Genomic DNA, 111,074 nt, shown 5'->3' with positions numbered 1-111,074 from the left:
GTCTCGTCGACGAGGCGCACCACCGCGTCGGTGACGTCGTCGATGATGTATTCGATGATCTGCTCGAAGAGCCCGGCCGGGCTTGCAGCCGGCTCGCCGCGATCGAGCGCTTCGGCCGTCATGCGGATCGAGTGCAGGGCTTCGCGCCGGCCGGTGAGCAGGAACCTGTCGCCGACGATCCAGCGCAATGCGCCGACCTCCTCGGATTTGTCGGCAACATCCCGGATCAGGTCGTGCGAGACGCCCCAGGCGAGATTGGCGGAATGGTCGAGCCGCTGGTGGGGTTCGTGCGAGAGGAAGGCTTCCTGCGTCGCGTCCGGCAGGTCCTGCTCGGTGACCCAGCTCTGCGCCCGCGTGTGGACGAGGTCGAGATGCAGCCAGACGAAGCCATCGGCGGGCGCGAGATCCGGCATCTCGTCGCGGGGAACGCGGACAGGCTGCCCGTACTCGTCGAAGCGATAGGCCCAGATGATGCCTGACTGGGATTGGATGTCGCTGCGCATGCCGGGCTTCCGCTGCCGCTGCAGGGTAGCTTCCGGCAACGCGGCGCCTAAGGGCGCCGCGGATGTGACAGCGGCGTGACGGCTGTTCAGTTCTTCCTGATCGAGCCGGTAACGCCGATATCGCGGTTATCGGCCGTGCGTGACGGGATGCGGCCGGGCGGGGCGAATTTCAGCCTGGCGCCACCGGCCGCTTTCGGAGCGCGCAGGCCCGCCGGGGTCGGTGGTGGCGTGCGGATCGCCACCTTCGGCTCGCCGCCATGCCATTTGCGCGAGCCGATGTCGAAACGGCCCTGGCGCCAGGCGTCGAATTCGCGCTCGCTGCCGAAGAAGGCGTTGCGATCGACATCGCCGGTGACGCCCGGCACCCGGCCGGTGGTGGTGAACTGCCAGAATTCCCAGCGGTCGCGCTCATAGCGCTTCGCCAGCGGAGCGGCGGTCGAGCGCAGCCAGAACGGGTGGTCCTTGAGCTCGCCTTCCAGCACATCCTCGTGGAAATTGATGTCGGTATAGATGATCGGCTTCTTGCCGGTGTGCTCGCGCAGGCCCTTCAGCATCTCCGCGATCTTGGCGAGCGCCAGCTCCTTCGAGATCCTGCGGGTGCATTGCGAGCCGTTCTGCCATTCGACGTCGAGCACCGGCGGCAATGCGTCGGGATCGCGCGGGATGTGCTTCTTGAACCAGCGTACCTGCTCCTTGGCCGAGCGGCACCACCAGACGAAATGATAGGCGCCGCGCGCGACGCCATGCTTCTTCGCCTCGGCCCAGTTGCGCTTGAAATTGGGATCGAGATGGTCGCCGCCTTCGGTCGCCTTGATGAAGGCGAAGCGCGTGCCGGCGTCCTTGACCTTCGCCCAGTCGATCTCGCCCTGCCAGCGGGAGACGTCGATGCCCTGGATCACCTTGCGCCGCGCGTCGCGGACGCCGTGATGCGGGGCGCTGTCGCCCTTCTTCGGATAGAGCGCCTGCGCCGGCTCGACGAGAGATGTCATCAGGGCCGCGAAGGCGAGGGCTTTCAGCCCGATCCGTCCGCTGGTCAGCTTGCGCGCTGGCATGTGTCTCTCCCGCATCACGGGTCCAGATGCGGGGAGCGTGGTTAAGCGCCGGTTAGAATTGCGGCGCAGTCGAACAATGAATTTCAGCTTTGGTTAACCGGCCGGATTCCGGCCGGCCTGCTCAGTCGAGAACGGTGGGCTCGACCTGGTTGTCGACAGCGCGCAGGGCAGAGGTGACCGCGGGCACGCTGCCGGGAACGCGCGCCATCGGCACGTCCTGCTGTGGCGCCAGCGGCTCCGGCACGAAATCCGGGCTGGGAACGGCTGGAATCGGCGCCGGCTGCGGCGTGGGGGCAGGCTGCGGCGCCGGCGCCGGCTCCTCGCGCCGGGCCCAACGCCGCGTGCCGATGTCGTATTCGCCGCGAATCCAGCCGGCGAACTGGCTTTCGCTGCCGAAGAAGGCGTTGCGGTCGACATCGCCCTTGATGCCCGGCACGCGGCCGGTGGTGGTGAACTGCCAGAAGGCCCAGGGGCGGTTGCTGTAGCGGGCTTCCGGCAGCGCCGCGGTCGAACGGATCCAGTAGGGGTAGTTGTTGAACTGCCCCTCCAGCACCTCGCGGTGGAAGGTGATGTCGGTATAGATCACCGGCTTCTTGCCGGTGAGCTGCTCGAGCTCGGTCAGCATGAGCTGAATCTTCTCGCGAGCGAGCTCGCGGTCGATCTTCTGCGGGCAGGTGCGCGAATGGCCGTTCCATTCGACGTCGAGCACCGGCGGCAGGGCGTCGGGATCGTTCGGGATCTGCTGCTTGAACCAGACCGCCTGCTCATGGGCCGGGCGGCACCAGAAGACGAAATGGTAGGCACCGCGCGGAACGCCGGCGCGGCGGGCTCCTTCCCAGTTGCGGCGGAAGTTCGGGTCGACATGGTCGCCGCCCTCGGTCGCCTTCATATAGACGAAGCGGGTGCCGGCCGCCTTGACGGCGCTCCAGTCGATCTCGCCCTGCCAGCGCGAGATGTCGATGCCGTGGACCGGGTAGTTATGCGCCGCCGCGACACCGGGATGCGGCCGGGCGTCGCCCTTCGACGGATAGCTGTCGAGCGCGACGCAGCCGCCAAGGGCCGCAAAAGCGGCAGCAGCCAGAAGGGGCAGGGCACGGAAGCTGGGCATGCGGCGGGCGTTCATATCCCGGAGGATTGCTTGGAATGCTTGATGGCCGGTTTACGTTACCAAAGTTTTGCCATCTGTCAGCCAAATCAGGGGCAAGGGCGCGTCGGGCCACTGTGAACACGGCGAATCGCGATTGTCGCAGAACGTGAAGATTCGGGTGCAAGCGGTTGACATCAACCGGAAACGCAAAAGGCGACCCGAGGGTCGCCTTTTGCTGGATTTTCATCCGAATTTGGTGCGGTCGAGAGGACTCGAACCTCCACGGGTCTCCCCGCTACCACCTCAAGGTAGTGCGTCTACCAATTCCGCCACGACCGCAGCTCGGTTCCGGTTGCGGGCGGTGCAACCAGGGAGCGGCGCCGATCTAGCAAATCGAATCCGCTGCCACAAGGGTGTCATCGCGGAAAAACGCAGAAGCGCGATTTTTCCCGCGATTGCCCGGATCAGGCGGCCTCGGCGACGGCCTGCAGGGTGTAGATCGTCGGCCGTTTCAGCATCTGGGTGATCTCGACGGAAATCCGCGCGCCGCTGACCACGACGATTCCCTTGGCGAAAGGGTGATTGTTCGCGAGAATCTGAACTTCGTCGGTCTCGCTGGTGTTCAATTCGATGATGGCGCCGCGGCCGAGGCGCAGCAGCTTGTAGATCGGCATTTCGGTCTGGCCGAGCACCACCGTGAGTTCCACCGGGACGAGATCGAGATCGGCCTTCAAGTCCTGCCTCCGGAACCCTACTTCAGAATTCGACCAGCGAAACTTGCCTGCCTGCCGGTTTTCGGCGCAAGAGGCGGTTCGAGGGTCGCGCCGGATGATGTCGCCGGCCCGGAAACTTTGGACGGAACATGGTTAAGCCATGGTGAAGATGCGTGAGGAGCTGGCCGTTTCCTTCCTGCCGGAAGGGGTGTCCGAGCCGGTCGAATGGGTCATAGCCGAGGGGCTCGTCGGCTATGACGACGCCGTCGCCGAAATGGAGGCTCGCGCCGGGCTGATCGCGGACGGCCTGGCGCGCGAGCGCGTCTGGCTGGTCGAGCATCCGCCGCTCTATACGGCCGGCACCTCGGCCCGCGACGAGGATCTGATCGCGCCGGAGCGCTTCCCCGTGTTCCGTTCGGGGCGGGGCGGGCAGTTCACCTATCACGGTCCCGGCCAGCGCGTGGCCTATGTCATGCTCGACCTGAAGCGGCGCCAGCCCGACCTGCGCCGTTTCGTCGCCGCGCTGGAGAGCTGGCTGATCGGCGCGCTCGATGACTTCAACATCCGCGGCGAGCGGCGCGAGGACCGCGTCGGCGTCTGGGTGCGGCGGCCCACCAAGGGCGTCGACGCCGAGGACAAGATCGCGGCCATCGGCATCCGCGTGCGGCGCTGGGTCTCGTTCCATGGCATCTCGCTGAATGTCGAGCCGGACCTGTCGCATTTCGACGGTATCGTGCCCTGCGGCGTCAGCCAGTACGGGGTGACCTCGCTGGTCGATCTCGGTCTGCCGGTGACGATGCCGGAGGTCGATTCGGTGCTGCGCGAGGCGTTCGAGCGCGTGTTCGGCCCCACCGTTCAGGCCTGATTTACCAACCGTTAGCCATGGCGCCGCCATCTTCGACCCGGGCGGGGGCGAAGATGGGGATGACAATGCGAAGCGTTTTCCTGGCGGGTAGCCTCACCCTGCTGCTTGCAGGCTGCAACACCACCGACCAGCGCATCGCCGGTGCTGCGGCCGGCGCAGGCGCCGGTGCGCTCGTCGGCGGGCCGATCGGAGCCATTGCCGGCGGAGCGATCGGCGCGGTTGCGGCGCCGTCGGTGACCGGATCGATCAACAAGATGAGCGAGTGAGCCGGGCGCCCGTTTGAGCAGGAGCCCTCATCCTGAGGAGCAAGCGGAGCTTGCGTCTCGAAGGATGCTCCAGATGGTTCCGGAGATTCCTGGAACATCCTTCGAGACGCCGTTCCCCAGGAACGGCTCCTCAGGATGAGGGCTCTCCAAGTCACTTCGACCGGCGCGGATTTGCACGGCCGCGTCCGTGCGTCCGCGCCGGTTGGCGTTTTCGGCGCGGCGCGCCATAACCTCGGCAGAGATTGTTACCGAGGAGCGCGCCCGTGCCTGTCATCGAGAGCAAGGTCGATCTGAATTCGGCCGAGACGCGCGCCAATGCCGAAGCCTGGAGCGGATTGCGCGACGAGCTCCAGCAGCATCGCGCCACCGCCGCGCTCGGCGGCAATGCCAGGTCCCGTGAGCGCCACACGGCGCGCGGCAAGCTTTTGCCCCGCGAGCGCGTGCTGCGCCTGACCGATCCGGGCTCGGCCTTCCTCGAGATCGGCTCGCTCGCCGCCTTCGGTATGTATGAAGGCGATGTCCATGCCGCCGGCATGATCGCCGGCATTGGCCGCGTCGCTGGCCGCGAATGCATGATCGTCTGCAACGATGCGACGATCAAAGGCGGCACCTATTATCCGATGACGGTGAAGAAGCATCTGCGCGCCCAGGAGATCGCGCGCGAGAACCGCTTGCCCTGCATCTATCTCGTTGATTCCGGCGGCGCGAACCTGCCGCATCAGACCGAGGTTTTCCCCGATCGCGAGCATTTCGGCCGCATCTTCTACAATCAGGCGACGCTCTCGGCCGAGGGCATTCCGCAGGTCGCGGTGGTGATGGGCTCCTGCACGGCCGGCGGTGCCTATGTGCCGGCGATGTCGGACGAGACCGTGATCGTCCGGAAGCAGGGCACGATCTTTTTGGGCGGCCCGCCGCTGGTGAAGGCGGCGACCGGCGAGGTCGTCTCGGCCGAGGATCTCGGCGGCGCCGATGTCCATGCGCGCCTTTCGGGCGTGGCGGATCACTATGCCGGCGACGATACCCATGCGCTCGCCATCGCCCGGCGGATCGCCGGCAATCTCAACAGCGTGAAGCGACCGGACATCGACATCGCCGAGCCGGTCGAGCCGCTCTACGATCCGGCCGAACTCGAAGCCGTCGTGCCGACCGATCTCAAGAAGCAGTACGACATCCGCGAGGTGATCGCGCGGCTGGTCGACGGCTCGGAGTTCGACGAGTTCAAGAAGCTCTACGGCACGACATTGGTGACAGGCTTTGCCCGCATTCACGGCATCCCGGTCGGCATCATCGCCAATAACGGCATCCTGTTCTCCGAAAGCGCGGTCAAGGGCGGGCATTTCATCGAGCTCTGCTGCCAGCGGCGGATTCCGCTGCTGTTCCTGCAGAACATCACCGGCTTCATGGTCGGCCGCGATGTCGAGACGCGCGGCATCGCCAAGGACGGCGCCAAGCTCGTCACGGCGGTGGCCTCGGCGCGGGTGCCGAAGATCACGGTGCTGGTCGGCGGTTCCTTCGGCGCCGGCAATTACGGCATGTGCGGCCGGGCCTACTCGCCGCGTTTCCTGTTCACCTGGCCGAATTCGCGGATTTCGGTGATGGGCGGCGAGCAGGCGGCGAGCGTGCTCGCAACCGTGCGGCGCGACAATATCGAGGCCGAGGGCAAGAGCTGGCCGGCGGCCGAGGAGGAGGCCTTCAAGGCGCCGATCCGCAATCGCTATGAAGAGGAAGGCTCGCCCTATTTCGCCACGGCGCGGCTCTGGGACGACGGCATCATCCTGCCCTCCGAGACGCGGCGCGTGCTGGCGCTGGCCTTCTCCGCGACGCTGAACGCCGAGGTGCCCGAGACCAAGTTCGGCGTGTTCCGGATGTAAAACGGCGCTTGGACACGGCAGATGTAGCCCGCGCCTTGTCCTGGCGGCCGCCCTAGTTTTTCACCGTCGAAACGATGCGAACTTCGCCGGGCGCGGTCTGTCGGGCCGGGGGCTCGACCTGCAAGGCCGTCGCCGCTCCGGCCTTGAATGCCCTGACCGCACCGTTGAAATAGTCGGTGAACGCCCGGATACGGCTGCGCTCCTTCAGCGAGACGAGGCGCGTTCTCAGAAGGTCCTCGAAGTCGGACCGGCGTCGCTCGCCCCGGTTGCCATTGAAGACCACGATCTTGCCCGGCAGCACCACGACATCCCCCTTGCGGAGGGTCGGGTCGCTCAAGAACCAGTTGGGGTCCTTCACCGGGTCCATCGGCGTGACCAGGACGGGCGGTCGCTCGACCTGCGCCTGCTTCGGCGCTTTGGAGGGCCGCCGCTTGGCGCGGATGGTCATCTCCAGCGGCGTCGAAACATAGGGCGTTTCGGTGCGAGGGGGCGGGCCAAGCAGAAAGTCAAGAAAGCCGGCATAGGCGGGTCTCAGAGCAAAAAGCTCGAGAACCAATACGCTTGCAACGACAGCGGCGGCGCTTTTCATGGAATGCACCAATCCCTAGGCATACGCATATTCGGCAGCGGGGATAACATCTGTCCTTTTTCATTCCAAGCCGTCTATGCGCCAAGTGCATATTGGCGTTAACCGCCTCCATACGCTGCTAACATCTTGTTCATTATGATCTGAAGCGGGGCTGCATCCCGATAGCAGATCCTCATGACAGAGACATTGCAGACGCCGTCGCTCCGACAGGCGCGTGGTTTGAAACGTAACCCGCCGCGCACCACGCTCAGCGCAATTCGATCTTCACGACCTCGTAGACGGCTCGCGCCCCGCGCTTGTCGCCGGGCGCGACGAGGCGCCAGCCGCCGTCGAGCGCCTTGCCGTCCACCGCCGAGACGAGAATCAGAGGCAGGTTGCCGAAATCGGGATGGATCTCGCCGACCGAGAAGGCGATCTGGTAGCCGTCCCTGGCGCTGACAAGGAAGGTCTTCTTCAACTGCTCTGCCGGCTTGAGGCCGTCGAGCGCCTTGTTGGCCTGCAGCACGTCCCAGAGCAGCACGCCCTTGTAGCGCCGCGTCGCCGACCCCTTCGACGTCTCGAGAGTCACCTCGCGTTCGGCGAGAGGGAGGGCGGCGAGGGATTGCGCCGTGAGCCGGATCGGCGCGGAGCCGATGCCGACGAGCGCGACAGCGGGCTCCTGTGCGCGCACGGCCGGGGCCATCGTCAGCAGAGTGAAGGCGATCAGCAGGAAGCGAAGCAAGGCGGCGATCTCCGGTGACGGGTCGATGACAGGGCGACGATGCCCGCCGCAAGCCAATGGCGGCCTTCAGGCTGGTCTTCGCGTCGTCCTCCCGGCGGCCACGATAAGGCAGGGCCGGCGGGCGGCAAGAGCATGAAATGACGGCCGGCCGATGGTTCCCCTCGGCGGTTTCGCCCGTTATGGTCGGATGCCATCTCAAACGATTTAGGCCTAGGGAAACACGGGGAAACGCATGTCTGGGCATAACAAGGTCGCGATCATCACCGGCGCCGGCTCGGGCGTGGGGCGCTCGGTCGCCATCGCCTTCCTGAAGGACGGCTACCGTACCGTGCTGGCCGGCCGCCGCGCGGATGCGCTCGAGGAGACGATCCAGCTCTCCGGCGTCGACAAGGGCCGTGCTCTCGCGGTGCCGACCGATGTCACCGACAAGGCCTCGGTCGAGAACCTGTTCGCCAGGACGACGAAAGCCTTCGGGCGGGTGGACGTGCTCTTCAACAATGCCGGCGTCAATGCGCCGGGCGGCGTGTTGCTGGAGGACCTCTCGCTGGAGGACTGGCAGAAGGTGGTCGACACCAACCTGACCGGGCCGTTCCTCTGCACCCAGGCCGCCTTCAAGGCGATGAAGGATCAGGAGCCGCGTGGCGGGCGCATCATCAATAACGGCTCGATCTCGGCGCATGCGCCGCGGCCGAACTCGGTTGCCTATACCGCGACGAAGCATGCGATCTCGGGCCTGACCAAGACCGCAGCGCTCGACGGGCGCAAATATGACATCGCCGTCGGCCAGGTCGATATCGGCAACGCGCTGACCGAGATGGCGAAGAAGATGACGACCGGCGTGCCGCAGGCCGATGGCTCGGTGAAGGTCGAGCCGGTGATGGATGTCGACCATGTCGCGACGACCGTTTTGCACATGGCCGGCCTGCCGCCTGAGGCGAACGTGCTGTTCGTCACGGTGATGGCGACCAAGGCGCCGCTCGTCGGGCGGGGGTGAGGAGCCCGCCTTTCGTTAGCCTTCCCCCTTGCCAGTCATCCCGGGCGCAGCCCCCGGGTTCGATCTTTGATCGACCCAAGGATAAACTCCGCGTAGACCCGGGATCCATTCCTGAGCCTTGCGGATTTCTGCTCCGGCATGGATCCCGGATCGGCGCCGCTGACGCGGCTTGTCCGGGATGACAAGGAGTGAGGGTGGCCGCAGCGGCGCAAGACGTAGATGGTCGGGACAAACCCGGCCATGATGGGGACGGAGAAGGCTCGGCATCGAGCCCTGCCGTCGCCCGCGCCTATACGCTGACCATCTGGGGCATCGCGCTCGGCATCCTGATCCAGGCGGTGGCGACGGTCGTCTGGGCGCTTGCCATCGGCAATGCCCAGCTCTTCAAGGACGGCGTCGACTGGGTCTATGACGTCGCGCTCTATGGCATCGCCGCGATCGTCTTCGGCCGCGATGCGCGGATCGAGCGGCTCGCGGCGGTGGCGATCGGCGCGGTCATGGCGGTCGCCGGATTGCACACACTCTACGATCTCTGGGACAAGGTCGTCCGGCCGCGGCCGATCGAGGTCTGGACGCTAGGCTTCGCTGCGGCGAGCGCCATCGTCATCGCCTTCCTCGTCGTCGCCGCGCTCTGGCGCTTCCGGCGCGAGCAGAATCCGGTGATCAAGGCGACCTGGCTGTCGAGCCGCAACGACATGATCTCGACGACCGGATTCGCGCTCGTCGGCCTCGCTGCCCGTGTCGCGCCGGTGCGCTGGCCGGAATATCTGTTCGATGTCGTCGTCGCCGGCATCTGCTTCCAGGCGACCTGGGCGATCTGGCGCTCGCTCAGGCGGAGCGCGACACCGGAAGCGTCCCAATCCGGTTTGCGCAACAAGGCGCAGACAGACGCCGTGGGCGGGCTATAAAGGCGGCACGTCTCCTGAGGATGCCGCCGCCATGACGATCGCCGCCAAGCTGCCCTCCATCCTGATCGCCAATCGCGGCGAGATCGCCTGCCGGGTGATCCGCACCGCCCGGCGGCTCGGCCTGCGCACCATCGCCGTCTATTCGGACGCCGATGCCGAGGCGATGTTCGTCGAGATGGCGGACGAGGCCTATCATATCGGCCCGGCCCCCGCCCGCGAGAGCTATCTCGACGCCGACAAGATCCTTGCTGTCGCGAAGGAGGCCGGCGCGGCCTGCATCCATCCGGGCTACGGCTTCCTCTCCGAGAATGCCGAATTCGCCGATGCCTGCACTGCGGCGGGCATCGTCTTCGTCGGTCCGCCGGCTTCGGCCATCCGGGCCATGGGCCTGAAGGATGCCGCCAAGGCGCTGGTCGAGAAGGCTGATGTCCCGGTGGTGCCGGGCTATCACGGCGCCGAGCAGGGCGCCGATTTCCTCCGCTCGGAAGCGCGCCGCATCGGTTATCCCGTGCTGATCAAGGCGGTCGCGGGCGGCGGTGGCAAGGGCATGAAGAAGGTCGACCGGCCCGAGGATTTCGACGATGCGCTCACCAGCGCCCAGCGCGAGGGGCAAAACGCCTTCGGTGACGCGCGGGTGCTGGTCGAGAAATACGTGCTCTCGCCGCGCCATGTCGAAATCCAGGTGTTCGGCGACAGCCACGGCGATGTCGTCCATCTCTACGAGCGCGACTGCTCGTTGCAGCGGCGCCATCAGAAGGTGATCGAGGAGGCGCCGGCGCCGGGTATGAGCGCCGAGGTCCGCGCCGCGATGGGCAAGGCCGCGACCGAGGCCGCCAAGGCCGTCGGCTATGTCGGGGCCGGCACGGTCGAGTTCATCGCGGACGGGCGCGACGGGCTGAAGGCCGACGGATTCTGGTTCATGGAGATGAATACCCGCCTCCAGGTCGAGCATCCCGTCACGGAGGCGATCACCGGGCTCGATCTCGTCGAACTGCAATTGAAGGTCGCGGCCGGCGAGCCGCTCGGCTTCACGCAGGCCGATGTCTCGGCCACGGGCCATGCAGTCGAGGCGCGGCTTTATGCCGAGGACCCGGAGAAGGGCTTCCTGCCTTCGACCGGCAAGCTCTGGGCGCTGCAATTTCCCGAGGGCGAGGGCATCCGCATCGATACCGGCGTCGAGGCCGGCGATACCGTGACGCCGTTCTACGACCCGATGATCGCGAAGGTGATCGCCCATGGTGCCACGCGCGACGAGGCGCTCGACCGGCTGGGTTCAGCTCTGGGCGAGACGGTGGTCGCCGGCCCGCGCACCAATCTCGCCTTCCTGAAGAAGCTGACCGAGGCGGAGGGCTTCCGGAAGGGGCCGTTCGATACCGGCTTCATCGACCGCAATATCAGCGCGCTCGGCGCCGAGCCGCAGCCGCTCGATGCGGCGGCGGTCGCGGCGGCGGCCCTGCAGCTTGAGGAGGAGCGGCAGGCGGCCGGCATGATCGCGGCAGCCGGCCGGGCCGGGGGCGAATCCCGCTCGCCCTGGCTCGACCCGGACGCCTTCTCGCTGATGCCGCGCCAGCCGCTCGGTCTGCCGCTCACGGTCGATGGCGAGCGCATCGAAGCGCGGATCGAGTGGCATGGCGAGGATGCCCGCGTCAGCCTGCCCGGCCACGAGATCGGCGAGGGCGAGCATGAGATCGCGCTGGCCGAAGGCGAGGGCGGGACATGGTTCGCGCTGCATCGCGGCCGGCAGACGGCGGTCTCGCTGTTCGATCCGTTCAGCGTCGATCTCGATGCGGCAGCGGGCTCGGGCGGCGTCATCAAGGCGCCGATGCATGGCAAGCTCGTCGCGCTCTTCGTGGCGCCGGGGGAGGCCGTGACTAAGGGCCAGCGCCTCGCCATCGTCGAGGCGATGAAGATGGAGCACGTGCTGACCGCCCCGCGCGACGGCACGGTCAGCGAGGTCGCGGGCGAGCCCGGCGCGCAGGTGGCCGAGGGTGCGAAGGTGGTCGTGCTGGGGGAATAGGCGAGTTAGCGGAATCGCTTGCGAGCGACTGCTGAGGGATTGATTCAGTCCACTTTCGTCATGGTCGGGCTTGTCCCGACCATCCACGTCTTCAGTGGTCGAATGCCGTGTTCAAGACGCGGATGCTCGCCACAAGGGCGAGCATGACGGCGCGCTACGCGTCCAGCGCCGCAGTCGCCTTTTCCAGGATCGTCAGATTGATCTCCGTCAGCGGGTCTTCGTCTTGCAGGAACCAGCTTGCCGACAACCCGCACCAGGCGATGATCCAGCGTAGCAGTCGTTCCCGCTCCAGCCCCGATTTCGCCAGCACGATCTCCAGCCGGCGGTCGAAGGCGCCGGGCGCGACGGCGACCGGCGGCTCGGGGTCGGCGAGATCGGGATCGCAGAACAGGATCGTGTATTCGAAGGCGCGATCGCCGATCACCGATTTCGGATCGATGGCGAGCCAGCCGCGACCCTCGAAGTCGAGGACATTGTCGTGATGCAGGTCGGCATGGAGCGGCAGGGCCTCCTGCTGTGAAGGCAGGAGCATGCTCGCCTCCGCCGCAGCGCGGGCGAGCAGGCCGCCGTGCTTAGCCGCCGCCGGAAACAGGTCCCTGAACCAGATGTCGAGCGGGATCAGCCCGGCAGGAGCCGGGCCACGCGGTTTCTGCAGGGCAGCGATGGCGTCGCAGAGGATGATGGTGGCTTCGTCATCGCCTTCAGTGCCGCTGCGTGCCATGGCTGCTACCGAGCGCTTGCCGGTGGCGCGCTCGATCAGCATCGCCTCGCCGTGTTCGCTGCGGGCGAGCAGGCGGGCGGCGCCGTCGCCGTTCCAGTATTCCAGCGGCAGATAGCCGCGCCGCTCGTCTTCGACCTCTGGCAGCTTCAGCATGGCGGGTGCGCTGCCCCGCAGGACGGGCAGCAGGTGGCTGGCATGGGTCCTGATCGGCTTGCCGTCTGCGACGAGGCCCCAGCGGGCGAGCCAGGGCTCGAAGACTTCTCCGGAAATCCGGCTCATCCGCGGCCGATCACCGGGAACTGCTCGGCCTCGTAGATTTGGCCGGAGACCGGGGCGCTGTCTTCGGAGAGCCAGAAGGCGGTGTGGGCGGCGATCTCCTCGGGCTGCATGATGCGGCCGGTCGGGGCGTCGCGCAGCGGCAGATGGTTCTGCCAGCCGGGTTTGCGGCCCTCGCGCTGCTGGGTGGCGTCCTCGTTGGCGGTCCAGGTCCAGCCGACATTGAGCTGGTTGGCGCGGATGCGCTCGGGGCCGAGCGTGTTGGCGAGGTTGCGCGTCATCGTCATCAACGCGCCCTTCGACATCGAATAGACCGTGAGGTTCGAGAGCCCGCAATAGGCGTTGATCGAGCCGACGGTGACGATGGCGCCGGGCGATTTCTGGGCGCGGAAAGCGCGGATCGCGGCCTCCGCGCAGAGCAGTGGCGCGCGGGTGTTGATCGCGAAGATATGGTCGAAGAAGGCGGCTGTGGTCTCGGTGAGAATGCCGCGCGGATAGATTCCGGCATTGTTGACGAGCCCGTCGATGCGGCCGAAGGCGGCGATCGTCGCATCGACGATGGCTTGCGCGGTCGCGGGCTCGGCGAGATCGCCGGTCGCGCCCGCCGTCGCGGGGCCGAGCTTCGCCACGGCTGCATCGACTTCCGCCGCGTCGCGGCCATGGATCAGCACCCTGGCGCTCTCGGCGACGAGGCGTTCGGCCATCGCGAAACCGATGCCGGTCGAGGAGCCGGTGACGAGGATGGCCTTGCCTGCTAGTCCGCGCATGGGAAGCGTCCGTGTCTGGTTCGGGAGGTCGGAATGATCGTGAAGCGAATCGTCGCGAATATCGCAACCGCGGAGCCGAAGCTGGCGCAAGCGTTCTATGGTGATCTCTTCGGCCTCACCCTCGCCATGGATCATGGCTGGATTCAGACCTATGCGGCTGAAGCCGTATCGGGCGTGCCGCAACTGAGCTTCGCCAGCGAGGGAGGCTCGGGCGCTCCGGTGCCCGATCTCTCGATCGAGGTCGACGATCTCGACGCGGTGCTCGACCGGGCGCGTGCCGCTGGTCATGTGATCACGTATGGTCCGGTCGACGAGCCCTGGGGCGTTAGGCGCTTCTTCCTGCGCGATCCGTTCGGCCGGCTCGTCAACGTGCTGGCGCATCGGAACTGACGGCCGGGCTGTGGAGAAGCGCCGCGGAGACTGGCTTGGCGGCCGGCGCAGGCCTATTTTGCGGCCATGCCCCTTCATCTGCTCAAGCTCTGCGTCGGCGCCGAATCGATCAGCGATCTCGAGGACTGGATCGCCGAGCGCCAGGCGCAGCGCCGCGCCCGCGGCGAGCCGGCGGAGCAGTTGCACACGACGCGCATGGTGCCGAAGAAGATCGAGGAGATACTCGATGGCGGCTCGCTCTACTGGGTGATCAAGGGCCAGATCTCGGCGCGCCAGCGCCTCACCGATATCCGCCCCTTCACCGATGGCGAAGGCATCGGCCGCTGCCATCTCGTGATGGAGCCGGTCGTGGTGCCGGTCGAGCCGCGGCCGTTCCGGCCCTTCCAGGGCTGGCGCTATCTGCAGGCGAAAGACGCGCCGCGCGATCTCTCCGAGCATGGCGGCGATGTCGGCGAGATGCCGGAGGAGTTGCGGCGGGAGCTGGCGGGGTTGGGATTGTTGTAGCGCTCATTGCTGAAGGTACCAAGATTTGGTATTTATTGGCATCGACGGAGGGGCGTATGACGAAAAATACCTCGGTCGCGTTGGGCGATCATTTCAGCGATTTCATCGGCGAACAGGTGCAAAGCGGCCGGTATGGTTCGGCCAGCGAAGTCGTCCGCGCGGGCCTGCGTTTGCTGGAAGCGCATGAAGCGCGCGTCAAAGCGCTGCAGGATGCGCTCGCCGCCGGCGAGGAATCCGGTGAGCCGGAGCTGTTCGACAACGATGCCTTTGTGAAGCGGATGCGCTCCGGGCATGGCTGAAGCCAGCTATCGCCTCTCTCCGCTGGCGGTAGCTGATCTCGAACGCATCTGGTCCTGGACGGCGCGGCGCTGGTCGACGGAACAGGCCGAGAGCTATCACGCCGGCCTGGTTGCCGCCTTCGACGGGTTGAGCCGTGGCCGGAAGGAGGGGCGGGCGGTCGATGTCCGCGGCGGCTATTTCAAGTATGCCGTCGGCTCGCATCTGATTTTCTATCGGTTATCGGCAATAGGTGTCGACGTGATCCGTATCCTGCATCAGCGCATGGACGTTGAGCGTCATCTGTAAGGTCGCTCGTGACCTGGGCTCCGTGGCGGTCTTCATACCGGAATATTGTCGAGCAGTCGCGTGCTGCCGATACGCGCCGCCAGGATCAGGCGGATCGGGCCGTCGGCCAGCGAGGCGACGGGTGCCAGCGTTTCGGCATGGCGCGCTTCCAGATAGTCGAGCTCGAAGCCGGCGGTGATGATCGCGTTCTGCGCATCGGCGACCGCCTTGAACAGGTCGTCGCGGTTGCGGATGCGGATGGCCAGATCCTGCATCACGCGATGGAGCAGCGGTGCCAGCGCGCGGTGCTCGGCCGAGAGATAGCGGTTGCGCGAGGACATCGCGAGGCCGTCGGCCTCGCGGATCGTCGCCAGGGGGACGATGCCGATGCCGAGGTCGAGATCAGCGGCCATGCGGGTCACGACCTTGAGTTGCTGGTAGTCCTTCTCGCCGAAGATCGCATAGTCGGCGCGCGATTGCGTGAAGAGCTTGCAGCAGATCGTCGCGACGCCCTCGAAATGCGTCGGGCGGAAACGGTCCTCCAGCCCGACAGCGGCCGGGCCGAGCAGCAGCACGCGGGTGGCGAAGCCGGCCGGATACATCTCCTCAACCGAAGGGAAGAACACCGCGTCGGCGCCGGCCGCGACGAGCTTGGCGCAATCGTCGTCGAAGGTGCGCGGGTACTTCTTGAAATCCTCGTGGGGCGCGAACTGCGTCGGGTTGACGAAGATCGTGACGATCACCCGCTTCGCATGGCGCTGGCCTTCGCTGACCAGCGCGATATGGCCTTCATGCAGCGCGCCCATGGTTGGCACCAGCGCGACCTTCTCGCCGGCTGAGTGCCAGCCGGCAACGGCTTCGCGCATCGCGGCGACCGTCTCGAAAACCGTAATCCCAGCCACTGCCGCGCCCTCCGTTCGAGGCACGGGTAGCAAATGCCGCCGCCATGGCCAATATCAGGACGAAGGATGATTCAGGTGGATCGAAGGGGTCGATGAGCGAGAGGAAGGACCGGGCTGTCGGCAAGGCGGGAGCGAGCGCGCCGGCGACGCATTCGCAGCCGGGAGATATCGACCGCTTTCTCGGCGCGGCGAAGCAGCTCGCGCCCTTGGCGGCGGGGCAGGCGGGGCGACTGGTCTTCGCACTCGACGCCACGATGAGCCGCCAGCCGACATGGGACCTCGCCTGCTCGCTGCAGGCGCGCATGTTCGAGGTCACCTCGCAAAGTGGCGGGCTCGCGGTGCAGCTCGTCTATTTCAGGGGCATCGGCGAATGCCGCGCTTCCGGCTGGGTCGGCGAGCCCGCGCGCCTGACCGGGCTGATGCGCGGTATCGCCTGTGAGGGCGGGCAGACCCAGATCGCCCGCGTGCTGCGCCATGTCCGCGACGAGGCCAAGGCCGTGCCGGTGCGGGCCTTCGTCTATGTCGGCGATGCGATGGAGGAGGATGTCGATGCGCTGGCCGCGCTTGCCGGCGAGCTCGGCCTGCGCGGCATCCGCGGCTTCGTCTTCCAGGAGGGGCATGATCCGGCAGCGAGCGCTGCCTTCGCGACGATCGCGCGCCTGACCGGCGGCGCCCATGCCCGCTTCGACGTGAATGCGCCGGGCTCGCTGCTCGATCTGCTGCGCGGTGCGGCGGCCTATGCTGCCGGCGGACGCGAGGCGATGGCTCGGCTCGCCGGGTCTGCGCCGGCGGTGAAGGGGCTGATCGCCGCAATCGACGGAGGAAGGCGGTGAGCCTGCTCTACGGCGTTGCCGTGCTGATCCTGGTCTGGTGGCTGGCGAAGCTTTTTGCGGGATCGAACCCCAAGGTGCTGGCGCGCCTGGCGAAGACCGGCGGTGGTGTCGTCGCGCTCGGCGTGGCCGGGCTCCTGATGGTGCGCGGCCGGATGGACATGGCGATCTTTCTCGGCGGCGTCGGCGCCTGGCTGCTCGGCTGGAGCGCGACCGGGCCGGGCGGCATCCGCTTTCCTTGGGCCGATCGAGCCGGGCCCACGGCGGGTGCAACCTCGAAGGTCAAGTCGGCGCTACTGGAGATGGAGCTCGACCATGACAGCGGCGGGATGAGCGGCCGCGTCACGGACGGCCCCTATGCCGGGCGGGGGCTCGACAGCCTGGGCGCGGACGATCTCGCCGCGCTGATGCGCGACTGCCTCACCCGCGATCCGGACGGCGCGCGGCTGCTAGAGGCATATCTCGACCGCCGGTCGCCCGGCTGGCGTGAAGACGCTCAGCGTGACGGAGACGCGGGGCAGCGTGGCGCGCCGGGCGCGGGCGCGATGTCGCAGCAGGAGGCCTACGATATCCTGGGGCTTCAGCCGGGGGCGGGCGAGGAGGCGGTCCGCGAAGCCCACCGGGCTCTGATGAAGCGCATCCACCCGGATGCCGGTGGCACCAGCGGCCTTGCCGCTCGCGTCAACCAGGCCAAGGACGTCCTTATGAAGCAGCGATAGGGACGGGCTCTGGGAGTGGGTCTGCGACATCTCGTGAACTCCTTTCCCCGGTCTTCGTTCAGCTGCGCGTGGCGAAGCAGGAGAAGCCGCCGCGCTTCAGCTTGTTGCAGGCGTTCTGCGCATCCTTCGAGTCGTCGAAGCCGGCGAAACGTGCCCGGAACAGGGTGGAGCCGCCCTTCTCGACCTTCTCGGTGAAGGGCGAGGCGCTGGCGAGCGAGGCCGAGGCCTTTGCCTTGGCACGGGCCAGGATTTCCTTGGCCTTGCCCTCGTCATCGGTGGCGCCGAGCTGGATCACCCATTTGCCGGAAGCGACGATCGCGGCCTGGTGCGTCATGACCGGGGCCGGCTCGGGCGCCTGGACCTTGGCGGGCGCCGCTTCGATCTTGCGGGCGACCGGGGCTGCCGGAACGTCGATCTTGGCCTCGGCGACCTTCACCGGCTCGGCGACGGGCTCGGGCGCCTTGGCGATCGAGGACGTGACGTCGACATTCGCCGGCGGGCGCAGGACCTTCGCGTCGGCTGGCTGAGCGCCGATCGACCAGCGCATGGCGGACGGCGTCGTCGTGGCAGCGACGGGGCGCATGCCGGAAATCTGCAGCGGCCTGCCACCGGCGACCGCGATCGGGCGCGGCGGCGCGATCGGCGTGGTGGTCGGCATCGGGGCATAGGCGCGGGCGGCGGCCGGGAGGGCCTGCGGCTCTTCAGCCTGCTGGCGCGGGCGCGGCACCGGGATCGGCGCCGGCTCGGCGGCGGCCTGCTGGACGGGAAGCGAGCGCGGCCGCTCTTCCGGCGCCGGAGCCTCGGCGACCATCACCGAGGCGCGGCCGCTGGTCGAGGCGCGGGGCAGGCTGGCAAGCACGAGATCGGTCATGATCTTGTCGCGCGAGGCGCCGGACCGGCCGCCGAGCACGATCGAGACGACGTGCCGGCCTTCCGACCTGGCCGAAGTCATCAGGTTGAAGCCGGAGGCGCGGGTGTAGCCGGTCTTGATGCCGTCGACGCCCTCGACCTTGCCGAGCAGGCGGTTATGGCCGCGGATGGTGCGGCTGCCATACTGGAACGCCCGCATCGAGAAGAGCGGGTAGTATTTCGGGAAGCGCTCCTGGATGGCGCGGGCGAGGATCGTGAGGTCGCGCGCCGTCGTGATGTTCGGCGGGGAATGCGGCAGGCCGTGCGGGTTGTAGAAGCGGGTCGAGCCCATGCCGAGCGAGCGGGCCTTGCGCGTCATCTGGTCGGCGAAAGCCTCTTCGGAACCGGCGATGTTCTCGGCCACGACGACCGAGGAATCGTTGGCGGAGAGCGTGATCATGCTCTTGATCGCGTCCTCGACCGCGATGGTCGAGCCGGCGCGCAGGCCGAGCTTGGTCGGCGGCTGCGAGGCCGCATAGGACGAGACCTTGAGCTCGGAATCCATGCTGAAGCGGCCGCGCTCCATCTGCTCGAACAGCATGTAGAGCGTCATGACCTTGGTCAGCGAGGCCGGAATGCGGGCGGCATCCTCGTTGACCGCATGCAGCGTGCGGCCGGTCTTCGCATCGACCACCATCGCGGCATAAGGAGGGGTATAGCCGCCGCCCGCGTGACGGCGCTTGCGCGCCTCCGCAGGAGAGGACACGATCGTGGCCGCAATGGCGGCGACACCGACCAGACCCGCAACGGTTCGCAGATGCGACCGCCGCAACCCAACGCAACCAGACAACATGAACCCGCCTCGAACTCGCAACCATGGGCCGATCCCGCGCCTGGCTCATCGTGGCGCAGGGGACACAGTTGGAGAGGTTAGGCGGATGCGGTTACGGAGCCGTTAAAACTTGAACGGTTGCTAACGGAACGATCTGCGTTTGGTGCATTGCAGCGTTCTCTTGACATTCATGCTGCAATGCACAATATGCGGTCAGTCCCCGGTGGTGATCACGGTCACACGACCTTGGGGCGACATATCGGGCCGATCGGCCCATCACCTGAGGTGGCACCGCAGAGTGCCGAGGAGACGACCCATGATCCAGCAGTTCGAGACCATCCAGAAGGCTTCCAAGGACAACGTCGACGCCGCCCTGAAGGCTTTCGGCGCCACGTCGAAGGGCGTGCAGACGATCGCCGTCGAGACCACCGACTATGCCAAGAAGTCCTTCGAGGCCGGCACCGCCACGCTCGAGAAGCTCGCTGGCGTGAAGACCTTCGACAAGGCCCTCGAGATCCAGGCCGATTTCGTCAAGACCTCGTTCGAGGGCGCCGTTGCCCAGCTCACCAAGATGGGCGAGCTCTACACCGCTCTCGCCAAGGACGCCTACAAGCCGTTCGAAGGCATCGTCTCGAAGGCCGTCCCGGCCGCTTCGAAGGCGTGATTTCAGCCGGCGGCCGGAAGGCTGCCAGAGCTTACGTGAGTTCAGTTGCGTTTTTGAGAGCCCCGGCCCGCAAGGCCGGGGTTTTTCGTTGGCGGTATTGCTTCCTATTCGGCGCGCACGGGAAGCCGCCTGGCCTGAAAGCCCGTCTTGGATTGCTCGAAGCCGGCGGCCTCGTAGAAGGCCAGCGTGGCCGGCTTCTTCGAGCCCGTCATCAGCATCGCCTTGTAGCAGCCGGCGGCCCAGGCACGATCGAGAGCAGCCTTCAGGATCGCCTTTCCCAGCCCGCGGTTGCGATGGCCCGCGTCGGTGACGACATTCTCGATCAGCGCATAGGGCGTTCCGCCCCGGGTCAGGTTCGGGATGACGATCACGGTGCAGCTTGCGACCAGATCAGTGCCGAGGAGGCCGATCAGGACGGCGCTGCCTTCGAAATGCCGGAGCTTGTCCAGAATCTCCGCCGCCTTGCCGTCCGGGCAGCGCGTGTCGTCCGGAACGAGGTGGAGGTAGAGATTCAGAAGCGCGGGCAGGTCGGCCTGCGTCGCTGGGCGAATGACGAGTTCGGTCATGCCGACAGGGATAGACGATCCCGCCGCTGATGAAAAACCCCGGCCGAGGGCCGGGGTTTCAATGAGACAGCGCGTGCCCGACGCTTCAGGTTCACGCCCGCAGGACGACGACCTTCGTCTTCACCGGCGTCTGATCGTAGAGATCGATCATGTCCTGGCTCAGCAGGCCGACGCAGCCGCTGGTGATGCCGGAGCCGATCGACTCCTCGTCGCTCGAGGCATAGATCGTGTAGAGCGTGTATTTGCCGTTCTGATAGAGATGCAGCGTGCGGGCGCCGAGCGGATTGTCGAGGCCGCCCGGCATGCCGCGGGCGTATTTGGCGGCCTCGGGCTGGCGCTTGATCATTTCCGGCGGGGGCGTCCAGGTCGCCCATTCGGATTTGCGCCCGACATAGGCGTCGCCGCTCCAGCGGAAGCCGTCGCGGCCGACATTGGCGCCGTAGCGGGTGGCGTTGCCGTCGCCCTCGATGCGATAGACATAGTAATTGGCGGGATCGACGATGATGGTGCCCGGCTCTTCCTTGCTCTCGTAGCGGACGGTGCGGCGCCAGTATTTCCGGTCGACCTTGGTGACGTCCGCCGCGGGAATCGCGAATTTCTTGTCCGGTACGGGCCCGTACATCTGCTGCGCTTCGGCGAGGCTCATGCCGTCGCCGGCGCAGCCGGCCAGTCCGAGCGCGCCGAGGCTGACGGCGGAGCCGACCAGAAACGAGCGGCGGTCGACAAGCCCTGATCGGCGCCCGAGCAAAGCCATTTCGCTGGCGCCGGCATTCCTACCATCGATGATCATGATCCTGGACTTCCCATGTCCTGACTGCCGCACGAGGCGATGCTCCCGCATACACCTGTCCAATGTCTTAACCAACCCGAGATTGCCGTCAGGCGAGACGGCTGGCAAGCGCGAGCCTTCGCTGCGCGGGGCTTGCGACCCCAATGCGGCGCTGCGCCAGGCCGTTGATTTTTCCGTTCGTTCGAGATCGCGCATGGCCGTTTCCTGATTTGAACCGATTGAAAACACCGGCGGTTGGGCGCATCTCTAGGGCGTGCGCCGCCGTCGCGGCGCCAAGAGGTTCCGGTTTCCGCCATGCTCGACAAATCCGCGCCGCCCCGCACGCTCAAGCTCAACGCTGCCGACAACGTCGTCGTCGCGGTTGATCCCGTCGATCTCGGCGTGACCGCGGCCGGGGTCGAGGCGCTCAAGCGCATTCCGCGCGGGCACAAGATGGCGATCGTGCCGATCGCCAAGGATCAGCCGATCCGCAAATTCGGCCAGATCATCGGCTTCGCGACCAGTGACATCGTGCCGGGCGATTGGGTGCATGAGCATAATACCGGATTCCATGCCTTCGATCGCGACTATGCCTGCGCTGCGGAAGCCAAGCCCGAATTCGTGCTGCCGGTCGAGCAGCAGGCGACCTTCGAAGGCTTTCGCCGCGCCAACGGCAAGGCCGGCACGCGCAACTATGTGGGCATCCTGACCTCGGTGAACTGCTCGGCCTCGGCCGCGCGCTTCATGGCCGAGGAGGTCAAGCGCTCCGGCCTGCTCGCCGATTATCCCAATGTCGACGGCGTGATCGCGCTGACCCACGGCACCGGCTGCGGCATCGACTACAACGGCGAGAGCTTCGAGGTGCTGAAGCGCACCACCTGGGGCTATGCCTGCAATCCGAACATGGCGGCGGTGCTCGTCGTTGGCCTCGGCTGTGAGGGCTTCCAGATCAGCCGGATGAAGGAGGCCTATGGCGTTACCGAAAGCGACGTCTTCCGCACGCTCACGATCCAGGAGACCGGCGGGACGAAGAAGGCGGTCGCCGCCGGCATCGATGCGCTCAAGGTGATGCTGCCGATCGCCAACCGCGCGGTCCGCGAGACGGTGCCGGCTTCCGAGCTGATGCTGGCCCTGCAATGCGGTGGTTCGGACGGCTATTCCGGCATCACCGCCAACCCGGCGCTGGGCGCTGCCGTCGACATCCTCGTCGAGCATGGCGGCACCGCGATCCTCTCCGAGACGCCCGAGATCTACGGCGCCGAGCATCTGCTGACGCGCCGCGCCGCGACGCGCGAGGTCGGCGAGAAGCTCGTCGGCATCATCAAGTGGTGGGAGGACTATACCGAGCGCGCCCGGATGAGCATGAACAACAATCCCTCGCCGGGGAACAAGGCAGGCGGGCTTACCACCATCCTGGAGAAGTCGCTGGGCGCGGCCGCCAAGGGCGGCACCAAGACGCTTTCGGCGGTCTATCACTATGCCGAGCCGGTGAAGGCGAAGGGCTTCGTCTACATGGACACGCCCGGCTACGACCCGGTCTCGGCGACGGGCCAGGTGGCGGGCGGCGCCAATATCCTCGCCTTCACCACGGGGCGCGGCTCGGCCTATGGCTGCAAGCCGACGCCCTCGGTCAAGCTCGCCACCAACACGCCGATGTATCTGAAGCAGACCGACGACATGGACATCAATTGCGGCGATGTGCTCGACGGCGTGACGCTGGAGGAGAAGGGGCGCGAGATCTTCGACTACCTGCTGCGCGTCGCTTCGGGCGAGCACTCCAAGTCGGAAGAGATGGGTTATGGCGATGCCGAGTTCGTGCCCTGGCAGATCGGCGCGACGATGTAGTTTTTCAGCGCGCTGGTTGAACCCGGCGCGCGGTCGAGGCGACCAAGGATGGCTCCGGCGCTGCCGGGGCCATTTCTTTTGTCGGCTCGGATCTCCATGAAGACTTTCCTTCTCGTCACCATCCCGCGCGTCCTGCTCGGGGTGATCTTCCTCATCAGCGCCGTCGACGGTTTCTGGTGGCTCGCCACGGGCGTGAACCTGATCCATCCGCCGACCAGCCCGCGCGGCGTCGTGTTCGAGACCGCCTTGCAGGATTCCGGCTTTCTCTGGCCCTTCATCAAGGCGATCAACCTCACGGGCGCGCTGAGCCTGATCGCGAATGTCGTGCCGGCCTTCGGCCTCGCGCTGATCGCCCCGGTCATGGCGGTGATCGTGCTGTTCCACGCCACGATCAACCCGCAGGGCCTGCCGGTTGCGGTCATCCTCGTGGTGCTGGGCTCGATGCTGGTCTGGGCCTATCGCGATCGCTACGCGGCGCTGTTCCGCTGACAGTCAGCGACGCGGCCTTGCGTCATGGTCGGGCTTGTCCCGACCATCCACGTCTTCCTTCAGCGCGGGCGGTGTTCAAGACGTGGATGCTCGCCACAAGGGCGAGCATGACGGTTCGCCCAGCCGCCAGTCAGATCGAAAACCCCGTCAGCCGCTCGCGCAGCCCCTCGATCCGGTCCGCCGCGACATTGGCGATGGCGATGCGCAGGTGGTTCTCCTGACCGGGGCCGAAATAGGGGCCGGGCAGGGCGAGCACGCCGCAATCCTCGACCAGCCGTCGCGCCACCTCGGCCGCCGGCACGCCCTCGAACGGGTGGGCGACATAGGCGAAATAGGCGCCGGCCGAGAGCACGCGCCAGCCATTGAGCGGCGCCATCGCCTTGCGGAAGAGATCGGCGCGGGCGTTGATCTCGGCGCGGTTGCGCTCGCGCCAGTCGCGGATGCCGTCGATGCCCCAGGTCACCGCCGCTTGCCCGGCCCGGACCGGGCTGATCTGGACGCAGTCCAGCACCTTGCCGATCTGGGCAAGCGCCGGCTCGCCGGCCGTGATCGCGCCAAGGCGCCAGCCCGGAATCGCATAGGCCTTCGAGAAGCTGTAGAGGCCGATCACCGAATCCTGCCAGCTCGTTGTGGCGAAGACTTCATGCGGTCTCGCAATGTCGGCGGGCAGGAAATCGCGATAGGTTTCGTCCAGCACCAGCCAGATGCCGCGTCTTGCGCAGAGCGCGGCGAAACCGGCGATGGTCTCCGGCGGATAGACCGCGCCGGTCGGGTTGTTGGGCGTGACCAGCACGATCGCGCGGGTGCGCTCGTCGATCAACGCCTCGGCGGTCGCGGCATCCGGCACGAAGCCGGCTCCCGGCGCGCAGGGTAGCGGGCGGGCCTCGACGCCGAGCATGGTCAGCGTCATCTCGTGATTGAAGTACCAGGGCGTCGGCAGCAGCACGTTGTCGCCGGCGCGTGCCAGCGCCATCATCGTCACGACATAGGCCTGGTTGCAGCCCGAGGTGATTGCGACCTCGGCCGGCTTGAAGGCGGTGCCGTAGATGCGGGAGATTTCGGCGGCATAGGCCTCGCGCAAGCCCGTATCGCCGGTAATGCCGCCATAGCGCGTGCTGCCGGGCTCGGCCGCCGCAGCGGCAAGCTTCTCGATCAGGGCCACTGGGGGCGGGGCGCCGGGCACCGCCTGCGAGAGGTCGATCAGCGGGCCGCGGGCGCCGCCATAGGCGCGCGCCCAGCCTTGAGCCTCCGGGATCGGCGGCGTGCCGGTGTCGATGAGATCGGGATTGAGCTGGGCGCTGGCGGTCGTCGGCATGGTGCATCTGATTTGCGGCGTGCTGACCTTTCCGTCAATCGCCTTGGAAGCGCAGCAAACCCGCGCCATATCTGGGGCACTTCCAATCCAGCGAGTGGACGGGTTCATGCAGGACGAGACCGAGGATGCCATCGCCGCGCTGAAGGACCTGCTCGACGAGGCGGACAGCATCGTCAGCTTCACCGGCGCCGGCATCTCGACTGAATCCGGCGTGCCGGATTTCCGCACTCCCGGCTCGCCCTGGATGATCAACAAGCCGATTCCCTATGACGCCTTCGTCGAGAGCCGCGAGGTTCGCATCGAGGCCTGGCGCCGCAAGTTCACAATGGACGACCATTATCGCGGCGCTCAGCCCAATAGCGGCCACCGGGCTCTCGCCCGGCTGGTAGCGGACGGGCGCTCGCCAGCCATCGTCACGCAGAATATCGACGGGCTGCACCAGGCCTCCGGCGTGCCCGAGGACAAGGTCATTGAACTGCATGGCAACGGCACCTATGCGACCTGCCTGACCTGCGGCTGGCGGCACGAGCTGGCTGCGATCCGGCCAGTCTTCGAGGCGACGGGCGAGCCGCCCGCCTGCATGATCTGCGCAGGACCCGTGAAATCGGCGACGATCTCCTTCGGGCAGGCGATGCCGCAGGAGGAGATGAGGCGGGCGCAGGGGTTTGCGCTGGACTGCGACCTGTTCCTCGTCGTCGGCTCGTCGCTTGTGGTCTATCCGGCAGCGACCCTGCCGGTGATCGCCAAGCGGCAGGGCGCCAAGCTCGTCATCCTCAACCGCGAGCCGACGGAGCTCGACCCGATCGCCGATCTCGTCATCAGGGCCGAAAGCGGGGAGATTCTGGGAGGGCTCGCTTCCCGCCCCGGATGATGTGGACGATTTTTCGGGGGCTGTTTCCTGAATCCGCAGCAATGGTATCTTCACAGCGCGAATCAAGCGTTGTGCGTGGGGGTGAGCGGCACATGTCCGACGAATTCGGTGAGAGCGGGCGGCCACCGATGGGTCCCATCCAGTCACTCAATCGTGTCATGCGGCTCGATGGGCCCGGCGGCCATGCCTCGGAAGTGCCGGTCGAGGTCACCGGCTACGTCAAGTGGTTCGATGTCTCCAAGGGCTATGGCTTCGTCGTGCCGGAGGCGGGCGGCGCCGATGTGCTGCTCCATGTCACGATCCTGAAGCGAGACGGATTCAATACGATAGCGGAAGGTGCTCGCATCGTGCTCGAAGCCGTCGAGAAGGCACGGGGCCGGCAGGCGGTGCGCGTGCTCTCGATCGACACGACCACGGGCCGCCATCCGTCGGAGATGCCGATGGCGCGCACCAATGTCGCGGTCTCGCCGACGAGCGGGCTCGAGCGCATGGTGGTGAAGTGGTTCAACCGCCTGCGCGGTTTCGGCTTCGTCTCGAAGGGCGAGGGCGCGCCCGATATCTTCGTCCATATGGAGACGCTGCGCCGCTACGGGCTCGTCGAGCTGGTGCCGGGCCAGACCGTGCTGGTGCGCTATGGGCCGGGACCGAAGGGGCTGATGGCCGCGGAAATCCACCTGGAGCAGGATGTGGCCGCGACAGCGGCGCACTGAGAGCCCCTACGGCAGCTGGAGTGACAAAAGGCGCCCATCGGGCGCCTTTCTCGTTTGCGGCGAGGCCGTCAGACCGCGAATGACGTGCCGCAGCCGCAGGAGCTCGTCGCGTTCGGGTTGGTGATCCGGAAGGACTGGCCGATCAGGTCGTCGACGAAGTCGATGGTGCAGCCTTCGAGCAGGTCGAGCGAGGTTTCGTCGATCAGCACCCTGGCACCGTCGCGCTCGATGACGAGATCGTCCGCGCTCTGGTCGCGGTCGATGTCGAAGACGTACTGGAAGCCTGAGCAGCCGCCGCCGGCGACGCTGATGCGCAGCATCGCGCCCGGCGCTTCGTTCGCCATGACGGAGAGAATGCGTTTCGCGGCATTTGCGGTCACCGCGATGCCGCGCGGATTGACCGCGAGATCGGTCGACATATTCGGGCTCCTTGGGCAGATGCGCCTTGCACCCTGGTTGCCCGGAAAGGTAATGGCCCGACAGCGGCTCTACAAGCATGGGGCCGCAACGAGGCTGCCATGCCCTATCCACAGAGCCCGACCCCGCCGGCCGGCCACGAGCCCGGAGAACGCTGGCGCGCCCCTTATGCCTGCCGCTCCAGCACGAGCCGCGGGCGTCTCGTGGCGGAGCCGGCCTCGGCGACGCGCGGCGAATTCCAGCGCGACCGCGACCGCATCATCCATTCGACCGCCTTCCGCCGGCTGAAGCACAAGACGCAGGTCTTCGTCTCGCATGAGGGCGACCATTACCGGACCCGCCTGACCCATACGATCGAGGTCGCGCAGATCGCCCGCGCTTTGGCGCGCGCGCTCGGCCTCGACGAGGATCTGGCCGAGGCCCTGGCGCTGGCGCATGACCTCGGTCACACGCCCTTCGGCCATACCGGCGAGGACGCGCTGGAAGAGTGCATGGTCGGATTCGGCGGCTTCGACCACAACGCCCAGACGCTCCGGATCGTGACGCGGCTGGAGCGGCGCTATGCCGATTTCGACGGGCTCAACCTGAGCTGGGAGACGCTCGAGGGGCTGGTCAAGCATAACGGCCCGCTGCTCGACCATCAGGGAAAGCCGACCGCGCGCTATGTGACGTCAGGCATTCCCGTCGCGATCGTCGAGTACCAGCAGCGGCAGGACCTCTGGCTCGACAGCTATGCCTCGGCCGAGGCGCAGGCCGCGGCGCTGGCGGACGACATCGCCTATAATGCCCACGATATCGACGACGGCCTGCGCGCCGGGCTGTTCGGCCATGCCGAGCTCCGCGCGGTGCCTTTCCTCGCCGAACTGCTCGACGAGATCGAGCGCTTGCATCCCGGGCTGGAGCGTGCGCGGGCCACGAACGAGCTGGTACGACGCGTGATCACGCGCTTCGTCGAGGACGTGATCGCGGAATCGCAGCGGCGGCTTGCCGCGCTGGCGCCAGCCGATGCTGACGCGATCCGGCGAGCCGATGCCCCCGTCATCGCCTTCTCGCCGGTGATCGAGAAGGCGGATCGCGACATCAAGGGCTTTCTCTATCCGAACATGTATCGCCACCCGCGCATCGCGCCGATCCGGGCCGATGCGGCGCAGGTCGTGCGCGAGCTGTTCCAGCGCTTCAGCGCCGATCCGGCAGCGATGCCGGCGGAATGGGCGGCGGGTTGCGATCCGCTCGACGAGCACCGCCGCGCCCGGCGAATCGCCGACTACATCGCCGGGATGACCGATTGGTACGCGCTCGACGAACACCGCCGCCTGTTTGACGCCACCCCCTCGCTGCGATAGGGCCGGGCGGCTTTCCATCCGCAATCGTGGCCGCAATGAACCTGTTCGAGATCTATTCCGCCCGTCTTCATGCCGCGCTCTCGGCCCTCGCCGAGCGAGGCGCGCTTCCGGCCGGCCTCAATCTCGCGCGCGTCGTGGTCGAGCCGACCAAGGATCCGGCCCATGGCGACCTCGCCACCAATGCCGCGATGGTGCTGGCCAAGGATGCCGGCACCAATCCGCGTGCGTTGGCGGCGCTGCTGGTCGAGGAACTGTCCAAGGACCCGGAGATCACCAAGGCGGAGATCGCCGGCCCCGGCTTCATCAACCTCACCCTCCAGCCGGCCGTGTTCACGGCCGTGCTGAAAACCGCGATCGAGGCGGGGCTGGATTACGGGCGCGGCACGCCGAAGCCCGAGCCCAGGGTCAATGTCGAGTATGTCTCGGCCAATCCGACCGGGCCGATGCATGTCGGCCATGGCCGCGGCGCGGTATTCGGCGATGCGCTGGCGAGCCTGCTCGCCTTCGCCGGCCATGACGTCACCCGCGAATATTACATCAACGATGCCGGCGCGCAGGTCGATGTGCTCGCCCGCTCGGCCTTTCTGCGCTACCGCGAGGCGCTGGGCGAGGATATCGGCCCGATCCCCGAGGGGCTCTATCCCGGCGATTACCTGGTCTCGGTCGGCAAGGCGCTCGCCGAGCAGCATGGCGACGCCTTGCGCGACAAGGCCGAGTGGGACTGGCTCCCGCTCGTCCGGCAGGCGGCGATCGACGGCATGATGGCGATGATCCGCGACGATCTCGTCGCGCTCGGCGTCGTTCACGAGCTCTTCTTCTCGGAGCGCTCGCTGCAGGGCCGGGATGGCAATTCCAACGCGGTGCACCAGACCATCGAGGACCTGCGTTCGCGCGACCTTGTCTATGAAGGCCGCCTGCCGCCGCCGAAGGGCCAGAAGGACGAGGACTGGGAAGACCGCGAGCAGACCCTGTTCCGGGCCACCAAGTTCGGCGATGATGTCGACCGGCCGCTGCTGAAGTCGGATGGCAGCTACACCTATTTCGCCAACGACATCGCCTATCACCGCTCCAAGTTCATGCGCGGCTTCCCCGAGATGATCGACGTCTGGGGCGCCGACCATGGCGGCTATGTCAAGCGCATGCAGGCGGCGGTGAAGGCGGTGACCGGCGGCAAGGGCTCGCTCGACGTCAAGCTCTGCCAGCTCGTGCGCCTGCTGCGAAACGGCGAGCAGGTTCGCATGTCCAAACGCTCCGGCGATTTCGTCACGCTGCGCGAGGTCATCGACGAGGTCGGCCGCGATGCGGTGCGTTTCATGATGATCTTCCGCAAGAACGACGCGACGCTGGATTTCGATCTCGGCAAGGTCGTCGAGCAGTCCAAGGACAATCCGGTCTTCTACGTCCAGTACGCACATGCGCGCTGCGCCTCGATCTTCCGGCAGGCGCGCGAGGTCTATCCCGATCTCGACCTGTCACCGGCGGCGCTGGCCGCGGCCGATCTCTCGATCCTCGTCGACGAGGCTGAGGTCGGCATCGTCAAGACGATCGCGGCCTATCCGCGAATCATCGAAGGTGCAGCCGCCGCGCATGAGCCGCATCGCGTGGCGTTCTTCGTTCATGAACTGGCGAGCGCCTTCCACTCGCTCTGGAACAAGGGCAAAGACTCGCCGCAATTACGGTTCGTTAATCAAACTGATCGAAAGTCGACCTTGGCGAGATTGGCGTTCGTGCATGCGGTGCGCAGCGTTCTTGCTTCCGGTCTGGCTGTCGCCGGAGTTGCGGCGCCGGAAGAGATGCGCTGACGGAGGTTTTTCCGGCGGCGCGCACAAGGTCAGGTTGACCGCACAGAGTTCCCGGTTCTTCCATAGGAGGAAGCGGCTTGTGCTGGAATGGATCATGCCATGAGTGAGCCAGCTAGGAACCGTTTCGCGCTCGATCTCGAAGATCTCGAGCGTCAGCTGCGCGGAGCAGGGCAGGTGCCCCGCCCGGGGCAGCAGGCCGATCCGCTTGCGGAATTGACCCGCATCGTCGGGCAGGAAGATCCGCTCAAGGATATTTTCGCCGAGCGGCGCCAGCCGCCGCGCCCTGTGGCGCGGCAGGAGCCGAGCTTCGAAGTCGTCCCGCAGCAGCCGGCTCCGGCTGCTCCCGAACTGAGCGCGCCTCCAGCCGAAATGCGCGGCGCGCTCGACGAATTCGAGGCGCTGCTGCGACGCACCGAGCCGAAGCGGGCGGAAGCTCCGCCTCCGCCGCCGGCGCAGCCCGCTCCCCGGGATGATTTCGAGCCCGACTTCGATCTGCCGGAGCCGCTGCCCTATGCGCGCCCGGCCGTGCTTCAGGGTGCGGCCCCGCCGCGCGATCTCGACCACGACCAGGGCACGCAGTACCGCCCGGCGCCGACCGCTTATGCGCCGGAAGAGCCTGCCTATGACTATGGCCACGCCCAGCAGGGCATGCCGGCGCCGGAATACGGCGAAGACGACTTGCCCGACCTGGAGCCGCGCCGTTCGCGCAAGGGGCTCTGGGCTGCTGCAGCGGTCATCGCCGTCGGCCTTGTCGGCGTCGGCGCCGCCTTCACGCTGCGCGGCGGTTCCGCCACGAAGGACGGCCAGCCGCCGGTGATCACGGCCGATGCCGGGCCGGTCAAGGTCGAGCCGGTCAATCCGGGCGGCGCGGAGATCCCGAACCAGAACAAGCAGATCTACGATCGCAATCCTGATGCCCCGCCGGCGCAGAGCAAGGTCGTGAACAACGAGGAGCAGCCGATCGACGTCCAGCAGGCGGCCCGCTCGATGGCGCCACGCGCGGTCGTGCCCGGCCCGACCTCCGGCGTCGGAACGGCGCTCGCCGCGGCTCCGAGCGCGCCCGAGCGCAGCATCATGCCGCTGGAGCCGGCCCTGACACCGACCCCGCCGGTGCCGGGCCTCGGCGAGCCGCGCAAGGTTCGTACCGTCTCGATCCGTCCTGACGGCACGCCGGCGCAGAACCCGATCGCCGTCGACAGCAACCAGCCGATCGCGACCGGCTCGGCGCCCAGCCGCTCGCTTGCCAGCCTGGCGGCGCAGCCGGCGCCGCGCCCCGCACCGGCCGCCGCGGCACCGAAGGTTCAGGAACGGGCGACGACGCCGCCTGCCGCGACCACGCCTGCCGCGCCGACCCGTCTCGCCAGCGCTGCTCCGGCCGCCGTGCCGCCGGCTCCGGCGACCGCCGCCGTCCGCGCCGGCACCGGCGACTTCGTCGTGCAGCTCGGCGCGCCGGGCAGCGATGCCGAGGCCCGCGCCACCTTCGCGGCGCTCCAGCGCAAATATCCGCAACAGCTCACCGGGCAGTCGCCGATCATCCGCAAGACCGAGCTCGCGGGGGGCAAGACCGTCTTCCGCCTGCGCGTCGGGCCTTATTCCCGCGAGGACGCGACTTCGATGTGCACGCAGCTCCAGGCTGCCGGCGGACAGTGCTTCATCGCCAAGAACTGATCCGAACGATCAGCGCTGGATATCAGCGGCGGCACCCGGCGGGTGCCGCCGTTTTCATTTGAATCAGATGCATGACAGGGTGCGCCACCGCGCTTGTTTCATGCGTTGGGCCGTGCGAGTAGCCTCCCCAACAACGAGAGGCCTTCCCCAACGGGCAGGCTGTCTGAACGCTGGAGGTAACCCATGGATCGCCGCAAGTTCGTCAAGGTCGCTGCCGCCGGCGCGGCCGGTAGCGCCGCCATTGCCGCGCCCGCCATCGCGCAGTCGCAGCCCAAGATCAATTGGCGCCTGACTTCCAGCTACCCGAAGAGCCTCGACACGCTGTTCGGCATCTCGACCCATGTCGCAAAGCGCGTGGCCGAGGCGACCGACAACAATTTCCAGATCCAGGTCTTCGCGCCCGGCGAGATCGTGCCGGCGCTGCAGGCGCTCGACGCCGTCCAGAACGGCACCGTCGAATGCAGCCATACGCTCGCGAGCTTCTATATCGGCAAGGACCCGGCCTTCGCCTTCGAGACCTCGCTGCCCTTCGGCTTCAATGCCCGCCAGCAGAATGCCTGGCTCTACCAGGGCGGTGGCCTGGAGCTTTGCCGGGCCTTCATGAAGGGCTTCAACGTCCACACGATTCCCTCGGGCAATACCGGCGCGCAGATGGGCGGCTGGTTCCGCAAGGAGATCAAGTCGCTGGAGGATCTGAAGGGCCTGAAGTTCCGCATCGCCGGCCTCGGCGGGCGGATCATGGCGCGTCTCGGCGTCGTGCCGCAGACGATCGGCGGCGCCGACATCTACCCGGCGCTCGAGCGCGGCACGCTCGATGCCGTCGAGTTCTCAGGTCCCTATGACGACGAGAAGCTCGGCTTCGCGAAGGTCGCGAAGTACTATTATTATCCCGGCTTCTGGGAGGGGAACGCCAATGTCAGCTTCCTCGCCAATCAGGACAAGTGGAACGAATTGCCGGCCTCCTACAAGGCGATCGTCGAGGCCGCCTGCGCCGAGGCCAACATGAACTGCCTGGCCAAGTACGACCACAACAACCCCGACGCGCTGATTCGCCTCGCCGGCACCGGCGCCGAGCTGCGGCCCTTCCCGCAGGAGGTGATGGCGGCGGCGTTCAAGGAGGCCTTCGCCATGTATGGCGAGCTCGCCGCCAGCAATGCCAACTTCAAGACCTTCTACGATTCCTTCCTGCCGTACTGGAAGAAGGAGCAGCTCTGGTTCCGCATCGCCGAGCTGCCCTTCGATGCGTTCAACGCGCAGGCCTACCAGCAGGTGAAGTGAGGGGCTTTCTCCGCAAGAACATGTCATCCCGGGCGACCGAAAGGAGACCCGGGATCCATGCCGGAACCTTGATCGGAAACGCTCCGGCATGGATCCCGGATCGGCGCCGCCGAAGGCGGCTTGTCCGGGATGACATCAAGGGCGGTGCCGAGTCGCCTGCTCCGCTTGGGCCTCCTTTTAAAACCGCATTTGCCTTTTCGGGCCGATGTCGTAACCCGATGTCATGACATCGCGCGCCTTCATCGCCGGCTGCCTCGGCACGAGCCTCACTGCGGACGAGCGGGCCTTCTTCCGCGACGCAAGGCCCTGGGGCTTCATCGTCTTCAAGCGCAATACGCAGTCGCCCGAGCAGGTCGCGGCGCTGACCGCCGAGATGCGCGAGACCGTCGGCTGGCACGCGCCGATCCTGATCGATCAGGAGGGCGGCCGGGTCCAGCGCATGGGACCGCCGAACTGGCCGAAATATCAGTCGGCCCGCGCCTTCCTGGCGATCAACGATCCCATCCGCCAGCGCGAGATCGTTCGCCTCAACGCCCGGTTGATGGCGCATGACCTGAAGAGCGTGGGCATCGATGTCGATTGCCTGCCGGTGCTCGACGTGCCGGTGGCCGGCAGCCATGACGTGATCGGCGACCGCGCCTATGCCCATGATCCCGACCAGGTGGCGCGGCTCGGCCGGGCCGCCGCTGAAGGGCTGATTGCCGGCGGCGTGCTGCCTGTCGTCAAGCATATGCCCGGCCATGGCCGCGCGCGCGCCGACAGCCATCACGACCTGCCGATCGTCGATGCCTCGCTCGACGAGCTTCGGGCGCATGATTTCCGGCCGTTCCGGCATCTTGCCGACATGCCGCTGGCGATGACGGCGCATCTCGTTTTCACCGCGCTCGACGCCAAGAACCCGGCGACGATCTCGCGCAAGCTCGTGCGCGAGATCATGCGCGGCGAACTCGGCTTCGACGGTTTGATCATGACCGACGACATCTCGATGAAGGCGCTGTCCGGCTCGTTCGAGGCGAAGTCGCGGGCCGCGATCCGGGCCGGGGTCGACGTCATCCTGCATTGCCACGGCATCATGGACGAGATGATCGCTGTTGCCGGGGCCGTGCCGGAAATGACGGGCGCGCGCGCCCGCCGCGCTGCTGCCGCGCTCGGCCGCATCCGGCACGAGCCGGAGCCGGTCGATCTGGAGGCCGCGCGCGCCGAGATCGCGAGCGCGCTTGCGTTGAGCGCCTGAACGGCCGAATCTGCATCTCCGGGGATGACAGGTGGGGCAGGGCCTTCGATGACGGCCGAGTTGCCATTCGAGGAAGACCGCACCGAGCGTGCGGGCGAGCCTTCGCTCGTCGTCGATGTCGACGGCTATGAGGGGCCGCTCGACCTGCTGCTCGATCTCGCGCGCCGGCAGAAGGTCGATCTGCACCGCATCTCGATCCTGGCTCTCGCCGAGCAGTATCTCGCCTTCGTCGAGGAGGCGCGGGCGCTGCGGCTCGAACTCGCGGCCGACTATCTCGTGATGGCGGCCTGGCTCGCCTATCTCAAGTCACGCCTGCTGCTGCCGGAGCCACCCAAGGGCGAGGAGCCGAGCGCGGCCGACCTTGCGACCGCGCTCGCCTTGCGCCTGCGCCGGCTGGAGGCGATCCGCGCAGCCGCGAACAAGCTTTCGGCACGCGAGCGGCTGGGGCAGGACGTGTTCGCTCGCGGCGCGCCTGAGGAGATCGTGGCGGGCGCCCGGCCGGTCTGGGAGGCCGAGCTCTACGATCTGCTCGCAGCCTATGCCCAGCAGCGGCAGAAGCGGGTGCAAGGCCATATCTCGGTCGGGCACCGCGTCGTCTGGTCCCTGGTCGAGGCGCGCGAGGCGCTGCAACGATTGATCGGCGAAGCCGGCGATTGGACGGAGCTCGACAGCTATCTGACGCGGTACATGGCTTCGCACGGCCTGCCCGTGCGGGAAATGCGGGCGACAGTGCAGGCCTCGGCGCTGTCGGCGATGCTGGAGATGGTGAGGGAAGGGGTGCTCGACCTCAGGCAGGACAACGCCTTCGCGCCGATCGAGGTGCGTCGCCGCTCGGCCCGGCCGCAGGGGCTGCCCTTCGCCAAGGACGCTTCATGACCGGGGCGTCGGTCGAACACGAGGATGCCGAGGCCGATGGCGGGGCGGAAGCCTTTTCGCAGGCGGTTCGCGTGGTCGAGGCCTTGCTCTTCGCTTCGGCCTCGCCGCTGACGGCCGAGGTGCTCGGCCGTGCGATACCCGCCGGTATCGCGATCGAGCAGGTGCTGGCCCGGCTCGTCGAGAGCTATGCACTGCGCGGGGTCAATCTGCGCCAGGTCGCCGGTGGCTGGGCCTTTCGGACGGCGCCGGACCTCGGCTATCTCCTCGCGGCCGAAGCCGAGCCGCCGCGGCGTCTGTCGCGGGCCGCGCTCGAAGTGCTGTCGATCATCGCCTATCACCAGCCGGTGACGCGGGCGGAGATCGAGGAGATCCGCGGCGTCGCCACCGCCAAGGGCACGCTCGACATTCTGCTGGAGGCGGGGTGGGTGCGCCTGCGCGGCCGGCGGCGGTCGCCCGGCCGGCCGATCACCTACGGCACGACCCCGGGCTTCCTCGACCATTTCGGACTGGATCGCATCGACGACCTGCCGGGGCTGGAGGAGCTGAAGGGCACGGGCTTCATCGAGGGGCGCCTGACGCGCGACCTTGCGGTGCCGGTTCCCGACGACGATCCGGGCTTGCGCGACGACGAGGACCCGCTCGGCGACCTGTTCGGTCCGCTTGACGACGGCGAGGGCGGGCCGCAGGGGTGAGGGGCAGGCATCGCGGCATCGCGACTGTTTTCTCCGGCGTCATCCCGGACAAGCCGCGAAGCGGCGCCGATCCGGGATCCATGCCTGAGCCTTTGCCGGATGCGCTCCGGCATGGATCCCGGGTCTCCCTTCGGTCGCCCGGGATGACAGCGTCGATTTGGATAGGTGGAGCAGGGAATTGGCACTGAGCGAGACCAAAGCAGGATGGCTCGGCTGGGGCCGGCGCGGCACGGCTGGCGCAGCCATCCCGATGGCGCTCGGCTTCGAGAACGTGACGCAGCGCTTCGGCGCGGTGACGGCGCTGTCGCATGTCTCGCTCTCCATAAAGCCCGGCGAGATCGTCGCGCTTCTCGGGCAATCCGGCTGCGGCAAGACGACGCTGCTCAGGCTCGTGGCCGGGGTCGAGCGGCCAAGCGCGGGGCGTGTGCTGCTGGAAGGACGCGACGTCTCGGCGCCCGAGCGCTTCGTCGAACCCGAGCATCGCGGCGTCGGTTTTGTGTTCCAGGACTATGCGCTGTTTCCGCATCTGAGCGTGCGCGACAATGTCCGCTTCGGGCTGCGCGGCCAGGCGCCGGCCGCTGCCGATGCGACCGCCTTGCGGGCGCTGGCGCGCGTCGGGCTTGCCGACCTTGCCGATTCCTACCCGCATATGCTCTCGGGCGGCGAGCAGCAGCGCGTGGCGCTGGCGCGCGCGATCGCGCCGCGACCGGGCGTGCTCCTGATGGACGAGCCCTTCTCCAATCTCGACCGGCGCCTGCGCGACGTGGTGCGCGACGAGACTGCCGCCCTGCTGGAGGAGACCGGCGCGACCTCGATCATCGTCACGCACGATCCCGAGGATGCGATGCGCATCGCCGACCGGATCGTTCTGATGCGGGCAGGGCGGATCGTCCAGATCGGCACGGGCGAGGAGCTCTACCGGCGGCCGGCCAGCCTCTTTGCCGCCCGATTTTTCTGCGATCTAACCGAGGTCGAAGGCCGGGTCTCGAATGGAGCGGTCGATACGCCGTTCGGCCGCTTCGCGGCGCCGGGCATCGCTGAGGGAGCGATGGCGGTCGCCTGCATCCGGCCACATCGCGTCCGCATCGTGCCGAAGGGCTATTACCTGCGCGGACGGTTGACGGGCCGGCGCTTCCTCGGGGAGGCCGACCATCTGCAGGTGATGGTGGACGGGTTCGACCGGGCCTTGTCGGTTCGCGCGCCGCTCTCCGGCGAGATCGCGGTGGGCGACGAAATCGGGGTCGAGATTCCGTCGGACGAAGTCCTTGTGTTTCCGGCCGCGGATCAATAGGTTCCGCCGCCGAACGATCGACCGGGCCAGGATTTGGTTGGGGCCATTCCCCGGTCGACGCAATTTCGGAGGAGTTTCGCCATGGGTGGCGTGAGCATTTGGCACTGGATCGTCGTCGGCGTCATCGTGATGCTGCTGTTTGGACGCGGCAAGGTGTCCGAGTTGATGGGCGACGTCGCCAAGGGCATCAAATCGTTCAAGAAGGGCATGGCCGAGGATGACGAGGCGGCGCCGACGGCGACGAACGTCGATCCCAAGGTGATCGACCAGACGAAGGCCGACAACGCTGCCGCCCAGGCCCAGGCCAAGGCCGAGCACAAGGCCTGATGCCGCTGCACCCCTCTGGGGTGTAGGCTTGAGAGGACGAGCCGTCGATGTTCGACATCGCCTGGAGCGAGATGGTGCTGATCGGAGCGGTAGCGCTCGTGGTGATCGGCCCGAAGGACCTGCCCAAAGCCCTGCGCACCGTCGGCCAGACGGTCGCCCGGGTGCGACGCATGGCGTCGGAATTCCAGGGACAGTTCAACGAGGCGATGCGCGAGGCCGAACTCTCCGATCTGAAGAAGCAGGTCGAGGATGTCGGCGGATCGGTGTCGAGCGCGCTCAACACCGATTTCAAGCCGATCGATTCCCTCAAGGACTTCGAAACCCCCAAGCCCGACGAGGCCGCGCTGAAGGAGGCCGAGGCTCAACTCGCCTCGCTGCCGCCGCCGGAACCGCTGCCGCCCGTCGAGATCGGCACTGATGCGCCGAAGCCGTCCGACAAGCCGAAGCGTGCCCGCAAGGCCGCGGCCGAGCCGGTTGCCCCGGTCGTCGAGGCGCCGGCCGCTCCGGTTGCCGTGGCCGAACCTGTCCCGGTGAAGCCTGCCCGCAAGCGCAGCGCCAAGGCTGCCGAAGCTCCCGCCGTCGTCGAGGCTCCGGCGTCTGTCGCGACCGCGGCGGCCAAGGTGCCGAAAGCTGCCGTCGTGCGCAAGCCGAAGACCGCGGTTGTCGCCGCGCCGGCTGAACCCGCCAAGCCGCCTGCCGCCCGCAAGCGCAAGACCGCCAAGGGCGAGGAGAATTCCGCATGAGCGTCGCCAATCCTCGTGCGGGCGAGGACGAGATCGAGGCCTCGCGTGCGCCGCTCATCGAGCATCTGGTCGAATTGCGCTCTCGCCTGATCAAGTCGCTGATCGCCTTCCTGATCATGTTCTTCATCTGCTTCGGCTTCTCGACGCAGATCTACAACATCCTGGTGCTGCCCTATGTCTGGGCCGCCGGCAGCGCCGCCAATGCGCAACTGATCTATACCGGCCCGCTCGAACTGCTCTTCACCCATATCAAGGTCGCGGCCTTCGGCGCCGGCTTCTTCGCCTTTCCGGTGATTGCGACGCAGATCTACAAATTCGTGGCGCCCGGCCTCTACAAGAACGAGAAGGCCGCCTTCGCGCCGTACCTGATCGCGACGCCGTTGTTCTTCACGCTCGGTGCAGCGCTGGTGTTCTTCTTCGCCATGCCGGTGCTGATGAAGTTCTCGCTCGGCATGCAGCAGGCCGCGACCGAGACCCAGGCCGGCATCGCGCTCCTGCCGAAGGTCAGCGAATATCTCTCGCTGATCATGACGCTGATCTTCGCCTTCGGCGTCGCCTTCCAGTTGCCGGTCGTTCTGACGCTGCTCGGGCAGGCCGGCATCATCGATTCGAAGTTCCTGAAGGAAAAGCGCCGCTACGCCATCGTCTTCGTCTTCGTCGTGGCGGCGGTGCTGACGCCGCCGGACGTGATCTCGCAGCTGATGCTCGCGGTCCCGATGATGCTGCTCTACGAGCTCTCGGTGTTCTCGGTGCGCCGGGTCGAGAAGAAGGGCGAGGCGGCGAAGGCCGAAGAGGACGCCGCGGAGTAGGGCGCTGCCGTCATGCTCGCCCTTGTGGCGAGCATCCACGTCTTGAACGCCCTTTGCGTTCGAAGAAGACGTGGATGGTCGGGACAAGCCCGACCATGAGTGGTTGGCGCGCGGAATGCCGATCTCGGTGGTTCCCTCGCGGGCGATCCCGGTCTAGAGCATCCATCGCTGCATTCCGCAGCGATGGCATGGCCGGACGACGATGTACGACATCAGATGGATTCGCGAGAACGCCGCGGCGTTCGACAAGGGGCTTGAGCGCAGGGGCCTGGCGCCGCTGTCGTCCTCGCTGCTCGAACTCGACGATGTCCGCCGCTCGTCGATCGCCAAGGCGCAAGCCACTCAGGAACGCCGCAACGCCCTCTCCAAGGAGATCGGCAAGGCGATGGGCGCGAAGGATGTCGCGCTCGCCGACAAACTGAAGGCCGAGGTCGCCGCCCTCAAGGAGCAGCAACCGGCGCTCGAGGCCGAGGAGAAGGCCGCCAAGGAGGCGCTCGACGAGAAGCTTGCCGCGATCCCGAACGTGCCCTTCGACGATGTGCCGGAGGGTGCCGACGAGCACGGCAATGTCGTGCTGCATGTCCATGGCGTGAAGCCGGAGGAGCGCGGGCTGCTCAAGGGCGTCAATGATCCCAAGCAGCATTTCGAGCTGGGCGAGGCGCTCGGCCAGATGGATTTCGAGAAGGCGGCCAAGCTCTCCGGCTCGCGCTTCGTCGTGCTGCAGAGTGGGATCGCGCGGCTGTCGCGGGCGATCGGGCAGTTCATGCTCGACACGCACACGGAAGAGCACGGCTATACCGAGGTCAATCCGCCGCTGCTGGTGCGCGACGATGCGATGTTCGGCACGGCGCAATTGCCGAAGTTCCGCGAGGACCAGTTCCGCGCCGGTGAGGACCATTGGCTGATCCCGACCGCCGAGGTGCCGCTGACCAATCTGGCAAGGGAATCAATCCTCTCCGAGGAAGAGCTGCCGCTTCGATTCACCGCGCTCACGCCCTGCTTCCGCTCGGAGGCGGGGTCGGCGGGCCGCGACACGCGCGGCATGCTGCGCCAGCACCAGTTCGAGAAGGTCGAGCTCGTCTCGATCACGGCGCCGGAGAAATCGCGCGAGGAGCATGAGCGCATGCTCGCCTGCGCCGAGGCCGTGCTGAAGAAGCTCGACCTGCATTATCGTGTGATGACGCTTTGCACCGGTGACATGGGCTTCGCCTCGCAGAAGACCTGGGACATCGAGGCCTGGCTGCCCGGCCAGAAAACCTATCGCGAGATCTCGTCCTGCTCGGTCTGCGGCGATTTCCAGGCACGGCGGATGAACGCCCGCTACAAGACGAAGGACGGCAAGGGGCCGTTCTTCGTGCACACCCTCAACGGCTCGGGCACGGCGGTTGGCCGGGCGCTGATCGCGGTGATGGAGAACTACCAGAACGCCGATGGCTCGATCACCGTGCCGGACGTGCTGGTGCCCTATATGCGCGGCGTGACGCGGATCGAGAAGGCGGCCTGAGAATGCGTATCCTCGTCACCAATGATGACGGCATCCATGCCGAGGGCCTGGCCGTGCTGGAGCGCATCGCGCGCCAGCTCTCGGACGATGTCTGGGTCGTGGCGCCCGAGACCGACCAGTCCGGCGTCGCGCATTCGCTGTCGCTGTCGAACCCGCTGCGCCTGCGCCAGATCGAAGAGAAGCGCTTCGCCGTACAGGGCACGCCGACCGATTGCGTGATCATGGCGGTGCGTGCGGTCATGGCCGATGCGCGGCCTGATCTCGTGCTCTCCGGCGTCAACCGCGGCTCGAACGTCGCCGAGGACGTGACCTATTCGGGCACGATCGCGGCGGCGATGGAAGGTACTCTGCTCGGCGTGCCCTCGATCGCGGTGAGCCAGGCCTATATGCCCGGCAATCGCGAGGCGATCCGCTGGGACTGCACTGAGAGCCACGCGCCGGGCATCATCCGCCGCTTGCTGGAGGAGGGCATTCCGGAAGGGGTGCTGTTCAATCTCAACTTCCCCAATGCCGGACCGGACGAGGTCGAGGGCGTCGCCGTCACCGTGCAGGGGCGGCGCGACCAGGGGATCGTGCAGCTCGAACCGCGCAAGGACGGCCGTGGCAATCCCTATTACTGGATTGCTTTCCAGCGTAGCGGCAAGGAGCCGGCCAACGGCACCGACCTCAAGGCGCTGGCGGAGAAACGCATCTCGATCACGCCGCTGGAACTCGACCTGACGCATGAGCCGACGCTGACGCGCTTCGCGCGGCTGTTCGCCTGAGCGGGAGGCGGGAAGGGGCATGAGCGAGGACGCGCCGGCCAGCGAAGGCGAGCGTACCGTCGCCTTCCTGCTTTCGCTCCGCGCGCGGGGCGTGCGCGATCTCGCGCTGCTGCGCGCGATGGAGCGGGTGCCGCGCGACCGCTTCGCGCCGGCGCGCTTTGCCGATCTCGCCCGGCAGGATGTCTCGGTGCCGCTGCCCTGCGGCCAGACGATGACGGCACCACACACCGTTGCCAACCTGCTCGTGGCGCTCGACATGCAGCCGGGCGCGCGGGTGCTCGAGGTCGGGACCGGCTCGGGCTACGTCTCGGCCCTGCTCGCCGCCATGGGCGGCGAGGTCGTCTCGCTGGAGCGCTATCGCTCGCTGGCATTGGCAGCGCATGAGCGCGTCTCCGATAGCGGTTTCGGCGGGGTCGTCGACCTGCGTCATGCCGACGGGTTCCAGCCCGACCGGACGCTCGGGCGCTTCGACCGCATCCTCGTCAACGGTGTTACCCAGGCGGTGCCCGAGGCCCTGCTGGCGCGGCTCTCGCCCGGCGGGCGCCTGGTCGGGGCGCTGCGCGTCGAGGGTGCGGCGCGACGGGTGGTGGTCACCCATCTGGACGATGGACAGTTCGACCATGCGACCGGGCCGGTCTTGCGCCTGCCGCCGCTGATTCCGGGCCGCTCGCGGGCCTTGTGAGACTGCCGCCATGGCAATGGCGTGCATATGGGCCCATTCGAAAAATCCAAAAAAATGAAGACGGCGGGCTGAGCGAAACGCTTTCGTAACCTCAACGGGAGTTTAATCCCGGTCATCGAGTTGCGTCGTTCGCGAGTACTCAGTTCATGCGTAGCCAAGCCGGATCGATCAATCCCCGCACCCTTCGTCGGTTGTCGACGGTGTGCCTGTTCGCTCTCAGCGTCAGTGCGTGCTCGTCGGACGCGATGCGTTTCACCGATACGCCCTTCGACAGTCCGTTCAAGTCGGCCCAGGCTCCGACGCCTTTCCGCGATCCGGCCACCACCGGCTCGATCGGTCGGGTGGCGAGCGCGCCGCTGCAGCCGGTCAATCCCGCGCCCGTCGTCCGGTCGCAGCCGCTGCCGCCGCCGCAATCGGCCGTCGCGCTGAATGCCGCGCCGCCTCAGGCGGTGTCGGGCAGCGCTGCCGGCTGGACCGCGCAGGGCGGTACGCCGGTCGTGCTCGCCCAGGGCGAGTCTCTCGATACGATCTCGTCGCGCTACGGCGTGCCGCGCGCCGCGATCATGTCGGCGAACGGGCTGAACAACGCGAATGTCGCTCCCGGCACGCGGATCACCATTCCCGTCTACAACGCGGCCGCAACGGCTCCCGCTCGTCAGGTTGCCCAGGCTCCGGCCGAGACCCAGCGCTTCGTTGCCGGGCCGTCTGCCGCCACGCGCCCCTCTGCGCCGGTCGCCGCCGATTCCAGGGCGCAGGCCAGGGCCGCCGCCGAGGAGAAGGCGAGTGCTGCCGCGGAAGCCCGGGCGAAAGCCACGGCCGACGCCCAGGCCATGAAGGAATCGCGCGCCCGCTTCGCCGCGGAGGCCAAGGCCAAGGCTGCTGCCCGCAAGACCGCGGCTCTGCCGACGCCGGCCGCCAAGCCTGCGGCCGTGGTCGCCGCCGTGAAGCCCGTGCCCGAGGCGAAGCCGGTGAAGACCGCCGCTCCGCCGGTCGTCGTCGCCAGTGCACCTGCCGCCGAGCCGAAGGCGAGCGCGATCCCCAGGTCCGAGCCCGTCGCCGAGCCGAAGACCACCGCCAGCATTCCGAAGCAGGAGACCGAGGCGACCTCCGCGTCCGACAAGGCGGATTTTCGCTGGCCGGCGCGGGGCCGCGTAATCTCCGGCTATAGCGGCAAGGGCGGCAACGAGGGCATCAACATCGCGGTTCCCGAGGGCACGCCGATCAAGGCGGCCGAGGGCGGCACTGTCGCCTATGCCGGCAGCGAGCTGAAGGGCTACGGCAATCTCGTGCTGATCCGCCACCCGAACGGCTATGTCTCGGCCTATGCCCATAATGGCGAGCTCAAGGTGAAGCGCGGCGACGCCGTCAAGCGCGGCCAGGTCGTCGCCAGCTCGGGCCAGACCGGCAATGTTTCCTCGCCGCAGCTGCATTTCGAGCTGCGCAAGGGTTCGGCCCCGGTCGATCCGACGCCTTACCTGAACAACTGATATCGGAGTCGCGGACGAGGTTTCACCCTTCGATCGGTTCCGCGAGACCCTCCCGATCGAAAAGAACGGGGCTGCCCCAGAAAAGGGCGGCCCCGTTTTCGTTTATTCTCGATCCAGCGTCATGCTCGCCCTTGTGGCGAGCATTCACGTCTTGAACGCGACGTTCGATCAGTGATGACGTGGATGGTCGGGACAAGCCCGACCATGACGCAAGGGTATTCTACCCCTCCAGCTTCTTCCCCAGCCGGCCTGCCAGATCCTGGATGTACTGCCAGGCGGTGCGGCCGGAGCGGGAGCCGCGCGTCGTCGACCATTCCAGTGCATCGCGGCGCAATTCGACGGCGGCGACGTCGAGCCCGAAATGGCCGGCATAGCCGTTGATCATCTCCAGGTACTCGTCCTGGCTGCATTTGTGGAAGCCGAGCCAGAGGCCGAAGCGGTCCGAGAGCGAGACCTTCTCCTCGATCGCCTCGCCGGGATTGATCGAGGTCGAGCGCTCGTTGTCCATCATGTCGCGCGGCAGCAGGTGGCGGCGATTCGAGGTCGCGTAGAACACGACATTGTCCGGCCGGCCTTCGACGCCGCCATCGAGCACCGCCTTCAGCGACTTGTAGGAGGTGTCGTCGCTGTCGAAGGACAGATCGTCGCAGAAGACGATGGCGCGATGCGGATCGTTGCGCAGCTGGCTCATCAGCGCCGGCAGGCTCTCGATGTCCTCGCGGTGGATCTCGATCAGCTTCAGCGGCAGCGTTTCCCCGGCGAGGCGCAGGTTGGTGTCGGCATGCACCGCCTTGACGAGCGAGGACTTGCCCATGCCGCGCGCGCCCCAGAGCAATACATTGTTGGCCGGCAGGCCCCTGGCGAAGCGCTCGGTATTCTCGGCCAGCGTGTCGCGGACGCGGTCGACGCCCCGCAAAAGCGAGAGCCCGACGCGGTTGACCTTCGGCACCGGCACGAGCTCCGAACCCGCCGCCTGCCAGACGAAGGCGTCGGCGGCCTTGAGGTCGGCGGCCTTGCGCCGGGGCGGGGCGATCCGCTCGAGCGCATCGGCGATGCGCAGCAGCGTGGCCAGCGTCTGGTCGGGAGCGGTCGTGGTCATGGCATCCGTGCCTTCGTTTCGTGCCGTTGAACCGTACCGTACCGTCCGGTACGGTTCTTGCCGCTAGCTAAACCACGCCGTGGATCGCGCGCAAGGGGCATTGCGCGAATGGCGGCCAACCCATAGGTGAGGGGCTGCGTGCGGGCGACCGGGCGCGTCCGATTGATTTCACGGCGTTGCTGGCTATAGTCCGCGCGATTTTTAAGGCCGGGCGGTGGTTTTGGCCTGCGTCTTTCCATCAGAGATTCGCGGTCGGCGGCGTGCCGCCGCCGTACCAGAGGAGTGTATTCGTGATCACCCCCGCTTTCGCCCAGGCGACAGGAGCCGGTGGCGGCACCGACATGCTGATCCAGCTCGTGCCGTTCCTGCTGATCTTCGTCATCATGTGGTTCCTGATCATCCGGCCGCAGCAGCGCCGGGCCAAGAGCCATCAGGAGCTGATCAAGAACGTGCGCCGCGGCGACACGGTCGTCACCTCGGGCGGCATGATCGCGAAGGTCTCGAAGGTCGTCGACGACGGCGAGCTGGAAGTCGAGATCGCCGACGGCGTGCGCGTGCGCATCGTGCGCGGCATGATCCAGGACGTCCGCTCCAAGAGCGAGCCGGTCAAGAACTGAGAATGCCACGGTCAGGCTCCGCTTGCGGAGCCTGAGCCACGACAACAAGGCTGTTCACGCAGATGCTTCGTCTCCAGGCCCGCAAGGTCATCCTCGTCCTGCTCGTGCTGTTCGTCGGCTGCGGGCTCGCCGTGCCGAACCTCTTGTCGCCTGAGACGCGCAAGGCCATCGAAACCAACGCACCGTCCTGGATTCCGCGCGCTTTGCTGCCGATCCATGCGGTGGTGCTCGGCCTCGATTTGCAGGGCGGGTCCCACGTCCTGCTCGAAATCGACCGGGCCGAGCTGGTGCGCAGCCAGGTCGTCCAGCTGCGCGACGATGTCCGCCGCATCCTGCGCGAGGAGCGCGCAGCACCCCAGGGCGGCATCCAGACGACGCCCCGCGGCGTACAGGTCCGCGTTCCCGATGCAGCCGAGCGCGGGCGCGTTCTGCCCAAGCTGCGTGAGCTCGCCCAGCCGATCGGCACGCTCGGTGCCTTCGGCCCCTCCGGCAACCAGTCGATCATCATCGCCGAGCAGCCGGACGGGCTGATCCAGCTCACGGTCACGGAAGCCGGCTCCAACGAGCGCATCCGCCGCGCCGTCGAGCAGGCGATGGAAGTGCTGCGCCGGCGCGTCGACGCGCTGGGCACGACCGAACCGAACATCCAGCGCCAGGGGCTCGACCGCATCCTGGTGCAGGTGCCGGGCCTGCAGGACCCGCAGAAGCTGAAGGACATCCTCGGCCAGACCGCCAAGCTCGAATTCCGCCTCGTCGGCGACGCCAACAGCGCCGATATCGACATGCTGCCGTCGCAGGATGCCGGCGGCCAGATGGTGCCGGTCCTGCGCCAGCCCTCCGTCGAAGGCGCCGACCTGATCGACGCGCAGCCGGCCTTCGATTCGCGCAGCGGCACGCCGATCGTGAATTTCCGCTTCAACATCCGCGGCGCCCAGCGCTTCGGCCAGATCACCACCGAGAATCTCGGCCGCCCGCTGGCGATCGTGCTCGACAACAAGGTGATCTCGTCGCCGGTGATCCAGTCGCCGATCACGGGCGGTTCCGGCCAGATTTCCGGCAACTTCACGGTCGAGCAGGTCAACAACCTGGCGATCCTGCTGCGCGCCGGCGCGCTGCCCGCCCGGATGACGATCGTTGAAGAGCGCACCGTCGGCCCCGGCCTCGGCGCCGACTCGATCCAGGCCGGCAAGATGGCGACGCTGATCGCGACCGTCCTGGTCGTTGTCTACATGCTGGCGACCTACGGCATCTTCGGCATCATCGCGAGCGTCGCGCTGCTCGTCCATGTCGGCCTGATCTTCGGCCTGATGTCCTTCCTCGGCGCGACGATGACGCTGCCCGGTATCGCCGGCATCGTGCTGACCATCGGCACGGCGGTCGATTCGAACGTGCTGATCTACGAGCGCATGCGTGAGGAGGAGCACCAGGGCCGCAGCCTCGTCTCGGCGCTCGAAGCCGGCTTCCAGCGCGCCTTCGCCACGATCATCGACTCCAACGTCACCATGCTGATCGCGGCGGTGGCGCTGTTCTCGCTCGGCTCCGGCCCGGTTCGCGGCTTCGCGGTCGTCTTCATCCTCGGCATCCTCACCACCGTCATCACGGCGGTGACGCTGACCCGGATGCTGATCGCGATCTGGTACCGCTGGGCCAAGCCCAAGCACCTTCCGTTCTGACGCTGCCAACCCCTCAGGAGATTGGCCATGCGCATGCGCCTGCTTCGTATCGTTCCCGACAACACCAAGTTCAAATTCGTCTGGTTCCGCCGCTTCAGCTATCCGCTGTCGGCTGCCTATTCGATCCTCGTCCTCGTGCTCTTCCTGACGGTCGGCCTGAATTTCGGCATCGACTTCAAGGGCGGCACCCTGATCGAGATGCAGACGAAGGGACAGGCCGTCGACATCGCCCAGATCCGCCACACCGCCAACGGGCTCGGCTTCGGCGAGGCCGAGGTGCAGGAGTTCGGCTCGGGCGGCGAGGTCTCGATGCGCTTCGGCATGCAGCCGGGCGGCGAGACGGCGCAGCAGGCGGTCGTCGTGAAGGCGCGCGAGGCCTTTGCCTCGAGCTATGATTTCCGCCGCGTCGAGACGGTCGGTCCGCGCGTCTCAGGCGAACTGGTGCAGGCCGGTACGCTCGGCGTCGTGCTCGCGATCGTCGGTGTGCTGATCTATCTCTGGTTCCGCTTCGAGATGCCGCTGGCGATCGGCGCGATCCTCGGCACGCTGCACGACATCGTGCTGACCATCGGCTTCTTCCTGATCACGCAGCTCGAGTTCAACCTGACCTCGATCGCGGCGATCCTGACCATCGTCGGCTATTCGCTGAACGAGACGGTCGTGGTGTTCGATCGGACACGCGAACTCCTGCGCCGCTACAAGACCATGCCGGTGGCCGAGCTGCTCGACCTCTCCGTGAACTCGACGCTGTCGCGCACCGCGATGACGGCGACCACGACCTTCCTGTCGCTGCTGGCGCTCGTGCTGTTTGGCGGCACAGCGATCGAGGGCTTTGCGCTGGTCATGCTGTTCGGCGTGGTGGTCTGCACCTATTCGGCGATGTTCGTCTCGACGCCGGTGCTGCTCTACATGGACGTCCGCTCGGCCGGCGCCCGTGAGGAAGCGCAGGAGGCGGCGCGGACCGCCAAGGCTTCGGCCGCCAAGGCCAAGGCCTGATCGCGGCCGTGCCCCGCTTCGAGGGGTTCGTTCCCGGCCGTTTCCCGCTCGACGCCATCGGCGCGGGCGGGTTCCGCTTCGCCGAGATGAGCCACAAGGGCTCGATCATCGCGACGCCGGCCGGCATCAGGATCTGGCCGGTGACACGGTTTGCCGAGGTGACGATCGAGAGCCTGCAACCGGTCCTCGACGAGGCCGGCACCATCGATTTCCTGCTGATCGGCACAGGCGCGGATATCGCCTTCATTCCGCCCGCTCTGCGTGATCCGCTGAAACAGGCCGGGATCGCCGTCGAAGGCATGGCGACCGGGGCGGCGGCGCGGACCTACAATGTTCTGGTGGGCGAGGACCGGCGCGTGGCTGCGGCTTTGATCGCGGTCGATTGACGAATGGCGATTCGGGAAACCGGGCATGCCGACGACGCGTAGCGGGGGCAGGGCGCTTGCCCTAGATTGAAGGCGGCCACATGACGACGGGCCGAGGCGGGACGATGCCGCAGACCGATACTGACGACCGCAGGGAGATCGCGCCGGCGCGCTTGCCGGAGGCTTATGCCCATTGCGCGGAGCTCGTCCGCGAACAGGATCAGGATCGCTATATCGCGGGTCTCTACGCGCCCGAGGACCGCCGGGCGGCGCTCTATGCGCTCTATGCCTTCAGCCTCGAGATCGCGCGGGTCCGGGCATTGGTGAGCGAGCCGCTGCCTGGCGAGGTCCGGCTGCAATGGTGGCGCGACGTGCTGGAGGGCCAGGCGGGCGGCGAGACGCAAGGACATCCGGTCGCTGCGGCGGTGCTCGATACGATCAAGCGCTACCGCCTGCCGGTTGCGCCGCTGACGGCGCTGATCGATGCGCGCATCTTCGATCTCTACGACGATCCGATGCCGTCGCTGCGCGACCTGGAAGGCTATGCCGGCGAGACGGCGAGCGCGGTCATTCGGCTCGCCTGCATCATCCTGGCGGGCGGGCGCGATCCCGGCGGTGCGGCTGCTTGCGGCCATGCCGGCGTCGCCTATGCGCTGACCGGGCTGATGCGCGCCTTTCCCTGGCATGCGGCGGAGGGGCAGGTCTATCTGCCGGCCGATATCCTCGCCCGCAACGGCGTGACGCGCGACGACATCGTGCGCGGGCGCGGCGGGCCGGGCGTGCTCTATACGCTGAAGGAACTGCGCGAGATCGCGCGCGGCCACCTGAAGAAGCTCACCAGCCTGAGTGAGTCGATTCCCTCCGGGCTGAAGCCGGCCTTCCTGCCGGTGGCGCTGGTCGAACCCTATCTCAAGCGGATGGAGATCGGCGGATACGATCCCTACCGCACCATCATCACGCTCCCGGCCTGGCGCCGGCAGTGGGTGCTGTGGCGGGCGTCGCGGTCACCCTGACCGCGACGCCATTCGCCCGTCAGGCGTGGACGGAGCGGCTGCGGATGATCAGGATCGCGGCGATCGAGAGCACGCAGCAGCCGATGATGTAGAACGCGACATAGGTCGGCCTCCCGCCGGCGGCGCCAACCAGCGCCTGCGCGATGAAGGGCGTCGGACCGGCGACGAGCACGCCGTTGAGCTCCCGCGACATGGCCAGCCCCGAGAAGCGGTAGCGCGTCGGGAACAGGTTCGTCAGGAAGGCGCCCTGTGCGCCCGAAGTCGAACCGAAGCCGAGGCCGTAGCCGAGCGCGATGCCGATGGTGCACCAGAGCAGGCTGCCGGTGTCGAACAGCCAGAACAGCGGGAAGGCGAAGACACCGATCACCAGCGAACCGAAGATATAGACCGCTGCCGCGCCGACCTTGTCGGCCAGCGCCCCCATGAAGCCGACGCCGACGATGCCGAAGAGCGAGCCGATGGTGACGGCGATCAGCGCGTCCGTCCGGCTCATGCCGACCGTGTTGATCATGTAGCTCAGCGAGAAGGCGCTGAGGATATAGGCGTTGGCGTTGTGGGCGGTCACCGACAGGAAGCCGAACAGCACCTCCTTCGGGCTCTCCCGGAAGAGCTGGCCGAGCGGGACCGATTGCTCGTGCTTGCGCTCCTCGGCGCGGGCCATCGCCTCGACATATTCCGGCGTCTCGTCGAGATGCTTGCGGATATAGAGCGCGACGAAGAACAGCACGCCGGAAAGCAGGAACGGCACGCGCCAGGCCCAGCCGAGCAGGGTCTGTTCCGGCAGATAGGAGATCGCCAGGAAGGACAGCGTCGCCAGCATGATGCCGACGAGCGTCGCGGCGTTGGGCAGGCCGGTATAGAAGGCGCGCTTCTCGGGCGGCGCGTATTCCGCCACCAGCACGATGGCGCCGGCGAGCTCGGCGCCCGCGCCGAAGCCCTGGATCAGGCGCATCAGGACCAGCAGGACCGGCGCCATGATGCCGATCGTCTCATAGGTCGGGAGCAGGCCCATCAGCACCGTGGCGAGGCCCATCAGCGTGATGGTCAGGATCAGCGCCGGCTTGCGGCCGAACTTGTCGCCGATATGCGAGATCACGATGCCGCCGACCGGCCGGGCGAAATAGCCGACGGCGAAGGTCGCGAAGGCGGCGAGCACGCCGGTCGTCGGCGAGAGGTTCGGGAAGAACAGCTTGTTGATGATCACGCCGGACGCCGCGCCATAGAGGGCGTAGTCGTACCATTCGATCACGGTGCCGACCGTCGCCGCGGTCACCGCCTTGCGGATATTCGCCTGGCTTGCGCCGCCGGCTGTTGCTGTCGTGGTTGCCATGATTCCTGGGGCCTCCGGATTCTTGTCGGAGACCTGTAATCGACAATCGCAGCTCGGCCCATGCGCAGGGAGCTTGGCTTCTATGCGATGGTCCTTCCGGCAACCGTTTCGTGCATGGCGCGATCAGCCCGCGCTGGCGGGAGTGGTGGCCCAGCGTTCCATCTCGGCCTTGGCACGGGCCGTCAGGGCCTGCTTGCGGGCGACGGTCTTGGCCGGGCCTTTCAGGCGCTTGCCATCGGGGCCGGTGGTCGCGACGCCTTCGATCGGCGGGAACAGGCCGAAATTGATGTTCATCGGCTGGAAGGAGCGCGGTCCCTCGTCGATGGTGACGATGTGGCCACCGGTGATGTGGTTGACCAGCGCGCCGAGTGCCGTCGTCGCGGGCGGCAGCGGCAACTCCTGGCCGAGACGCTCGGCGGCGGCCATGCGGCCGGCGAGCAGCCCGGTGGCGGCGCTCTCGACATAGCCTTCGCAACCGGTGATCTGGCCGGCGAAGCGCAGGCGCTGGTCGGCCTTGAGGCGCAGACGGCCATCGAGCAGATTCGGCGAGTTCAGATAGGTGTTGCGGTGGATGCCGCCCAGCCGAGCGAATTCGGCGTTCTGAAGACCGGGGATCATCCGGAAGATCGCGGCCTGCTCGCCATATTTCAGCTTGGTCTGGAAGCCGGTCATGTTGAACAGGGTGCCGAGCGCATTGTCCTGCCGGAGCTGGACCACGGCATAGGCCTTCACCGTCGGGTTGTGCTTGTTGGTCAGGCCGACCGGCTTCATCGGTCCCCAGCGCAAGGTCTCGCGGCCACGCTCGGCCATGACCTCGATCGGCAGGCAGCCGTCGAAATAGGGCGTGCCCTCCCATTCCTTGAATTCGGTCTTCTCGGCGGCGAGCAGCGCGTCGATGAAGGCCTCGTACTGGTCGCGATCGAGCGGGCAGTTGATGTAGTCGGCGCCGGTGCCGCCGGGGCCGGCCTTGTCGTAGCGCGACTGGAACCAGGCCTGATCCATGTCGACCGAATCGAAATGCACGATCGGAGCGATGGCGTCGAAGAAGGCGAGCGCGCCCTCACCGGTCAGCGATTGCAGGCCCTCGGCCAAGGCCGGCGAGGTCAATGGGCCGGTGGCGATGATGACGTTGTTCCAGGCCGCCGGGGGGAGGCCTGCGATCTCGCCGCGATCGATGGTGACGAGCGGGTGGGATTCAAGCGCAGCGGTGACGGCCTGCGAGAAGCCGTCGCGGTCGACCGCGAGTGCGCCGCCGGCCGGCACCTGATGGGCATCGCCCTTGGCCATGATCAGCGAGTTCAGCCGGCGCATCTCCCAATGGAGCTGGCCGACGGCATTGCTGGAGGAATCGTCGGAGCGGAAGGAGTTCGAACAGACGAGCTCGGCCAGCCTCTCGGTCTTGTGGGCGTCGGTGCCGCGGACGGGCCTCATCTCGTGGATGACGACGGGGACGCCGGCCTCGGCGATCTGCCAGGCGGCTTCGGAGCCGGCGAGACCGCCGCCGATGATGTGAACGGGTTCCATGGCTGGGATGTGTCCGCAGCCGGGGCGCAGGTCAAGGGACAGGCGGCCTGAAATGCAAAATGCCCGCCGTGAGGCGGGCATTCGCTCTTCGACCGAAGCTCGAGGGGAGGGGAAACACGAGCCTCAGGAGAAACTACACGGAACGCGCCGCGCCCTGTGCGCGGCGGTTCTCATTCAGAGCCTTCAGGCCGCGGCGTGCGAACGCGCGATGAAGGAGATCTCCGAGCGCGACAGGCCGAGATCGTCGAGCTCGCGGTCGGTCAGGCGGGAGAGCTCGCGAACGGTCTCGCGATAGCGGAGGTAGGCGCGAATTTTGGCGGCGATCATGGTGACGAACATGGTGGTCTTCCTTGCGAGTATTCCGGACCGGGGCGGTGCCCACAGCGATAATTTCGTTGTGCACTGCATATAAACCGGTCAGCCTGCTTCCAACAGGGGCACTGCATCAGCTCCGATATGCTTCGTGCGCATGACGAGTTAAGGTTCCGGTCATTTTTCCGGGATCGTTCTGCGCTGAACGTAACGCTTGCGGCGAAATTGCGGAGATCGGCAGCCCAATAATTGCTCACCCGATCAGTTCGCTGTGAATGCGCCTGACGATTGTCTATAAAATAGGCATGTTGCAACTGCTAAATGGCGAGCCGATGCGTCAGGGCACTTTTGCGTTGCAGCAGAGATCGATTCGGCGGTGTTTTCGGGCGATCGAAGGAGGGGCGGGTTCGCCATGAAGCAGCCGGAATCCGGCAGCGTTTGCCGGGCAGATCTTGCCGAATTCCCTGGAGAGTACGGCCACGAATCGTGCGCCCTCGACGTAAGCGACTGATTCTCGGGCGGTTTCGTGAAGCGGTCGCGGCGGCCTGAAGCTTGCCTGCCGGTTTGCTCAAAGGAGCAAGCCATGTCGAACCCGATCACGAACCGGCCGATCAGCCTGCCATTCACGAATCCGGTGAAGCCGGCCGGGCAGAACGATAGCAGCGCGGATAACAGCAACAGCGCCCCGGTCACGGCGCCGTCCTCGGCCGAGGACGAATTCCTGAAGATCGCGCGGATGTCGCCGGAGGAGCGGGTTCAGGCCGCGATCCTCGCCAAGCTCGGCATGAGCGAGGACGAGTTCAACAAGCTCGACGCGCAGGCCAAGGCCGACGTCATGACCAAGATCCGCGACGAGATGCTGAAGCAGATGGAAGCCAAGGGCGAGAACGCGAACAAAACCGGCGCGCTCGCCGATATTCGGGTCTGAGACAAGTTTCGAACCACCTTTGTCATTCCGGGGCTTCGCATAGCGAAGAACCCGGAACCCACGACCGGGCGAGCCGCCGGCAAACCAGTTTCGGATGTCTTACCCAGTTGTGGGTTCCGGGTTCGCGCCTGCGGCGCGCCCCAGAATGACAAGCGTATGCTGCCGGCCGTCGTCAGTTCGCCTTCCCCGCGTCGAAGCGCAGCAGCCGCAGCGCATTGGCGGTGACGATCACGGTCGCGCCGGTATCGGCGAGGATCGCGACCCAGAGGCCGGTATAGCCGAGCACGCTGGTCACGAGGAACACCGCCTTCAGCCCGAGCGCGATCGCGATGTTGGTGCGGATATTGCCCATCGCCGCCCGCGCCAGCCGGATCATGGCTGCGATATCGCGCACGCGGCTCTTCAGCACCGCGCCGTCCGCCGTCTCCAATGCGACATCGGTGCCGGAGCCCATGGCAATGCCGATGCTGGCGGCGGCCAGCGCAGGCGCATCGTTGATGCCGTCGCCGACCATCATCACGGCGGTCTCGCCGGAGAAGGCCTTGATCGCCGCGACCTTGTCGTCGGGCATCAGCTCGGCCTTGTGCTCCATGCCGAGGCCGGCGGCGATGGCGGCGCCGGTGCGGGCATTGTCGCCGGTCAGCATGGTCGAGCGGATGCCCATGGCTTTCAGCTCGGCGATGGCCGCGGCCGCATCCTCACGCGGTTCGTCGCGCAGCGCGATGAAGCCTGCTAGCGCGCCGTCGACGATGACGGCGGCCACGGTCTTGCCGGCGGCTTCCAGCTCCTCGGCCATGATCCGCGCATGCTTGTCGAAGGGCGCGCGGCTCTCGGCGTGACGCGGGGCGCCGACGAAGACGGCGCGGCCATCGACCTTGCCGGTGACGCCCTGGCCGGCGAGCGCCGCAGCCTCGGCCGCCGGCTTATAGGCGATGCTTTCGCTGCGGGCGCGCTCCAGCACGGCCTCGGCCAGCGGATGCGACGAGCCGTGCTCGACTGCGGCGGCGAAGGTCAGGACTTCAGCCTCGCTGCCGGAGAGCGTCACGATATCGGTGACGCGCGGCCGCCCCTGAGTCAGCGTGCCCGTCTTGTCGAAGGCGACGAGACCGGTTTTGGCGGCGGTCTCGATGACGACGCCACCCTTCATCAGCAGGCCCTGGCGGGCGCCAGCCGACAACGCGGCGGCGATCGCGGCCGGCACCGAGATGACGAGCGCGCAAGGGCAGCCGATCAGCAGCAGCGCCAGCGCCCGGTAGATCCAGACCGACCATTCGGCGCCGAACAGGAGCGGGGGCACCAGTGCGACCAGCACGGCGAGGCCTACGATCGCGGGCATATACCAGCGCGAGAAGCGGTCGATGAAGCGCTCGGTCGGGGCGCGGGCCTCCTGCGCCTCCTCGACCAGGCGGATGATGCGGGCGATGGTGTTGTCTTCGGCCGCCTTGTCGACGCGCACGCGCAGCGCCGCCTCGCGATTGACCGAGCCGGCATAGACGGGCTCGCCGACGCCCTTGGTCTTCGGCACGGATTCGCCGGTGACCGGGCTCTCGTCGATGCCGGAGGTGCCGTCGGTGATCTCGCCATCGGCCGGGATGCGGTCGCCGGGGCGCACCAGCACGGTCTGGCCGATGCGAAGGCTTGCGGCATCGACCTGCCGGGTCGCGCCGTTCTCCTCGACGATGGCGGTCTTGGGGACGAGGTCGCCGAGCGCGCGGATCGAGGCGCGGGCACGGTCCGCCGCGACGCCTTCCAGCACCTCGCCGACCGCGAAGAGGAAAACGACCAGCGCCGCCTCCTCGGCCGCGCCGATAAAGAGCGCACCGATGGCGGCGATGGTCATCAGCATCTCGATGGTGAAAGGGATGCCGGCGCGGGCCGCTGCGAAGGCGCGCTTCGCCACCGGCGCGACGCCGACGACGCAGGCCAGGATGAAGGCCCAGTGGCCGATGCCCGGCCAGATCAGGCCGGCAGCATAGGCAGCGCCGAGAAACAGGCCGGTGGCAATGACGAGCCGGCCCTTGCCGGTCTGGTACCAGCTTGCGCCATCCGGCGTGGCCTCGTGGACATGGCCGGGCAGGCCGTGGCCGTGATCCTTTGCTATGGGCGTTGATCCGGCGGTCTTCGGGGCGTGGTCATGGCCCGAATGATCGTGGTCGTGCTTGTGATCGTGCCCATGCGCATGGCCCGAGCAGCAGGCGTCGCCGTGCTCATGCTTGCCGTGATCGTGGGCATGATCGTGGCCGCCATGGTCATGGCCGCAGCCGCAGTTATCCTGCTTGGCGGCCGGGGCCTTGGGGGCCGGAGTTGCCAGCACAGCGGTGGTGTAGCCGAGGCCGTTGACGCGCTTCTCGATCGCTTCCGGTGTGGTGGCGCCGGCATCGAGCGCGAGCGTCAGCGTCTCCGACATCACCGAGAGCCTGACGTCGCTGACGCCGGGCAGGCGTTCCACCGCGCCGCGAATCTTGGCCGCGCAGCTCGCGCAATCCATGCCGCCGACCTTCCATGACAAGGTCTGGGCTGTGGTTTCAGGGCGGGCGGCCATGACGTGTCTCCGTCTCTCTTTCGCTACGGGACACTTCTCTACAAGCTGTAGCCACTTCAGGTTCAAGAGGGAAAATGCAGATTATGCGTTTGCCCGTTTCCCACCGATCCACGCCGTCATCCCGGGCATGACCCGGGATCCATTCCGGAGCGCGTCCGAAGAAGGTTCAGGCATGGATCCCGGATCTCCGCTTCGCTTCGTCCGGGATGACCCGCATCGGGGGTGAAAGCCGAGGAGGCCTCAATCCAGCGGATAAACCGGCCGGCGCAGGCGCTTATAGGGCAGGCCGGTGATCCGGCTGGTGCAGGGGCCGGGCGTCGTCACGGTGAAGCTGCCCCTGGCGATCTTGTCGTAGGCGCGCCGATGCGCCACCGCTGCCTTGACGCCGATGGCCTTCAGCGCTTCCGGCTCGATGCCCTGCGAGCGGAGCTGGCCGAGGTCGAAGGGCGGGGTCTTGCGGCTGCTGAGCAGCACGGTAACACCCTCGACCTGCACGACCACGCAGGGCCCCATGCTGAAATGCGAGCCCTGCGCGGCAGCGAGGTGGCTGTTGAGGTCTTCCAGCGCGAATTCGCCGTCGCTGGCGCTGACGAAGCTGGCCTCGATCTCGAGCGGGCCTTCGGCGATGGCGCTGCCCTTGCCGCCGATCGAGAGCTTGCGGGTCTCGCCGGGCCTGGCGCCCGCCATGGCAGCGACGGCGGCGGGATCGGCGATGGCGACGGCGCAATTCCCGACGCCATGGCGCAGGAAGGCGCGCAGCACCGAGGTCGCGTCGCCCGGCGCGCCGCCGCCGATATTGTCGGCCGGCTCGACCACGATGTAGGGCCCGCCTTCCGAGTGCAGGATTTCCGCGACGGCTTCGTCGAGATTCCATTCCTCCGGCAGGCCGGATTCGCGAAGTTCGATTGCTGTCGCGGTGAGGCGCTCCAGCGCTTCGCGGGCGGGAGCCTCCGGGCCGGTGAAGGCGATAGCGAAGGCGACGCCAGCCTCGGGCACATCGGAGAAGGAATAGCCACCGACGACGCTGGCGACCCAGATCGCCGGATTCGCCTGCTCGATTCCACGCGCCAGCGCTTCGAGGTCGCGCATCGGGCGGTCGGCAGTGCCGGTGCCGGTCGGCGGCCAGATCACGGGTGCGTTGCAGGAGAGCATGCGCGGCAGCTCCCCGCTCTTCAGCGCCCGCGCGAGCAGCCTGGCGGAGCGGACGGCGGATTCGCGGGCATCGGTATGCGGGTTCTCGCGATAGGCGACGAGGGCGTTGGCGTTCTCGGCCATGGCCGCGGTGAAGTTGGCGTGCAGATCGAAGACGGCGAAGACCGGCAGGGTTTCGCAGCCGGGCACCGAGCGGATATGGGCCAGCAGCGCGCCTTCCGGGTCGAGGCAGGCGGTCGTGACCATCGCGCCGTGCAGCGCAAGCCAGATGCCGTCGAGGCCGCCATCGGCGAGGGCCGCTCTCAGCCCGGCATCGAATTCCGCGAGGAAGCGCTCGAAGACCGCATGAGCGACCGTGCCGGCCGGCAAGGCGCCGTAGTCGATCGTCGGCAGGACCTCCCAGCCCTCGGTTTCCGCCACCTCAAGGAAGCCGTCGATGGTCGAGCCGTCGCCGCGGCGGGCCAGCAATTCCGCGCCCTTGCGGATGGTGAAATCGGCGAGCGTCGTCTCTTCGTCGACGAAGCTGTGGGTCTCGTGGAAGAGCGATCCCAGCAGGATGCGGCGGCGGGACATGGTCGGTTGAATCTCCCAGACTTGCGAGGCCCGCGCATCTCGGCCGCCGATCTGTTCCAGATCAAGCCTGCATTGTTCCATTGCAAGGAACGCGGATGCTTTGACAGTCCGCATCCCGTCCCGGTTTCATGGGCGCGACGGTAGTTCGAAGGGGCGGCTGCCGCGGCAGACCGAGAGAGCATGCGGATGCGCGTCTTCACTGCGTCGCTGGCGACGGAAACCAATACGTTCGCGCCGCTCTTCGTCGATCGCAGCGCCTTCGAGGGCGCCTTCTATTGTCCGCCCGGCACGCACCCGGATACGCCGACGCTGTGCTCGGCACCGACCGTCGCAGCACGCCGCCGCGCCGCGAGCGAGGGCTACGAGCTGGTCGAGGGCACGGCGACCTGGGCCGAGCCGGCTGGTCTCGTCTCGCAGGAGGGCTATGAGAGCCTGCGCGACGAAATCCTCGATCAGCTCAAGGCGGCGCTGCCGGTCGATATCGTGCTGCTCGGCCTGCACGGCTCGATGGTGGCGCGTGGCTATGACGATTGCGAGGGCGACCTGATCGCGCGGGTGAGGGCGCTGGCCGGACCAGATTGTGTCATCGGAGCCGAACTCGACATGCATTGCCATCTGACCGCCGAGATGGTCGCGCGCGCCGACATCATCGTCGCTTTCAAGGAGTTTCCGCATACCGATTTCCTGGCACGGGCCGAGGATCTGCTGGAGCTCTGCCTGAAGACGGCGCGCAAGCAGGTGAAGCCGGTCAGCGCCGTGTTCGATTGCCGCGGGCTCGCAGCCTTCATGACCAGCCGGGAGCCCGGCCGCAGCTTCGTCGACCGGCTCCTGGCGATGGAGGGCAAGGACGGCATCCTCTCGATCTCGGTCGCGCATGGCTTCCAGGCGGCCGATGTCGCCGATGTCGGGACGAAGGTGCTGGTGATCGCCGATGGCGACGAGGCGAAGGCTGCCACACTGGCGAAGCAGCTCGGCCTCGAAATCCTGCGCTGGGGGCAGGGCGCCTCTCCGAAGCATTACAAGCCTGAGGAAGGCATCGCGGCCGCGCTGGCTCTGTCCGAGCCCGGCAAGCCGGTGGTGCTGGCCGATCGCTGGGACAATCCGGGCGGCGGCGTCGCGGGCGATTCCTCGGTGATGGTCGAGGCGCTGCTGCGGCATCCGGAAATTCCAGCGGCGATCGGGGCGCTGTGGGATCCGGTGGCGGTGAGCCTGTGCCGGGCAGCCGGTGTCGGCGTCGAGATTCCCTTGCGCTTCATCGGCAAGGCTGCGCCGTCCTCGGGCCGGCCGATCGATGCGGTGGTGACGGTCACCGGTACGACCGGGGACCTGCTGATCCCGTTCGAACAAAGCTGGGTCTCGCTCGGCCCGGCCGCCGCGATCCGGATTGGTCAGCTCGATATCGTTCTGGCCTCGACGCGGGCGCAGACCTTCAGCCCGCCGGTCTTCACCAATCTGGGCATTGATCTCAGCGCCAAGAAAGTCGTGGTGGTGAAATCCTCGAACCATTTCCACGCCGCCTTCGCGCCGATCGCGGCACAGGTGCTTTATCTCGACAGCGGAGGACCTTATCCGCCGGATGCGAGCAAGATCCCCTATACCAAGGTGAAGCGCCCCTTCTCTCCGCTGGATCCGAACCCATGGCTGTGACTGCTTCCGCCCCGCTTCCGCGCCTGTCGCTCTGCGAGATCGAGGACGTACGTCTCGACGTGCTTGCGAAGGGCTTGCCGCCGAATGCATCACTTCGGCTTGGTGATGTCGGCAAGCAGGGCTGGAACGTGCTCGCCGGCCACATGCCGATGCCGCTCGCGGTGATCCGCGAGAGCGTATTGAAGGCCAACAGCGCCTGGATGAGCGCCTTCAGCGCTGCGAACGACCTGCTGATCGCGCCGCATGGCAAGACGACGATGGCGCCGCAGCTCTTCGACCTGCAGATCGCCGATGGCGCCTGGGCGATCACCGTCGCGACGATGCAGCAACTCGCGGTCGCCCGGCATTTCGGCGTGAAGCGCGTGATCCTCGCCAACCAGCCCGTGGGGCGGCAGGAGGTCGCAGCCTGCTTCGACGCGCTGCGCGAGCCTGGCTTCGAACTCTATTGCCTCGCCGACAGCGTCGCCGGCGTCGGTTTGCTGGCGGAGGCGGCGAAGGGGCATGCGGGCGCCAATCCGCTGCGAATCTTCGTCGAAATCGGTTTCATGGGAGGGCGCACCGGTGCGCGCACCCGCGAGGAGGCGCTTGTCGTGGCGCGGGCCGTCGCGGGCGCGCCGGGTTTGCGGCTTTCCGGCTTCGAGTGCTTCGAGGGCCTGCACAGCGACAGTGCCGGCGCGGACAAGCTGCTCGACGAGGTGATCGGCGTCGCGGCGGTGGCGAATGCCGAGGGTCTGCTCGGCCCCGAGCCGCTGGTCCTGAGCGCTGGCGGAACCGCGCTGTTCGACCGTGTCGGCGAGAAATTCAATGCCGCGAGCCTCGGGCGCCCGCTCCTCAAGGTGCTGCGCTCCGGCTGCTATCTGACGCATGACGATCTCGGCTATTCGGCCTCTTTCCGCCGGATCATGCTGGAGACCAGCCTGAAGCTGCCGCCCGGCGGGCTCGAACCCGCTCTCGAGGTCTGGGCCTATGTCCAGTCGCGGCCCGAGCGCGGCCGCAGCCTGCTCACGCTCGGCAAGCGCGACGTCACCTATGATTCCGCCTTGCCGGTGCCGCTGCGCTGGTATCGCCCGGGGAGCGCGATGACGCGGCCGGAGCCGATGCCGGCCGGGCACAACGTGCTGGCGCTGAACGACCAGCACTGCCATCTCGGCACGCCGGAGGAAAGCCCGCTTCAGGTCGGCGACATGGTGGCCTTCGGTATCGCCCATCCCTGCCTGACCTTCGACAAATGGGCTGTGCTGATGCTGGTCGACGACGACTGGAACGTCACCGGCGCAATCCGGACCTTCTTCTGACGCGCTTCCGAATCTGTTCCTTCTGATGAAACCTGCAATCCTTGACGTGAATTCAGGCGGTTCCTAGCCTGCATCTCACAGAGGGAAGGCTCGCCATCCGCGACGCGGACGAGACGGGCCGGGCAGCGATGACGGGATCAACGGCGCAGGCTGGCCCCTGTCTCGCGCAGAAGCGGCCGGTTCGGCCGGCAAGCAGGATACTGGGAGGATCGTTCGTGACGACACCGTCATTTCTGATGACCGACGAGTCCGATCTCGCCATGCAGGGCTTGCGGCGGCGCAGCCTGCTGCAACTGCTGACGGCCGGCGGCGCGGCGTTGGCGGCGCCTGGCCTGTGGAGCAGCCTGGCGCTGGCTCAGGGCCTGACACCGGTTGCCGGCGGCACGCTGACGATCGGCGCCGATGCAGACCCGATCGGGCTCGATCCGGTCACGGTCAACGCCTTCTCGTCCTATGATTTCACCAGCCTGCTCTACACCGGCCTGCTGCGCTGGAACGCTGAGATGAAGGTCGAGCCGGATCTGGCGACGGGCTATGAGCAGCCCGATCCGAAGACCTATGTCTTCAAGCTCAGGCAGGGCGTGAAATTCCATAACGGCAAGGATTTCTCGGCTGCCGACGTGAAGCATACCTTCGACCGGATCATGAACCCGGCCACCGGCAGCCGGCTCAGGGCACTCTATTCCAGCGTCGAGTCGGTGACGGTGGTCGATCCGTTCACGGTGAAGTTCCAGCTCAATGCGACCGACGCAGCCTTCCTCAGCAATCTCGCCAGCAACCCGAACGGCGCGATCGTGCCGGCCGGCGTCGAGAACCTCGTCACGCAGCCGGTCGGCACCGGGCCTTTCGCCTTCGAGGCCTATCAGCCGAACCAGCAATTCTCGCTGACGCGCTTCGACGGCTATTACGAGAAGGGTGAGCCCTATCTCGCGAAGGTGGTCTTCAAGTTCTACAAGGACCAGGCGACGCTGACCTCGGCCTTGCGCTCGCGCGCCATCGACATGACCTGGGTGAAGGACCCCAAGGTGGCGACCGCGATCTCGCGTGCCTCGAAGAACTTCGTTTCGGCGCCGGGCCAGACCTCGCGGACCTTCCCGATCTGGCTGAACATGAAGGCCAAGCCCCTCAACGATGTGAAGGTGCGGCGCGCGCTCAGCCTCGCGACCGACCGGAAGGCCTGCCTCGACACCGTGCTCGGCGGCTCCGGCAAGGTCGGCGCGATGATCCCCGAAAGCCAGGTCGGCGGCTATGACGGCACGGGCGAGCTGCCCTATTACAAGCACGATCCGGCCGCGGCGAAGGCGCTGCTGGCCGAGGCCGGCTATCCGAACGGCCTCGATCTCGGCGACTATATCGTCGTCGCGGCCAACCCGCTCGACGTCGCCTGTGCGCAGATCCTGCAACAGCAATGGCAGGCGGCCGGCATCACCGTGAAGCTGGTGCCGATGGAGACCGCGCCGCTGCTGGCCAAATGGGCGAGTGGCGACTGGCCGACGCTGCTCTCGGTCGCGCTGTCCTGGACGCCTGATCCGGACGGCATTTTCCAGTACATCACCTCGACCAGCGGCTACGGCAAGGCGATGGGTTCGAACGATGCCGAACTCGACAAGATGATCGCCGAGGCACGGGCCGAGCTCGATGTTCCCAAGCGTGCGGCCAAGAACCAGGCGATCCAGAAGCGTATTGCCGAGAACGCCTATGTCATTCAGGTCTACCAGTATCCGCTGCGTTGGGAGATCTGGTGGAACTACGTGCAGGGCTATGTGCCGCTCGCCGCGAATATCCGCTCCTTCGTGCGTACGACATGGCTGAAGAAATAAAAGTTCGTCCGGATAAACGAGCCCTCATCCTGAGGAGCCGCGAAGCGGTGTCTCGAAGGATGCTCCAGTTGGTTCCGGAGTTTTCTGGAACATCCTTCGAGACGCCATGCCAGACGGCATGGCACCTCAGGATGAGGGCTCGCGGAGTTCTCGGGCGACTTTTCCGATCGGCCTGCCGCCTCCCGGCGGAGGGCTGCCGATGACGCGCTTCGTCCTCGGGCGCCTCGCCTGGATGGCCGCGATCCTGCTCGGCGTCTCCTTCGTCGCCTTCATGCTGATGCGGGCGATTCCCGGTGATTTCGCCATTGCGGCGGCCGGTTCGCAGAGCGTGGCGCCGGAGGTGCTGGCGACGATCCGGCGCGACCTCGGCCTCGACCAGCCGCTGATGGCTCAATACCTGAGCTGGCTCGGCCATGCGCTGACCGGCGATTTCGGCAAATCCTTCGTCACCCGGCAGCCGGTGCTCGGCGAATTGCTCAGCCGGCTCGCCGTCACCATCCAGCTCACGCTGCTCGCCGCTGTCATCGCCGCCGTGATGGGCGTTGCTTCCGGACTTGCCGCCGCGCGTTTGCGTGGCGCGACCGACTGGCTGGTCCGGCTCTGGAACGGGCTGATGCTGGCGGTGCCGAACTATGTCGTGGCGACGCTGATCGTGCTGCTGTTCGGGCTCTATTTCCCGGAGATCACGGTGCTCGGCTACACGCCCTTCCTCGAAAGCCCGCTCGGCAATCTCGCCAGCCTGCTGCTGCCGGCCATCGCGCTGGCGCTCGCGGTCTCTGTGACCATTGCCGAGAACACGCGCGCCGCCGTGCTCGAGGTCGCCAACCAGGATTTCGTCATGGTCGCCCGCGCCAAGGGCCTGACCCCGGCCGCGATCCTGCGCGACTACCTGATGCGCAATGCGCTGACGCCGGTGATCACCGCTGCGGGCCTCAAAATCGCGGCGCTGCTCGGCGGCAGCATTCTGGTCGAGACCATCTTCGCCATTCCCGGCATGGGCCAGTACCTGTTCGATTCCATCAACAGCCGCGACTATCCGGTGATCCAGGCGATCGTGCTGGTCGCCGCCGGCATCGTCGTGCTGGTCAACACGATGATCGACATCGCCTATGCCCGCGTCGACGCACGGGTGCAGATGTGAGCAGCGCGATGCAGGACAGCGCGCCGGTTGTGGCGGCGCGCAAGGGGGCGGGGATCACGCAGGGCTGGCTCCTGCTCGGCGTCGGCCTCGCCATGCTGGCAGCGATGCTGGTGCTGACGATCTTCGCGCCGCTGGTCGCGCCCTACGACCCCTCGGTGACCTCGCCGGCTTCGCTGGCGCCGGCCAGCGCCGCCCATTGGCTCGGCACGGATTCGATCGGGCGCGACGTGCTGAGCCGGCTGATCGTCGGCGGCCGCACGACGCTGCTCATCACGGTCTCGGCCGTGCTGATCGCGCTGGCGACGGGGCTGATCCTCGGGCTCGCGGCCGGCTACATGGGCGGGCGCACCGACGAGATCATCATGCGCCTGCTCGATGTCGTCTTCGCCTTCCCGGTGCTGCTGCTGGCGATCGCGGTGGTGGCGGCGCTGGGGCCGAGCGTGCCGAACCTGATCCTGACCATCGCCATCGTCTATACGCCGGCGATGGCGCGGGTGGTCAGGGCGCCGGTGCTCAGCGTCAAGCAATGGGACCATGTCGAGGCTGCCCGCAGCGTCGGCATGAGCGAAATGCGCCTCGTGCTGCGCCATATCCTGCCGATCGTGGTCTCGCCGATCCTCGTCGCGACGAGCCTGACGCTGTCGCAGACGATCTTCACGGTGACGGCGCTCTCCTTCCTCGGCCTCGGCCCGCCGCCGCCCGATCCGAACTGGGGCGGCATGCTCTCGGAAGCCCGCCAGTTCATGGAGCTTGCGCCCTTGACGGTGGTCGGCCCGGCGCTGGCGATCGTCTTCGCGACGCTGACCTTCATCATCATCGCCAATGGCTTGCGCGAGGTTCTCGACGTGGGGAGCGTGCGATGACCGGCTCGCTGCTCAGGGTGAGCGACCTGACCGCGACGGTTACGACCCGCCGCGAGGTGATCCAGGCGGTGCGCGGCATCTCCTTCGATATCAACGCCGACGAGGCGGTCGGCTTCGTCGGCGAATCCGGCTGCGGCAAGAGCGTCACCGCCAAGGCGCTGATGCGGCTCGCGCCCGAGGGCGCTTCGATCGGGCTCGGCGGTTCCGTCGCCTTCTGGGGGCAGGAGCTGCTCGGGCTCGGTGAGGACGAGATGCGCGACCTGCGCGGCCGGCGCATTGCCATGGTCTTCCAGGACCCGATGACCTCGCTCAACCCGGTGATGAGCATCGGCGCGCAGATGGGCGACATGCTGCGCCGCCATCTCGGCCTGTCCGCCAAGGCGGCGCGCGAGCGCAGCGTCGAACTGCTCGACCTCGTCGGGATTCCTGATCCGGCGCGGCGCGTCGACGATTTCCCGCATCAGTTTTCGGGCGGCCAGCGGCAGCGCGTGATGATCGCCATCGCGATCTCCTGCGAGCCGGACCTGCTGATCGCCGACGAGCCGACGACGGCGCTCGACGTCACCGTGCAGGCGCAGATCCTGCGCCTGCTGCTGCGGCTCCGGGAGGAACGCGGCATGGCGCTGATGCTGATCACCCATGATTTCGGCGTGGTCGCCGGCATGGTCGACCGGGTGAACGTGATGTATCGCGGCGAGATCGTCGAGGCCGGGCCGGTCGATGCCGTTTTCGCCGAGCCGCAGCACGCCTATACGCGGGCGCTGCTCGATGCGGTGCCGCGTCTGCACGGAGCGGGGGCGCTGCGATGACGGAGCCGCTGCTTCAGGTCCGCGATCTCTCGGTGCTGTTTCCGGCGCGGCGCGGCGCCGCGCCGGTCAAGGCTGTCGAGCGCCTCTCTTTCGACATCGCGCCCGGCCAGACGCTCGGGCTCGTTGGCCAGTCCGGCTCCGGCAAGACCACGGCCGGGCGCGCCATCCTCCAGCTCCAGAAGGCGAGCGAGGGCTCGGTCAGGCTGCTCGGGCAGGAATTGACGACGATGCGCTCTGGCGATTTGCGCCGGATGCGCCGGCACATGCAGTTCGTGTTGCAGAACCCCTATTCCAGCCTGCATCCGCGCATGACGATCGGGCAGATCCTGAGCGAGCCCTTGCAGGTCCATGGCACGGTGCCGGCGAACCGCATCCGCGAGCGCGTCGAAGAACTGCTGGAGCTGGTCAGTCTCGATCCGTTGGTGATGCAGCGCTATCCGCACGAATTCTCCGGCGGGCAGCGCCAGCGCGTCGTCATCGCCCGCGCCTTGGCGGTCAATCCCGATTTCGTCGTCTGCGACGAGCCGGTCTCGGCGCTCGACGTGCGGACCCAGGCGCAGATCGTCGTCTTGCTGCAATCCTTGCAGGAGAAGCTCGGCCTGTCCTATCTCTTCATCGCCCATGACCTTGCGATCGTCCGGGAGATGGCGCATCGCGTCGCCGTGATGTTCCGTGGCCGCATCGTCGAGATGGGCAGCGCGGCGCAGGTCTATGACAGCCCGGCCCATCCCTACACGCAGCTCCTGCTCGATGCGGTGCCGGTGCCCGATCCCGTGCTCCAGCGCGAACGGCTCAGGCGCCCGCCGCCGGACCTGCGCTTCCTCGACGGCGATGGCGGCGCTTGCGTCCATGGCGTCGATCATACGCGGGACGGGACGCGCGAATGGCACGAGGTCGCGCCGGGGCACGGCGTCTCCTGCCGCTACTGGCCGAAGGGAGCTCGACGGGAGGCGGCGTGAGCGTCCGCTTGAAATGCGAGCTCTTAATCTTATCGCGCGGTCATCCCGGACGGAGCGAAGCGAAGATCCGGGATCCATTCCTGAGCATTTCCGATGAAGGTTCCGGAATGGATCCCGGGTCTCCCTTCGGTCGCCCGGGATGACATGGCTTCTTTCGGGGAAGGTCGAGTATGTTCCTTCAGATGGAACACTCAATCCTTGACGCGAAATATCTGGCGCAACTACGCTTTTGACGATGAGGCCGGGCTGAAAACGTGGCCTGGAACGATGCCCTGAAGACCGAGAAACCGCTTCGCCCGGCATCGGCCGGATCAGCGGAGCCGCAATCCGGGAGGATGCCCGTGCGTCTGGCGCTGATCCACATCGTTCAGGAGACGAACGATTTCAATCCGTTGCTGACGACGCTTGCGGATTTCGAGGCATTTGGCCTTGTCGAGGGCGAGGAGATCGCCCGGCAGTTCGGCGAGATCGGCCAGATCGGCGGGCATTACGCGGCGGTGAAGGAGAGCGGGCTCGACATCGAGACGATCCCGATCATCCGCGCCTGGGCCGTGGCGGGCGGGCGCATCTCGCGCGAGGCCTTCGATTTCTTCCAGGCGAAGATCCGGGCGGGGCTGGAGACAGTTGGACCGATCGACGGGCTCGTCCTGCATCTGCACGGCGCCTGCGCGGCCGAGGGCATCGACGATGTCGAGGGCGAGCAGGCCGAGCTTTGCCGCAGGATTCTCGGGCCGGACGTGCCGATCCTGCTCGGGCTCGATCACCACGCCAATGTCACCCACAAGATCATGGCCAATTGCACGGCGATCGTCGGCCATCGCACCCAGCCGCATGACGTGTTCGACACCGGCAAGGTCGGCACCGAGGTGCTGCTGCGCATCCTCACGGAGAAGTCCCGACCGGTCATGGCCTGGCGCAAGATTCCACTGCTCTCGCATCAGGAGCAGTTCCTGACCTCGAAGGGGCCGATGAAAATCTGGTTCGACCGGGCCCGTGCCATCGAGGCCGACCGGCGCGTCCTGCAGGCCTCGAACTATCCGATGCAGCCCTGGCTCGATGTCGCCGAAGGCGGCTGGTCGACGATCGTGGTCACCGATGGCGACCGGGCTCTCGCGGAGAAGCTGGCGGACGAACTGGCCGATCTCGCCTGGTCGATGCGCGACGATTTCCAGGTGCGCGAGGCGGTTTCCATCGACGATGCCGTGCGCAAGGCCGATGCGGCCGAGCGCGGCATGATCGTCGTCAGCGATACCGGCGACACGGTCTTCGGCGGGGCGGCCGGCGACAGCAACCTGCTGCTGGAATCGATGCTGCGGCTCGGCATTCGAAGCAAGGCGCTGATCCCGCTGATCTCGCCCAAGGCCGTCGCGACGCTGACGGCGGCGGGCGAGGGCGCCGAGGTGACCCTGCCGCTCGGTGGCGATGCCGCCACCGCGTTCTTCAAGCCGCTGACGGTGACCGGGCGGGTGCGCAAGCTCGGTGGCGGGTCGATCCCGCTCAAGTTCAACCATCAGCCGGAGGTCGACATGGGCCGGGTCGCGGTCTTCGATGTCGGGCCGGTGACGCTCTTGATCTCGGAACTGCGCGGCGTCGCTGGCAATGTGCCCGATGTCTACGAGGCCTTCGGCATCGACCTCTCCGACTATAAGATGGCCGTGCTCAAGACGGCCTCGAACTTCCAGTATTTCGACCGCATCACCTCCGGGCTCGTCCGCGCCGACACGCGCGGGCCGGGGCAATCGGACGTGTTCACCCTGCCGTGGCAGCGGATTCCGCGCCCGGTCTATCCGTTGGAGACAATAAGCGACTGGCGGGCGCATTCGTCCCAGCCGGGAGCGGGGACGCGCTGAGACGAAACCAGACACAACAAAAGGGGAAAGCGATGACAAAGCTGTCGCGACGTCAATTCGGCATGGCCGGCCTTGCGCTGGCGGGCGTGTCCCTGGCGGGGGCCTTGCCGGCCTTAGCCCAGCAGCTCAAGGGCGGGAAGCTGCGTGTGGCCGTGCTGAGCGAGCTGGCGAATTACGATCCGCAGCAGCTCTCGACGGTGAATTTCCACGTCATCAAGAACCTCTATGACAGCCTGATCGAGTACACCCCGGAGGGGAAGCCGGAGCCGAGCCTGGCGACGGAATGGACGATCGCGCCGGACAAGAAGTCCGTCACGCTGAAGCTGCGCAGCGGCGTGACCTTCCATAGCGGCACGCCGTTCAAGGCGGATTCCGTGCTGGCGACCTTGCAGAAGGGCGCCGACCCCAAGCGCGGCAAGAACGTCTTCGCGACCATGTCGATCGTGAAGGACTGGTCGGCGCCAGACGATGCCACGGTGATGATCAACTTCAAGGCGCCGGTGCCCGAGCGCCAGATCCTCGACCTGCTGCAATTCCTACTGCCGATCGACCCCAAGGGCATCGACACGGTCGAGACCGTGCCCGCCGGCACTGGCCCCTACACGCTGGTCAACCGGGCGGTGGGACAGAGCCTGACGCTCAAGGCCAACCCGAAATACTGGCGCGAGAAGCAGCCGATCGTTCAGGACCTCGTCTTCACGGTGTTCAGCGAGGACGCTTCCGCCAGCGCGGCGCTGGAATCGGGCGCGGTCGACATCGTCTATAACGGCTCCTCGCGCAGCGCGGTCAGGCTCAAGAATGCCGGTTTCCAGGTCTTCGCCGGGCCGGGGCCATTGGTGCAGGTCTTCCGCATCAACTCGACGCGCGGACCCTTCCGCAACAAGGCGTTCCGGCAGGCCTTCAACCACCTGATGGACCGCGCGAGCATCCTGCGCGTCGGCTATGCCGGCCTGGGCAAGGTCGTGGCGCTGCCCTGGGCGCCGGCGAGCCCGGCCTATGACGAGAGCTACAATGCGACCTATGCCTATGACCTGGAGAAGGCGAAGAAGCTGATCGCCGCTTCCGGCCTCTCCGCCGACGAGATCAAGAACTGGAAGCTCCTGGTCAACGGCAGTGACGAGTCCTCGGTCGCGATCAGCCAGATCGTGCAGGGCTCGCTGCAGAAGATCGGCATCCCGGTCGAACTCGACATGCGGCAGGGCGCGGAATACGTCACTGCGCTGCTCGGCGGCGATTTCGCGGCGACCTTCGGCGCGGTCGGGAACGTCCAGAAATTCCCGTCGCGCGTTGCCACCAACTCGATCTACCGGACCTCGGGAAACCCGGTCCTGAAGGACCCGCATCCGCACCCCGACTATGTTGCGGCGATCGCCAGGGTCGATGCCGCCTCGGGTGGCGCGGCGGAGGTCAAGGCGGCCTATGACAATCTCAACAAGGTCATGGTGGACGAGGCTTTCGGCATCCCCACCAACTCCTACGATGTCGGCCTGATCGTCGCCTCCGACAAGATCGGCGGCATCACGCTCGACATCGACAATCTCTTCGTCGCGCGCACCATCGGGTTCAAGTGATGCGGCATGACGCGGCCGGGCGGCGCCGGAGCGGCGCCCGGCCATGATGGAGACGCTTGCCCAGCTGAAAGCTCTGCTGCGCCGGCTGCTCGCCCGGCGCGGCGCCGCGCTGGGACTCTGCTTCCTCCTGCTGGTCGCGCTTGCGGCGGCTTTCGCCACCGTGCTGCCGTTCGATCCGTTGGCGCAGAGCGTCGCGGCCTCGCTGTTGCCCCCCTCGGCCGAAAACTGGTTCGGCACCGACGAGCTCGGCCGCGATATCCTGGCGCGCGTCATTTACGGCGCGCGGACCTCTCTGCTGACGGCGGTCGGCGCGGTCGTCATCGCGGCGCTCATCGGCGTGCCGATCGGGCTCGCCGCCGGCTTCTATGGCGACTGGCGCGATTCCCTGCTGATGCGCTGCATCGACGTGCTGCTGGCTCTGCCGAACATCCTGTTCGCGATGGCGCTGATCGCCGTGCTCGGCCGCAGCCAGGGGGCGGCGCTGATCGCGGTCGGGATCGCTGGGATTCCGGGTTTTGCCCGCATCGCGCGGGCGCAGGTCATGGCCTTGCGCCAGCTCGATTTCGTCACGGCGGTGCGCGCCTTTGGCGGAAGCCCTGGCTACATCATGTTCAAAACGATCCTGCCCAACGCCTTGAGCCCGTTGGTGGTTCAGGCGATCGTGCTGGCCTCGATCGCGATCCTGCTCGAGGCGGCGCTGGCTTTCCTCGGGGTCGGTGTGCCCCCTCCGACGCCGAGCTGGGGCGAGATGCTGCGCACCGGAAAGTCCTATCTCTACGAGGCGCCGACCTATGCGGTCCTGCCCGGGATCGTCCTGACGCTGACGATCCTCTCGCTCGACACGATCGGCCGGGCGCTGACGGCGATCCTCGATCGCGACGAGACCGATGCCAGCGGCGAGACGATCGGGGGGCGGCGATGACAGCCTATGTCCTGCGCCGCCTCTTCCAGATGCTGCCGGTGATCCTGATCGCCTCCTTCGCGATCTTCGCGATGATCTATGCCGTGCCGGGCGGGCCGGTCGCGGTGATCGTCGGCGAGAATGCCGGGCCGGAGGAGATTGCCGCCGCGATCCAGCGCTACGGGCTCGACCGCCCCATGGTGGTGCAATATGCCGACTGGCTCGGCCGCGCGGCGACGGGCGATTTCGGCCTGTCCTTGCATAGCCGGCAGCCGGTGCTGCAACTGATCGGCGAGCGCCTGCCGGCAACGCTTCAACTGGCGCTGGCTGCGATCTTCGTCGCTCTCGTCATCGGCATTCCCGTGGCGATCGCGAGTGCCGTGAAACCGAATTCATGGCTCGATCGCATGCTCAGCGGCTGGAGCGCGCTGGCGCTGGGCGTGCCGACCTTCTGGCTCGGCATCCTGCTGATCCTGCTCTTCGCCGTGGAGTTGCGCTGGCTGCCCTCGGCCTCGCGTCATGTGCCGTTGTGGGAGTCTCCGGTCGATGCCTTGCGCAGCCTCGCACTGCCGGCGATCACGCTCGGCACCTATGTCTCGGGCATCCTGGCGCGCTTCCTGCGGGCCTCGCTGATCGGCGAGGCGCGGGCCGATTATGTCCGCACCGCCCGCGCCAAGGGCGTGCCGGAAAGCCGCATCGTCGGCTTCCACATCATGCGCAACGCGCTCCTGCCCTTCGTCACCATCGTCGGCCTGATGATGGCGAATTTCATCGGTGGGGCGGTGGTGACGGAGGCGGTCTTCACCTATCCGGGGCTCGGGCGCCTGCTGATCCAGGCGATCAGCACCCGCGACTATCCGCTGATCCAGGGCTGCATCCTGGTGATCCTGGTCGCCTATATGCTGATCAACCTCACGGTCGACATGCTCTATGCCTGGATCGACCCGCGGATCGAATACCGATGAGTCCCTCAGCGCAGGTCGGCCGTGGGCCGCGAGCCGAGATGGGTCGAGATGCCGGCGGAGACCTCGCGCAACCGCGTTCCGACCTTGGCCGCCAGCGAATGCGGCATCCGCATCAGCGGGGCCGAGACGCTCAGCGCCGCGACGGGATAGCCGTCCTCGTCGAGGATCGGCACGCCGACGCACATGGCGCCGTCCTCGTTCTCGCCCATCTCGGTGGCGTAGCCGGTGCGAGCGACCTGTCGGAGCTGCCGCTCGATCTCCTCGCGCTCGAGCAGGGTGCGGCCGGTGCGTTCGGTCAGCGGCAGGTCGAGCTGCCGCTGGCGCTCCGCCTCGGGCAGGAAGGCGAGGATCGCCTTGCCGAGCGCGGTCGAATGCATCGGGTGGCTCTCGCCGATGCGGGCCTGCATCCTGAGCGAGCGGTTGGCCTCGATCAGGTCGATATAGACGACCCTGCCATTGCCCTTCACGGCGAGGTTCACCGTCTCGTTGAACTCCTGCATCAATTCGATCATGGCAGGCCGGGCCAGTTCGCGGATCTTGCTGACGCTGGCATCGGCGCGGGCGATGGCGCGCAGTTGCGGGCCGAGATTGTAGCGGTCGGTCGCTCGGTTGTGGTCGAGGAAGCCGGCGGCGGTCAGCGTCTGCAGATAGCGGAAGGTCGTGGTCTTCGGGATCTTGAGCTCTTTGCTGACGGCGGTGAGCGCGATCTCGTGGCCATGGCGGGCGACCAGCTCCAGCACCTTCAGCGCCTTCATCACCGGCTGCACGACATAGGGGTTGTCGGTTTTCCTGGGCATGGCCGCTCCACTGGTCGGGCTCGCTTGAAAGCCAGCATGGCCAACCCCAACGAATTCCGCAAGGCGAAACCGCTGTTCCTTTACGCGGTTCGCTCTGTCTGGTCTGGTCGGGAGCAACAGCAGGAGGCAACGCAGTGACAGGCAATGGCAGCCAGCAGGCGGGCGCTCTGCGCTTCGACGAATCCGCCCGGCAGATCGCGGCGAACGCGCGTTTCATCGCCGGCGGCGTGAACAGCAATTTCCGGCTGGGCATGCAGCCCGGGCCGCTGGTGTTCGAGCGTGGCGAGGGCGCCTATCTGATCGATGCCGACGGCAACCGGATCATCGACTATTACTGCGGCATGGGCGCGACCGTGCTCGGGCATACGCCTGCGCCGGTGATTGAGGCGGTGAAGCGACAGGCCGAGAAGGGCATCCTCTTCGCCGGCCAGATGCCGGTCGAGGCGGAAGCGGCGCAACTGATCTGCGAGCGCATCCCGTCGGCGGAACGCCTGCGCTTCGGCTCATCGGGGTCGGAGGTGGCGCAGGCGGCGATGCGGCTCGCGCGCGCCGCAACTGGCAAGCGCACCATCGTCAAGTTCGAGGGCCATTATCACGGCTGGTTCGACAACATCCTGTGGTCGACGGCGCCGGGGCTGAACGCTGCCGGACCGGGAGAGGCGCCGACGCCGGTGATCGGCAGCAAGGGCCAGGACCCGGAAGCGGGCGAGGGGCTTTCGATCCTCGGCTGGAACGATCTCGCTGCGCTCGAAGCGCGGCTCGCCAAGGGCGATGTCGCCGCGGTGCTGATGGAACCGGCGATGTGCAACCAGGGCGCTATCGCGCCGGCGCCGGGCTATCTGGAAGGCGCGCTCGCTGCCTGCCGCAAGCATGGCGCCATCCTGATCTTCGACGAGGTCATCACCGGTTTCCGGCTGGGCCGAGGCGGAGCACAGGAGCGCTTCGGCGTGACGCCTGATCTCACCCTGATGGCCAAGGCGATCGCCAACGGCTTCCCGGTCGCGGCGATTGCTGGCCGGGCCGACCTGCTCGACCTCTTCGCCGATGGCGTGCTGCATGGTGGCACCTTCAACGCCCAGCCGGTCTCGATGGCAGCGCTGGTTGCGACCCAGAAGGCGCTGACGCCGGAGCATTACGAACGCAGTTCCGTTCATGGCCAACGCCTGCAGGACGGCATCCGCACGATTCTGAAGGAAGCGGGTATCAAGGCGCAGGTCGCCGGCTTTCCGCTGATGTTCCACGTTGCCTTCGGGCTCGATGCGCCGGCGCGGAATTATCGGGACGTCGCGCGCGCCGACAAGGCCGCCTATAGCCGCTTCGCGCACGAACTGCTCAAGCGCGGTGTGCGCGTGCTGGAACGCGGCGCCTGGTTCGTGTCGTCGGAGCATGACGAGGCCGTGGTCGATGCGACGCTGGCGGCGGTGCGGGATGCGGCGCGGGCTGTGGCTTAGCGGTTCAAGCCTCTCTTCCTTGTCATTCCGGGGCTTCGCGCAGCGAAGAACCCGGAATGACAAGGGTGGGTCGCCATGCGCTCCGCTCCTGCATGCAGCATGCACGGCGCCATTGACCGCCCCGCGTGCCGTACCGGATAGTTCGCTCCAACAGGGAGCGAAGACCGATGCCGCAGCCGAGACCGTCCACCGCGCTTGCGGGGCTCAAGGTGCTGGACCTGACGCGGGTGCGGGCGGGGCCGACCTGCGTGCGCGTCTTCGCCGATTTCGGAGCCGACGTGATCAAGGTCGAAAGCCCACCGGGGCTCGACCCCAACGAGAACATGAGCGGGCCGCGCCTCGGCTACGACATGCAGAACCTGCATCGCAACAAGCGCTCGCTGGCGCTGAACCTGAAGACACCCGAGGGCAAGGCGATCCTGATGAAGCTCGTCGACGAGGCCGATCTCGTCGTCGAGAACTTTCGCCCTGACGTGAAGGAGCGGCTCGGCCTCGATTTCGAGACGCTGCATGCACGCAATCCGCGCCTGATCCTGGTCTCGATCTCCGGCTTCGGCCAATCCGGCCCCTACCGGACGCGCGCCGGCTTTGACCAGATCGCGCAAGGCATGGGCGGGATGATGTCGGTGACCGGCTTGCCCGGCCAGGGGCCGGTCCGGGCCGGGATCGCGCTCGCCGATTCCTCGGCCGGGCTCTACGGCGCGGTCGGGGCGCTGGTCGCGCTGCAGGAGCGGGCGGTCTCAGGGCGGGGGCAATGGGTGCAGACCTCGCTGCTCGAAGCCCAGATCGCGATGATGGATTTCCAGGCCGCGCGCTATCTTGTCGAGGGCTCGGTGCCACCGCAATCCGGCAACGATCACCCCTACCAGACGCCGATGGGCGTCTACCGCACGCGCGACGGCGCGATCAATCTCGGCGTCGGCGGCGAGGAGCAATGGCGCGCGTTTTGCCGGGCGATCGAGCGGCCGGAATGGGGCACGGATGCGCGTTATGACAGCTCGGAGAAGCGCTTCGCCCGCCGGCCGGAGTTGCGGGAGCTGATCGAGGAGATCTTTGCCGGGGCGGACAGCGCCCACTGGCTGGCGGCGATGGAGCGCAACAGTGTCCCGGCGGGGCCGATCTATGCGGTCGACGAGATGTTCGAGGACCCGCAGGTGCGCCATCTCGGCATCGCCAGGCCGCTGAAACATCCCGAGCTCGGCGATATCCGCCTGATCGGCCAGCCGGTGACGCTGTCGCGCACGCCCGCCGATGTCGCGACGCCGACGCCTGCGGCCGGCGCCCACAATGACGAAATCCTGGCCGGACTCGGCTATGACGAAGCCGGGCTCGCGCGTTTGCGGGCCGATGGCGTGATCTGACGGAGACCTGCGTGAACGACGAAATCCTGTATGCGGTCGAGGGCGGGGTCGGCACGATCACGCTCAACCGGCCCCAGGCGCGCAACGCGCTGACCTTCGCCATGTATGAGCGCATCGCCGAGATCTGCCGCGACCCGGCCGCGCATGGCGATCCGCGCGTCATCGTCATGACCGGGGCGGGCGATAAGGCCTTCGCGGCCGGCACCGACATCGCCCAGTTCCGCGCCTTCTCCAGCGCCGAGGATGCGCTGGCCTATGAGGAGCGGATCGAGACCGTCATCGGCACGATCGAGAGCTGCCCGGTGCCGACGCTGGCCGCGATTTCCGGTGCCTTCACCGGTGGCGGGGCGGCGATCGGGCTCGCCTGCGACCTGCGCATCGCGACCCAAAGCGCGCGCTTCGGCTTCCCGATCGCGCGTACGCTCGGCAATTGCCTGTCGATGGAGAATTATGGGCGGCTCTACGCCATCCTCGGCCCGGCGCGCGTGAAGGACATCGTCTTCACCGCCCGACTGGTCGAGGCGGAGGAGGGCGCGCGGATCGGCCTCTACAACGAATTGCTGCCGGACCATGAGGCGCTGATGCGGCGGGCTCGTGAGCTGGCAGAGATCATCGCCGGCCATGCTCCGCTGACAATGCGCGCGACCAAGGAGGCGATGCGCCGCCTGACGGCTGCGACCGCCGCAGGCATCGATGGCCACGACCTCGTGACGCTCTGCTACACCAGCGCCGATTTCCGCGAGGGCATGGAAGCCTTCCTCGGCAAGCGGACGCCGAACTGGCAGGGGCGGTAGGGCCTACCAGTTTCCACTGGAACCATGCCGTCATCCCGGGCTTGACCCGGGATCCATTCCGGAGCGCTTCCGATGAAGGTTCCGGCATGGATTCCGGATCGGCGCCGCTTTGCGGCTTGTCCGGGATGACTCGCGTTTTACCTCCCGGCGTCATGCTCGCCCTTGTGGCGAGCATCCACGTCTTGAACACGACCTTCGACGAGAGAAGACGTGGATGGTCGGGACAAGCCCGACCATCACGGAGAAGGTGCGGCTGAGCGATTGCCCTCAGTCCGCCTTCTTCAACTGGCCGAGTTCGTGCAGCAGGGCTGCGCCTGTGCGAACGCCGCTATGGAAACAGTCCAGCATCATGTTCTCGTTGGGGGCGTGGTTGGCCTCGTCGTGATTGGCATAAGGTGTCACGAAGGCGGGGACGCCGAGGATCTTGGTGAAGACGTAGTTCGGCAGGCTGCCGAAGCCGGCCGGGATCAGCAGGGGCTCCTCGCCCTGAGCCGCCACGAAGGCGCGGCGCAGCGGCGCAGTATAGGGCGAGGCGATCGAGGTCTTGGAGGGCTGCATGCCCTTCTCCTCGGCGATGAACTCGACCTCCGGCGCGTGTTTTTCGACATGAGCCCGGACCTTGCGCAGGATGTCCTCGGGGTCCTGCGCCTCGACGAGGCGGATGTCGCATTTCACCAGCGCCTCGTTCGGCAGCACGGTCTTGGTGCCCGGCCCGCCATAGCCGCCATGGAAGCCGTTGATGGTCAGCGTCGGCCGGAAGCAGAGGCGCTCGTAGAAGGGCCGGCCCGCGGGCGCGTCCAGGCGTGTGAGGCCGACCCCCTTCTTGAAGGCCTCGATGTCGAGCGGCAGGCGCGCGACCGCTTCCAGCTCCTCGGCCGTCGGCGGCTCGATGTCGTCGTGCAGGCCGTCGATGGTAATCTCGCCCTCGGCGTTCTTCATCGTCGCGAGCAGATGGACCAGCGTCCAGATCGGATTCGGCACGACGCCACCGAAATTGCCGGAATGGACGTCGCGGCTGGCATGGCGGCAGCGCAGGTCGAAGGAGACGACGCCGCGCGAGCCGAACTTGATCGAGGGCGCGCCGCTGGCATGGCGCGGACCATCGGCGGTGACGGCGAGATCGGCTTTGAGCAGATGCGGGTTGGCGCGCACGAAGCCAGCGATGTTCGGGCTGCCGATCTCCTCCTCGCCCTCAAGCACGAGGATGACGTTGCAGGGCAGTTCGCCATGGACCTTGAGATGGGATTCGATCGCGAGGATCTGGGCGAAATGCTGGCCCTTGTTGTCGCCGACGCCGCGCGCATAGAGCCTGCCGTCGCGAATCGTCGGCTCGAAGGGCGGCGAGATCCATTTATCGAGCGGGTCGGGCGGCTGCACGTCGTAATGGCCGTAGAGCAGGACGGTCGGCTTGCCCGGCGCCTTCTCCCAGCGCGCGACGACGACCGGATGGCCCTCGGTCGGGAGCAGGCTGGTCTCGAGGCCGATCTCGGTCAGCATGTCGACGAGCAGGACGCCGACCTCGGCGATGCCGATGTTCTCGGCGCTGATGCTGGGATGGCGCAGATACGCGATGAGCCGGTCGAGGAAAGCGCTGCGGTTGGTTTCGATATGGCCGAAAACCGCGGCGAGTGCGTCTGAGGAAGCCATAGCCATGCCTGACAGGAGAGGAATCCGTGCCGCCCGCCGAGCGGGGGCGCAAGCGGCGGCCGTGCGGCCACCGAAGGCAGCCTAGACGCGGGGGTCGTGGTGCTCAAGCGCGGGCAGGGCGGTTGGGGTGACTGGCAGCCTTGCGATTTTCGCTGGGCGGTTCGGGGCTTGTTGTGTTCTTGTTTTGTTCTATAATGAGATATGCAGTTCGTTCTCTACCTCGACGGTGGGCGAAAGTTTCGGCCGCGAGAAGGCCGCAGCCCGCCCCGCTATTTCTTCGCGCTCCTTCCGGATGCGGAAGTTGGACCGCAGATTCATGAATTGGCGAAAGCCCTGCATGATCGGCTTCGCCCCACGAAGCCCCCGCGTGGCTTGGGCAAGTATCATGTGACCTTGCGAGGCATCGCTGCTCCCGATGGGCCTTTCGGGCAGAGCATCGCGATGGCGCGCACGGTGGCCAACGCAATCCGGAAGACCTCTTTCGCCGTCATGTTCAATCAGGCGGCGAGCTTTGGAGCGGCGCCGAACTACGCATTTTCCCTGACGACGCGGGCGGATTTGCTCGCTGCCAACAGTTTGTCCACCACACTCCTTGATGACTTGCGGCACGCTGGACTCAAGGTCGATGGGTCGAGCTTCCAGCCGCATGTGACGCTTTTCTATGACCGGAAACGTCGGGAGCCGATCGATCTGCCCGAACTGCGCTGGCAGGTGCGCGAGTTCGTGTTGATCGAGAGCATCGATAACAGGAAGTACGTAATCCTGGGCACTTGGCCGCTCGACTGAACTCCATGCAGCCATGCAAGGCCGGTTTGCGGCAATCGCGGCCGTGCGCCGTTGCTTTGAACGCGGCCGGCTCTATCGTGCGCGGCCGAAGCCTCATCCGATTCAAACGGAGCCCGTCATGGCCGATCTGTCCGCCTTCCCGATCACCAAGCGCTGGCCGGCAGCGCATCCCGACCGCATCCAGCTCTATTCGCTGCCGACACCGAACGGTGTGAAGGTCTCGATCGCGCTGGAGGAGCTGGAGCTGCCCTACGAGCCGCATCTCATCGATATCGGCAAGAACGAGACCTGGGGGCCGGAATTCCTGTCGCTGAACCCCAATGGCAAGATCCCGGCGATCATCGATCCCAACGGCCCGGACGGAAAGCCCTTCGGCCTCTGGGAATCCGGCGCGATCCTGCTCTATCTCGCCGAGAAGACCGGCAAGCTCCTGCCGAAGGACCTCGCCGCCCGCTATGAGACCATCCAGTGGGTATTTTTCCAGATGGCGGCGATCGGCCCGATGTTCGGCCAGCTCGGCTTCTTCCATAAATTCGCCGGCCGCGAATACGAGGACAAGCGCCCGCGCGACCGCTACGCCAGCGAGAGCAAGCGCCTGCTTGGCGTGCTGGAGAGCCGGCTGGCGAACCACACCTGGATCATGGGCGACGACTACAGCATCGCCGATATCGCGATCCTCGGCTGGGTCCGTAATCTCGTCGGCTTCTACGACGCCGGCGGGCTCGTCGACTATGCGAAGCTGACCCATGTGCCGATCTGGCTGGAGCGTTGCCTCTCGCGTCCGGCCGTGCAGCGCGGGCTCGACAGCCCGAAGCGTCCGGCCTGAGAGGTTCGCGGCGTGGCTATCACCATCTACGGCATCAAGAACTGCGACACGATGAAGAAGGCGCGCGCCTGGCTCGACGGCCATGGCGTCGCGGCTGCGTTCCATGACTACAAGGCGAGCGGGATCGGCAGGGCCTCGCTCGAACGCTGGGTCAAGGAACACGGCTGGGAAACGGTGCTGAACCGCGCCGGCACGACGTTCCGCGCGCTGCCGGATGCCGAGAAGCAGGGGCTCGATGCGGACAAAGCGATCGCGCTGATGCTGGCGCAGCCTTCGATGATCAAGCGGCCGGTGCTCGACCTCGGCAAGGGCAAGACGATCGTCGGCTTCAAGCCGGAGACTTACGAGGCGGCGGTGGCCGGGAAATAGCAGGTGCGGGTCATCCCGGACAAGCCGCGAAGCGGCGCCGATCCGGGATCCATGCCTGAACCTTTATCGGAAATGCTCCGGCATGGATCCCGGGTCTCCCTGCGGTCGCCCGGGATGACAGCGGCTTTCGGTTCACGGTGATCGTCGCATAGCCCATCCGGCGCGCGGGTCTCTTCCCTAAACCCGCGCGCTGCTCTACCTCGCTGGCCATGACCGTTCAGCACCAGTCCATGCAGCCGGAAACCGCTGCGACTCCCGAATTCACCTTCAAGGTCGCCGCCCGCGACGGCGCCGCGCGCACCGGCGCGATCAGCATGCCGCGCGGCGTCATCCGCACGCCGGCCTTCATGCCGGTCGGCACCGCCGCGACCGTCAAGGGCATGTATCCCGAGCAGGTGAGAGCGCTCGGCGCCGATGTCGTGCTCGGCAATACCTATCACCTGATGCTGCGCCCCGGCGCCGAGCGTGTCGCAAAGCTCGGCGGCCTGCACAAATTCATGAACTGGCCGCACCCGATCCTGACCGATTCCGGGGGGTTTCAGGTGATGTCGCTCGCCAATCTGCGCAAGCTGACTGAGGAGGGCGTGACCTTCCGCTCGCATATCGACGGCTCGAAGCATGTGCTGACGCCGGAGCGCTCGGTCGAGATCCAGAACCTGCTCGGCTCCGATATCGTCATGCAGCTTGACGAATGCGTGGCGCTGCCCTGCGAGGAGAAGGTCGCGGAGAAGGCGATGCGGCTGTCGCTGCGCTGGGCCGAGCGCTGCAAGACCGCGTTCGGCGACCATCCGGGCCGGGCGCTGTTCGGCATCGTGCAGGGCGGGGACGTGCCGCATCTGCGCGTCGAGAGCGCGCGCGAGCTCGCCGCCATGGATCTCAAGGGCTATGCCGTTGGTGGATTGGCCGTCGGCGAGCCGCAGGACGTGATGCTGGCGATGATCGAGACGGTCGAGCCGCATCTGCCGCAGGAGAAGCCGCGCTACCTGATGGGCGTCGGCACGCCAGACGACATCGTGAAATCGGTGGCGCGCGGCATCGACATGTTCGACTGCGTGATGCCGACGCGGGCCGGCCGCCACGGCCAGATCTTCACCCGCTTCGGCCGGATGAACCTGAAGAACGCCAAGCATGCCGAGGACCCGCGCCCGGTCGACGAGCAATCCTCCTGCCCGGCCGCGAATAGCTGGTCGCGCGCCTATCTGCACCATCTCGTCAAGGCCGAGGAGATGCTCGGCAAGATGCTGCTGACCTGGGTGAACCTCGCCTATTATCAGGACCTGATGGCGGGCCTGCGCGCCGCGATCGCCGCGGGGCGGCTCGAGGATTTCATCGCCGAGACCCGCGAAGGCTGGGAAAGGGGCGAGCCGGCTTGAGCACGGGCCTCGCCCTGCTGCCTCTGAAGATGGCGCTCGCGGCCTCGGTGGTCGTGAGCTGCTCGATGCTGGCCGAGCGCGCCGGGCCATTGATGGCGGCGATGATCGCGACCCTGCCGATCTCGCTCGGGCCGGTCCTCGTCTTCCTGGCGCTCGACCATGGCCCGGACTTCATCGCGGGCGCCGCGCTCGGCACGATGAACGCCAACGCCACCCATGCCAGCTTCGTGCTGAGCTATGTGCTGCTGGCCCAGCGCCATGGGGTGGCCGTCTCCCTCGGAGTGTCGCTGGCGATCTGGACGGTGCTGCTGCTGGTCCTGCGCAGTATGGCGCTGTCGGTGCTTCCGCTTACGGTGCTGACGGTGCTTGCCCTGTTCGTCGTGCACCAGCTGGTGCGGCCTTATCTGAAGGTGCGGGCAAAGCCTCCGGCCGAGATCTCGCGCTATGCCATCCCGATCCGCGCGGCCTGCGTCGCGGCGCTCGTCGGTATCGTGACCGGCCTCAGCGAGCGCGTCGGCCCGCAATGGTCCGGCATCCTTGCCGGCCTGCCGATCATCCTGTCGAGCCTGATCATCATCCTGCATACGCGGGCCGGGGGGCCGGCGGCTGCCGCGGTCATCGGCAGCAGTGCGCTCGGGCTGCTTGGTGCGGGGCTGGGGCTGGCGGCCGTGCATCTCGCCGCCGTGCCCTGGGGTTCATGGACGGCGCTCGGGCTCGGCCTCGCCATCGCTGTGGGTTGGAACCTGATCCTGCTCGGCCTTGCGCGCCGGTCGGCGCCATGACGCCACGAACAGGCCGCCGATGATCAGAACGATGCCGGCGAGCTGGAGCGAGGACGGGATTTCGCTCAGGATCGGGATTGCCAGCAGCGTACCGGTGACCGGGATCAAAGGCGGAAAACGCCCGACCACGGACGGCCCGAGCACATGCGCGGCCCAGCCCCATACCCAGAGGCCGACGATCACGTTGAGCACACCCTGATTGAAGCCGTGGAGCGCCAGCACCCAGCAGGGCGCAACGTCGAAGCCGCGGAAATAGAACAGGAAATAGATCGGCAGGTAGACGAGCGACAAAACCGAGACGATCGCCGTCGCCTTCAGCCCGTCGACCTGCCAGAGCTGGATCAGCAGCGGATAGAAGCCCCAGAGCAGGCCCACCCCGAGGAAGCACAGATCGCCGCGCAGCGTCATGGCGCTCGCGCCCGCGCTGCCGGCGATACCGAGGCAGATCAGCCCGGCAAGCACGCCGGCGACGCCGATCATGAGCCGCCCGGTCAGGGCGGCGCCGAACATCACGACGGAGCCTATGATGCCGATCAGCGTCACCGTTCCCGGTCCGATCGTGGCGCCATGGGCGGCGGGCGCCATGGTGAGCCCTGTCAGCATCAGATAGGTCATCGGGAAGCCGCTGCTCAACGTCAGCCAGAGGCCGCGCTTCCAGCCGAGGCCGCCGCAGGAGGCGAGGCCGGGGCGCAGGAAGATCGGCAGCAGCAGCACCCCGGCAATGGCGAAGCGCAGGGCCATCAGGTCATGCTGGGTCAGCCCGTTCAGCACGGCATGGCGGCTGATGACGAAATTCGAGCCGTAGATCAGCACCGCCAGCAGCATGCCGAGCGCCGCGAGGCGCTTGCGGCGGCGCACCCTCGCATCGGTCTCAAGCATCGCGGCGGGTGTGACCTGGTCCATCGCCCCTCTCTAGCGCCGGGCGACCGGGCTGGTTACGGGCCGAAGCGCATGGCGCCCGCGCGTGCGGCGGCAGATCCAATTTGCGCCCCGTTTCGGCCCTGCTGGTGCCCAGAGGCAGCGGCTTCCTTGCGCCGCAAGTTGGAAGGGGCTCAGCGATGCGGAGCGCAATCGATGTCGAAAGAGACTGATTTTCCCGTGCCGGCCTCCATGGCAGCGCGGCTGGGGAGTGACCTGTTGCTGACCCTGGGTATCGCGACGGCGACAGCCCTGCTCGTGATGGTGCCGGCTCTCATGTCTGATGCAGCGCCTGATCGCGCCAGGGCGCCGACCCTGACCTTGCTGCGCGACGGCAAGCTCACGGACCGGCTCGCGGAGTTTGAAGCCGCCGGGCAGGGGGATTTTTCGGCGGGCCGTCCGCTGACGCCGGCCGCTCTTGCCATGCCGATGACCCTCGCCTGGCCGGAGCACGGTGATTGGACCCCACCGCGGATCGTTGCGCAGGCCAAGGCGCCAGCCGCGACCAGCGCCGTGGCGCTACCGCCGCGTCGTCTCGCGGTCCTGTCAGAGAAGAAGGGGCAGGCGGTGGCCGCGCCGCTGGTCATCCTGCCTCCGGCTGCCATCGCTAGTGTGGAGCCGGCCCAGGCGGCGGGTGGCGAAGCCGCCGATTCATCCCTGCGCCAGTACGTCGTCGCGCCGGCGATGAAGGTGGTCGACGCGGTGTCTGGTGCGGCCGGGAGCGTGCAGGCGGCAGGATCATGGACCCTGACCCATGCGAATGGCTTGCTGCCGCGCTGGTGAGCGCGGCAGCTTGAGGCTTATCGATCAGGCCAGCGCCTTCAGCGCGTTGCGGCCGGCATAGATCGCCTGCGCGCCCAGCTCTTCCTCGATGCGCAGGAGCTGGTTGTACTTCGCGGTCCGGTCCGAGCGGGCGAGCGAGCCGGTCTTGATCTGCCCGCAATTCGTCGCGACGGCGAGGTCGGCGATGGTCGCGTCCTCGGTCTCGCCCGAGCGATGCGACATCACGGCGGTGTAGCCGGCGCGCTGCGCCATCTCGACGGCGGCCAGCGTCTCGGTCAGCGAGCCGATCTGGTTGACCTTGACCAGGATCGAGTTCGCCGTCTTCGTCCTGATGCCCTGCGACAGGCGCGTGACATTGGTGACGAAGAGGTCGTCGCCGACGAGCTGGCACTTCGAGCCGACGAGATCGGTCAGCGCCTTCCAGCCCTCCCAGTCGTCCTCGGCCATGCCGTCCTCGATCGAGACGATCGGATAATTGCCGACGAGCTTGGCGAGGTACTTGGCCTGGGCCTTGGGATCGCGCGTCTTGCGCTCGCCTTCGTAGACGTAGGAACCGTCCTTGAAGAACTCGGTCGCGGCGCAGTCGAGCGCCAGCGCGACATCCTCGCCCGCCTTGTAGCCGGCGGTCTCGATCGCCTGCATGACGAAGTCGAGCGCCGCCTCGGCCGACTTGATGTTCGGGGCGAAGCCGCCCTCGTCGCCGACATTGGTGTTGTGGCCGGCGTCGTGCAGCTTCTTCTTCAGGGTGTGGAAAATCTCCGAGCCCATGCGCAGGCCTTCGGCGAAGGAGGTCGCGCCGATCGGCATGACCATGAATTCCTGGAAGTCGATCGGGTTGTCGGCATGGGCGCCGCCATTGACGATGTTCATCATCGGCACGGGCAGGACGCGGGCCGAGGTGCCGCCGACATAGCGGTAGAGCGGCAAGCCGGAGGCTTCTGCAGCGGCCTTGGCGACGGCGAGCGAGACACCGAGGATGGCGTTGGCGCCGAGCTTCGACTTGTTGGGGGTGCCGTCGAGATCGATCATGACCTGGTCGATCGCGGTCTGGTCTTCGGCGTCCATGGCGACGATCGCCTCGGCGATGGCGACGTTCACCGCCTCGACCGCCTTGAGCACGCCCTTGCCGAGATAGCGCGACTTGTCGCCGTCGCGCAGTTCCACCGCCTCATGCGCGCCGGTCGAGGCGCCCGAGGGAACCGCGGCGCGGCCCATCGAGCCGTCTTCCAGCACGACATCGACCTCGACCGTCGGATTGCCGCGGGAATCGAGGATCTGGCGTCCGATGATGTCGATGATCGCGGTCATGGCAGGCTCCGTGAGAGGCGGGGCGAATGGATAAGGCGCTTCTAGCCAACAGCCTGCCGCGGGGAAAGCCTCAATCCGCAGGCCAAGCCCCAGTCAATGGCGGCTCGATGGCGCGGGGCTTGCGGATTGACCGGTCGTTTCGACGCTTCGTCCCATCGGGAAACGATCATGTTTCAGACCATGCCCAACCGCCGCCGACCCTCACTCGCCTCTGTCCTGTTCTGGTCCGGCCTGACCGTTCTGTGGTGGGCGGGTCTTTGCCTCGCTGCGGGACGGCCGGTCTGGTTCTGGTAAGTCCTGTTCCTCTTCCGGCAGGCCGAGATAGCCGCCGAGCAGGAAGCCGGCCTGGAGGGCAAAAAGGTATCCGATCCAGACGAGCACGACGAACAGGCCGAGCTCGCCGCGGATGATCCATGTCGGGAAAGCGATGAGCGTGACCGCGGCGCTGGCGAGAATGATGGCCGGATAGCCGTGGGACAAGCCGATCAGAAGACCGATCAGGAACAAGATGCCGGCAATGATCATGGAATTCGGTCTAAGCTTCTGATTTCGTGAGTTAGACCTGGAACATGCTGCCTATCCGCACAAATATGCGTGTGGAAATTCCGGAAATATTTAAGAAAACAACCCGGCTTAATTGCGGAGAACTTGAGGCTTTCATCGATCGCTTCATTTGCGAACGGGCGGTCGTTCTCACAGTTGCGGGTGCCGGGCTGACCTGCTTTCCGATGCTGCAAACGGCGGCGGGGCCGGCGGCAGTTCCCATACCGGCCGGAGATGCTCTAGAACCCCGCCCAAATCCAGGAGCATCCCATGACCATCGACGCCTCGACCTTGCAGCTCGGCCAGAGCAGCGCCTTGCCCGCCTCGCCGGAGGAGGCGCGGCTCGACCGCGTGCCCAATCCCCATGCCGGCACGCATTATCTCGCCCGCTTCACCTGCCCGGAATTCACCTCGATCTGCCCCGTCACCGGCCAGCCTGATTTCGGCATCCTCGTCATCGACTACCTGCCGGGCCAGTGGCTGGTGGAGTCGAAGTCGCTGAAGCTCTATCTCGCCTCGTTCCGCAACCACGGCGCCTTCCACGAGGATTGCACCGTCGGCATCGGCAAGAAGCTGGTCGATCTGCTGGAGCCGGAATGGTTCCGCATCGGCGGTTACTGGTACCCGCGCGGCGGCATCCCGATCGACGTGTTCTGGCAGACGGGCGAGCCGCCGAAGGGCCTCTGGCTGCCCGACCAGGGCGTCGCGCCCTATCGCGGGCGCTGAGCCTCGGCCGCGCCGAGCATCGGCAGGACGCGCGGCGCGGCAAAGCCGAGCAGTCCGATTCCGACGGCAAAAAGGCTGACGGCGCCGGTCGTGCCGAGCAAAGCGAGCGCTGTGCCCATCAGCACGGGGCCGAGCGCATGGCCTGCGAACAGCGAGCAGGCGAACAGCGAGACCGCGGAGCCGCGGGCCTCGGGCGCGAGCTCGGTGGCCTGCGCCTGGAACGTGCCGTGCATCAGGAAGAAGCCGAAGCCGTTGACCACGAAGAACGGCACGGCGCTCCACCACGGCAGGAAGGGCAGCGCAAACAGCCCATAGCCGATCGCCATGAGGATGCCGCCGACGATCGGCATGCGGGCGGGGCCGATCCGGTCGACCAGGATCCGGGTCGAGAGGCCGTAGATCAGCCCGCCGATGCCCGTTCCGGCGATGACCAAACCGGCGAGCGACGGGCCGATGCCGGCTCGCTCCTGCAGAATCGCGGCGACGAAGGGAGGCATGCCGAAGATCAGGCTGCCTTCGGTGATGACCAGCGCATAGAGCAGCTTCGAGCGCGGGTTCGAGAAGACGGCCGCGTAACTGGCGATCGCTCCCCGCAGTGTCGGACGGCGACGTACCGCGCCGGCACGGGGCCGCATCGTCAGGGTGAGCATCAGGAGCGCGAGCCCGGCAATGCCGCCCGCCATCAGGAAGACGCCGCGCCAGCCGACATATTCGGCGATCACGCCGGAACAAGCGGCGCCTGCCATCTGGCCGAAGATCATGATGACGGTGAAGCGGCCGAGCGTGACCTGGCGTTGTGCCATGGTCGCGCGATCGCCGATCGCGGCCATCGCGATCGGGATGATCCCACCGGCGACGATGCCGCTGGCGGCGCGCAGCGCGAGCAAGGCCTCGAAGTTCGGCGCGAAGGAGCAGGCGATCGACAGCAGGACCAGAAGGGCGAGGCAGGTGCCGATCGTGCGGATTTTTCCGACCGCATCGGCGATCGGGCCGAGGATCGGCTGCCCGAAAGCGTATGAGAAGGAAAATGCCGTCGCCATCACCGCGACCTGCGCGATCGACCGACTGAAATGACCGGCGAGCGTCGGCACCAGCGGATCGATGAGCCGCATGGTGAAGGTCGAGGCAAAGCCGCAGGCCCCCAGGACGAGAACGAGCGTTCGCAGCGATGTCAGCGATGGGTCTGCCGGCGAAGCAGGTTCAGACATCAGCGACGGCCGTCGGGGCCGTGCGCGACTTGGCCAGGCGGTCGAAACCCTGAAGCTCCTCGATCAGCGCTTTGAACTCCGATAGCGGCACCATGTTGGGGCCGTCCGACGGGGCCTTGTCGGGGTCAGGATGCGTCTCGATGAACAGGCCGGCGACGCCGACGGCGACCGCCGCGCGGGACAGCACCGGCACGAATTCGCGCTGGCCGCCGGTCGAGGCGCCCTTGCCGCCGGGCTGCTGCACCGAATGGGTGGCGTCGAAGATCACGGGCGCGCCGATCTCGGCCATGGTCGGCAGGGCGCGCATGTCGGAAACCAGCGTGTTGTAGCCGAAGGAGGCGCCGCGCTCGGTCAGCATCACGTTCGGATTGCCGCTCTCGGTCACCTTGGCCGCGACATTGACCATGTCCCAGGGCGCGAGGAACTGGCCCTTCTTGACGTTGACGACGCGGCCGGTCTTCGCCGCGGCGACGAGCAGGTCGGTCTGGCGGCAGAGGAAGGCCGGGATCTGGAGGATGTCGACCACTTCGGCCACGGGCGCGCATTGATCGGCTTCGTGGACATCGGTCACGACCGGCAGGCCGGTGCGCTCGCGGATCTCGGCATAGACGGGCAGGCCGGCCTTCATCCCCATGCCGCGAGCGCCTTTGACGCTGGTGCGGTTGGCCTTGTCGAAGGAGGCCTTGAAGACGAGGCCGATCTTCAGCTCCTCTGCGATCTCCTTCAGCGCCAGCGCGCATTCGAGCGCGTGGTCGCGGCTTTCCATCTGGCAGGGTCCGGCGATCAGGGCGAGCGGCAAAGCATTGCCGAAGCGCACAGGGCGGGCGAGATCCTCGCCGATGGTCACGATGGCGTTGGGAGTCATGGCGGCGTCCTTGTCCGGCGGGCTGCCGGGCTTATGTCTGTGAGCCCTGCCGGGTCAAGTCAGGGCAGCCCTGCGGACAGCTTATGGATCAAGCTTGCCTTCGAACGGGCTGGCGAAGCAGGGGCGAGGTCTGTAAATTCACAGGCGAAGCACTATCTCGGGTGGCGATGCAGGATCGATGGATACGGCGCGGACGGGAATGATGCAGTCAGGCCAGGACAGGGCAAGGCAGGCAGGGCGTCCGGTGCGCGCGGGCGGCGGGTTGGTCATGGCCGACCGCCCCAAGCGCGGCCAGCCGCCGAACGATGGCGGCGGGCGCGAAGGCAACGGGCGCGAGGGCAGCGGCACCGCCGTCCTCACCCGGACGCGGACGCGCAAGCCCAATCTCTACCGCGTCCTGCTGCTCAACGACGATTACACCCCGATGGAGTTCGTCGTTCACGTTCTGGAGCGGTTCTTCAACAAGGACCGCTCCGAAGCCACGCAGATCATGATGCATGTGCATCAAAACGGCGTCGGCGAATGCGGCGTCTTTACCTACGAAGTCGCCGAGACCAAGGTTACGCTCGTCATGGATCTGGCGCGCAAGCACATGCATCCGCTGCAATGCGTGATGGAGAAAAAGTAGTCTTGGGTCATCGAGTTCTTTTGGAAATCAGATAGGAGCGCGCCCCTTGCCGAGTTTCTCGCGCAGTCTCGAACAGGCGCTTCACCGGGCTCTGGCTCTGGCCAACGAGCGCCGTCACGAATACGCCACCCTCGAACACCTCCTGCTCGCACTGGTCGACGACCAGGATGCGGCCGCGGTGATGCGCGCCTGCAGCGTCGATCTCGACCTGCTCAGGCGCAATCTCGTCGACTATATCGACGCGGAGCTGACCAATCTCGTCACCGACGGACGTGACGATTCCAAGCCGACCGCCGGCTTCCAGCGCGTCATCCAGCGCGCGGTGATCCATGTCCAGTCCTCGGGCCGCGAGGAGGTGACCGGCGCCAACGTGCTCGTCGCGATGTTCGCCGAGCGCGAGAGCCACGCCGCCTATTTCCTGCAGGAGCAGGACATGACCCGCTACGACGCGGTCAACTATATCAGCCACGGCATCGCCAAGCGCCCCGGCGCCAGCGAGAGCCGGCCTGTCCGCGGCTCCGAGGAGGAGGGCGAACCGCAGCGCGAGCAGCGCGCCGAGCAGGGCCAGGCCGAGGATAAGGACAAGAAGAAAAAGGAAAGTGCGCTCGACGCTTACTGCGTCAACCTCAACCGCAAGGCGAGGGACGGGCGCATCGATCCGCTGATCGGCCGCGAGGCCGAGGTGCAGCGTACGATCCAGATCCTGTGCCGCCGCCAGAAGAACAATCCGCTGCTGGTCGGCGACCCCGGCGTCGGCAAGACCGCGATCGCCGAGGGCCTCGCCCTCAAGATCACCCGGGGCGAAGTGCCCGAGGTGCTGGAGGACGCGACCGTCTTCTCGCTCGACATGGGCACGCTGCTCGCCGGCACGCGCTATCGCGGCGATTTCGAAGAGCGCCTCAAGCAGGTGATGAAGGAGATCGAGCAGCACCCGAAGGCGATCATGTTCATCGACGAGATCCATACGGTGATCGGCGCCGGTGCGACTTCGGGCGGCGCGATGGACGCCTCGAACCTGCTGAAGCCGGCGCTGGCCTCCGGCTCGCTGCGCTGCATCGGTTCGACCACCTACAAGGAATACCGCCAATATTTCGAGAAGGACCGGGCGCTGGTCCGTCGCTTCCAGAAGATCGACGTCAACGAACCGTCGGTTCCGGACACGATCGAGATCCTGAAGGGGCTGAAGCCCTATTTCGAGGAGTTCCACAAGCTGCGCTACACCAATGACGCCATCAAGGCGGCGGTGGAGCTCTCGGCTCGCTACATCCATGACCGCAAGCTGCCGGACAAGGCGATCGACGTGATCGACGAGACCGGCGCCTCGCAGATGCTGGTGACCGAGAACAAGCGCAAGAAGACGATCGGGGTCAAGGAGATCGAGGCTGCGGTCGCGACCATGGCCCGCATCCCGGCCAAGACCGTCTCCAAGGACGATGCCGAGGTGCTGCGCAACCTCGAGACCACGCTGAAGCGCACCGTCTACGGGCAGGAGAAGGCGATCGAGGCTTTGTCCTCGGCGATCAAGCTTGCCCGCGCCGGCCTGCGCGACGGCGAGAAGCCGATCGGCAGCTATCTCTTCGCCGGCCCGACCGGCGTCGGCAAGACCGAGGTCGCGCGCCAGCTCGCCGCCTCGCTCGGCGTCGAGCTGATCCGCTTCGACATGTCGGAATACATGGAGCGCCACACCGTCTCGCGGCTCATCGGCGCGCCTCCCGGCTATGTCGGCTTCGACCAGGGCGGGCTGCTCACCGACCAGATCGACCAGCATCCGCACTGCGTGCTGCTGCTCGACGAGATCGAGAAAGCCCATCCCGACCTGTTCAACATCCTTCTGCAGGTGATGGACCACGGCAAGCTGACCGACAACAACGGCAAGCAGGTCGATTTCAGGAACGTCATCCTGATCATGACGACCAATGCCGGTGCCGCCGACATGGCCCGCAACGCCTATGGCTTCACCCGGACCAAGCGCGAGGGCGACGATACCGAGGCGATCAACAAGCTGTTCGCGCCGGAATTCCGCAACCGGCTCGATTCGGTCATCTCCTTCGGCCATCTGCCGAAGACGGTGGTCGCCCGCGTCGTCGACAAGTTCGTGCTCCAGCTCGAAGCGCAGCTCGCCGACCGCAACGTCACGATCGAGCTCTCGGACGAGGCGCGCGAGTGGCTGGTCGAGAACGGCTATGACGAGGCGATGGGCGCCCGCCCGATGGCGCGGCTGATCCAGCAGACGATCAAGACGCCACTCGCCGACGAGGTGCTGTTCGGGCGCCTGAAGAACGGCGGCGCGGTCAAGGTCGTCGTCGTCCAGTCCGAGACCGGCATCAAGGTGCTCGGCCTCGAATTCCCGGACGGGCCGGCAAAGCCCAAGCCGGAGAAGGATGTCGAGGCGGCAACCGCCAAGCGCGTGCCGAAGCCGCGCGCAAAAGCGGCCGCCACCGGCAAAACGACCAAGACTCCGCCGCGGCGAGCGCCTAAAGGTGGCGGCACCCCCGGTGGGACGGGTGGCGCACCGAAGGCCTCGGCCAAGACCGTCCGCACCGTTCCCAAGGTCCCGCTGACGAAGGCGTAAGGCACCGTGCTGTTCAAACGAAAGACCGCAAGCCTCGCCGCCGAGAGCGGCGAGGTGCTTCAGGAAGCCCCGGCACCGACTCCCGCTCGCCCGGCCAAGGAAAAGCTCGGCTGGTTCGAAAAGCGCGACCGCCGTCGGCGCCGCCGCAAGATTTTCGAGGAGGTGCTGGGCTGGATTCTGGTGCCGGCCCTCATCTACCTGATCTATCTGGGCGTCCAGGCTGTCGGCGGCATCCCCAAGGAATTGATCGACTTCGCCAACGAGATCATCGCCATCGCGATGAAGGGCGGCAAGGGCTGACGGGCTTCTTCGCGGTCCACAGTACGCCGACATCGACCCCAAATCCGCGGGGAACCCTCTCCCGTAGGGAGAGGGCAGGGTGAGGGGTAGGCCGTTTGACGCTTGGGCCGAACCCGACCGCTGCTGCGGTGAGGGCATGCTCCACTGGTCCAGGAGCCTACACCTCACCCCTGCCCCTCTCCTTACAGGAGAGGGGTTCCCCGCGCTCATTTTGGGCCGGCATTGGTTCATTGGCTCCGTTGGTGTTGAGCAAGGCCCCTGCATCAACCGCAGAGCGGGCCGGCCTGCCGGTGCCTAGGCAAGCGTCGCGTGCATGAGCGATAGAGGAATGGGCTCGAACTGTTCCGGGCCGGAATCCTGTCGAACCCATTTCGCCCCGATGGCCTCATGAGCGTATCCGCCGACTGGAGCTGGCAGCGCGTCGCGCTGGCCGGCATGCGCGATGCGCTGATGCTGCCGGCCTGGATCGTCGGCTTCGGTTTGATCGGCATCGGCTCGCTCGCCCGCGATGTCGGCTACCCCGTCGATGTCGCCGTACTCTCGACCATTCTCGTCTGGGCCGGTCCCTCCCAAGTCCTGTTCTTCGCCTCGATCGCCGCCGGAGCCGCCTGGAGCGCGATCGTGATCGCGGTCGCCTTCGCCTCGCTGCGCTTCCTGCCGATGACGATGGCGATCCTGCCGCTGCTGCGCCGGCCCGGCCAGAGCATCTGGCAGCAGCTTCTCCTTGCTCATTACGTCGCAGTCACTGCCTGGAGCGAGGGTCTGCGGCGCCTGCCGGCCATCGCCCCGCACCAGCGCGTCGCCTATTTCCTCGGCTTCGCCAATACCTGCATGGTGGTGAGCTCGATCGGCACCTTCGCCGGCTATTACCTGCTGGGTGCGCTCCCGATCCCCTTCGCGGCAGGGCTGCTCTGCCTCACGCCGATGTTCTTCCTGGTCTCGCTGATCGCGGGCCTGCGCCATCGCGGCGATGTAGCGGCGCTTGTCCTCGGGCTGGCCTTCGCGCCGGTCTGCGAGCGCTTCATCGGCGGCGGCTTCGACCTGATCGTCGCCGGGCTCATCGCCGGAAGTCTGGCCTTTCTCATCGGGCGGAAGTGGAAGCCGGCATGACCCAGCCGATCGCCATGCTCGACGGGCCGCTCTGGCCCTATCTCGCGCTGATGCTGTTCGCCGTGCTGCCGACGGAGATCTGGCGCTGGCTTGCCGTCGGGTTCTCGCGCGGGCTCTCGAACGATTCGCCGTTGCTCGAATGGGTGAGGGCGGTCGCGACCGCGCTGCTTGCCGGGATCGTCGCCAAGCTGATGGTCTCGCCGCCGGGCGTGCTCGCGGCGGCTCCGGGATGGGTGCGCGTCGCGGCACTGGCGGCCGCAGCCGCCGTCATGCTGTTCGACAAGCGCCGGATGATGCTCGCGGTGCTGGCCGGCGAGGCGATCCTGATCGGTGGCGTCTGGCTGTTCGCGGGCTAGGCGCACCCTTGTCATTCCGGGGCGCGCCACAGGCGCGAACCCGGAACCCACGACTGGATGAGCCCCCTAGGAGCGCGGCATTGAATGTCTGACCCAGTCGTGGGTTCCGGGTTCTTCGCTGCGCGAAGCCCCGGAATGACAGTCGTGATCCGCCCTGTCTAAGCTTCCAGCAATCGGCGGACATGGCCGAGCTTGTCGGGGTTGCGGATGATGTAGACCGCGGTGACGCGCCCGTCGCGGATGTCGAGCGCCATCGCCTGCACGGTCTCGCCGCGCTCCAGGCTGACATAGCCGGGCAGGCCGTTGATCATCACGAATTCATAGCGCGTGGTCGAACGGCCCTCCCGCTCGACATGGCGGCCGATGCCTTCGAAGAATCGGCCGATCTTGTCGCTGCCGAGGATCGGGTTCAGCACGGAGTTGACCTTGCCGCCGCCATCGGCGCGCAGCACCGCGTCATGGGCGAGCATGCTCTTCAGGATCGTGGCATCGGTGCTGTGAGCGGCCTGGAAGAAGGCCTGGGCATAGCGACGCGCTTCGTCAGGCGAGAGCGGGTGGCGCGGACCGTCCTCCTGCCGCGCATGGCGGCGTGCTCGCGAGACGAGCTGCCGGCAGGCCGCCTCGCTGCGCCCGAGCGTGTCGGCGATTTCGGAGAAGGGCAGGTCGAAGACGTCGTGCAGGAGGAAGGCTGCGCGCTCGAGCGGGGAGAGCCGCTCCAGCGCGAGCTGGAGTGCGTAGGGCACGTCGATCGCCTCGTCGGCGCTGGGCGGGCCGCCGATCGCCTCGATCAGGGGCTCGGGCAGCCAGGCGCCGACATAGGTTTCGCGCTTGCGCCGTGCCGATTTCATCAGGTCGAGGCAGAGCCGCGTCACCACGCGCCCGAGCCAGGCGCGCGGGTTCGCCAGCGCCTCGGGCGCTGAGTCGTGCCAGCGCAGCCAGGCGTCCTGCACCACATCCTCGGCGTCGCTGAGCGAGCCGAGCATGCGGTAGGCGAGGCGGGTCAGGTAGGACCGATTGTCCTCGAAAAGGCTGGCGGGCGCGCCCGTCATGCGCGCCGGGTTGGTGTCATCAGGCGGCAGCCTCGGTCTTGCGCGGCCGGTCGGCCGGGTGGCGCGTCCTGAAGCCGACATTGACGCGGTTCCAGGTGTTGATCGCGCCGATGGCGAAGGACAGGTCGACGCTGTCCTTCTCGTTGAAGTGCTCGCGGAGCTCCTCATAGGCCGCGTCGCTCGGACTGCGCTCGGAGGCGCGGGTCAGCTCCTCGGTCCAGCGCAGGGCGGCGCGCTCGCGCGGCGTATAGAGCTCGGATTCCTCCCAGGCATTGAGCAGGTTGATGCGTGCCTCGCTCTCGCCGGCCTTGCGCGCGTCGAGCACATGCATGTGCAGGCAATAGGCGCAGCGGTTGATCTGCGATGCGCGGATCTTAACCAGCTCCATCAGGCCGTGCTCAAGGGCCGACTTGTTGACGTAGTCCTGCAGGACCAGCATGGCCTTGTAGGCTTCGGGGGCGACCTGGAAGGCGTTGAGGCGTTGGCTCATGATTGTCTCCATCGGTTGATGACGACAAGACGATCGAGCCCGCCTTGTTGTGACATGGCCCGTCAGTTTTTTTTCAGGGCTTCGCGGATTTTCTCGGCATTGCTGGCGAGCACCTCGTTTTTCTCCATCGCGCCGGTATGCGGGCGCAGCGCCACGCCCTCGAAGCGCGGCATGACATGGACATGGAGATGGAACACGACCTGGCCGCCGGCGGCCTCGTTGAACTGCTGGATGGTGACGCCTTCGGCCGAGAACGCGGCCTTCACGGCGCGCGCCAGCTTCTGCGTGGTCAGCGCCACGGCCTTGAGCGCATCGGCAGGTGCGTCGAAGACATTGCGGCAGGCAGCCTTGGGGACCACCAGCACATGACCGTCGGCGCGCGGCATGATGTCCATGATCGCCAGCGTCTCGGCGTCCTCGTAGACGGTGTGGGAGGGCAATTCGCCGCGCAGGATCTTGGCGAAGACATTCGAGGGATCATAGGCGGTCATGGCGGGTCCGGCAGGGTCGGAAACGGAAGGCGCAAGCTGCGGCGCGCCGGCCGGGGCGTCAAGGCCGTGGACCGGATGATGCCCCCGCCTCAGGCGCCGAGCGGCAGCACCGTCTCGACATGGGCGTCGAGCACGAGATCGTCATTCGCGCCCATCACCTGAAGCTCGGTCACAGTGAGGCTGAGCAGCGGCCTGCTCCACCAGCGCGCGACGATCTCGGCCAGCGCGGCGGTCTCGGTGGCGTCGAGATCGTCGGTGAGATTGTAGAAGCCGACAAGCCAGAGATCGCCCGGTTCTCGGCCGAAGGCGGTCTGTACCTCCTGCAGCGTGTTCCGGCCGGCGCGCTTCTCCGGATAGACGGGGAGATAGAGCCGGCCGCGATTGACGTTGCCGGAGAAAAGCCCGCGCAGCTCGACCGTGAAGGGCTCGACCCCGCGCAGCGCTTCGCGGGTTTCCGTTGTGATGGCCGGAGGCTCGGCAAGGCTCAGCGAGCCGGAGATTGTCGCGTGCAGGCGGTCCTGGCGCCTCTGTAGGATGTCCCAGGCGATCTTGCCGGCGAAGGGGGCCGCCTTCAGTTCGCTCTCCAGCGCGAGGAAGGCGGCTGAGGCGCGCAAGGCGCGATCTTCAACCGGCAGAACCAGCGAGTAGACCGCCGAGTGGCGGCCCATCTCGTAGAATTTGCCCTCGCGCCGGGCGATGACACCGGGATGCTCCGGGGCAACCAATGGCAGATGGGCCAGCCGGTAGCTCTCGTCGAGCGTCAACGGGCTCGTGAAATCGGTGAGGCTACGGCGATAGCCGAGGTCGTCGTCTTCGCAGAAAGTCGGTGCCGTCGAGGCCGGGATTGCTCGCGCGGCGTCACTCATTGGCGGCATCCATCTTCCGGAAGGGGCTTTCGGCTGCGAGCGCTTCGCGCGCCGCCGCGATCTGCTCGCGCTCCTGCGCAAGATAGGCGGCGACCGGCCGGCGCAGTCCGGGATCGGCGATCTGGTGCAGCGAGCGGGTGATGACCGGTCGGTAGCCGCGCGCGAGCTTGTGCTCGCCCTGCGCACCGGCTTCGACACGGGCGAGGCCGTGCGCAATCGCATAGTCGATGGCTTGGTGGTAGCAGACCTCGAAATGCAGGAAGGGATGGTCCTCGATGCAGCCCCAGTTGCGGCCATAGAGCGTGTTGGCGCCGCGGAAATTGATGGCGCCGGCGATATGGCGCCCGGCGCGTTTCGCCATCACCAGGACGATACGCTCGCCCATCGCCGCGCCGACCGCTGAGAAGAAGGCGCGGTTGAGATAGGGCCGGCCCCATTTGCGCGCGCCGGTATCCTCGTAGAACGAGAAGAAATCGTCCCAGACCGCCTCGGTGAGGCCGTTGCCGGAGAGGACTTCGATGGTGATGTCGTTGGCGAGCGCCTCGCGCCGCTCACGCTTCAGCGCCTTGCGCTTGCGCGAGGCCAGCGTCGCCAGGAAATCGTCGTAGGTCTTGAAGCCCTCGTTCTGCCAATGGAACTGCAGGTCGTTGCGCTCGATATAGCCGGCCTGGTTCAGCGCGGCGATATCCGGCTCCTGCGCGAAGGTGACATGGACCGAGGAGGACTGCGTCTGCCTCCGCAGCGCCTCCAGCCCGCCGATCAGGGCGGCGCGGGCGTCATCGGCGCGCGGAGTGTCGGCGACCAGCAGGCGCGGGCCGGTTGCCGGGGTGAAGGGCGCAGCGACCAGCAACTTGGGGTAATAGCGCCCGCCGGCGCGCTCATAGGCATCGGCCCAGCCATGGTCGAAGACATATTCGCCCTGGCTGTGGCTCTTCAGGAAGCTGGGCGCTGCCGCCAGCAACTCGCCGGTATCGTCCTCGACCAGGAGATAGGCCGGCGACCAGCCGGTGCGGCCGCCGATGCAGCGGCTATCCTCCAGCGCCATCAGGAATTCATGGCTGACGAAAGGGTTGTCCCGGTCGAGCGCGGGATCGTCCGAGGGCGTGGCGGAGGCCGAAAAGGCGTCCGCCAACGCGTGGGGATTGGCGCAGGCGTTCCATGCACCTGCGGGGACGGCCTTGAGCGAGGTCGCGACACGAACGGTGAGATCGCCGTTCCCCGCTTCGCTCAAGGGCGAAAGCCCTCGAAGACCATCTGGTCGGCCATCGCCGTGGCCCGCTGCCGCTCTTCCGGCGTGCGCACCGTCCAGCTCATCAGCGGCAGCCCAAGCGCGTTGCGGCACAGATAGGGCGCGGCACTTTCCAGATCGGTGACCTTCCAGGAGATGAAGTCCGGCCGGCTCTCGGTGAAGTGCAGGAGATTGGCCAGCGCATGCTTCCGCTCCGGTGAGAGCTTGTCGTAATCGCCGTAATCATAGGCGTTCATTGCGACGATGCCGCGCGGAATCTCGGGCGCGAGTTCGCGAAGCGCCGTCACGATCGCGGGATCGAAGGATTTGATCACGATCGGATGGCTCTTGTAGCCGGCCAGGACCTCCACAGTCCGCCTGGTCAGGGCGAGGTCGCCATCGAAGCGGCTCTTGATCTCGATGACGAGCGGGACGCGCCCGCCGATCAGGTCGAGGAAGGCCGACAGCGTCAGGATGCGGTCATCAGAGCCCTTGAGCGTGATTGCCGTGAGTTCCGCTGCCTTGCGGGCGACGACGGCGCCGGTCTCGCCCGTCAGCCGGTCGAGCACGAAATCATGGAACACGACCGCTTCGCCATCGGCGGTGAGCTGCACGTCGCATTCGATGCCGAAGCCGCCGGCGATCGCGGCCGTGGCGGCCGACGGGCTGTTCTCGATCACGCCGGCTGCGAGATCATGCAGGCCGCGATGGGCGATCGGCCTCGCCACCAGCCAGCCCAGATCGGGCCGGCCGGCGTTCTTGAGCGTTCCTGCCGTCATCAGGCGATCTCGAACATCGCTTCGACTTCGACGGCGGCATCGGCCGGCAGCTCCGCGACGCCCACGGTCGAACGGGCATGGCGGCCCTTGTCGCCGAGCACCTCGACCATCAGGTCGGAGGCGCCGTTCATGATCGCGGGCAGCGCGGCGAAATGCGGGGCGGCGTTGATGAAGCCGCCGAGGCGGACGCAGCGCACGATGCGGCCGAGATCGCCGCCGAGCGCGGCCTTGGCCTGGGCCAGGACGTTGATGGCGCAGAGGCGCGCGGCTTCGAGCCCGGCTTCGTTGAAGATCTCGGCGCCGAGCTTGCCCTTGTGCTTGTCGGAAAGCTTGCCGTCGAGCCCGAAGCAGATCTGGCCGGAGATGACCAGCAGGTTGCCGGTGATCACATAGGGCACGTAGTTGGCGATGGGCGCGGCCGGGGATGGCAGGGTGATGCCGAGTTCGGCGAGTCGGGTGTCGGCGGCGTTCATGGGCTTGGCTCCGCGAGCGAGGCAGGGTGCCTTCGGGCAGGCCTTTCATGGCCGATGCAGGCGGCCCTCGCAAGCATCGCGGTATGCCGCGCGGGCAGGGCCGATGCGATGCTCAAGAGCGGGGCCGTTGCCATGTTTGCGCCATTGCCGCGATGCACCTAGATTTCGCACAGGTCACAATGGACAAGCGGCGCATGAACGGAACAGTCTCGAAGCTCGCGACGAAGGCGAGCGGGGTTTTCGCAGGGGCGCTGGTTCTGGCCGCGGTGCCCGTCTGGGCTCAAGGAGCGACCGAACGGGTGGTGCTCGCGCCGCATCGTGCGGTCTACGATCTCGTGCTCGACAACGGCAAACCGTCCGGGAATATCGAGACGGCGAAGGGCCGCATCGCCTTCGAGTTCACCGGCGATGCCTGCGAGGGTTATGCGCTGTCCTTCCGCCAGGTCACGCAGCTCGGCACCGAGGCCGGGCCACGCTTGATCGACGCCCGCACCACCAGCTTCGAGGCCGGCGACGGCGCGAATTATCGCTTCAAGACCGAAAGCACCGCGGGCGGCGCCAAGCCCGATACCGTCGACGGCACCGCCCAGAAGAACGGCAGCGGCTATGAGGTGAAGCTGCGCCAGCCCAAGGCCGAGATCTATCGCGAGGCGAATGACGCGCTGTTCCCGAACGCACAGATGAAGGCCGTGATCCAGGCCGCGCGTGCCGGCCAGAAGACGCTGAGCGTGCGCCTCTATGACGGTGCGAATTCCGGCAAGGAAGTCTATGACACGCTCTCGATCATCGGAAAGCGGATCGAGGCGGAACCCTCCGAGAAGCCGCTGCAGCGCCCCGAATTCGAGAAGATGGCGCGCTGGCCGGTGACGATCTCCTATTTCAAGGCGGGATCGGGCGAATCGACGCCGGCCTACAGCATCGCCTTCGAGCTCTACGAGAACGGCGTCACCGGCGCGATCCGGCTCGATTACGGTTCGTTCGCGCTGCGCGGCACGCTTACGCGTCTGGATCTTCTTCCTCAGGAGCCTTGCGCGAAATAGCGGGTTCCGACGAGCGGCGCTGCGGCAATCTCAGGCTCAGGCCCTTGCCGATCGCCTCGTCGCCGAAGCGGGCGCGCAACTTGTCGAGCGCGCCCTCCATTGCCTTGAGACGCGGCGTCGCGGTGTCGGCGAGATCGCCATGGTCGGCGGCTTCCGGCGGGCTGAAGTCGCTCGCGCCGATGCCGATCAACCGGTAATGCGCGCCGTTGCATTCGCGCTTCAGCAGGTCGCGCCCCGCAGTGAAGAGGCGGGCTGCGAGCTGCGTCGGCTCGGGCAGGCGGGCGGCGCGAGTGATGATCTGGAAATCGGCCGTCTTCAGTTTCAGGGTGATGGTCCGGCCGGCAAGCTCCTGTGCTTTCAGCCGTTTCGACGTCTTCTCGCAGAGCCGCCACAGGATCGGCTCCAGCTCCTCGAAGCTGGCGAGGTCGACGTCGAGCGTGGTTTCGCTTGAGACGCTCTTGGTCTCGCGCTCGGGCGTGACCTGCCGGGCATCGATGCCGCTGGCGAGATTTTTGAGGCGCGGGCCGTCCTTGCCGGCGAGCTTGAAAAGCTTGTCGACGGGGGCCTCGCGCAGGTCGCCGATGAGCTTGAAGCCGCCTTCCGCCAGTCTCGCGACACCGGCCGGGCCCATCCCGGGAATGAGGCTGATCGGCTTGCCTGCGAGGAAGGCCACGGCCTCGGCCCGCCCGATGATCGAGAAGCCGCGCGGCTTGTCGAGATCGGAGGCGACCTTGGCCAGGAACTTGGCATAGGACAGCCCGACCGAGATGGTGATGCCGAGCTCGGCTTCGACATGCCCTGCGAAGCGCGCCAGCGTCACCGCCGGGCTGGCATGGTGCAGCCGTTCCGTGCCGGAGAGGTCGAGGAAGGCCTCGTCGATCGAGAGCGGCTCGACCAGCGGGGTCAGCTCGCGCATGAGCTGCCGGACCTGGCGGCCGACCGTGACGTATTTCGCCATGTTCGGCTTGACCACCACGGCTTCCGGGCAGGCCTTCAGCGCCTTGAACATCGGCATGGCCGAGCGCACGCCATAGGTGCGCGCGATATAGCAACAGGTCGAGACCACGCCGCGCTTGCCGCCGCCGACGATGACCGGCTTGTCCTGCAGGCTCGGATCGTCGCGCTTCTCGATCGTGGCGTAGAAGGCGTCGCAATCGATATGGGCGAGGCTCAAGCTGTCGCGCTCGGGATGGCCGAGCAATCGCGGCGAGCCGCAGGCCGGGCAGCGCTTTGGCGGGCCCAGCGCATCGTGATCCGCGAGGCAGTCGCGGCAGAGCCAGCGCGACGAGGGCGCGCCCGCGCTCAAGAGACGTCGTCCGGCTCCGGCCCGGCGAGGACGCGCCTGGCATCGGCGACGATTTCGGGATTCAGCCTTAAATTTCCGGCAAACTCCAGGAGGAGCGAATCGCTCGAGCCGATATGGTCGAGCACGGCGGCGAGGAAGCCGGGTTCGCCCGCAGCCTGGCGCAGATTGGCCGGGTTCAGGCCGGTCGTGCTCAGAAACGGCTCGATCCGCTCCGGTTCGGAGGCCAGGAAGGCGAGGGCCTGCAGCGCGAGCGCCTCGGCGTCGTCCGTTGTGGGGCGTCGTATCATGGGATGGAGTCGCGTATCCGGTTTGCGTTTCGTCAACTGCTCGCGTGCTACGCAATCATCTGATGATGCCGCCAATTTGGAAAGCCCGCCATCGGTGTGGCACTCCCGGCGCAAATGAAGGGCGGCCCGATGAAGACGGTTCTGATCGTCGAGGACAACGAGCTCAACATGAAGCTCTTCAACGATCTGCTCGAAGCCCATGGCTATGCGACGCTGAAGACGTCGGATGGCATCGAGGCGATCGAGCTGGCGCGGACGCATCATCCGGCGCTGATCCTGATGGATATCCAGCTTCCGGAGGTCTCCGGGCTCGAAGTCACCAAATGGATCAAGGAGGACGACGACCTGAAGTCGATTCCGGTCGTCGCGGTCACGGCCTTCGCGATGAAGGGCGACGAGGAGCGGATTCGGGAAGGCGGCTGCGAGGCCTATCTCTCCAAGCCGATCTCGGTCGCGAAATTCCTGGAAACCGTCCGCACCTATGCCGGCGCTGCCTGAGCCGGTGAAAGCATAGCCATGACCGCCCGCGTCCTCGTCGTCGACGACATTCCCGCGAATGTGAAGCTGCTCGAAGCCAAGCTCTCGGCCGAGTATTTCGGCGTGGTCACGGCGACGAACGGCCGCGATGCGATCGCGCTCTGCGAGCGCGGCGAGGTCGATATCGTCCTGCTCGATGTGATGATGCCGGGCATGAACGGCTTCGAGGTCTGCCGGCGCCTGAAGGGTGCACCCACGACCGCGCATATCCCCGTCATCATCGTCACCACGCTCGACCAGCCGCGCGATCGCCTGCAGGGGCTCGATGCCGGCGCCGACGACTTCCTGACCAAGCCGCTAGACGATACCGCGCTCTTCGCCCGCGTCCGCAGCCTCGCCCGGCTGAAGGCGATGACCGACGAATTGCGCAGCCGCGCCGTCGCTTCCGTCCGGCTGGGCATTGCCGATCCGCTGGCGACGGCGGCGGCCGAGACCGGCCTGAACGGCCGCATCCTGCTGGTCGAGGACCGCCGCAACGTCGCCGAAAGGCTGCAGAGCGCGCTCTCGGCCTTCCATGCCGTCGAGATCGAGGGCGATGCCCAGCAGGCCGTGATGCGTGCTGCCGAAGGCGAGTTCGATGCGGTCGTCGTCAGCCTGGACCTGCAAGGGCAGGACGGCCTGCGCCTGTGCAGCCAATTGCGCTCGCTGGAGCGCACGCGCAACATCTCCGTGCTGCTGATGGGCGAGACCGAGGACCGCGACCGCATCCTGCGTGGCCTCGAGATCGGGGCGCATGATTTCCTGCTGCGTCCGATCGACCGCAACGAGTTGCTGGCGCGCGTACGCACCCAGGTGCGCCGCAAGCGCTTCACCGAGCGGCTGCGCGACAGCGTCCAGTCCTCGATGGAAATGGCGGTGATGGACCAGCTCACGGGGCTGCATAATCGCCGCTTCATGGACAACCGGCTCGCGGCGATGTTCGATGAATCGGCGCTGCGCGCCCGCTCCTTGTCGCTGCTGGTCCTCGACATCGACCATTTCAAGTCGGTCAACGACAGCTGGGGCCATGATGTCGGCGACGAGGTCCTGCGCGAATTCGCCGATCGCGTGCGCGCCTGCACGCGCGGCATCGACCTCGTCGCGCGCATGGGCGGCGAGGAGGTTGTCGTGGTGCTGCCCGATACCGGGCGCGATGCCGCCTATCGTGTCGCCGAACGTATCCGCGAGCGCGTCGAGAACGCGCCTTTCGCGGTCCAGAACAATACGCGCGACATCAAGGTCACGGTGTCGGTCGGCGTCTCGAGTCGGCGCGCCGGCGATGCCTCCTCCGCCGACATGATGAAGCGCGCCGATGATGCGCTCTACCGGGCCAAGGCGAGCGGCCGCAACCGCGTGATCGTCGCCAGCGCGGCATAGAGCATCGGCCCGAAAAGTGGAACGCGGTTTTCGGAACATGCCGATGCAAAATCAAAAGCCCAGAGCGTCGGACTGAATACGGTATTCAGTCCGACGCTCTGGCCGATCAGCCGGCGGGCCCAGCCTGCTCCAGCCATCGCTCCGGGAGGGCGCTTGCCTGTGCAGCGAGCGCCTGGCGCAGCGTTCTCACGGCGCTCTCACGCTTGTTCTCAAGTCCCTGAGGCAAGCTTCTGAGGTCGATGAGAGAATAGCGCTGCAGCTCCGACGGCGATCGCGAGCTTTAAGCTTAGTGGGTAGGGTTAACGATCGATGAAGAAGGGCGGTCGGTCGGATTTGATTGATTCGGATACGGCGCATTGTAGAGATTGTGCGACGCAGCGATCCCAAGGATCGCTCCGAAACGCCCCTCGGGTGCTCAGGTCCGCCGCATCTCCTGGGAAACCGGAGGGCTCGGCCGGTCGGTGACGGAATTCTGGCCTCCTCAGAACCGCCGCCGGCCGGCCACCTCGCGTTGCGAGGCGGCACTTGCAGCCATCACGCGAATACTTGCGCGCGAATACTTGGCGGATGCTCAGGGAACATCCTGAACCAGTGCCACGGGCCCGATGGCGAGGATTTCGCAATCGGCCGCAGTGCCGTCCTGCCAGGACTGGACGAGGAAACGCGCATCCGCGCCGACCGCCATGATCGGATGGTGCCAGAGCCCCTTGCGATAGACCATTCCCTGCGACGCGGTGAAGGCGAAGGCGGCGAGCGTCGAAAGATCGGGCATGCCGTCCGCGCCGGCCTGGCTGACGATGACGATATGGCCGACGCCACCCAGCGGCGCGATCAGTTGAACCGAATTCACATGCCGTTCGAGCATCGTGATGGCGGGGGCAGGCTGCTGCCGCGTCGCTTCGAAGATCGAGGTGACGAGCCTGGACCCTGGCGTGACATCGGCGGCGGCCTGCGCATGGACGTCGTGCCGGCGCGCCGTCCCGTTATTCGCAGCCCTGCCGGAATCGCCCGTTTCCACCAGCCAGCCAAAGGGCTCGAAGGCGATTTTCGTGACCGGGATCACGCGCAACGGATGAGGCGAGGGAAGCCCGCTCTTGATCTGATCGCCTGATGTCATCGCCGAGCTTTCTCCGTGGCATGCGAGGCGAAAACCCGCGCCCGGCGCTGCCGTTCTGGCTCATGCCATCGCGGTCTGTCGAGGCTTGTGACGGCCGATGATCACCGAGCTTTCGGTTGTGACCTATAAAAAGGCCTGCCGCGAGCTGCGGCAGGCTGTTGCGTCGCGTGAGTCCGCCGGACAGGAACGAGCCGACCGCCATCGTGCCGAACACCGCGAAGTCGGTTGAAAGATTGCACGCGAGCCTTCTCTTCCGGCCGATGGCATTCGAGCACCATGGCGGACGCGCCGACGAAGCCGCTGCGCCCGTCGAGACGCCGACTGCGCGTCTTTCGCGCGATCGAGCTGTTGAACAGCGGCATGTCCGTGACCAGCGTGGCGATGGAGCCGGGCTACGGCTCGCCCTCGGCCTTGATCTTCCCGTTTCGAGGGGAGATGGGGAAAAGCCCCCATGCTTTCGTTCGTCAGAACCCGGGACCTGCGGCGGGAAGGCAGGGACACGCCCAAGGTCAAACTCGACGAGCCAGATCCACTCGCGAGCCCACTACCCCGCGGGATCAACCCGGCAGGACCACCACCTTCGCGCCTGCCGAGACTCGTCGATAGAGGTCGATCACGTCCTGGTTCATCATGCGAATGCACCCCGACGAGACGGCGTGGCCGATCGTCTCCGGCTCGTTGGTGCCGTGGATGCGATAGAGCGTGTCGCGGCCATCCTTGAACAGATACAGCGCCCGGGCACCGAGCGGGTTCTCCGCGCCGCCGCTCATGCCGCCGGCCCATTTCGCATATTTGCGGGGCTCGCGCCGGATCATGTCGGGCGTCGGCGTCCAGTTTGGCCACGCGCGCTTGGTCGCGACATTGGCCGATCCGGACCAGGCCAGGCCTTCGCGGCCGACGCCCACCCCGTAGCGCAAGGCTTTCCCGCCTTGCTGAACCAGATAGAGGAACCGATGCTTCGGATCGACCACGATGGTGCCCGGCGCTTCCTTCGTCCGATATTCGACGAGCTGACGCAGATTCCGTGGCCGCAGATCCTCCAGCGAGACGGCCGGAACATGAAAAGGCTCGCCATCGACCTCGCCGTAGCGCTCGAGGTCGAGCGCGCTGAAGCGCGGCGCGGGCGCTGGTTCCGGCCGCTGGGCGATGGTCGTGCAACCGGCGGCCAAGGCGGCGAGCATCACGGCCGCGAGACCGCGTGTCGGCAAGGTGGAAGCCATCCCCGTCGCCCCTATTGGCCAGCCTGCTTCTTGCGGGCGTCGGCAACGACCTGCTTGAAGCCTTCGTAGTCCAGTGTTGAAGTCCGAAACGGCCCTACCAGATAGGTCGGCGTTCCCTGCAGCCCGAGCGAGTCGGCCTGGGCCATGGTGCGCTTGAGCAGCGCGATAATCTTGTCACCGTGGGCGTCAAGGTCGGCCTGAAGGCGTGCGAGATCGAGCCCCGCGCCCTTGATCGCTGTCGAGATCTGCTCCTTGCTCAGCTTTCCCCTGGTCGCCATCAGCGCGTCATGCGCTTTCTGGTATCCGCCCTGGTAGGCGGCCGCGAGAGCAAGCTGGGCGGCATAGACCGAGGTTTCGGCGATGACCGGCCAGTCCTTGTAGACGAGCCGAATCTTGCCATCCTCCTTCATGACCCGGGCGAGCTCGACAGCCGATGTCTTGCAGAACGGGCAGTTGTAGTCGAGGAAGGCGACGATGGTGACGTCGCCCTTCGGATTGCCGCCAACGGGCGCGTCCGGATCGTTGAGGATGGCGTTCGCGTCGATCTGCCCTTCCTGCTGCCCTTCCTGCGCCGAAGCCCGGCCAGGGAGGCCTGCCGCGAGGAGGACCAGCCCTCCCAGAATGGTGCGACGATCAGGATGCATGGTTTCGCGCTCTCTTCGATGTACAGGCCGAGCAGCTCCCGCCGTCGCGGGCAAGCTGCGGTTCCCATGCGGGAACGATGCGGCCATCGAGCTTCCCCAGCTTAAGGCAGCCTTAAGCTGGAGGGAGAAAGCCGGCGTCGAGGGAATGATATGCGCGTTCTGATCGTCGAAGACGACCCCATTCTTGCCGACGGCCTCAGCGTCGGCCTGAAGATCCATGGCATCAACGCGGAGGTTGTCGGTTCCTGCGCCGATGGCCGACATGCCTTGGCCGCAGGGGTCTTCGACGTCATTGTGCTCGACCTCATGCTCCCCGACGGCTCCGGGCTCGATCTGCTGAAGAATCTGAGGGAGGGTGGCGAGCGTCGACCCGTTCTGCTGCTTACGGCGCTCGGCGATACGCGTGATCGGATCGTCGGGCTGGATCGCGGCGCGGATGACTATCTGGGCAAGCCTTTCGATCTCGACGAACTCGCGGCACGGCTGCGCGCGATCGCTCGGCGCGGCGAGGGCAGGGCGGCTGCCACGATCAGTGCAGCCGGGCTCGTCCTCGACCCGGCGATTCATCTGGTCTCGCGCGACGGCAAAGCGCTCGATGTGACGCAGCGTGAATTCGCAATCCTTCGCGCGCTTGCCGAGCGTCCCGGGACGATCCGCTCGCGCGCCGAACTGGAGGAACGTCTCTATGGCTGGCAGGAGGATGTGGAGAGCAACGCGATCGAGGTCCATGTCCATAACCTTCGCCAGAAGCTTGGCCGCGAGCTGATCGAAACCGTACGCGGTGTTGGCTATCGCCTGAGGCCGACGCCATGACCTCGCTTCGCGCAAGACTGTTCCTCATCCTGGTCGCGACGACCGGCCTGATCTGGCTCGCTGCGACCATCTGGATCTACCTCGGCACCAAGCGCGAGCTGGAGCATGTTCTCGACACACGTCTTCAGGAAGCCGCGCGCATGGTGTCCTCGCTGGTCCGCGACGATGGCGGAATGGCGGACGACACGATCGCGAAGGCACCGCCTGCAAGGATTGATACAAGCAGCTATGAGCGGCAGCTCTCTTGCCAGATCTGGTCGTTGAGCGGTCGGCTTGTTGCCGCCTCGGGAACGGCTCCGGCCGAACGCCTGACCGAGCAGCGGGAAGGGTTCTCGGACAGCGTCGTCAGTGGCGAGACCTGGCGTGTCTATGCCATCGAGGATGCTGCAAAGGGCGTTCGGGTCCTGGTCGGCGACCGGCTCGGCCTGCGCAACCGGCTCGTCCAGGACCTTGTGCTCGGCCTCGTCGTGCCGACCCTGGTGATGCTGCCCCTGTTCGCGGTACTCATCTGGCTTAGCATCGGGCGCGGGCTTGGGCCCTTGAAGCAGATCGCTGCCGACCTGAAGGACAGGACAGTCGACGATCTCACGCCGTTGCGAACCAAGCCGATCAACGAGGTTCGCCCGGTTACCGATGCTCTGAACGGCTTGTTCGGGCGACTGGAGTTGGCGCGACGGCGGGAACGGGAGTTCACGGCCTTTGCCGCGCATGAATTGCGCACGCCTCTCGCCGGGATCCGCACGCAAGCCCAGATCGCCAGGGCTGCCGAGGAACCGGAAATGCGCCAGTCGGCCCTGGGAAGGATCATCGAAGGCGTCGACCGGACTGCGCGCCTGGTGAGCCAGTTGCTCGCGCTTGCCCGCCTCGACGCCGATGTCGCGAGACCGGTGATGAACCCCGTCGCGATCGGGCCGCTGCTGCGCGAGATCGACAAGGAGCGCTTGCGAGACGATCTCACCGTCGGGATCGATCCGGAACTCGATGCATTCGCGATCACCGGCGATCCCGATAACCTCAGGCTTGCCTTGCGCAATCTCCATGAGAACGCGTGCGGATACAGCCCCCCTGGAGGGCGGGTGCGCTGGCGCCGAGCCGGAGAGACCAGTATCACTGTCGAGGACGAGGGCCCAGGAATTCCCGTCGATGAGCTCGATCTGGTCATGCAGCGCTTCTATCGGGGCCGTGGACAGAACCACAGCGGAAGCGGGCTGGGCCTGGCGATTGTTCAAGCCGCGCTTGCGCATCTCAGCGGGAGCATACTCGAGCTGGGGAACAGGGAGGCAGGCGGACTCTCGGCAACCGTTTCGTTTCCAACCGCCGTTGGGCAGCAAAGATCGCGTCACAAGGACTAGCCCAGCCGCCGCGCTCAACCAAAATTGCGTCCAAAACCGAAAAATGGGTGCAATCTTGGTCGAGGGGCCTGCAGCGGTGGCTCGGCACTCCCGGGGGGCGGGTCCCTGAACACGATGTCGGCCTGCCAACCTGTGCCTTCGTGATGGACGTGGACCCGAGAGCGGTCATCGAAGCGCGTGATTAAGGCTTGGGTGTCGGGAAGAACGACAGCCTCGGTGTTGTGCCGTATGACGGCCACGATTGCTCCCGCGACTTAAACCGGCGCACCGGTGGCCCTTGATCGAACGAACGATCCGGGGTTGAGGCAGGATCTGAGCGGCGGGCACGCGACACGCCCTCGATGCGCCAGAGGCTGTGCGCCAATGGACCAAGCCGCTCTCGCGGCAGGGCGCTGCAGCGCTGCGAGCATTGGGCTCCAGCTCTGGGGAGGAAGCTCCTGCGATCCCGGGCTGAACCGGGTCGCAGGGATAGCTCCGCCTAGCATCAGGAATAGATTGGGTTCGACCAGGCGATCTTGCCGGCTTCGTCGATCACGACAAGGCGGCACCAGTCGCCCTCGAATTTGCGCCAGGGCAAGCGCGCCCTGGTCACCCCGAGGCCCGAGATCTTCTCGTTCTTCGAGGCGCGCCCGACCAGCGAGATCTGGAAGGCGGGCGAGCACGCGATCTCGATGAAATCGCCGTCGACGGTGACGTTCTCGATGAGTGGGCCCTGGCTCGAATAGTAGTGGCCCTGCTTCAGCGCCTCGACCAGCGCCTGCGGCTCGTTGGCCTCGGCCTTGACCATGACCCAGCCGCCGAAGGCATCGCGGTTGCGATCCGCCTCGACCACCCAATGGGCATCGTCGCAGGCGAGCGCATCGATGCGCCGGCCGGTATTGAGGATGTCGTCGAGATAGTAGGAGCCGCCGCCGCGCCCGTTCAGGACCTGGCTCGTATGATTATAGACCTCGACCGCATGCGCGCCCGGGATCGAGGCGGCATCGCCCGCAGTCAGCCCGTACCATTCGGGATGAGGGATCGCGACGAAGGCGCCGGCATCGATGCAGCGCTGCGCGAGCTGGGGGCCGGTCTCGCCATCGCGGTTCGGGGGGAAGTCGAGCGGCAGGCCGACGGCGAGGATATGCCATTTCTCGCCGCGTTCCGTGGCAGGCGCGTGGCATTCCGCGCCCAGGATCGTGGTGAAGCCGTCGGTCCGATAACCGGTCGTGTCGACGAGCGGGTAGTCGTAATGTTCCATGAAGTGGTCGGAGAGGCAGATGAAGTCGTAGCCGCGCTCGCGATAGCGCTTGCAGACCTCCTCCGGCGTCAGCTTGCCGTCGGAGCGCGTCGAATGCGTGTGGAGATTGCCCCGGTAGAACCGGCCGGGCGCGGCGAAAGCCTCAACTTGCATGCTTCAAGGTCCTGTGTGCGAGCTGCTGCGAAGCGGTTGTGAAGGCCGCCAGCAGATTTCGGGTGTAGTCGGAGGATGGCGCGCTCAGGACGGCGCCCGTGTCGCCGTAATCGCGGATGCGCCCCTTCTCGAGCACGAGAATCCGGTCCGACATCTCGGCGACGACCGGCAGGTCGTGCGAGATGAAGAGATAGGTCGTGCCGTGCTCGTTCTGCAGCCGCTTCATCACGCGCAGGACCGAGGCCTGAACGGTGACGTCGAGTGCCGAGGTAACCTCATCGCAGAGCACGAGATCCGGCTTGCCGGCGAAGGCGCGGGCGATGGCGACGCGCTGCTGCTGGCCGCCGGAGAGCTGGCGCGGCGACCGGTCGAGGAAGGTCGCGCTCAAGCCCAGTTCGGCCAGCAATTCGACCGTGCGTTCGCGTGCGGCTGCGCGGCTCATGCCGAAGAAGACCTGCAGCGGCCGGGCGATGAGCTGCTCCACCGTATGCTGCGGGTTAAGCGAGGAAGCCGGATCCTGGAAGATCATCTGCACGCGTCGGCGCAGGTCGCGGTCGCGCTGTGGGGCGAGGCCGGAGAGGAGCTGCCCGTCGAAGCGGATTTCGCCGCTATTGCCGCTGGCCAAACCGGCCACGAGCGCCGCCAATGTCGACTTGCCACTGCCGGATTCGCCGACCACGCCGAGCGTCGCGCCAGGTGGGATGGCGAGCGCGATATCGGCCAATGTCGGCGGCGGCGCTGGCCGCGGGAAGAACCGCCCCAGCGGGTTCCAGCCGGGCGGGCGCGCATAGGAGAAATCGAGCTTCTCGATCGTCAGCGCCGCAGCCTCGCCGTGGAGCGGCGTGACATTGGAAGGCTTGCTGGTTTCGAGCTTGGGAATGGCGGCGATCAGGGTCCGCGCATAATCCGTGCGAGGACGGGTGAAGACCTCGCCGGTCGGCCCATCCTCGAGGACCTTGCCGTCCTTCATCACGAGAACCCGCTCGCACATGCGGGCGATGACGTTGAGGTCGTGGCTGACATAGATCAGCGTCGTGTCGGTGCGCTTCTGCAAGCGGCTGACGAGATCGAGCACCTGGGACTCGACCGTCTTGTCCAGCGCCGTGGTCGGCTCGTCCAGGATGATGAGCTCCGGCTCCGCCACCAGCGCGGCCGCGATGACGACGCGCTGCAGCTGCCCGCCGGAAAGCTGATGCGGATAGCGGTCATAGATCGCGGCCGGGTCGGGCAGTTCCATCGCCGCGAGCAATTCGAGCGCCTTCTCCTTCGGCGTCCGGCCGCCGGCCGCCTTGTGCAGCCGGATCAATTCGACGAGATGCTGTCCGATGGTCAGGTGCGGCGTCAGCGATGACAGCGGGTTCTGCGGCACCATCGCCGCGCGCCGGCCACGGTATTGCAGGAGCTGGTCGGGCTTGAGCTTCAGCACGTCCTGTCCGGCGACGCTGAGACTGCCCCCGGCAATCCGCGCGCCTGGCCGGGTGTAGGCGAGGAAGGCGCGGGCGAGCGAGGACTTGCCGCAGCCGCTTTCGCCGACGATGCCCAGCGTCTCGCCCTTGGCGATGGAGAAGCTCACGGTGTCGATGGCGGTCGTTTCCGTCTTCGGGCCGGTCCTGTAGACAAGCTTGAGGTCCCGGACCTCGATATGCGGGGGGGCCGGCATGTCAGAGCTCCGTCGAGGCGATGCCGAAGGCACGCGCGAAGCCGTCGACCATGAAATTCACCCCGATGATCAGGGTGGAGAGCATGACCGCCGGCAGGAGCAGGAACCACGGGTCGGTGAAGACCACGCCCATCGCCTCCTGCACCATCAGGCCCCAGTCCGGCGTCGGCTGGCTGATGCCGAGGCCGAGGAAGGACAGCGCACTGATGCGCAGCACGGCCGAGGAGACGCGCACGGCGAGCTCGACGCCGAGCAACCCGGTCAGGTTCGGCAGGATCTCGCGCAGCATGACGGCGAAGCGGCTTTCCCCGCGCAGTTCGGCGGCGCGCACGAAGTCGAGCGTCGCGAGGCTGATCGTCTTCGATCGCATCACCCGCACAACGCCCCAGGTATAGACCGCCGCCACGACGGGGATCAGGGCCCAGATGTCCTTGCCGAG

110 protein-coding genes, 1 tRNA gene and 2 pseudogenes (2 of these 113 cut by a window edge) are annotated in these 111,074 nt (G+C 66.9%); 69 read left to right on the top strand and 44 right to left on the bottom strand.

Annotated features, from left to right (window positions below):
* The 5 genes and pseudogenes from ACWIEX_RS12630 to ACWIEX_RS12610 all read right to left on the bottom strand — a co-directional run.
* Positions 1-503, bottom strand: the 5' portion of a protein-coding gene (locus ACWIEX_RS12630) for a CorA family divalent cation transporter (protein ID WP_454033333.1). 490 nt of this gene lie to the left of the window's left edge; 503 of the gene's 993 nt are visible here — the first part of the coding sequence; the start codon lies at positions 501-503; its stop codon lies off the left edge, out of view.
* Positions 504-589: 86 nt separating this feature from the next.
* A complete protein-coding gene (locus ACWIEX_RS12625) occupies positions 590-1,555 on the bottom strand; it encodes a glycoside hydrolase family 25 protein (RefSeq protein ID WP_454033332.1) in 966 nt (321 codons plus the stop codon).
* 349 nt (positions 1,556-1,904) lie between these two features.
* Positions 1,905-2,678 (bottom strand): annotated as a pseudogene (locus ACWIEX_RS12620) (glycoside hydrolase family 25 protein); the annotation flags it as partial.
* Between the two features lie 218 nt (positions 2,679-2,896).
* A tRNA-Leu gene (locus tag ACWIEX_RS12615) sits at positions 2,897-2,981 on the bottom strand.
* A 125-nt stretch (positions 2,982-3,106) separates the two neighbouring features.
* Positions 3,107-3,376 (bottom strand): FliM/FliN family flagellar motor switch protein, encoded by a 270-nt coding sequence (locus ACWIEX_RS12610; protein WP_082617404.1) that lies wholly within the window; start codon positions 3,374-3,376, stop codon positions 3,107-3,109.
* Positions 3,377-3,515: 139 nt separating this feature from the next.
* Between ACWIEX_RS12610 and lipB the strand changes: the two genes are divergently transcribed.
* The 3 genes from lipB (at position 3,516) to ACWIEX_RS12595 (ending at position 6,357) form a co-directional block, all read left to right on the top strand.
* Positions 3,516-4,220, top strand: coding sequence for a lipoyl(octanoyl) transferase LipB (gene lipB / locus ACWIEX_RS12605; RefSeq protein WP_454033331.1), 705 nt, complete (start codon positions 3,516-3,518; stop codon positions 4,218-4,220).
* Between the two features lie 59 nt (positions 4,221-4,279).
* Positions 4,280-4,486: a hypothetical protein gene (locus ACWIEX_RS12600; RefSeq protein ID WP_454033330.1), complete on the top strand. Its 207-nt coding sequence runs from the start codon at positions 4,280-4,282 to the stop codon at positions 4,484-4,486.
* A 263-nt stretch (positions 4,487-4,749) separates the two neighbouring features.
* The gene (locus ACWIEX_RS12595; RefSeq protein WP_454033329.1) at positions 4,750-6,357 is read left to right on the top strand and encodes a carboxyl transferase domain-containing protein; all 1,608 of its coding nucleotides are present in this window, start codon (positions 4,750-4,752) and stop codon (positions 6,355-6,357) included.
* Positions 6,358-6,409: 52 nt separating this feature from the next.
* Here ACWIEX_RS12595 and ACWIEX_RS12590 read toward each other — a convergent pair whose 3' ends face one another.
* Complete coding sequence (locus ACWIEX_RS12590) at positions 6,410-6,946, bottom strand: hypothetical protein (protein ID WP_454033328.1); 537 nt, start codon at positions 6,944-6,946, stop codon at positions 6,410-6,412.
* Positions 6,947-7,193: 247 nt separating this feature from the next.
* On the bottom strand, positions 7,194-7,667 hold the full coding sequence (locus ACWIEX_RS12585; RefSeq protein ID WP_454033327.1) for a hypothetical protein: 474 nt from the start codon (positions 7,665-7,667) through the stop codon (positions 7,194-7,196).
* Between the two features lie 232 nt (positions 7,668-7,899).
* Between ACWIEX_RS12585 and ACWIEX_RS12580 the strand changes: the two genes are divergently transcribed.
* The 3 genes from ACWIEX_RS12580 to ACWIEX_RS12570 all read left to right on the top strand — a co-directional run bounded on the left by ACWIEX_RS12580 (position 7,900) and on the right by ACWIEX_RS12570 (position 11,586).
* Positions 7,900-8,661 carry an SDR family oxidoreductase gene (locus tag ACWIEX_RS12580; protein ID WP_454033326.1) on the top strand — a complete coding sequence of 254 codons (762 nt, stop codon included), beginning with the start codon at positions 7,900-7,902 and terminating at the stop codon, positions 8,659-8,661.
* A gap of 194 nt (positions 8,662-8,855) precedes the next feature.
* Entirely contained in the window at positions 8,856-9,569 is a 714-nt protein-coding gene (locus ACWIEX_RS12575) for a cation efflux transmembrane domain-containing protein (RefSeq protein WP_454033325.1), read from the top strand.
* 31 nt (positions 9,570-9,600) lie between these two features.
* Positions 9,601-11,586 carry an acetyl/propionyl/methylcrotonyl-CoA carboxylase subunit alpha gene (locus tag ACWIEX_RS12570; protein ID WP_454033324.1) on the top strand — a complete coding sequence of 662 codons (1,986 nt, stop codon included), beginning with the start codon at positions 9,601-9,603 and terminating at the stop codon, positions 11,584-11,586.
* 154 nt (positions 11,587-11,740) lie between these two features.
* Here ACWIEX_RS12570 and ACWIEX_RS12565 read toward each other — a convergent pair whose 3' ends face one another.
* Together ACWIEX_RS12565 and ACWIEX_RS12560 are read right to left on the bottom strand one after the other, a co-directional pair.
* Positions 11,741-12,586: an aminoglycoside phosphotransferase family protein gene (locus tag ACWIEX_RS12565; protein WP_454033323.1), complete on the bottom strand. Its 846-nt coding sequence runs from the start codon at positions 12,584-12,586 to the stop codon at positions 11,741-11,743.
* Positions 12,583-13,350 carry an SDR family oxidoreductase gene (locus ACWIEX_RS12560; protein WP_454033322.1) on the bottom strand — a complete coding sequence of 256 codons (768 nt, stop codon included), beginning with the start codon at positions 13,348-13,350 and terminating at the stop codon, positions 12,583-12,585. Before ACWIEX_RS12560 ends, ACWIEX_RS12565 begins: the two co-directional genes overlap by 4 nt.
* 33 nt (positions 13,351-13,383) lie before the next feature.
* Here ACWIEX_RS12560 and ACWIEX_RS12555 point away from each other — a divergent pair, with 33 nt between their 5' ends.
* From ACWIEX_RS12555 to ACWIEX_RS12540, 4 genes are all read left to right on the top strand, one after another.
* Positions 13,384-13,740 (top strand): VOC family protein, encoded by a 357-nt coding sequence (locus ACWIEX_RS12555; RefSeq protein ID WP_454033321.1) that lies wholly within the window; start codon positions 13,384-13,386, stop codon positions 13,738-13,740.
* Positions 13,741-13,806: 66 nt separating this feature from the next.
* Positions 13,807-14,244, top strand: coding sequence for a DUF1489 family protein (locus ACWIEX_RS12550; RefSeq protein WP_454033320.1), 438 nt, complete (start codon positions 13,807-13,809; stop codon positions 14,242-14,244).
* Positions 14,245-14,300: 56 nt separating this feature from the next.
* Positions 14,301-14,543 (top strand): type II toxin-antitoxin system ParD family antitoxin, encoded by a 243-nt coding sequence (locus ACWIEX_RS12545; RefSeq protein ID WP_454033319.1) that lies wholly within the window; start codon positions 14,301-14,303, stop codon positions 14,541-14,543.
* Positions 14,536-14,829 (top strand): type II toxin-antitoxin system RelE/ParE family toxin, encoded by a 294-nt coding sequence (locus ACWIEX_RS12540; protein ID WP_454033318.1) that lies wholly within the window; start codon positions 14,536-14,538, stop codon positions 14,827-14,829. The genes ACWIEX_RS12545 and ACWIEX_RS12540 overlap by 8 nt, the downstream gene beginning before the upstream one ends.
* 32 nt (positions 14,830-14,861) lie before the next feature.
* Here ACWIEX_RS12540 and panC read toward each other — a convergent pair whose 3' ends face one another.
* Entirely contained in the window at positions 14,862-15,710 is an 849-nt protein-coding gene (gene panC, locus ACWIEX_RS12535) for a pantoate--beta-alanine ligase (RefSeq protein WP_454033317.1), read from the bottom strand.
* A gap of 92 nt (positions 15,711-15,802) precedes the next feature.
* On the opposite strand from panC, the gene ACWIEX_RS12530 reads away from it, so the two are divergent.
* Together ACWIEX_RS12530 and ACWIEX_RS12525 are read left to right on the top strand one after the other, a co-directional pair.
* A complete protein-coding gene (locus ACWIEX_RS12530; RefSeq protein WP_454033316.1) occupies positions 15,803-16,543 on the top strand; it encodes a VWA domain-containing protein in 741 nt (246 codons plus the stop codon).
* The gene (locus tag ACWIEX_RS12525) at positions 16,540-17,259 is read left to right on the top strand and encodes a DnaJ domain-containing protein (RefSeq protein ID WP_454033315.1); all 720 of its coding nucleotides are present in this window, start codon (positions 16,540-16,542) and stop codon (positions 17,257-17,259) included. Before ACWIEX_RS12530 ends, ACWIEX_RS12525 begins: the two co-directional genes overlap by 4 nt.
* 58 nt (positions 17,260-17,317) lie before the next feature.
* Here the strand turns inward: ACWIEX_RS12525 and ACWIEX_RS12520 are convergent, their stop codons facing one another.
* The gene (locus tag ACWIEX_RS12520; RefSeq protein WP_454033314.1) at positions 17,318-18,874 is read right to left on the bottom strand and encodes an SPOR domain-containing protein; all 1,557 of its coding nucleotides are present in this window, start codon (positions 18,872-18,874) and stop codon (positions 17,318-17,320) included.
* Positions 18,875-19,256: 382 nt separating this feature from the next.
* Between ACWIEX_RS12520 and ACWIEX_RS12515 the strand changes: the two genes are divergently transcribed.
* Positions 19,257-19,604 carry a phasin family protein gene (locus ACWIEX_RS12515; protein WP_061967455.1) on the top strand — a complete coding sequence of 116 codons (348 nt, stop codon included), beginning with the start codon at positions 19,257-19,259 and terminating at the stop codon, positions 19,602-19,604.
* 104 nt (positions 19,605-19,708) lie between these two features.
* Here the strand turns inward: ACWIEX_RS12515 and ACWIEX_RS12510 are convergent, their stop codons facing one another.
* Together ACWIEX_RS12510 and ACWIEX_RS12505 are read right to left on the bottom strand one after the other, a co-directional pair.
* Complete coding sequence (locus ACWIEX_RS12510; protein WP_454033313.1) at positions 19,709-20,170, bottom strand: GNAT family N-acetyltransferase; 462 nt, start codon at positions 20,168-20,170, stop codon at positions 19,709-19,711.
* A gap of 91 nt (positions 20,171-20,261) precedes the next feature.
* The gene (locus ACWIEX_RS12505) at positions 20,262-20,960 is read right to left on the bottom strand and encodes a L,D-transpeptidase (protein ID WP_454033312.1); all 699 of its coding nucleotides are present in this window, start codon (positions 20,958-20,960) and stop codon (positions 20,262-20,264) included.
* Positions 20,961-21,254: 294 nt separating this feature from the next.
* Here ACWIEX_RS12505 and ACWIEX_RS12500 point away from each other — a divergent pair, with 294 nt between their 5' ends.
* On the top strand, positions 21,255-22,784 hold the full coding sequence (locus tag ACWIEX_RS12500; protein WP_454033311.1) for a UxaA family hydrolase: 1,530 nt from the start codon (positions 21,255-21,257) through the stop codon (positions 22,782-22,784).
* A 96-nt stretch (positions 22,785-22,880) separates the two neighbouring features.
* Complete coding sequence (locus tag ACWIEX_RS12495; RefSeq protein ID WP_454033310.1) at positions 22,881-23,273, top strand: hypothetical protein; 393 nt, start codon at positions 22,881-22,883, stop codon at positions 23,271-23,273.
* A 130-nt stretch (positions 23,274-23,403) separates the two neighbouring features.
* On the opposite strand, the gene ACWIEX_RS12490 is transcribed toward ACWIEX_RS12495, so the two are convergent.
* The gene (locus tag ACWIEX_RS12490) at positions 23,404-24,588 is read right to left on the bottom strand and encodes an aminotransferase (RefSeq protein ID WP_454033309.1); all 1,185 of its coding nucleotides are present in this window, start codon (positions 24,586-24,588) and stop codon (positions 23,404-23,406) included.
* A gap of 106 nt (positions 24,589-24,694) precedes the next feature.
* Between ACWIEX_RS12490 and ACWIEX_RS12485 the strand changes: the two genes are divergently transcribed.
* Complete coding sequence (locus tag ACWIEX_RS12485; RefSeq protein WP_454033308.1) at positions 24,695-25,459, top strand: SIR2 family NAD-dependent protein deacylase; 765 nt, start codon at positions 24,695-24,697, stop codon at positions 25,457-25,459.
* Between the two features lie 92 nt (positions 25,460-25,551).
* On the top strand, positions 25,552-26,169 hold the full coding sequence (locus ACWIEX_RS12480) for a cold-shock protein (RefSeq protein ID WP_454033307.1): 618 nt from the start codon (positions 25,552-25,554) through the stop codon (positions 26,167-26,169).
* A 68-nt stretch (positions 26,170-26,237) separates the two neighbouring features.
* On the opposite strand, the gene ACWIEX_RS12475 is transcribed toward ACWIEX_RS12480, so the two are convergent.
* Positions 26,238-26,588, bottom strand: coding sequence for a HesB/IscA family protein (locus ACWIEX_RS12475; RefSeq protein WP_454033306.1), 351 nt, complete (start codon positions 26,586-26,588; stop codon positions 26,238-26,240).
* Between the two features lie 99 nt (positions 26,589-26,687).
* Here ACWIEX_RS12475 and ACWIEX_RS12470 point away from each other — a divergent pair, with 99 nt between their 5' ends.
* The 15 genes from ACWIEX_RS12470 to ACWIEX_RS12400 all read left to right on the top strand — a co-directional run bounded on the left by ACWIEX_RS12470 (position 26,688) and on the right by ACWIEX_RS12400 (position 43,086).
* On the top strand, positions 26,688-27,929 hold the full coding sequence (locus ACWIEX_RS12470) for a deoxyguanosinetriphosphate triphosphohydrolase (protein WP_454033305.1): 1,242 nt from the start codon (positions 26,688-26,690) through the stop codon (positions 27,927-27,929).
* Between the two features lie 35 nt (positions 27,930-27,964).
* The gene (gene argS / locus ACWIEX_RS12465; protein WP_454033304.1) at positions 27,965-29,731 is read left to right on the top strand and encodes an arginine--tRNA ligase; all 1,767 of its coding nucleotides are present in this window, start codon (positions 27,965-27,967) and stop codon (positions 29,729-29,731) included.
* A gap of 99 nt (positions 29,732-29,830) precedes the next feature.
* Positions 29,831-31,399, top strand: coding sequence for an SPOR domain-containing protein (locus ACWIEX_RS12460; RefSeq protein WP_454033303.1), 1,569 nt, complete (start codon positions 29,831-29,833; stop codon positions 31,397-31,399).
* Positions 31,400-31,582: 183 nt separating this feature from the next.
* Positions 31,583-32,677 carry a TRAP transporter substrate-binding protein gene (locus ACWIEX_RS12455; RefSeq protein WP_454033302.1) on the top strand — a complete coding sequence of 365 codons (1,095 nt, stop codon included), beginning with the start codon at positions 31,583-31,585 and terminating at the stop codon, positions 32,675-32,677.
* Between the two features lie 223 nt (positions 32,678-32,900).
* A complete protein-coding gene (nagZ, locus tag ACWIEX_RS12450; RefSeq protein ID WP_454033301.1) occupies positions 32,901-33,911 on the top strand; it encodes a beta-N-acetylhexosaminidase in 1,011 nt (336 codons plus the stop codon).
* A gap of 48 nt (positions 33,912-33,959) precedes the next feature.
* On the top strand, positions 33,960-34,787 hold the full coding sequence (locus ACWIEX_RS12445) for a segregation and condensation protein A (RefSeq protein WP_454033300.1): 828 nt from the start codon (positions 33,960-33,962) through the stop codon (positions 34,785-34,787).
* Positions 34,784-35,479, top strand: coding sequence for an SMC-Scp complex subunit ScpB (gene scpB / locus ACWIEX_RS12440; RefSeq protein WP_454033299.1), 696 nt, complete (start codon positions 34,784-34,786; stop codon positions 35,477-35,479). Before ACWIEX_RS12445 ends, scpB begins: the two co-directional genes overlap by 4 nt.
* 178 nt (positions 35,480-35,657) lie before the next feature.
* Complete coding sequence (locus ACWIEX_RS12435; RefSeq protein ID WP_454033298.1) at positions 35,658-36,770, top strand: ABC transporter ATP-binding protein; 1,113 nt, start codon at positions 35,658-35,660, stop codon at positions 36,768-36,770.
* 81 nt (positions 36,771-36,851) lie between these two features.
* A complete protein-coding gene (locus ACWIEX_RS12430; RefSeq protein WP_454033297.1) occupies positions 36,852-37,097 on the top strand; it encodes a twin-arginine translocase TatA/TatE family subunit in 246 nt (81 codons plus the stop codon).
* A 47-nt stretch (positions 37,098-37,144) separates the two neighbouring features.
* Positions 37,145-37,840 carry a Sec-independent protein translocase protein TatB gene (tatB, locus tag ACWIEX_RS12425; RefSeq protein ID WP_454033296.1) on the top strand — a complete coding sequence of 232 codons (696 nt, stop codon included), beginning with the start codon at positions 37,145-37,147 and terminating at the stop codon, positions 37,838-37,840.
* Positions 37,837-38,649 (top strand): twin-arginine translocase subunit TatC, encoded by an 813-nt coding sequence (gene tatC / locus ACWIEX_RS12420; RefSeq protein ID WP_454033295.1) that lies wholly within the window; start codon positions 37,837-37,839, stop codon positions 38,647-38,649. Before tatB ends, tatC begins: the two co-directional genes overlap by 4 nt.
* A gap of 202 nt (positions 38,650-38,851) precedes the next feature.
* Positions 38,852-40,153, top strand: coding sequence for a serine--tRNA ligase (gene serS / locus ACWIEX_RS12415; RefSeq protein ID WP_454033294.1), 1,302 nt, complete (start codon positions 38,852-38,854; stop codon positions 40,151-40,153).
* A gap of 2 nt (positions 40,154-40,155) precedes the next feature.
* Positions 40,156-40,917, top strand: coding sequence for a 5'/3'-nucleotidase SurE (surE, locus tag ACWIEX_RS12410; protein WP_454033293.1), 762 nt, complete (start codon positions 40,156-40,158; stop codon positions 40,915-40,917).
* A gap of 19 nt (positions 40,918-40,936) precedes the next feature.
* Entirely contained in the window at positions 40,937-41,599 is a 663-nt protein-coding gene (locus ACWIEX_RS12405; protein WP_454033292.1) for a protein-L-isoaspartate O-methyltransferase family protein, read from the top strand.
* A 245-nt stretch (positions 41,600-41,844) separates the two neighbouring features.
* The gene (locus ACWIEX_RS12400) at positions 41,845-43,086 is read left to right on the top strand and encodes a peptidoglycan DD-metalloendopeptidase family protein (protein ID WP_454033291.1); all 1,242 of its coding nucleotides are present in this window, start codon (positions 41,845-41,847) and stop codon (positions 43,084-43,086) included.
* Between the two features lie 220 nt (positions 43,087-43,306).
* Here ACWIEX_RS12400 and ACWIEX_RS12395 read toward each other — a convergent pair whose 3' ends face one another.
* Complete coding sequence (locus ACWIEX_RS12395) at positions 43,307-44,185, bottom strand: ATP-binding protein (protein ID WP_454033290.1); 879 nt, start codon at positions 44,183-44,185, stop codon at positions 43,307-43,309.
* A gap of 341 nt (positions 44,186-44,526) precedes the next feature.
* On the opposite strand from ACWIEX_RS12395, the gene yajC reads away from it, so the two are divergent.
* From yajC to ACWIEX_RS12370, 5 genes are all read left to right on the top strand, one after another.
* The gene (yajC, locus tag ACWIEX_RS12390) at positions 44,527-44,802 is read left to right on the top strand and encodes a preprotein translocase subunit YajC (protein WP_061968270.1); all 276 of its coding nucleotides are present in this window, start codon (positions 44,527-44,529) and stop codon (positions 44,800-44,802) included.
* Positions 44,803-44,864: 62 nt separating this feature from the next.
* Complete coding sequence (gene secD / locus ACWIEX_RS12385; RefSeq protein WP_454033289.1) at positions 44,865-46,475, top strand: protein translocase subunit SecD; 1,611 nt, start codon at positions 44,865-44,867, stop codon at positions 46,473-46,475.
* Between the two features lie 33 nt (positions 46,476-46,508).
* On the top strand, positions 46,509-47,471 hold the full coding sequence (secF, locus tag ACWIEX_RS12380) for a protein translocase subunit SecF (protein ID WP_454033506.1): 963 nt from the start codon (positions 46,509-46,511) through the stop codon (positions 47,469-47,471).
* An 8-nt stretch (positions 47,472-47,479) separates the two neighbouring features.
* Entirely contained in the window at positions 47,480-47,857 is a 378-nt protein-coding gene (locus ACWIEX_RS12375) for an Mth938-like domain-containing protein (RefSeq protein WP_454033288.1), read from the top strand.
* Positions 47,858-47,937: 80 nt separating this feature from the next.
* Positions 47,938-48,849 carry a phytoene/squalene synthase family protein gene (locus ACWIEX_RS12370; protein ID WP_454033287.1) on the top strand — a complete coding sequence of 304 codons (912 nt, stop codon included), beginning with the start codon at positions 47,938-47,940 and terminating at the stop codon, positions 48,847-48,849.
* Positions 48,850-48,868: 19 nt separating this feature from the next.
* On the opposite strand, the gene ACWIEX_RS12365 is transcribed toward ACWIEX_RS12370, so the two are convergent.
* The 3 genes from ACWIEX_RS12365 to ACWIEX_RS12355 form a co-directional block, all read right to left on the bottom strand.
* Entirely contained in the window at positions 48,869-50,179 is a 1,311-nt protein-coding gene (locus tag ACWIEX_RS12365) for an MFS transporter (protein ID WP_454033286.1), read from the bottom strand.
* Between the two features lie 123 nt (positions 50,180-50,302).
* Entirely contained in the window at positions 50,303-51,703 is a 1,401-nt protein-coding gene (gene trmFO, locus ACWIEX_RS12360; protein WP_454033285.1) for a methylenetetrahydrofolate--tRNA-(uracil(54)-C(5))-methyltransferase (FADH(2)-oxidizing) TrmFO, read from the bottom strand.
* 183 nt (positions 51,704-51,886) lie between these two features.
* A complete protein-coding gene (locus tag ACWIEX_RS12355) occupies positions 51,887-52,042 on the bottom strand; it encodes a DUF1127 domain-containing protein (RefSeq protein ID WP_082009515.1) in 156 nt (51 codons plus the stop codon).
* A 556-nt stretch (positions 52,043-52,598) separates the two neighbouring features.
* On the opposite strand from ACWIEX_RS12355, the gene ACWIEX_RS12350 reads away from it, so the two are divergent.
* Positions 52,599-52,943 (top strand): hypothetical protein, encoded by a 345-nt coding sequence (locus tag ACWIEX_RS12350; RefSeq protein ID WP_454033284.1) that lies wholly within the window; start codon positions 52,599-52,601, stop codon positions 52,941-52,943.
* A 172-nt stretch (positions 52,944-53,115) separates the two neighbouring features.
* On the opposite strand, the gene ACWIEX_RS12345 is transcribed toward ACWIEX_RS12350, so the two are convergent.
* A complete protein-coding gene (locus ACWIEX_RS12345) occupies positions 53,116-55,485 on the bottom strand; it encodes a heavy metal translocating P-type ATPase (RefSeq protein WP_454033283.1) in 2,370 nt (789 codons plus the stop codon).
* Positions 55,486-55,725: 240 nt separating this feature from the next.
* Positions 55,726-57,210 (bottom strand): M81 family metallopeptidase, encoded by a 1,485-nt coding sequence (locus tag ACWIEX_RS12340; protein WP_454033282.1) that lies wholly within the window; start codon positions 57,208-57,210, stop codon positions 55,726-55,728.
* A gap of 186 nt (positions 57,211-57,396) precedes the next feature.
* Here ACWIEX_RS12340 and ACWIEX_RS12335 point away from each other — a divergent pair, with 186 nt between their 5' ends.
* The 11 genes from ACWIEX_RS12335 (at position 57,397) to ACWIEX_RS12285 (ending at position 71,031) form a co-directional block, all read left to right on the top strand.
* A complete protein-coding gene (locus ACWIEX_RS12335) occupies positions 57,397-58,857 on the top strand; it encodes a M81 family metallopeptidase (protein WP_454033281.1) in 1,461 nt (486 codons plus the stop codon).
* The gene (locus tag ACWIEX_RS12330; protein WP_454033280.1) at positions 58,848-60,152 is read left to right on the top strand and encodes a type III PLP-dependent enzyme domain-containing protein; all 1,305 of its coding nucleotides are present in this window, start codon (positions 58,848-58,850) and stop codon (positions 60,150-60,152) included. Before ACWIEX_RS12335 ends, ACWIEX_RS12330 begins: the two co-directional genes overlap by 10 nt.
* A 215-nt stretch (positions 60,153-60,367) precedes the next feature.
* The gene (locus ACWIEX_RS12325; protein WP_454033279.1) at positions 60,368-61,972 is read left to right on the top strand and encodes an ABC transporter substrate-binding protein; all 1,605 of its coding nucleotides are present in this window, start codon (positions 60,368-60,370) and stop codon (positions 61,970-61,972) included.
* A 199-nt stretch (positions 61,973-62,171) separates the two neighbouring features.
* On the top strand, positions 62,172-63,113 hold the full coding sequence (locus ACWIEX_RS12320; RefSeq protein ID WP_454033278.1) for an ABC transporter permease: 942 nt from the start codon (positions 62,172-62,174) through the stop codon (positions 63,111-63,113).
* An 8-nt stretch (positions 63,114-63,121) separates the two neighbouring features.
* Positions 63,122-63,976, top strand: coding sequence for an ABC transporter permease (locus ACWIEX_RS12315; RefSeq protein WP_454033277.1), 855 nt, complete (start codon positions 63,122-63,124; stop codon positions 63,974-63,976).
* Positions 63,973-64,785, top strand: a complete 813-nt coding sequence (locus tag ACWIEX_RS12310) for an ABC transporter ATP-binding protein (protein ID WP_454033276.1) — start codon at positions 63,973-63,975, stop codon at positions 64,783-64,785. Before ACWIEX_RS12315 ends, ACWIEX_RS12310 begins: the two co-directional genes overlap by 4 nt.
* Positions 64,782-65,744: an ABC transporter ATP-binding protein gene (locus ACWIEX_RS12305; RefSeq protein ID WP_454033275.1), complete on the top strand. Its 963-nt coding sequence runs from the start codon at positions 64,782-64,784 to the stop codon at positions 65,742-65,744. Before ACWIEX_RS12310 ends, ACWIEX_RS12305 begins: the two co-directional genes overlap by 4 nt.
* Positions 65,745-66,079: 335 nt before the next feature.
* Positions 66,080-67,594, top strand: a complete 1,515-nt coding sequence (locus ACWIEX_RS12300; RefSeq protein ID WP_454033274.1) for a M81 family metallopeptidase — start codon at positions 66,080-66,082, stop codon at positions 67,592-67,594.
* Positions 67,595-67,626: 32 nt separating this feature from the next.
* The gene (locus ACWIEX_RS12295; protein ID WP_454033273.1) at positions 67,627-69,165 is read left to right on the top strand and encodes an ABC transporter substrate-binding protein; all 1,539 of its coding nucleotides are present in this window, start codon (positions 67,627-67,629) and stop codon (positions 69,163-69,165) included.
* Between the two features lie 43 nt (positions 69,166-69,208).
* Complete coding sequence (locus ACWIEX_RS12290) at positions 69,209-70,087, top strand: ABC transporter permease (protein ID WP_454033272.1); 879 nt, start codon at positions 69,209-69,211, stop codon at positions 70,085-70,087.
* The gene (locus ACWIEX_RS12285; RefSeq protein WP_454033271.1) at positions 70,084-71,031 is read left to right on the top strand and encodes an ABC transporter permease; all 948 of its coding nucleotides are present in this window, start codon (positions 70,084-70,086) and stop codon (positions 71,029-71,031) included. Before ACWIEX_RS12290 ends, ACWIEX_RS12285 begins: the two co-directional genes overlap by 4 nt.
* Before the next feature lie 5 nt (positions 71,032-71,036).
* On the opposite strand, the gene ACWIEX_RS12280 is transcribed toward ACWIEX_RS12285, so the two are convergent.
* On the bottom strand, positions 71,037-71,828 hold the full coding sequence (locus tag ACWIEX_RS12280) for an IclR family transcriptional regulator (RefSeq protein ID WP_454033270.1): 792 nt from the start codon (positions 71,826-71,828) through the stop codon (positions 71,037-71,039).
* A 134-nt stretch (positions 71,829-71,962) separates the two neighbouring features.
* On the opposite strand from ACWIEX_RS12280, the gene ACWIEX_RS12275 reads away from it, so the two are divergent.
* From ACWIEX_RS12275 to ACWIEX_RS12265, 3 genes are all read left to right on the top strand, one after another.
* Positions 71,963-73,279, top strand: a complete 1,317-nt coding sequence (locus ACWIEX_RS12275) for an aspartate aminotransferase family protein (protein ID WP_454033269.1) — start codon at positions 71,963-71,965, stop codon at positions 73,277-73,279.
* Positions 73,280-73,446: 167 nt separating this feature from the next.
* Positions 73,447-74,640, top strand: coding sequence for a CaiB/BaiF CoA transferase family protein (locus ACWIEX_RS12270; protein ID WP_454033268.1), 1,194 nt, complete (start codon positions 73,447-73,449; stop codon positions 74,638-74,640).
* A complete protein-coding gene (locus tag ACWIEX_RS12265; protein ID WP_454033505.1) occupies positions 74,637-75,434 on the top strand; it encodes an enoyl-CoA hydratase/isomerase family protein in 798 nt (265 codons plus the stop codon). The genes ACWIEX_RS12270 and ACWIEX_RS12265 overlap by 4 nt, the downstream gene beginning before the upstream one ends.
* 267 nt (positions 75,435-75,701) lie before the next feature.
* Here the strand turns inward: ACWIEX_RS12265 and ACWIEX_RS12260 are convergent, their stop codons facing one another.
* Entirely contained in the window at positions 75,702-77,081 is a 1,380-nt protein-coding gene (locus tag ACWIEX_RS12260) for a M20/M25/M40 family metallo-hydrolase (protein WP_454033267.1), read from the bottom strand.
* A 201-nt stretch (positions 77,082-77,282) separates the two neighbouring features.
* Here ACWIEX_RS12260 and ACWIEX_RS12255 point away from each other — a divergent pair, with 201 nt between their 5' ends.
* From ACWIEX_RS12255 to ACWIEX_RS12235, 5 genes are all read left to right on the top strand, one after another.
* A complete protein-coding gene (locus ACWIEX_RS12255; RefSeq protein WP_454033266.1) occupies positions 77,283-77,867 on the top strand; it encodes a 2'-5' RNA ligase family protein in 585 nt (194 codons plus the stop codon).
* A 118-nt stretch (positions 77,868-77,985) separates the two neighbouring features.
* Positions 77,986-78,693 carry a glutathione S-transferase N-terminal domain-containing protein gene (locus ACWIEX_RS12250; protein WP_454033265.1) on the top strand — a complete coding sequence of 236 codons (708 nt, stop codon included), beginning with the start codon at positions 77,986-77,988 and terminating at the stop codon, positions 78,691-78,693.
* A gap of 12 nt (positions 78,694-78,705) precedes the next feature.
* Entirely contained in the window at positions 78,706-79,062 is a 357-nt protein-coding gene (locus tag ACWIEX_RS12245; RefSeq protein WP_454033264.1) for an ArsC family reductase, read from the top strand.
* A gap of 230 nt (positions 79,063-79,292) precedes the next feature.
* Positions 79,293-80,435 (top strand): tRNA guanosine(34) transglycosylase Tgt, encoded by a 1,143-nt coding sequence (gene tgt, locus ACWIEX_RS12240; RefSeq protein ID WP_454033263.1) that lies wholly within the window; start codon positions 79,293-79,295, stop codon positions 80,433-80,435.
* Positions 80,432-81,217, top strand: coding sequence for a hypothetical protein (locus ACWIEX_RS12235; protein ID WP_454033262.1), 786 nt, complete (start codon positions 80,432-80,434; stop codon positions 81,215-81,217). Before tgt ends, ACWIEX_RS12235 begins: the two co-directional genes overlap by 4 nt.
* Here the strand turns inward: ACWIEX_RS12235 and ACWIEX_RS12230 are convergent.
* Positions 81,131-82,120: a DMT family transporter gene (locus ACWIEX_RS12230; RefSeq protein ID WP_454033261.1), complete on the bottom strand. Its 990-nt coding sequence runs from the start codon at positions 82,118-82,120 to the stop codon at positions 81,131-81,133. The two genes, ACWIEX_RS12235 and ACWIEX_RS12230, sit on opposite strands and share 87 nt — an antisense overlap.
* A gap of 171 nt (positions 82,121-82,291) precedes the next feature.
* Between ACWIEX_RS12230 and ACWIEX_RS12225 the strand changes: the two genes are divergently transcribed.
* Positions 82,292-82,918, top strand: a complete 627-nt coding sequence (locus ACWIEX_RS12225; protein WP_454033260.1) for a hypothetical protein — start codon at positions 82,292-82,294, stop codon at positions 82,916-82,918.
* Between the two features lie 24 nt (positions 82,919-82,942).
* Here the strand turns inward: ACWIEX_RS12225 and eno are convergent, their stop codons facing one another.
* The gene (gene eno, locus ACWIEX_RS12220) at positions 82,943-84,226 is read right to left on the bottom strand and encodes a phosphopyruvate hydratase (protein WP_454033259.1); all 1,284 of its coding nucleotides are present in this window, start codon (positions 84,224-84,226) and stop codon (positions 82,943-82,945) included.
* A 201-nt stretch (positions 84,227-84,427) separates the two neighbouring features.
* A complete protein-coding gene (locus ACWIEX_RS12215; protein ID WP_454033258.1) occupies positions 84,428-84,751 on the bottom strand; it encodes a hypothetical protein in 324 nt (107 codons plus the stop codon).
* Between the two features lie 288 nt (positions 84,752-85,039).
* Here ACWIEX_RS12215 and queF point away from each other — a divergent pair, with 288 nt between their 5' ends.
* A complete protein-coding gene (gene queF, locus ACWIEX_RS12210) occupies positions 85,040-85,495 on the top strand; it encodes a preQ(1) synthase (RefSeq protein ID WP_454033257.1) in 456 nt (151 codons plus the stop codon).
* Here the strand turns inward: queF and ACWIEX_RS12205 are convergent.
* Positions 85,480-86,703, bottom strand: coding sequence for an MFS transporter (locus ACWIEX_RS12205; RefSeq protein ID WP_454033256.1), 1,224 nt, complete (start codon positions 86,701-86,703; stop codon positions 85,480-85,482). The genes queF and ACWIEX_RS12205 overlap by 16 nt on opposite strands.
* Positions 86,696-87,568, bottom strand: a complete 873-nt coding sequence (kdsA, locus tag ACWIEX_RS12200) for a 3-deoxy-8-phosphooctulonate synthase (protein ID WP_454033255.1) — start codon at positions 87,566-87,568, stop codon at positions 86,696-86,698. The genes ACWIEX_RS12205 and kdsA overlap by 8 nt, the downstream gene beginning before the upstream one ends.
* Positions 87,569-87,830: 262 nt before the next feature.
* On the opposite strand from kdsA, the gene clpS reads away from it, so the two are divergent.
* From clpS to ACWIEX_RS12175, 5 genes are all read left to right on the top strand, one after another.
* Positions 87,831-88,196, top strand: a complete 366-nt coding sequence (gene clpS, locus ACWIEX_RS12195) for an ATP-dependent Clp protease adapter ClpS (protein WP_454033504.1) — start codon at positions 87,831-87,833, stop codon at positions 88,194-88,196.
* A 46-nt stretch (positions 88,197-88,242) separates the two neighbouring features.
* Positions 88,243-90,768, top strand: coding sequence for an ATP-dependent Clp protease ATP-binding subunit ClpA (clpA, locus tag ACWIEX_RS12190; RefSeq protein WP_454033254.1), 2,526 nt, complete (start codon positions 88,243-88,245; stop codon positions 90,766-90,768).
* A gap of 6 nt (positions 90,769-90,774) precedes the next feature.
* Positions 90,775-91,068 carry a hypothetical protein gene (locus tag ACWIEX_RS12185; RefSeq protein ID WP_454033253.1) on the top strand — a complete coding sequence of 98 codons (294 nt, stop codon included), beginning with the start codon at positions 90,775-90,777 and terminating at the stop codon, positions 91,066-91,068.
* Between the two features lie 387 nt (positions 91,069-91,455).
* Positions 91,456-92,178, top strand: coding sequence for an AzlC family ABC transporter permease (locus ACWIEX_RS12180; RefSeq protein WP_454033252.1), 723 nt, complete (start codon positions 91,456-91,458; stop codon positions 92,176-92,178).
* On the top strand, positions 92,175-92,534 hold the full coding sequence (locus ACWIEX_RS12175; protein WP_454033251.1) for an AzlD domain-containing protein: 360 nt from the start codon (positions 92,175-92,177) through the stop codon (positions 92,532-92,534). Before ACWIEX_RS12180 ends, ACWIEX_RS12175 begins: the two co-directional genes overlap by 4 nt.
* Before the next feature lie 158 nt (positions 92,535-92,692).
* Here the strand turns inward: ACWIEX_RS12175 and ACWIEX_RS12170 are convergent, their stop codons facing one another.
* The 7 genes from ACWIEX_RS12170 to ACWIEX_RS12140 form a co-directional block, all read right to left on the bottom strand.
* Complete coding sequence (locus ACWIEX_RS12170) at positions 92,693-93,583, bottom strand: sigma-70 family RNA polymerase sigma factor (protein WP_454033250.1); 891 nt, start codon at positions 93,581-93,583, stop codon at positions 92,693-92,695.
* Positions 93,584-93,602: 19 nt separating this feature from the next.
* Positions 93,603-94,073 (bottom strand): carboxymuconolactone decarboxylase family protein, encoded by a 471-nt coding sequence (locus tag ACWIEX_RS12165; RefSeq protein ID WP_454033249.1) that lies wholly within the window; start codon positions 94,071-94,073, stop codon positions 93,603-93,605.
* A 62-nt stretch (positions 94,074-94,135) separates the two neighbouring features.
* A complete protein-coding gene (locus ACWIEX_RS12160; protein WP_454033248.1) occupies positions 94,136-94,564 on the bottom strand; it encodes an HIT family protein in 429 nt (142 codons plus the stop codon).
* A gap of 89 nt (positions 94,565-94,653) precedes the next feature.
* On the bottom strand, positions 94,654-95,430 hold the full coding sequence (locus ACWIEX_RS12155; protein ID WP_454033247.1) for a 2'-5' RNA ligase family protein: 777 nt from the start codon (positions 95,428-95,430) through the stop codon (positions 94,654-94,656).
* A complete protein-coding gene (locus ACWIEX_RS12150) occupies positions 95,423-96,661 on the bottom strand; it encodes a GNAT family N-acetyltransferase (RefSeq protein ID WP_454033246.1) in 1,239 nt (412 codons plus the stop codon). The genes ACWIEX_RS12155 and ACWIEX_RS12150 overlap by 8 nt, the downstream gene beginning before the upstream one ends.
* Positions 96,658-97,437 carry a glycerophosphodiester phosphodiesterase family protein gene (locus tag ACWIEX_RS12145; protein ID WP_454033245.1) on the bottom strand — a complete coding sequence of 260 codons (780 nt, stop codon included), beginning with the start codon at positions 97,435-97,437 and terminating at the stop codon, positions 96,658-96,660. Before ACWIEX_RS12145 ends, ACWIEX_RS12150 begins: the two co-directional genes overlap by 4 nt.
* Positions 97,437-97,910: a RidA family protein gene (locus tag ACWIEX_RS12140; RefSeq protein ID WP_454033244.1), complete on the bottom strand. Its 474-nt coding sequence runs from the start codon at positions 97,908-97,910 to the stop codon at positions 97,437-97,439. Before ACWIEX_RS12140 ends, ACWIEX_RS12145 begins: the two co-directional genes overlap by 1 nt.
* Positions 97,911-98,104: 194 nt before the next feature.
* On the opposite strand from ACWIEX_RS12140, the gene ACWIEX_RS12135 reads away from it, so the two are divergent.
* On the top strand, positions 98,105-98,950 hold the full coding sequence (locus ACWIEX_RS12135) for a cell envelope integrity EipB family protein (RefSeq protein WP_454033243.1): 846 nt from the start codon (positions 98,105-98,107) through the stop codon (positions 98,948-98,950).
* On the opposite strand, the gene ACWIEX_RS12130 is transcribed toward ACWIEX_RS12135, so the two are convergent.
* Positions 98,907-100,256, bottom strand: a complete 1,350-nt coding sequence (locus ACWIEX_RS12130; protein ID WP_454033242.1) for a DNA polymerase IV — start codon at positions 100,254-100,256, stop codon at positions 98,907-98,909. The genes ACWIEX_RS12135 and ACWIEX_RS12130 overlap by 44 nt on opposite strands.
* A complete protein-coding gene (locus tag ACWIEX_RS12125; protein ID WP_454033241.1) occupies positions 100,253-100,543 on the bottom strand; it encodes a DUF3572 domain-containing protein in 291 nt (96 codons plus the stop codon). The genes ACWIEX_RS12130 and ACWIEX_RS12125 overlap by 4 nt, the downstream gene beginning before the upstream one ends.
* Before the next feature lie 129 nt (positions 100,544-100,672).
* Between ACWIEX_RS12125 and ACWIEX_RS12120 the strand changes: the two genes are divergently transcribed.
* Together ACWIEX_RS12120 and ACWIEX_RS12115 are read left to right on the top strand one after the other, a co-directional pair.
* The gene (locus tag ACWIEX_RS12120; RefSeq protein WP_061968283.1) at positions 100,673-101,041 is read left to right on the top strand and encodes a response regulator; all 369 of its coding nucleotides are present in this window, start codon (positions 100,673-100,675) and stop codon (positions 101,039-101,041) included.
* Between the two features lie 18 nt (positions 101,042-101,059).
* Entirely contained in the window at positions 101,060-102,436 is a 1,377-nt protein-coding gene (locus ACWIEX_RS12115) for a PleD family two-component system response regulator (RefSeq protein WP_454033240.1), read from the top strand.
* A gap of 571 nt (positions 102,437-103,007) precedes the next feature.
* On the opposite strand, the gene ACWIEX_RS12110 is transcribed toward ACWIEX_RS12115, so the two are convergent.
* From ACWIEX_RS12110 to ACWIEX_RS12095, 4 genes and pseudogenes are all read right to left on the bottom strand, one after another.
* On the bottom strand, positions 103,008-103,553 hold the full coding sequence (locus ACWIEX_RS12110) for an ureidoglycolate lyase (protein ID WP_454033239.1): 546 nt from the start codon (positions 103,551-103,553) through the stop codon (positions 103,008-103,010).
* Positions 103,554-103,722: 169 nt separating this feature from the next.
* Positions 103,723-103,852: pseudogene (locus ACWIEX_RS12105) on the bottom strand (MFS transporter); the annotation flags it as partial.
* Between the two features lie 258 nt (positions 103,853-104,110).
* Complete coding sequence (locus ACWIEX_RS12100) at positions 104,111-104,734, bottom strand: L,D-transpeptidase (RefSeq protein ID WP_454033238.1); 624 nt, start codon at positions 104,732-104,734, stop codon at positions 104,111-104,113.
* A 50-nt stretch (positions 104,735-104,784) separates the two neighbouring features.
* Complete coding sequence (locus ACWIEX_RS12095) at positions 104,785-105,417, bottom strand: DsbA family protein (RefSeq protein WP_454033503.1); 633 nt, start codon at positions 105,415-105,417, stop codon at positions 104,785-104,787.
* Between the two features lie 150 nt (positions 105,418-105,567).
* Between ACWIEX_RS12095 and ACWIEX_RS12090 the strand changes: the two genes are divergently transcribed.
* Together ACWIEX_RS12090 and ACWIEX_RS12085 are read left to right on the top strand one after the other, a co-directional pair.
* Entirely contained in the window at positions 105,568-106,230 is a 663-nt protein-coding gene (locus ACWIEX_RS12090; RefSeq protein ID WP_454033237.1) for a response regulator, read from the top strand.
* Positions 106,227-107,582 (top strand): ATP-binding protein, encoded by a 1,356-nt coding sequence (locus tag ACWIEX_RS12085; protein ID WP_454033236.1) that lies wholly within the window; start codon positions 106,227-106,229, stop codon positions 107,580-107,582. Before ACWIEX_RS12090 ends, ACWIEX_RS12085 begins: the two co-directional genes overlap by 4 nt.
* Before the next feature lie 484 nt (positions 107,583-108,066).
* On the opposite strand, the gene ACWIEX_RS12080 is transcribed toward ACWIEX_RS12085, so the two are convergent.
* The 3 genes in view from ACWIEX_RS12080 to ACWIEX_RS12070 are tightly spaced (at most 1 nt apart) and all read right to left on the bottom strand, a layout consistent with a single transcriptional unit that may run on beyond the window.
* Positions 108,067-108,975 (bottom strand): PHP domain-containing protein, encoded by a 909-nt coding sequence (locus ACWIEX_RS12080; protein WP_454033235.1) that lies wholly within the window; start codon positions 108,973-108,975, stop codon positions 108,067-108,069.
* A complete protein-coding gene (locus tag ACWIEX_RS12075) occupies positions 108,965-110,635 on the bottom strand; it encodes a dipeptide ABC transporter ATP-binding protein (protein ID WP_454033234.1) in 1,671 nt (556 codons plus the stop codon). Before ACWIEX_RS12075 ends, ACWIEX_RS12080 begins: the two co-directional genes overlap by 11 nt.
* A 1-nt stretch (position 110,636) precedes the next feature.
* On the bottom strand, positions 110,637-111,074 hold the end of the coding sequence (locus ACWIEX_RS12070) for an ABC transporter permease (protein WP_454033233.1). Its footprint extends 438 nt past the window's final position; only the last 438 of its 876 coding nucleotides appear in the window; its start codon lies off the right edge, out of view; it ends in the stop codon at positions 110,637-110,639.

The sequence above is a fragment of the Allobosea sp. NPDC055353 genome (assembly GCF_053644975.1).
Note: the sequence above shows the minus strand (reverse complement) of the source record. Positions and strands in the feature narration are given on the sequence as shown.

Bases quoted from the DNA above. Each gene is read 5' to 3' on its own strand.
- ACWIEX_RS12490 (WP_454033309.1), bottom strand. From the start codon at position 24,588: ATGCCGACGACCGCCAGCGCCCAGCTCAATCCCGATCTCATCGACACC.
- ACWIEX_RS12115 (WP_454033240.1), top strand. From the start codon at position 101,060: ATGACCGCCCGCGTCCTCGTCGTCGACGACATTCCCGCGAATGTGAAG.
- tgt (WP_454033263.1), top strand. From the start codon at position 79,293: ATGCAGCCGGAAACCGCTGCGACTCCCGAATTCACCTTCAAGGTCGCC.
- secD (WP_454033289.1), top strand. From the start codon at position 44,865: ATGCTTCGTCTCCAGGCCCGCAAGGTCATCCTCGTCCTGCTCGTGCTG.
- ACWIEX_RS12405 (WP_454033292.1), top strand. From the start codon at position 40,937: ATGAGCGAGGACGCGCCGGCCAGCGAAGGCGAGCGTACCGTCGCCTTC.
- ACWIEX_RS12290 (WP_454033272.1), top strand. From the start codon at position 69,209: ATGATGGAGACGCTTGCCCAGCTGAAAGCTCTGCTGCGCCGGCTGCTC.
- ACWIEX_RS12400 (WP_454033291.1), top strand. From the start codon at position 41,845: ATGCGTTTCACCGATACGCCCTTCGACAGTCCGTTCAAGTCGGCCCAG.
- ACWIEX_RS12270 (WP_454033268.1), top strand. From the start codon at position 73,447: ATGCCGCAGCCGAGACCGTCCACCGCGCTTGCGGGGCTCAAGGTGCTG.
- ACWIEX_RS12120 (WP_061968283.1), top strand. From the start codon at position 100,673: ATGAAGACGGTTCTGATCGTCGAGGACAACGAGCTCAACATGAAGCTC.
- ACWIEX_RS12110 (WP_454033239.1), bottom strand. From the start codon at position 103,553: ATGACATCAGGCGATCAGATCAAGAGCGGGCTTCCCTCGCCTCATCCG.
- ACWIEX_RS12625 (WP_454033332.1), bottom strand. From the start codon at position 1,555: ATGCCAGCGCGCAAGCTGACCAGCGGACGGATCGGGCTGAAAGCCCTC.
- ACWIEX_RS12315 (WP_454033277.1), top strand. From the start codon at position 63,122: ATGCAGGACAGCGCGCCGGTTGTGGCGGCGCGCAAGGGGGCGGGGATC.
- ACWIEX_RS12080 (WP_454033235.1), bottom strand. From the start codon at position 108,975: ATGCAAGTTGAGGCTTTCGCCGCGCCCGGCCGGTTCTACCGGGGCAAT.
- ACWIEX_RS12550 (WP_454033320.1), top strand. From the start codon at position 13,807: ATGCCCCTTCATCTGCTCAAGCTCTGCGTCGGCGCCGAATCGATCAGC.
- ACWIEX_RS12285 (WP_454033271.1), top strand. From the start codon at position 70,084: ATGACAGCCTATGTCCTGCGCCGCCTCTTCCAGATGCTGCCGGTGATC.
- trmFO (WP_454033285.1), bottom strand. From the start codon at position 51,703: ATGGAACCCGTTCACATCATCGGCGGCGGTCTCGCCGGCTCCGAAGCC.
- ACWIEX_RS12250 (WP_454033265.1), top strand. From the start codon at position 77,986: ATGGCCGATCTGTCCGCCTTCCCGATCACCAAGCGCTGGCCGGCAGCG.
- secF (WP_454033506.1), top strand. From the start codon at position 46,509: ATGCGCCTGCTTCGTATCGTTCCCGACAACACCAAGTTCAAATTCGTC.
- ACWIEX_RS12580 (WP_454033326.1), top strand. From the start codon at position 7,900: ATGTCTGGGCATAACAAGGTCGCGATCATCACCGGCGCCGGCTCGGGC.
- ACWIEX_RS12330 (WP_454033280.1), top strand. From the start codon at position 58,848: ATGGCTGTGACTGCTTCCGCCCCGCTTCCGCGCCTGTCGCTCTGCGAG.
- ACWIEX_RS12075 (WP_454033234.1), bottom strand. From the start codon at position 110,635: ATGCCGGCCCCCCCGCATATCGAGGTCCGGGACCTCAAGCTTGTCTAC.
- ACWIEX_RS12570 (WP_454033324.1), top strand. From the start codon at position 9,601: ATGACGATCGCCGCCAAGCTGCCCTCCATCCTGATCGCCAATCGCGGC.
- ACWIEX_RS12125 (WP_454033241.1), bottom strand. From the start codon at position 100,543: ATGATACGACGCCCCACAACGGACGACGCCGAGGCGCTCGCGCTGCAG.
- ACWIEX_RS12160 (WP_454033248.1), bottom strand. From the start codon at position 94,564: ATGACCGCCTATGATCCCTCGAATGTCTTCGCCAAGATCCTGCGCGGC.
- ACWIEX_RS12345 (WP_454033283.1), bottom strand. From the start codon at position 55,485: ATGGCCGCCCGCCCTGAAACCACAGCCCAGACCTTGTCATGGAAGGTC.
- tatB (WP_454033296.1), top strand. From the start codon at position 37,145: ATGTTCGACATCGCCTGGAGCGAGATGGTGCTGATCGGAGCGGTAGCG.
- ACWIEX_RS12370 (WP_454033287.1), top strand. From the start codon at position 47,938: ATGACGACGGGCCGAGGCGGGACGATGCCGCAGACCGATACTGACGAC.
- ACWIEX_RS12090 (WP_454033237.1), top strand. From the start codon at position 105,568: ATGCGCGTTCTGATCGTCGAAGACGACCCCATTCTTGCCGACGGCCTC.
- ACWIEX_RS12170 (WP_454033250.1), bottom strand. From the start codon at position 93,583: ATGACGGGCGCGCCCGCCAGCCTTTTCGAGGACAATCGGTCCTACCTG.
- ACWIEX_RS12355 (WP_082009515.1), bottom strand. From the start codon at position 52,042: ATGTTCGTCACCATGATCGCCGCCAAAATTCGCGCCTACCTCCGCTAT.
- ACWIEX_RS12560 (WP_454033322.1), bottom strand. From the start codon at position 13,350: ATGCGCGGACTAGCAGGCAAGGCCATCCTCGTCACCGGCTCCTCGACC.
- serS (WP_454033294.1), top strand. From the start codon at position 38,852: ATGTACGACATCAGATGGATTCGCGAGAACGCCGCGGCGTTCGACAAG.
- yajC (WP_061968270.1), top strand. From the start codon at position 44,527: ATGCTGATCCAGCTCGTGCCGTTCCTGCTGATCTTCGTCATCATGTGG.
- ACWIEX_RS12165 (WP_454033249.1), bottom strand. From the start codon at position 94,073: ATGAGCCAACGCCTCAACGCCTTCCAGGTCGCCCCCGAAGCCTACAAG.
- ACWIEX_RS12335 (WP_454033281.1), top strand. From the start codon at position 57,397: ATGCGCGTCTTCACTGCGTCGCTGGCGACGGAAACCAATACGTTCGCG.
- ACWIEX_RS12475 (WP_454033306.1), bottom strand. From the start codon at position 26,588: ATGTCGACCGATCTCGCGGTCAATCCGCGCGGCATCGCGGTGACCGCA.
- argS (WP_454033304.1), top strand. From the start codon at position 27,965: ATGAACCTGTTCGAGATCTATTCCGCCCGTCTTCATGCCGCGCTCTCG.
- ACWIEX_RS12300 (WP_454033274.1), top strand. From the start codon at position 66,080: ATGCCCGTGCGTCTGGCGCTGATCCACATCGTTCAGGAGACGAACGAT.
- ACWIEX_RS12280 (WP_454033270.1), bottom strand. From the start codon at position 71,828: ATGCCCAGGAAAACCGACAACCCCTATGTCGTGCAGCCGGTGATGAAG.
- ACWIEX_RS12215 (WP_454033258.1), bottom strand. From the start codon at position 84,751: ATGATCATTGCCGGCATCTTGTTCCTGATCGGTCTTCTGATCGGCTTG.
- ACWIEX_RS12445 (WP_454033300.1), top strand. From the start codon at position 33,960: ATGACGGCCGAGTTGCCATTCGAGGAAGACCGCACCGAGCGTGCGGGC.
- ACWIEX_RS12340 (WP_454033282.1), bottom strand. From the start codon at position 57,210: ATGTCCCGCCGCCGCATCCTGCTGGGATCGCTCTTCCACGAGACCCAC.
- eno (WP_454033259.1), bottom strand. From the start codon at position 84,226: ATGACCGCGATCATCGACATCATCGGACGCCAGATCCTCGATTCCCGC.
- ACWIEX_RS12485 (WP_454033308.1), top strand. From the start codon at position 24,695: ATGCAGGACGAGACCGAGGATGCCATCGCCGCGCTGAAGGACCTGCTC.
- ACWIEX_RS12230 (WP_454033261.1), bottom strand. From the start codon at position 82,120: ATGGACCAGGTCACACCCGCCGCGATGCTTGAGACCGATGCGAGGGTG.
- nagZ (WP_454033301.1), top strand. From the start codon at position 32,901: ATGACATCGCGCGCCTTCATCGCCGGCTGCCTCGGCACGAGCCTCACT.
- ACWIEX_RS12590 (WP_454033328.1), bottom strand. From the start codon at position 6,946: ATGAAAAGCGCCGCCGCTGTCGTTGCAAGCGTATTGGTTCTCGAGCTT.
- ACWIEX_RS12510 (WP_454033313.1), bottom strand. From the start codon at position 20,170: ATGACCGAACTCGTCATTCGCCCAGCGACGCAGGCCGACCTGCCCGCG.
- ACWIEX_RS12205 (WP_454033256.1), bottom strand. From the start codon at position 86,703: ATGTCTGAACCTGCTTCGCCGGCAGACCCATCGCTGACATCGCTGCGA.
- ACWIEX_RS12470 (WP_454033305.1), top strand. From the start codon at position 26,688: ATGCCCTATCCACAGAGCCCGACCCCGCCGGCCGGCCACGAGCCCGGA.
- ACWIEX_RS12515 (WP_061967455.1), top strand. From the start codon at position 19,257: ATGATCCAGCAGTTCGAGACCATCCAGAAGGCTTCCAAGGACAACGTC.
- ACWIEX_RS12135 (WP_454033243.1), top strand. From the start codon at position 98,105: ATGAACGGAACAGTCTCGAAGCTCGCGACGAAGGCGAGCGGGGTTTTC.
- ACWIEX_RS12320 (WP_454033278.1), top strand. From the start codon at position 62,172: ATGACGCGCTTCGTCCTCGGGCGCCTCGCCTGGATGGCCGCGATCCTG.
- ACWIEX_RS12305 (WP_454033275.1), top strand. From the start codon at position 64,782: ATGACGGAGCCGCTGCTTCAGGTCCGCGATCTCTCGGTGCTGTTTCCG.
- ACWIEX_RS12140 (WP_454033244.1), bottom strand. From the start codon at position 97,910: ATGAACGCCGCCGACACCCGACTCGCCGAACTCGGCATCACCCTGCCA.
- ACWIEX_RS12225 (WP_454033260.1), top strand. From the start codon at position 82,292: ATGTCGAAAGAGACTGATTTTCCCGTGCCGGCCTCCATGGCAGCGCGG.
- ACWIEX_RS12310 (WP_454033276.1), top strand. From the start codon at position 63,973: ATGACCGGCTCGCTGCTCAGGGTGAGCGACCTGACCGCGACGGTTACG.
- ACWIEX_RS12540 (WP_454033318.1), top strand. From the start codon at position 14,536: ATGGCTGAAGCCAGCTATCGCCTCTCTCCGCTGGCGGTAGCTGATCTC.
- ACWIEX_RS12505 (WP_454033312.1), bottom strand. From the start codon at position 20,960: ATGATCATCGATGGTAGGAATGCCGGCGCCAGCGAAATGGCTTTGCTC.
- ACWIEX_RS12350 (WP_454033284.1), top strand. From the start codon at position 52,599: ATGTCGAACCCGATCACGAACCGGCCGATCAGCCTGCCATTCACGAAT.
- surE (WP_454033293.1), top strand. From the start codon at position 40,156: ATGCGTATCCTCGTCACCAATGATGACGGCATCCATGCCGAGGGCCTG.
- ACWIEX_RS12260 (WP_454033267.1), bottom strand. From the start codon at position 77,081: ATGGCTTCCTCAGACGCACTCGCCGCGGTTTTCGGCCATATCGAAACC.
- ACWIEX_RS12295 (WP_454033273.1), top strand. From the start codon at position 67,627: ATGACAAAGCTGTCGCGACGTCAATTCGGCATGGCCGGCCTTGCGCTG.
- ACWIEX_RS12180 (WP_454033252.1), top strand. From the start codon at position 91,456: ATGAGCGTATCCGCCGACTGGAGCTGGCAGCGCGTCGCGCTGGCCGGC.
- queF (WP_454033257.1), top strand. From the start codon at position 85,040: ATGACCATCGACGCCTCGACCTTGCAGCTCGGCCAGAGCAGCGCCTTG.
- ACWIEX_RS12395 (WP_454033290.1), bottom strand. From the start codon at position 44,185: ATGACCACGACCGCTCCCGACCAGACGCTGGCCACGCTGCTGCGCATC.
- ACWIEX_RS12100 (WP_454033238.1), bottom strand. From the start codon at position 104,734: ATGCTCGCCGCCTTGGCCGCCGGTTGCACGACCATCGCCCAGCGGCCG.
- kdsA (WP_454033255.1), bottom strand. From the start codon at position 87,568: ATGACTCCCAACGCCATCGTGACCATCGGCGAGGATCTCGCCCGCCCT.
- ACWIEX_RS12545 (WP_454033319.1), top strand. From the start codon at position 14,301: ATGACGAAAAATACCTCGGTCGCGTTGGGCGATCATTTCAGCGATTTC.
- tatC (WP_454033295.1), top strand. From the start codon at position 37,837: ATGAGCGTCGCCAATCCTCGTGCGGGCGAGGACGAGATCGAGGCCTCG.
- ACWIEX_RS12095 (WP_454033503.1), bottom strand. From the start codon at position 105,417: ATGCATCCTGATCGTCGCACCATTCTGGGAGGGCTGGTCCTCCTCGCG.
- scpB (WP_454033299.1), top strand. From the start codon at position 34,784: ATGACCGGGGCGTCGGTCGAACACGAGGATGCCGAGGCCGATGGCGGG.
- ACWIEX_RS12460 (WP_454033303.1), top strand. From the start codon at position 29,831: ATGAGTGAGCCAGCTAGGAACCGTTTCGCGCTCGATCTCGAAGATCTC.
- ACWIEX_RS12085 (WP_454033236.1), top strand. From the start codon at position 106,227: ATGACCTCGCTTCGCGCAAGACTGTTCCTCATCCTGGTCGCGACGACC.
- ACWIEX_RS12530 (WP_454033316.1), top strand. From the start codon at position 15,803: ATGAGCGAGAGGAAGGACCGGGCTGTCGGCAAGGCGGGAGCGAGCGCG.
- ACWIEX_RS12500 (WP_454033311.1), top strand. From the start codon at position 21,255: ATGCTCGACAAATCCGCGCCGCCCCGCACGCTCAAGCTCAACGCTGCC.
- ACWIEX_RS12365 (WP_454033286.1), bottom strand. From the start codon at position 50,179: ATGGCAACCACGACAGCAACAGCCGGCGGCGCAAGCCAGGCGAATATC.
- ACWIEX_RS12155 (WP_454033247.1), bottom strand. From the start codon at position 95,430: ATGAGTGACGCCGCGCGAGCAATCCCGGCCTCGACGGCACCGACTTTC.
- ACWIEX_RS12145 (WP_454033245.1), bottom strand. From the start codon at position 97,437: ATGACGGCAGGAACGCTCAAGAACGCCGGCCGGCCCGATCTGGGCTGG.
- ACWIEX_RS12255 (WP_454033266.1), top strand. From the start codon at position 77,283: ATGCAGTTCGTTCTCTACCTCGACGGTGGGCGAAAGTTTCGGCCGCGA.
- ACWIEX_RS12480 (WP_454033307.1), top strand. From the start codon at position 25,552: ATGTCCGACGAATTCGGTGAGAGCGGGCGGCCACCGATGGGTCCCATC.
- ACWIEX_RS12565 (WP_454033323.1), bottom strand. From the start codon at position 12,586: ATGAGCCGGATTTCCGGAGAAGTCTTCGAGCCCTGGCTCGCCCGCTGG.
- ACWIEX_RS12555 (WP_454033321.1), top strand. From the start codon at position 13,384: ATGATCGTGAAGCGAATCGTCGCGAATATCGCAACCGCGGAGCCGAAG.
- lipB (WP_454033331.1), top strand. From the start codon at position 3,516: ATGGTGAAGATGCGTGAGGAGCTGGCCGTTTCCTTCCTGCCGGAAGGG.
- ACWIEX_RS12455 (WP_454033302.1), top strand. From the start codon at position 31,583: ATGGATCGCCGCAAGTTCGTCAAGGTCGCTGCCGCCGGCGCGGCCGGT.
- ACWIEX_RS12430 (WP_454033297.1), top strand. From the start codon at position 36,852: ATGGGTGGCGTGAGCATTTGGCACTGGATCGTCGTCGGCGTCATCGTG.
- ACWIEX_RS12175 (WP_454033251.1), top strand. From the start codon at position 92,175: ATGACCCAGCCGATCGCCATGCTCGACGGGCCGCTCTGGCCCTATCTC.
- ACWIEX_RS12495 (WP_454033310.1), top strand. From the start codon at position 22,881: ATGAAGACTTTCCTTCTCGTCACCATCCCGCGCGTCCTGCTCGGGGTG.
- ACWIEX_RS12600 (WP_454033330.1), top strand. From the start codon at position 4,280: ATGACAATGCGAAGCGTTTTCCTGGCGGGTAGCCTCACCCTGCTGCTT.